Origin of the sequence: Paenibacillus taichungensis (genome assembly GCF_003287275.1) — a bacterium.
GTDB lineage: Bacteria > Bacillota > Bacilli > Paenibacillales > Paenibacillaceae > Paenibacillus > Paenibacillus taichungensis_A.
Genome location: NZ_QEVW01000009.1, coordinates 115344 through 230686, shown reverse-complemented (window position 1 = coordinate 230686; position 115343 = coordinate 115344). Strand labels below are relative to the sequence as shown.

Here is a 115343-nt window from a genome sequence, read left to right as displayed (position 1 = left end):
TGTTTCGCCATCTGGTCCTCCATCCTTTGCTCCAATTAATTTTATTGAATGAATTCTCAACAATACCCCCATTTTAACGGTTTTACGCATAGAAGTGAACCCCGGACTATGTTCACACAGCGAGAAAACACCCCAATTACCTGAGGTGTTCATCGTATTTTCATAAATACAGCGTTATATTCAGCCTTCCAGCATCAACATGTGCCCTGACAACTGCTTTAAGACTTTACGACAGGCATCTGCTTTTTCGATATTATCCGTCTGAATGGCGGCATGCAGACGCTCCAGTTCATCGTCCACTTCCATGCGCAGAAGCATGAGTCGCTCCTCACCTTCACGCGAGAGGAACATTTCTTCCATCTCTTCCGCCGTCGGCGCAGGTTCCTTTTGAAAAATAACACGCTGTTTGAACCCGGATACTTCAACGAGACGAATGACTTCACCAAACAAAATATTCTCTACAGTCATCTGCTGATCCTTAAACCGCTTCACAACGGCATGCCCGCGTGTATCCCCAATCAGCTTCTCCAACCATTCCGCAAGCTTTGCATCCTTGATGATATAATCTCCCGTCATCTTGTAATTCCCACTGCGCGTCTGTTGAAAACGGAGCTTTACCAGCTTGCGTCCGGTGCGGACTGACAGAATAAAAAAGGATTCGTCCTCGCTCCAATATAGTGAATACCCCTCACGAATAAGGTCTTTGATCAAATTTTGGATATGCCGACGGTTGAACCGCAGCTCCAGATTGCAATATTCAACTTCATAACTCTTATTCACGGCACTCCCTCCATCTGTACCGGAGATGCTCCGGCCATCTTCTTCAATCGCTTCTACTCAATCGGCTTACCCTATTTTATACTTCATTTTATGTAAGGGTACTTGGTTATTTGACTATTTTTCACCGATTGATCCGGAGGATCGCAGCTTTCCGCAAATGCACAGGGGCAAGCCCCCGTTTTTCATGATATGATGGACGCGAAATGAAGGTATGCAGAGGTCATGTGCGGACTGCGAGTTGATGGGAATGATCTGCTTGCTACGGATGGGGACAAGTTCCTGGAAACAATTTGTTCACAGTTAGTTCCCGAAGTTGATCACTGCGGCGGGCAGAATGATCTTCACGTCGTTAGCTAAATGGATGCACTATATTACATAAAAAGGGAGTTCCAAACCTGTACGGTTGTTGGAACTCCCTTTCTTATTAGATCAACCTTACCAGGCTTCATCGCATCATTTAGCAGGAGCTGTACGATACGGTTTACGGGATAACACATAGTGCACAACAGCAAGTCCAGCCATAACGACAGCACTTCCGATAAATGGAGCCGGATGACTAATGTGATCCCACAGCAGTCCGGATACAATCGGCCCTACGACCATGCCTGATCCCTGAAGGGTCAGGAAGAAACCCCAGATCGCTCCGCGTTCCCCTTTGGGAATCAATGTGGCTACAAACGCATTCCAAGCCGGGAGAATCATCGCATAGCTGACACCGACCAGCATGACGATGCCGAACACAACAGGAATGGACGTAATGGAAGAAAAGGCAAACAGACTGGCTGCTGCCATCAAAAAACCGATGTTCAGGAACGGTGCCGTTCCAAAGCGGTCTACCATTTTACCTACAGGCAGCAGGGCAATGACCGTGATGCCACCACCGGCTATCAGCAACAAGCTGTACAGGTTGGGCGAGATGTGCAGGTCTGTACGAGTATATAACGTAATCACGGGACTGAGCAGACCAATAACAAAAGACTGCATGAACAGTGCAGGATATACGAGCGGATTTACATTAAGGGTGCTGCGTACCCGTTGCAACGTGCCCTGAACACTATTTTTGAGTCGGATGAAAGGCGTAAGAATATTCGGCTTAGTCGGATATTTCATATCTTCCCGCTTGGGCTCACTATCCGCATGCTCTTCCTCAACAACAACACGTCCGGGTAGAATCAAGGCGACCAGAATGACCAGGATTGCAACACCCATCAATACCAGGAAAATGGTGCGATAATCGTGATGCGTCCGCTCCAATAGCCAGTTCATTCCGATCGGACCAAGTCCAGTCCCTCCAAGTGCCGCCATCTCCAGCGCACCCATGGCTGTACCGTTCTTGTTCTGGGGCCCCGACATCGCGGTCACGCCCGTCATGGCACAAGGCCAAAGGGGTGACGTACCAACTCCGAGAATGAGACAAGCCATGGCAAGGCCAAATGCACTTTTGAAAAAGATAATCATGATTACAGCAACTAATGTACAAATTAGGGCCGTCACCATTGTTGCCCGGAATCCGATTCGTTCTGCTGCCCAGCCAGAGGGAGCCCGGAACAGATTATCTCCCAAATATTGAAGGGCAAAGGCCACACCAATTACGCCAGCGGATAAGCCCAGAATATTGTCCATATACACGGGCAAAATAGCGACCAGCAGGGCACCCTTGATGATTTCAACTAAAAAAAGCGTTAGCCACATGGCGATAAAAAAAGGTGATCGCAGGATTTTGGCTGGTTTTGTAATGGTTTGCATTCTTTTTCCCCCTTCGATGCTTGCTTGCCCATCTCCTATCCTTACTGTTACCCTCGGGGATGTGTCCAAATCTCAGCAATTCGAAAAATTGTCAAGCAATACTGCTTGCATTCGGTTCTTAATTTGCTATACTCAAATTTGTTTAAGATTACAAAATGATAAGTTATCAGCGAAGCTGAACTAAATCCGTGATCGCAAGAAAAACATCCGCTACATGCGGTCTGTCTTCATAGAATTTACGTCGAAAGACGTTTTTCTTACAAATTATAATTAGGAAAGGTTGTGACAGCACTGATGGATCACCGCCGTACGCCGCTGTTTACCGCTTTAAAAAATCACGCGGCACTCAATCCGGTGCAATTTCATATTCCGGGACATAAAAAAGGATTGGGAACGGATACCGAGTTTCGTGAATTTATCGGCGATAATGCCCTCTCCATAGACTTGATTAACATCGCACCGCTAGATGATTTGCATCAGCCAACCGGTGTCATTGAGGAAGCGCAGATTCTGGCAGCCGATGCCTTCGGAGCCGATTATACCTATTTTAGTGTGCAAGGCACAAGCAGTGCCATCATGACCATGATTCTGTCCGTATGTGAGCCGGGTGACAAGATTATTGTGCCCCGTAATGTGCATAAATCGGTCATGTCTGCCATCATTTTCTCAGGAGCGAAACCCGTGTTCGTCTCTCCTGCGCAGGATGCCAATCTAGGAATTGATCACGGTGTCACTACGGGCGCGATCCGACGTGCCCTTGAGCGTCATCCCGATGCCAAGGCATTGCTCGTCATTAACCCAACGTACTTCGGTGTATGTACCGATCTGAAAGAAATTGTTGAACTGGCGCATAGCTATCAGGTTCCAGTACTTGTGGATGAAGCGCATGGCGTACTCATTCATTTCCATGAAGATCTGCCGCTCTCAGCCATGGCCGCCGGGGCTGATATGGCTGCAACGAGTGTACACAAGCTGGGTGGTTCGATGACTCAGAGTTCTGTACTCAACCTGAACACGAAGAATGGCTATGTGAACCCGCAGCGTGTACAAACCATTCTGAGTATGTTGACTTCAACGTCGACTTCTTACATCCTGCTGGCTTCGCTCGACACGTCGAGACGTAATCTGGCTCTGAATGGCCATCAGATGGCACAGAAAGCCATTGATTTGGCTGAGTTTGCAAGACGCTCCATTAATGATATGGACGGACTGTATTGCTTCGGCAGAGAGCTGCTGGGTACAGAGGCTACCTTTAATTACGACCCAACCAAAGTAACTATTCATGTTCGCCACCTTGGCATTACAGGCTACGAAACAGAGAACTGGCTGCGTGAGCATTACAAAATCGAGGTAGAGCTCAGTGATATGTATAATATTCTGTGCCTCATCACGCCGGGAGATACGGATGACTCCGTAGAAATCTTGCTGAACGCCCTGCAAGATCTATCCCGTACGTATTATCAGGTGAATCCGGCCCACGAGCTGGTGGTTAAGGTTCCAGATGTGCCACAGCTGATGCTGACTCCACGTGATGCGTTCTATGGGGATACCGAAGTCATTCCTTTCAAGGAATCCGCAGGCCGGATTATCTCGGAATTTATCTACGTATATCCACCAGGAATTCCGATTCTGCTGCCAGGTGAGGTTATCACTCAGGAAAACATCGACTACATCATTGATCATGTTGAAGTTGGACTGCCTGTAAAAGGACCTGAAGACCGTAGCGTAACCAATGTAAAAGTCATCGTGGAAGCAGATGCGATTTTCTAGAACAGCCACCTCTTCATGAGTTTGATCGATCTCTAAGGACCAAGCGGGATGCTTGGTCCTTTTTATTTTTTTCTCCACATAGACTTGTCCTGCCTCATGTTATGATCGCTGTCTTATTTGCATTTTACCACCTATTCCACTGTCCTTATCGCAAGAAAAAACAGCATATATACCTAATAGAAAGCAAACAAAAGGCCCCCTGTAATCAAGGAGCCTTCTTGCTTTATTCCAAAAGGATGACTATTCTTGGCTTGCAACGAGTTCGTTGTACGCCGCTTCAACACGGGTCCACTCTTCTTCGTCTTCAATATTGTAGAGCACCATTTCCTCGTCTTCTTCTTCCATACGCAGAATGATGCCGTCAGCTTCAGGATTGTTACGTTCCAGCAGGAGCGCATAAACATGCTTCTCCACGTCAAACGTCTCCACCAGAACCATCTCCACGTCATTTCCGTTCTCGTCTGTCAGTGTCAGAAGAACTTCTTCATGCTCGTGGTCGTGGTCGTGGTCTTGACCGCATCCGCAGGCATCGCCGTGTTCATGTGTGTGATCGCTCATTGATATACCTCGCTTTATAAATAGAAATTGTGTAACCTTGCATATCGTAACATGTTCAATGGTCCAGGTCAATTTAACCGCCAAGGTTATTTTTGCTTCAATCGTTCAGCGCGGTAATGATTTTCTCGGCTGCCAGCACATAATTACTATTTGCATTTTCTTTAATATAAAAACCGACTTGGTACTTGCCAGCCCGGCTGAAATCATACGTAAAATCGTACGTTCGGAACCAGAAGTTATCCTTCTGTGTCTTAAGCTCCTGGGACTGAATATCCTTAACCTCACCACTTGGATTGGTAATTGTCACCTTCACGGCAGCTATATCCGTTGTCAAACTGTCCACTTGCGAGAACACATTAAATTTCAATTTACCCACGTTCACGTTGCCAAACACGGTATCTCCCTTGAAGAGAAAAATATGTACATTCGGTTTGATAACCGTTACTCTCTTGTTTGTGCTATCCCATCTGGCGATTCCGCCCGCTTCCCTTACAGGTACATAGGTCGTTCCGTCAATCAGATAACCACCGTCAGCTGCTTCCTTGCCGTTAATGAGAACCCGAATCTTCTCGTTCACTGAATCTGCAAACAATAAAGACCCGCCGAGCAAGGAGAATACCGTGACACACAGCAAAATTCTTTTCCATTTCATTCCGTCAATATTCCCTCCCCTGCTGCTAGCTGTTGTACATTTATACTGCAGGTTCATCCACAAAGTTGCGCTGTTTTTCATCATTTTTCATTTTTTATCCAGATTATTTTCCACCCCTTGGAACGATCAAAAAGAGGCGTTCCCTGTTAAAGGACGCCCCTATAGTATAGTTGTTGGCAATACGTAATTATACGAACTTCTTTTGGATGAATTTTATTATGCTGCTGACTACGAAGTATGACGAGTTAATATGCAAGGTACGCCCTTGCCTACAGCTCCATCGGTTCGCATCCGTGCTGCATAATCCATTCCTCGTGTACAGGGGGTCTTGCAACGCTCACATACATCCGAAGTAACCAATTTCATGGATACACGAAGTTTGTCACTCTTTAACGCGGGAGCCTTTTTTCCCTTTGCTTTTGCCATCCCGAATTCCCCATTTCCCCAATTGCTTGATGATGTAATGCATCATATGGGGATTCGCCCGGTTGTGTGTCAAAAGGAATAAATTTCGTGCATGATATCGTTAAATGAAACCGCCGTTTGCACGCAGCGTCTGTCCTGTAACCCATTGCGACTCTTCACTGACGAGGAAAGAGATCACATTTGCAATGTCTTCCGGCTCACCCAGACGACCAAATGCATTCATTTTACGTATCCCATCGAGCTGCTGCTCCGTCTTCCCGACAGAAAACAATTCGGTATTTACCGGACCTGGTGCAACAGCATTTATAGTGATTTGTCTGGAGCCAAATTCCTTCGCAAGCTGACGAGTAATCTGTTCAACTGCGCCTTTGGTACCTGCGTACACGCTGTATCCCGGAAACATCTGTCCAGTTACAGAAGTGGAGAAATTAACGATTCGGCCCTGATCCTCCATATGTTTCAATGCTTGCTGACAAGCAAAAAATGTACCTTTTACATTAATCGCAAACTGCTGATCGAATTCTTCCTCCGTCACATCTGCCAAAGGTGTTGTCTTCATGATGCCTGCATTGTTGATCAGAATATCGACTTTTCCAAGCTGGTTAATCGTTTCGGAAAATAAACGCTCCACATCTCCCTTCCGGGCAAGGTCAGCCTGAACGGTAATGGCGCGCACTCCTTTTTGGCGAGCAATATCTGCGACCTGCTCTGCTTTGTCGGGGCTGCTCGCGTAATTAATGACGACATCCGCGCCCATTTCAGCGAGTTGCTCTGCTATAGCACGTCCGATCCCTCGGGATGAGCCTGTTACAACGGCCACTTTACCTGTTAGCTTTTTCATTTACGATTACTTCCTCTCTTGTTCCAAATGTAATAATCCCTTTTCGATCAACAACCACACCTGTGCAAATTCCGCATCAATTGTAGGGCTTTGCCATTCATAGGCGTGTGCCGGATGATGAAAACGAGCTGTAGCCTGAAGAATCGCCGCTGCAACCATATCTGGGTTGTTGATTTTGAATAGGTTCTCCTGCTGGAGGACCTCACTCAAATGACGCACAAGATGCTGCACATGTTTATTGATAATATCTGCGGATTCCTGGGTTACCCGTGCGTACATCTCGAACAACTCTGCATCGGATTCGGCATAATGACGTTTAAGAGCGATTAACGTTTCTATATATACTTTCAGATGACGTATACTCTCTCCGTTATAACTCTGATCCTTAGTTATTGTCGTCAAAGGCGCGATAATCTCATCTTCGAGCCATTGTGCGGTCACGCCTTCAAGCAATTCTTTCTTGCTTTTATAGTGCCTGTAAATCGTACCGTGACTAACTCCAAGCAATTTAGCGACATCCGTGACAGATGTTTTGGCAACACCGAAGCGCCGGAGAGTTTCCTGTGTTGCTGCGATAATTTGTTCCTTGGTTAAAAATTCAGAAGTTTTGTCCTTTTCCATATGATTAAGATGGTTACACCATCCTCAAGTCACCTCCGTTGAAATTAGATTAACACAGCGAATAACAAATGAAAAATATTTATTTTTGTCATTTGTTATTTCGTTGATGATATATATGTATGGGCGTAAAAAAAGAGCCCATTTAATATGGCCCTTATCGAAAGTTTTAATGTTTCTCTTTTTTCTAGAACACGAACTTAAATAATACGAAGATCACCGCAAGTATTCCACCGAGAATCAGCCAATTGCTGATTTCCCACCAAATGCTCTTCCCTCCGGCTAAAAGCTGTTGTTCATTTTCTTCATGACGCTGTTTGTGTGTATGTGGTTCGGAGGCATGGGGCGGCTTGCTGAAGTCCATCATATACATTCCCCTTTCCAGCAGCTTTAATCTTATTGTTCCAGTATAACCCATAATTGAGTGGGAATTTGATCATTTATTAAAATGTATTAATGTATTATTGAATAGACAATTCTTCTTCTGTGACCCATTTATGATTCTTCACCGGATCTCCACCTGTAGTTGGGATGTAATCAACCATATATACCGTCGTTTGCTCAGCGGAGTCAACCTTTGCCTTAGCACCTTTCATTCCTGGCATGTGGTCAGCGTTCAGCACAACCTCTGCTCCTGCTGCATAAGGTTGATCCGTATGGCCCTGAATTTCCTCTTGGATGACCCATTTATGATTTTTTACAGTGTCTCCCCCTGTGGTTGGTGTGTACGAGACTGCATAGGCTGTCGTCTCATAGGCTCCCACAATGGTCGCTTCTGCACCCTTCATTCCAGCCATATGGTCCGTACTCATCACGGCCTGGCTGCCCACTGGATATGTAGGATCTTTCTTTTCCTGAAGTCCTTCCGGTAATTCTCCCGAATCCGAGTGGTGCATCTCTCCTGTGCTCGCTGCATGACTGTCACTACTGCTATTATGCTGCTCAGCATTCTTGCCACATCCACTTAACATCAGACTGCCCGTGATCACCGTAGTCAGCAATATCATTGCATACTTTTTCATAAGTTGCACTCCTTTTGAACTTTCGATTTCTACACTAATAATATACCCCACATGGGTATATTTCAATCATGATTAATTTCTTTTTCTACTATTGGATATCCCTGAAAAATTAATAACATATCAAAAAACCTCCGATTCCTCGGAGGCCTTAAGTGTGTTGGACATTATTTTAGATACATGCTTCAGACTTCAACAGTGAAGTCCAAACGAAAGTATTGAATCGCCCCGGCTCAAGATTAGGCTAGTCCCACGGTAACATTGACGTTCCCTTTAATGCCTTTGGAATATGGGCAGTAGTCATGAGCAAGTTTGACAAATTTCTGTGCTGTCTCTTCATCCAGACCTTCAATTTTAACTTCAAGTTCAACTTCGAGCTTCACACCATTATCCTCAGGGTCCGTTACTAGCATAACCGTAGCCGATACTGTGCTTCTCTCAATTTCGACTTTGTGTTTCTTCAACTGAAACTCCAGCGCTGAATTAAAGCAAGCACTGTAGCCTGCTGCAAACAATTGTTCTGGATTCGTAGCTGTCGTTACTTTCCCCCCCAGTTCAGGTGGTGCAGCGACATCAAGCATAAATACGTTATCCGGCGATTGCACGATCCCTTGACGTCCACCTGTATTGATAACTGTAGTTTCGTATAATGTTTTCATGAGTATTGTCTCCTCTGTATGTTTTAGATTTTATTTTGTAAAGATGATGTCTCTTTTATTTTGATTACAATTAGATTGTACACAATTCAATTGTGTTTGTAAATAATTATTGTATAATTAAAAACAACCATTCCCTCTTGTAATAGCAGGAAATGGTTGCTCCGTAATTGATAACTATCTATTAATGATCCAGAAGTTGAGTCTACCTAATATAGTTTAGCTTTTACATTTTCTTCTCAAAGCCCTCCATCGGTGCAAGGGAATTCTGGTAGTCAGTCCCTTCCTGACTGTCGGTAGTAAAGTGCATGACCTCCCGAAACGAACCTTCCAGATAAGTCTGCATTGCCAAAGGAATGCGCAATTCATCCATATCCGAAGGGGATATTTGGTAACGAATGCTGCCAAGGTCACCTGCTTTTACCTTCTGTACCCATTTCGGCTCGCGAATCAATTCCCGTCCGAGTGCAGCCAAAGTTGCTCCGGCGTTAATAACTTCTTCTGCGTCTTCCGGCCTCTCAATCGATCCGATACCGATCAGAGGTTTTTTGTGATCCAAAACCCGAACGAATTTAGATAAAATTGGCTCTTTGTCATCGGGGTGGTTTAAAGAGGTTCGTTTGTAACTTCCCATCGACAGATGAATGTAATCAATCCGAGTGTCTGTCAGAGCCTGGGCAAACGCCAAGGAGTCTTCGAGCTGGATGCCCGGCATATGAATTTCTTCCGGTGAAATCCGATAACCGAGGATGAAGGGTTTATCCGCATGGGCATCGATAACCGATGCAACTTCCTGAATGACCTCCAGCGGAAATCGCATGCGATTTTCAAAGCTCCCACCCCACTGATCGGACCGTTGATTGGAATTGACGGAGAAAAATTGTTGCAACAGATACGTGTTAGCACCGTGAAGCTCTACCCCATCAAAACCAGCTTGAATGGCCCGTAAGGTTGCTCTGCCGAAATCCTTAATAATGCTTTCGATTTCCTCAGATGTTAATTCACGCGGTGTCTCAGAGCCGATTGGATGTGCGGCAGCGATTGCACTCGCACTGGTGGGTTGAACACCTCTTAGCGTTTTGGAGTTCGTTTTGCGACCTGCATGAAAGATTTGCACAATGGCTTTCGTTCCGTCTTTCTGAATGGCCCTTGCAATTTTGGACAGTCCTTTGATTGTGGAATCACTTGCGATGGAAAGCTCACCTTCGAAGCCTTTTCCACCTTCGGTTACGTACGCAACACCCGTAATGATCATACCAGGGCCACCAGCCCGTTCTGCATAATAATCGACTTCATCATTGGTAATTGAACCGTCGAAGAAACTGGACATCGTTGTCATCGGCGCCATGACCACTCTATTTTTCAACATAAAACCATTCGCAAATGTATAAGGCTGCAAGAAATTAAGATTACTATTTCCCATATATATTCTCTCCCTTTATTAGGCTTGTTCGCCCTTGTCTCTGTTTCATGGGTTATTGTATAGTAGGGTGAAAAAAGAGTATAGTATGCACTTAAAAGGTAGATACTATCTAAAAGGAGAGTGGAATATGGAAACTACTGAGGAAGTAAACGTTAAACCATTTTCACATGCCATGTCGTTGATCGGCGGAAAATGGAAAATGCATATCTTGTTTTGGTTATGGAAAAAAGAAACATTGCGATATGGAGAATTGAAAAGAGCCTTAGGAGGGATTACGCATAAAATGCTAAGCTCTCAGCTGAAAGAATTAGAGGCCGACCAATTAATAATCCGTACAGAGTACCCACAATTACCGCCAAAAGTAGAATACTCTTTGTCTCGTGAAGGATTAACACTGATGCCTGTGCTGGAGATTCTCTGCGATTGGGGTAAACAGAATCTCGCTGATTTGCAGAAGAGTCAGTGAACGTACTGCAAGCTTTATATTTTCAGTAGAATACTACAAGTGCAGCAGTACGTGAACTGAATTTACTTGTTGGGATTTTAAAGTACTCTCAGTCATTAATGGAGAGCATCTTTCGGAGGAGTAGTGTAGTTTGGTTTTAATCTTCTGAACTTTCGAGTAGAAATTTTCCGATAACATTCTCGTTGCTATCGTACAAGTTTATATACTTATCTACTTTTGGTTCATTCATACTCCGAATTGCTTCTTCTGGATTTTGTGGCAAATCTTGATTCATATCTGAAGTCTTGATGTAACCTTCAGTTCCGTCTACACCTATAGCCTTAACTAGATCTAATACTGTTTCATCATGATAAACAAATGAACCATATGTATCACCGTTATCATTGATTTTTATTTCCATTTGATCTTCAGAGGGACTAGTATCAGCAGATGCAGCTCCCCAGCCATAGACACCTATTCCAACCCCTAAAGCAAAAGTCACTCCAACTGTAATTAATTTTAGTGATTTCGTTCTCATAAGAATATCCTCCTAATGATGAATGATTGGTGTTATTTTATTCAAGTTATTTTTGGTCTGCTTGAAAATGCACCCTGATCTTTACTTGTGAGTACTCAAAACTTTGTTTGTAATTTTAATATCCTATATATAAATGAACACTTACAATCAGGAAATGTTACACAAGGAGAAAACTTTTTATTTAAAATTAGAACTCCAGCAGTTCTGCAATTGTTAAGTATTTATGCCGGTGCTGGATCGCTGCATCATAAGCAGTTATTTTTCTCACTATGGAGGCTTTTTGACGGCAAACAATCGATTTATAATCGTTTCTGCCAAGTGATTAAATACTTTTGGCTGCTGTTTGGGTTAACGTAAAAAATACCAACTCACAGTTAATGTGATGTTGGTATTTTTTTACCGATAATCAATAACAGAACTTGTAGAAAGCAATTTCAATTTAATTAACGAGATACTTAGCAAAAAAACATGGTCTTGACCATAAATTGACCATTTCTCTTTAATGAACACAAAATTATAGTGAAGTTTCTTCTATAAGGAAAAGAAGCCTTGCTCTGCAAGGCTTCTCGCGTATGATCTGTAGTGGGCTCGAACCACTGACCCCTACCCTGTCAAGATAGTGCTCTCCCAGCTGAGCTAACAGATCATGATATCTAGTTATTGTCCAATCAAGTAACAGTATCATACCAAGTAACCGTGTTCATTGTCAATCGTTATATTGGTAATATTTTATTCGAATTGGTGCACAATAAAGGAAAGATTACCATTTTGATGACGAGGTGACTTCCATATGAGGAACATGAAAGAACGTAAACTGCGTTTATTTATCACAGCCAAAAACATAGCCTGTCTGATTGCGCTTGTTGCATTAATATACGTTTCTGTCGGTTGCAGTTTAGAACGCGATGAACACACCGTACAATTCCAACAGTTGAAAGTACCCCATGAGGTTAATGATGACCTGCCTGTTTGGATGGATGTGTATTCCAAGTCTGTTGTGCATGACGTTTACTCCCCACAAGGCAATGTTGAAGTCTTACCCTGAGAAACATTATGTCGCATTTCACTCATCTTCGTCCCACTTTTTGGAATAAGCCTTCTTGGTCACATAATACAACAAAGCTATCATTCCGGCCGACATCAAAAGGGTGATTGCCATCACTCCAGCCATACCCATGGTTCAAACCTCCTCTCCCAGTATGTTCCAGTCTTAACTATACAGTAAAAGCATTTTTTTGTATAATTCAGTCTGATAGCGTAGAGCAGAAAGAAGGTATGGAATTGGCAGCTGAGATTAGTTATGTAACGACTGAAGAACAACTCCAGAAAGCACTGGATATTCGCAATAACGTTTTTGTAATCGAGCAGCAAGTGCCTGCTGACATTGAGATTGATCAATATGATATCATCAGTCCGGATGTGCATCACGTGTTGTTGAGTAAAGATGGACAGGCAGTAGCCACGGGGCGTCTGATCTATTACACCAAGGATACCGCCAAAATGCAGCGCATCGCTGTACTCAAATCGCATCGTGCGTTCGGTTATGGACGTGTGCTGCTGTTAGCCATGGAAGAACGGGCACGTGAATTGGGATTGGCCTATTCTGTTTTGGACGCACAATGCCAGGCGCAGAAGTTCTATGAGAAGCTCGGATATGAAGTGATCTCGGAAGAGCCTTTTTATGATGCAGACATTCTGCATGTTCGTATGCAAAAGAGCCTGTAAATAACCTTTGCGTGCGAGATAAAGCTATGTGGTGCATACTTTTTTTTGATCCGGACAGGCTAAAGAGGTAACCAGATTCCTATTTGGCCAGATAAGGAGAGTGTGACATCATGGATCAAACGACACGCGAAAGCTTCACAGCAGTACAAAAAAATGGAGACGGCGATCTGACGGCGTTCCAAACTTCATCCGGGCGTGTGCTGGATTACCAACAGGCACTGGCTGAAGTAAAAGCGGGAGCAATTGCAGGTGTGAACGTCTTTAAAGGCAAAGACGGCGAAATGTACATTCGCGGTGACGCAGACGGCGACCCAACCAATAACCTGGATCAACTTCCTATCTTCTAATAGATGTACACTGATTAACAAGGCGCCAATCCGGCATTCCGGGTTGGCGTTTTTACGTTTTAATATTCGGTAAAATATTTCACGGCATCGCCAGCAGGCTGGCTTTTGCGAATGGGTTGTGGTTCCTGCTCCCATGCTTGCAGAATGAGTATACCTTCCAACGTAGACTTGTTCTCCCACACAATATGCTGCCTGCGCTCAAGCTCCAGCAGTGACTCATGAATGAACGCCTTGCTTCTTCCCGTCTTATTCTCCAGCTCATCCATCCGTGGCACTCGGCGGCGCTGGCCCGCATAATTAACAATTATACGCAAAATTTTGCGTTCAAAATCGTTCAGCATATATCTTCCTTCCCTTCCTTATGGAGTACGGGACGCCATGCCAGAATACCTTGTTCCAGAAAAGTTCTTGGTGAACCCTCTTTTCCTGCGGATGCTCTAATCTTTCCTTCGCGTACACTGTTGATTCGAATCTGCCGCTGCGTAATATGCCCTGCACGATCCATGTAGACGAGTTCCACCATCTGACCAATATATTTTCCTAGCATAATCATCCCTCCAATAAGAACATGTGTTTGTTTTATTATTATATGCGAACATAAGTTCTTTATTCAATAACTAAAAAAAGGATTTTCTTGAAATTAAAAAAACCAGACTCACTCCCTTCATAGGGAAGTCTGGTTCCTGTCCTGCTTGCTATGCAATCTCAACGTCGATCCGATTCCATGAATTGTACCTTTTTCAACTGCTGGGTAGACGGGTTAAAATCAACATTTACAAATACAGCAAATTGTTTACCGTCTTTGTTACGAACCCATAACTTGAACTGTTCACGAGATTGGTCTGCTGTTAGTGAGGTGCGGCCGATGTGTTTGTAATCCAAAATATCCACGTTGTACTTGGTTTGTGTTTCTTTCACTGCAATAATTCCCCATTTCGCATAATCCGGAATCGCAGTTGCTGAACTGGTTGATAATCCACTTAAACTTAGTATCACCGTCATCAGGGCTACGATGAGCATTCTCATATCATTCACTCCTCGGGACAATGTTTACGTTAGCCTGCCCTGTAGAAGTTTATTTTACACCAGTAGACGAATGATAAACGCAATCGGTTGCAGGAGCGATTGAACTGTACTTATCGCCATCTTATACCGTTCAATTGGTGAATTGAAGCTTATCCCCCAGTCACCCTCCAATAAAAAATTTCGCAGAGGTGGATCTTCCTGCTTTTCCAAACCGTACTTTTCTGCAAGCTCATCTTTTCTTTGTTGATCCAACTCACTCGGATAATCTGCATATGCTCCCGTAACATCGCTACATCCAAAAACGACAAGCAGCAGGACACCCCATCCCACCATAATCCAACGTTTGCGCACGCTCAGTTTCTCCTTCATTTAAATCAGATAATGACAACTATACTTAACTTCATTCGTCCTGATTGTACATAAATAACACGGGATTGGAAATAACAAATGTAGACTCATTACATACGTCTTAAGCCTTATTTTCAAAATTATGGGTTTAGCGTATTCAATAAACGTGTAATAGGCCATGCAAGCATCACTTCATTATTCTGAGCAATCATTTCGAGGAGGTTACACCTGAATGTTCAAACGTATGGATGAAATCGCAATTGAAATCCCCAATGTCGAGAGACCGGACCCGAATGCAGCGGCAGCAATACAAGAATTGCTGGGTGGTAAATTCGGAGAGATGTCAACGTTGAACAACTACCTCTATCAATCCTTTAATTTTCGTTCCAAAGAAAAATTGAAACCCTTCTACGATCTGGTGATGAGTATCACCGCCGAAGAATTGGGTCATGTGGAGCTTGTGTCTCACGGCATTAACAAATGCCTCAGAGGTTCCACCGAATACAAAGAGCCTGACGATACACCGCTTGGTTCCGTGAAGGATGCACGTCTGTCCTATCATTTCCTGGCTGGCGCACAGGGAGCAATGCCTTTCGACTCCATGGGCAATCCCTGGACAGGAGCCAACGTCTTCAACAGTGGGAATTTGGTCGAAGATTTGCTGCATAACTTTTTCCTTGAATGCGGAGCACGTACACATAAAATGAAAGTTTACGAAATGACCGATCACCCCGCAGCTCGGGCAGTTGTTGGCTATTTGTTGGTACGCGGTGGCGTACATGTGGTCGCTTATGCTAAGGCGCTTGAAATCGCAACCGGAGTGAATGTAACCAAATTGGTGCCGATTCCATCCCTGAGCAACAAATCCTTTAACGAAGCGTGGAAATACGAAGAAAAAGGCCTACACACCAAGCTGTATACTTATAGTGATAAAGACTTTACTGCGATCAGTCAGATCTGGAAAGGGACACACCCCGAAGATGGACAAGCGCTGGAAGTCATTCAAGGCGTACCTGAAGGGTACCCGATCCCGGAAGCTCCTGCGGTGGAAGAGGAATTCGCACCGGGCATTTCGCAGGAAGACTTTCAGGAAATTGCACGTCGTCTGAAGATGGCGGGAAATATTGCGGAATAAGGTAGCATTATGTAGTGGATGTATTAGTTGTTCTTGATTGGGCTTGAAATGGATTAAGCCCTCGAATCTTGCTGCTTCAGTGGGCAGGATCGAGGGCTTTTATTGATGTATTAAAACATGGATTTAATGCTGTTGATGAACTTTTGCCCTGTGTTTGGCTCTGTCAGTGTAATGTCCCACATTACAATATTGGTCATCGCATTTGAATCATCGTTAAATACTTTTATAGTCAATGCATTAACCCCTTTTAACGGAATTCGAAAAGAGTCAGGATGGTTCTCCCCGCTGTTCGCTGATACAACCAGGGAATAAATTTCGGTTCCATCAGCGATAAAGCTTACTGTAATACTCTCATTGCTCGCTGTGCGGAAAATATCGTCCGGTATAGCGAAATAACCTGTCATATTTTTGTATTTTCCATTTAAGAGATATGAAAACTCATCCGTTTTTTGTTTCTCTCTACTATACAGATTGATTTGAGGCTCGACATTTGTCTGCCCTACTGTAAAACCGGAGAGTTCTTCATCCCATGTAACAGCCCCATCACTCGAAGCAAGTTCATTCAGTGCAACACTTTTTCCGTCAACGTTATCTAAATAATGATTGAGACCACCAACTACAGATATCGTAACCATTGAGAAAATAATCGCTGTCAGGAAGATTCGAATAAGTCCTTTTAATGTATTCCGCTGATGCATTACTACCCGCTGTGCACCATATCCCACGGCAGCCCCTAAAGTATTAATCAGGATATCGTCTATATCAAACGCACCTAAACGCGAAATCATTTGTACCGTCTCTATCATCGTAATACATAGAATGAATAGGCTGATAAAGCGAATAAACCCACAGCGAAAGAGGAGCGGAATGACCATCCCGAAGGGGATGAAGGCTATAAAGTTCCCCATTTCAAAAAACCAAATCTTAAAATCTCTCCCCATCGGAAAATGTAAAGGAATTCCTTGAGGGGTTAAGCTGTATCGTAAACCCTGATCAAGACTGGACGAGCTTCTATCGAAGCCCAAGAATAAGAAATACAATGTTAAACAAGTATACAACGATAACAATACAATGATGAATTTTCTCGACTTTCCTTGATACAAAATCAAAATCACACCTTCTTTTTTCAATAAACTTCTACATCATCAAATCATTCCCACACTATAATCTGCAGAAATTTCCTCGACTTGAATGGCGGTCTGCACAGTCTGAACTTTTCTGAATCACAAAATGAAAAATACGCTTCTTAAATTGTAAATTGCTTGTTATCGTATTTTATTCAGTAGTGGTACTACAACCTCATCCAATTCCTCAAGCATCTCACTTTTAGTAGGATTATTCAAAATTCTTTCCAAATCATCCTTCAATACTATTAGATATCGGGAAGGCAATCTACTGATTAAACCACTGATCATAAAATATTCCCATTGTGGGTCTTTAGTTTTAAATACATTTTGAATATGAGGAATAAGTTCTTCTCCAAATCTCAAAAGTAAATCTTCTACGGACTTGGCAATGGGCCAATTTCCATCTTGCAACCATTCCATAAGCTCAGGAATGATATCTCGCAATTCTTCATTACCTAATTCACTTAACTTACGCACCGCTTCGAAATCATGCTTCTCGCGGGGAAGCCATCCTCTAACATCCATGCTCATCACCTCTTGTCATCCGACGATGAAATCCAGCATTCCTACTTCTGCTCCTCTGCCGGCTCGATATCTTCTATTTTCACTTCAATCTGATCCTGAGTATCCGTGGTTGACATGGCATCTCGCATACGAATAGTCCATATTCCTGTCTTCTGATCAAAATCAACATTCTCAATTACAGGAATACGTACTTGCTCTCCGTCTGACGAGTACAATCCAGCCCGGATGGCATCCTCCTCACTCCTATGAGCACCATCTGGGGTGGCCGGGCAAGATACAGCAATCGTTTCCGCTCTGGCTTGTCCAGGGTAAGGCTGGTTTTCGGGGCTGCCATCCGTCCAAATCTCAACATAGGAGCCGATCTTAGGATTAGGCGCATTGGAGAACCATTTGGCCGGATAATACCGATCCGATCCCCCATTGGCACTGAAATTTTCAAATGCAGGGTTAACAACAAGCATGGAATTCTCCTTGCGGTCAACCACATAACCAACGAAGCCTTCTGCTCTTTGTGCATTCGCCTGGACATGTGTCTCACATTCGTTTTGCCCAAATAAATCACCTTGATTTATTGCTCTTGTACCAGTACCTTCCCCATACAATCAATATCACACATAACAAAAGTGCACAGTATCCCCAGGTGAAAAACAAAGCTAGTCCCAATCCAATGTTGGCTCCTATATATCCCCCGCGTAACTCCGTATATAATGCATACCCCAATGGTACGCTGCCTACAACAAAAAGTCCGATTAACCATCCGCCCCAACGTTTAAAATTAGATCCCTCTCTATCCTTGGAAATCTTTTGGATACCTTGAGCCAGTAGAATCAACATTAAAATCAATATTAGCCAGGTTATGAAAATGTACAACATAGCTTTTGTCTCCTCTCCTTCAAATTCCCCTTATTTTCGCGCAAAGGTTTTCCGCCTGTTTGTCCCCGCTTTCGATATACTGATCACATTCGAACTATATTGATAATGATTAACATCATCCAATGAGTAGCCTATGCGGGAGAAACCATAACGATGGACGCAACACACAAGATCGGTACCCTTATACTCATGATTACCCTGATTGGTGTGCTGTTATCAGCCTGCGACAGCAAAGCAGAGCCACACCCTCTTCCAAAATTGTCGCGATGGGCAGTATGGCCGGACAATGCTGACACTGGGCATTCGGCCTGTTGGCGCAGAACTCACCATCATCCGTCATCAAATCGTGTACCGGAACCAATTGCAGTACATTCAAGATGTGGGTGTAATCAACAACGCTTCCGTTATTGCAGGTTTGGAGCCTGACCTTATTGTCTATGAGCACCGTTCGGACGCGATGAGAGAGTTGCTTGAGCAGGTGGCGCCCACACTTACTATCAATCCGGCCAGCAATACCGCCGAGCAGCTGCGCTGTATTGCGAAAAATGTGGGTGAAGAACAGAAAGCGGAACAATGGATTGTCCACGCCTCTGTTCGTGCACACACGTATACGACAAACGCCAAATGGAACTTCGATGACCCGATCACAAGAGATCGTTTACTCAAAGTCATGCCACGTATTTTAAAACATCCACTGACTTAGATGTGTGATACTCTTCTCTCGCCAGCAGGCACAACGTGATATTAAAAAGTAAAAAAAGACGCCTTCGCTTACTCAAGATAATGAGTAGATGAAGGCGTTAATTTTTAATTTATATACAGCTTCCTTATATTACGTTCACAAACTCTCTGTTACGTTCAGGCACCAAACTGTGCATAATGCAGACGACTGTATACTCCACCTGCTTCAAGCAATTCTTCGTGTCTGCCCTGCTCTGTAATCCCTTGCTCGGCAACAACAATAATGCGATCCGCATTTTTGATCGTAGCCAATCTGTGGGCAATAACCAGGGTAGTCCGTCCTTCGGACAATTCCGCAAGGGATTGCTGGATCGCTGCTTCGGTCTCAGTATCCAGTGCAGATGTAGCTTCATCCAAAATTAGAATCGGAGGATTCTTCAGGAACATACGCGCAATGGACAAACGTTGTTTCTGTCCACCGGACAGTTTCACACCGCGTTCCCCGATTAACGTGTCCATCCCATCCGGCATGGAAGTAATGAGTGTCTCCATCTGAGCACGACGAGCGGCCATCCAGATTTCTTCCTCTGTTGCATCCAGCTTGCCATACGCAATATTCTCACGAACTGTCCCATCGAAGAGGAACACGTCCTGCTGCACAATTCCGATCTGACTGCGTAATGAATCCAGCGTCATGTCTTGAATCTCCTGACCATCGATCGTGATGCGACCTTCCAGCACATCATAGAAACGAGGCAGCAGACTGCACAGCGTTGTTTTTCCTGCACCGGATGGTCCAACAAGAGCCACTGTTTCGCCAGCGTGAATATTCAGATCAATCCCTTTCAGAACAGGCTCCTGATCCGAATAGCCAAAGGTCACCTGCTCATATCGGATATCTCCACGCAGATGAGAGACCGTAGTGGCACCCGGTCGATCTTCAACGTCCGGCTCCATATCGAGCAATTCCGTATAGCGTTTGAAACCTGCAATCCCTTTTGGATACGTCTCAATAACGGAGTTGATCTTCTGAATGGGTGTAAGAAACACATTGGACAGCATAATGAACGCAATAAATTGACCATAGCTCATACTTCCATTAATGACAAACCAAGTGCCGCAAACTAGTACAAAAAGGGATACCAGCTTCATCAGCATGTAACTGATGGAAGAGTTCCAAGCCATGATTTTGTACGCGATCAGTTTGGTCTGACGAAAGCGGCTATTGTTCACAGCGAATTGTGCTTTTTCATGCTCTTCATTAGCAAAAGCCTGAACCACGCGAATACCACTTACATTGTTTTCTACACGTGCGTTAAAATCCGCTATATCCCCAAACATTCGGCTAAATGCCTTGGACATCTTGCTGCCAAAATACAAGGATAGATAAATAATGAGCGGTACGATAATAAATGTTAATACGGCCAGATTTCCGTTGATGCTCATCATGATGCTGAATGCACCGATCAACGTCATCACTGCGATAAATACATCTTCCGGGCCATGATGGGCAATCTCGCCGATATCCATGAGGTCATTGGTCATACGAGAGACTAGGTGTCCGGTTTTGGTATTGTCGAAGAAACGAAATGACAGCTTCTGTACATGGTTAAAAAGTGCCTTACGCATATCGGTCTCGATATTAATACCAAGCTTATGTCCCCAGTATGTAACAACAAAGTTGAGGAACGAGTTTAATAGATAGATCGCGAGCAGCGCAAGACATGCCCATAATATCCAGTCCCAGCGTCCCCCTGGCAAAAGGTCATCCACGACTCTATTAACTGCCAGCGGGAAGGCCAGTTCCAGCAGAGCTACAAAAATCGCGCAGCTAAAGTCCAGAATGAACAGCTTTTTGTAAGGCCTGTAATAGGCAAAGAAACGGCGAAGCATGGACTGGAGTCCTCCTTATAGCAACCATACAACATGATTGCTTTCTATTTCGTTTTGCTCAAGAGATACAGGAAGTACGGGGCACCAATGATGGCAACCAGAATACCTGCCGGAATCTCTGAAGGCTGCAAGATTACGCGTCCCAGCGTATCTGCAACAAGCACAAGCAATGATCCGACCAGAGCGGATGCAGGCAAAAGGAACTGATGTTTTGGTCCCACGAGACGACGTGCCAAATGTGGACCGATTAGACCCACAAAACCAATGCCGCCACTGACGGATACGCATGATCCGGCCAGTCCCACGGCAGCAGCCAGTAGGATCAGTCTTTCACGCTCCACCGGTGCGCCGAGACCACTCGCTGTTTGATCGCCAAGGTTCAGCACATTGAGCACACGGGCTTTATACAGAACAAGCGGCACAAGGACAATGAGAAACGGCAGCAACGCTGTTACGAATTTCCAGTTGGAACCCCAGATGCTACCTGCCATCCAAGTGGCCACAAATTGATACTTCTCCGGACTGAGCCGAAGTGTAAGTACGATCATAGCTGAGCTGATCCCTGCAGCTACCCCAATCCCTGTAAGCAACATGCGCGTAGGCATGAGACCTTCTCCCTTTTTGTAAGAGAGCACATAAATCAGAAATGCAGCAAATGTTGCACCGATCAGGGCCAGAATTGGCAGCAAAAATACCGGAGCCGCCGTCGTTGTTGGGAAGAAGGATACAAACAACATCACAACCAATCCCGCTCCAGCGTTGATACCCAGAATCCCTGGATCAGCCAGAGGATTTCGGGATACCCCCTGCAGAATACAACCGGACAGCGCAAGTCCTGCACCAACCAGAACCGAAATGACGATACGCGGCAAACGGAATTCAAACAGGATCAGTTCCTGCTTTGCCGTCCCACCGCCAAACAAGGTCCGCATAACCTCAAGTGGAGAAAGCCGAGTGAACCCTGTATTCATACTGATAATAAAAGCCGTAATAATCAACGCACCAAGCACAATCATGACAATGGTGCTTTTTGTTCTCTTTTTGCGTTCTGCTCCAACCAGAGTTGAGGATTCCATGGTTACAGAGTCCTCCTTTCTTTACGCGCCAGATAGAGGAAGAAAGGTACCCCAATTAGGGCAACCAAGGCGCCAATTGGCGTCTCATATGGCGGGTTAATCATACGTGCAGCCAGATCTGCGAATACGAGCAGCAGACTGCCCATCACTGCGGAACATGGAATAATCCAGCGATAATCGACCCCAACCAATTTACGTGTGAGATGGGGAATGATAAGCCCTACAAAACCAACAGCACCCACCACGGATACGGCTGTACCCGCGAGGATCAAGACAACAATCAGACCAACCAGCTTGATCAAGCCAGTACGTTGACCCAACCCAACCGCAATGTCTTCTCCCAAGCTAAGCAGCGTAATGGAACGGGAAATAATAATCCCTGCAATAAGCGCAGCCAAAACCCAAGGGAACATGACCTCTAACTGGGACCACTTCGTCCCGGCTACACCACCAGCTGTCCAGAAAGCGAGATCTTGTCCAATTTTGAAATACAGTGCAATCCCTTCGCTTAGTGCTGACAACATCGCAGACACTGCCGCCCCCGCCAGAACGAGCCGGAGAGGTGTAAGTCCGGATTTGGACGCTGCACCGAAACCATAAACCAATAGAACCCCAAGTCCTGCCCCCACAAAGGAGTACAGAATGATATACATATATGGCATGCCTGGGAAAAAGGCAAAGCAGACAGCGAGCGCAAATCCTGCGCCAGCATTCAGTCCGAGTAACCCGGAATCTGCCAGCGGGTTACGGGTCATCCCCTGCATAATCGCACCGGCTACAGCGAAGCAGGCACCGACCATCGCTCCGCCAAGTATACGTGGTAACCGAATCTCCCATATGATCTGATGCGGAGTCAGTTCAGGATTAAAGTTAAAAATGGCTTCCCATACAACGCCCAGCTTAATATCTGCGGCCCCAAACGAAATGGATAACGCCATCCCCAGTGCGAGCAGCAGAATCCCCCCGGTCAGGATCAATGTGGCAGCCCAGGGACGAGTGTGTATTTTGGCTGTCGGTGATTCCGTAGGTTGACTTGCCGATGAAACTTTCGAACTCATATGTCCCCACCCTTGTTATGAGTGGTGCAGACAGATCCTATGTACATAACATTCACCTCTCTATTAATACATAACTGATATTGATATTGATTCTCATTCCCATAGACCATTGTATGTCAACTAACTGTCTCTGGCAATGGACAAATGGGACATGTTTATTGCATAAATGAATTTTTGTACTAAAAAAAGCTGCATGGATTATAAGAACTCCAATGCAGCACCGCAGTTTTAAATATGAATTAACGACTATGTACAGCAGTCAATGCTGCCAGCACATCAGGCACATCCGTAATGATTCCCTTCACACCCATGTTGATCAGTTCCTGCATTTCGGTAGGATCATTCACCGTGAACGGATGTGTTGCAATTCCCTGAGCCAGTGCAGCAGCAACTTCCTCTCGTGTTACAGCCAGCTTGTAGGGATGAAGAGCAGAAGCTTCCAGTTTGGCCGCATAATCATATGGGCGGTAGAGCTTTTCCATATATAGAATTGCTGTGCGAATTTCCGGAGCAAGCCGTTTGCACCTCACTAACGAGGCATGATTGAAGCTGGACAGAATGACCTGTTGTTCCATATCCCAATCCCGAATCGCTTGTATCAACTTTTCTTCCATTCCTTTATAACTAACAATACCATTTTTCAATTCCAGGTTAAGTAGTATGTCTTTTCCCCGAACCAGATCGAATAATTCATCCAAAGATGGAATGCGTTCTCCGGCAAAATCGGCATGGAACCAAGCTCCTGCGTCAAGAGTACGCAATTCTTCAACTGATTTATCCTTGACCCAGCCTTCTGCTCCAGCAGTGCGGCATAACGTCTCATCATGTATCAGTACAAGTCTACCATCACTGGACAGCTGCACATCCGTTTCAATGCCTGTCGCTCCAAGCTGCAAACTGCGTTCAAATGCAACCATCGTATTCTCGGGACATACGGCGGATGCTCCCCTATGGGCAATATTTTCAACTTTTTTCATTCCAGCCCCTCCTGAGATCAACATTAACTCTATGACTCTCACTATAAACACAGTTTGTCATACCTGTATTAACAGAGCGTTTAATTGTGTGCTCCGTCCGTGTATAGGGTAACATCTTGGGGTGCTGGGGATTCACTCATTTTGTGAACTCAATCTGTAAAGCAGACATAATATAGTATCAGTCATAGACAACTGCACTCCGCTGTAAGGAGGTCGCTCATTGAAACCCCTAAACAAGAAGAGATCTGTATCTCACACAACTTCCTCCCAGAAAACTCCTTTACCCAGAATTTCTGCCAAAAGCAGATCCGGCAAACCCAGCAGCAAAACAAGAACGCCCCCCGGACCACGCCAACATATGAAAAAGGCATCCGTTCGCGGGCTGGCCGTTCCTGACAAAACAAGTAATCAAGCATCTGTCATTAACACACAGCGTGGTCTGGATCAGTTGGCTGTTATCGCCGCTATTCTGGCCCTTATTGCTGCTGTAATCGGATTGTATATTGCCTGGAAAACACTCAGTTTGCCTGGTGATACGGAGGTAACGGTCTAACTCACCTTGGCCCACTCTGTCTCTCTTTTTCCTAGAGGCGGAGTTCCTTTTTTTTGCAAACAAAAAAACCGTTCCCCTGAGACGCCGACCGTACCGGCGTCTCTTTGGAAAGGCCATTTCTTCATCGGGCATTGCCCCGGCAACTATGTCACCGTCCAGGAATGGCTGACCGAATTACAGTACGAATGTACGAGAGATGATAACGAGCAGGATGAACAATACCAGAATTGCGCCTGTTGATGTCCATGCTCCACCGCCAAAGCCGCCGTATCCGTAACCGTATCCTGTGCCTTTGATTTCGCTCATGAGTGACACTCCCCTCTTTTAAGAAAGTACACTATAGACTATGTTTTGGGAGGGAACTTGCTTGGGCACATCGGAAAGTTTTCCGCTGGAGCGGGTAGTTACTTATCCTGAAGCTGAGACCACTTCTGAGTCAATTGTGCCGGAATATAGGAGGACATCCGGTTCAATAGTTCAGCGGGATCAGATTCCAGACTCCATAGACTGAGATGTGAGGTATTGGAAAATCCTTCATGCACGCTGTGCTCAACCATTTTCATCAACGGCTCGTAATATCCGTTTACATTTAGCAAACCAACGGGTTTACGATGAATACCAATTTGTGCCCAGCAAAGAACCTCAAATAGTTCTTCAAATGTACCCATCCCACCAGGAAGCGCCACAAATCCGTCGGACAGCTCGGCCATCGTTGCCTTGCGTTCATGCATCGTTCCCACTTCAATCAGCTGCGTAAGTCCTCCATGAACGACCTCTCCCCGGAATAAGCCAGTTGGCATGACACCAATCACTTCTCCACCCTGTTCCAGAGCAGCATCGGCTACCGCGCCCATTAATCCCATACATGATCCCCCATAGACAAGTGCGTACCCACTATCGGCGATCTGTTTACCCAATTTAATAGCCTGCTGTGTGTAATCGGGGTGATTTCCCGGGTTGGAGCCTGCAAAAACACATATACGTTTCAATGGGTTTCACTCCTTCTCATTATCTATTTCATTAGTGTATAACATGAATGTAAATACTATGTTACATCACTCATCATACTCAAGTGAATAAAAAAACACCCGACCGTTTGCAGCCGGCCGGGCTCCCATAATTAGTACACATCATTTAGAAGGGGTTGTTACTGTTTACTATAAAGGCCGAACATTAAATCCATATGATCTTTGCATGAAATGAATATTAAATATCATTGGACTTATCGTATTCCACGCCGTGAGCGCACCACAAACATATGCTTGTCCTTGCGAAGAATCCGGCCGTCTGCAAGCTCAACCTGATCCTCATCATGACGTATAATGGTTGTGGATAATGCTACAATTTTGGCCCGACGCCAAATCATAACCTGTGATTTGAAATAGATGGCATTTTCAAATTGTACGGCCTTTTTCATCACATATCCAACCTTATGCACCTCGGATCGCGCTTTTTTCAAGGGAAGGCTCTCTTCAGGCAGAGGCCGGATCATTGCGATATTGTCGAACGATACCTTGATCCGCTTGGGTCCGATTCGTACACAATCCGCTTCTTCATCCCACTCGACCAGCGTTCCTTTCAGTGGCTCTCGTATGCCGGTTGCACGATATACGGCTACTTTCCGTCCTACCCAATGTCGCAATGCCATCGCCCCCCCGTTTTTCTAGTTTTCCGGTATCGTCCAATCAATCGGTTCAATACCTTTGGAGGTCAAGAATTCATTGGCTTTGGAAAAAGGACGACTGCCCAGGAAGCCACGATGTGCTGCAAGCGGACTTGGATGTGTGGACTCCAACACCAGGTGTTTATCCCGGTTAATGAACGCCCCTTTCTTCTGGGCATGACTGCCCCAAAGCATAAATACCATCGGTTCTGAACGTTCATTCAATGCCCGGATAACAGCGTCAGTAAACGTCTGCCAACCCAGTCCCTGATGGGAGTTCGGCTGTCCTTCACGTACCGTCAGAACTGCATTCAGCAACAGCACACCCTGCTCTGCCCAATGAACGAGCGATCCGTGATTCGGAATCGGCAGACCCAGATCCGCGTGAAGCTCCTTATATATATTTTTCAAAGAAGGAGGAATACGCACCCCCGGTCTGACCGAGAAACTTAATCCTTGAGCCTGACCTGCTCCGTGATAAGGGTCCTGACCGATAATTACGGCCTTGACCTTATGATACGGAGTCAGTTTAAGAGCCGAGAACAAATCTTCCTTGGGTGGAAAGATGGTCTGTGTTTTATACTCGGCGGCGAGTGCATAACGAATGTTGTTGAAATACTCGGCTTCAGTCTCTTCCTGAAGCACCGTGTCCCAATCATTTCCAAACATATGTAAAGGCTCCTTTCCCTGATAAATACATATCCGTGCAGTCCACATAACGAACTGCCACCTGCGTGAGCCGTATCCTACGACTCATAGACTATCCACCATTTTAACATAACCGGGGACAGCAGACCAGAAGTGTACATCAGGGATAGGTTGCCTGTATAACTAACGTTACTTCAAAGTGACCATGGAACAGCGCGCTGCAATTTGATGTGCTTTAATTCTGTACTATTCAAACCTGAACGGGTATGCCCTCATCTTTATTGACCAAGACGGTGCTTATTCTTCTTAGCCCCTCTTCAAGAACCGAACGCGGACATGCCAGGTTCAGACGGATACAACCGCCTCCATTAGCTACGAACATATGTCCATCTTCAAGTAATACCCCTGCTTGTTCAGCGAAAAATAAAGGCAGATTTATATTTGAGGGGACGTATGCCGTAATATCAATCCATGCCAGATACGTAGCTTCCGGAATATGAAATACCGCCTGTGGCAGATAACGCTTCACATATTGATCCACAACGGCAAAATTGTCGTCGAGATACGTTTTCAACTGTCTCAGCCATTCGTCGCCATGTTCGTAAGCCGCTTGTGTTGCAGCAATGCTCAGCGGATTTTTGAATCCATAATGCCGTTTCTGCCAGATTGTTCGAAGTCCTTCATTTGCAATAATTACATTCGAGAACATTAGGCCCGCCATATTGAACGTTTTGCTTGGAGACATACATGTAACGATTCGATCTGTATTCGGGAACAGCTTGGCAAGCGGTGTATGCTTCTTGCCTGTACGCAGCAAGTCACAGTGAATTTCATCCGAGATTACCCACACGTTATGGCTCAGACAGATCTCACCCACACGTTGTAACTCTTCTGTTGACCATACCCTTCCAGACGGATTATGCGGATTGCAAAAAATACATAATGTGACTTGCTCATCACTGGCTTTGGCTTCAAAATCTGCAAAGTCTATTGAATAATGTCCCTGCTCGTTGATCAAATCTGAGCAAACCAGTTCAAGATGATTATGCTCCGCAGCCGATTTGAAATAACCATAGGAGGGTGTCACAATCAGCACCTTCTCATTCGGTTTGCAAATGTATTCAACCAATTCATATAGCGCAGGAATGATCCCATGTGAGGTCTCCAGATGCTCCTTGGGGAATGACCAGTCGTAGTATCTGTGCATCCAGTTGGAGACAGCTTCGTAGTATGCCGGATCGAATACCTGGGAGTACCCCATAATTTTCCGGTCCAGGCGCTCCTTGACTGCTTCCCGTATTTCGGGAGGTGTGGCAAACTCCATATCTGCAATCCACATGCGAATGAATTCTTCATCCTTAAAGGGAAATTTCATATCTTCTGTTCCGTTAAAAATATATTGACGGAAACCATCCGTATTCATGGCATTGGTTCCTGTGCGATCAATAATCTCATCAAAATCATACTTCATAGCCTTCTGCGCCTCTTTCTCTCTGTTCTCCATCCTGGGATGAGGTTCTGTTAGATACATTATTTCATGGCTCAGAAGTTACATCAAACGCAGTACAATCTATTCAGAAGAAACAAATCCATCTTAATGTTTCGTGATAATAGGTATTTTCATGAAAAAAGTGTTATATTTTTCGTGAAGATTGATTTTACCAAGGGGTTTCCCCTTTTCTCATATTCTTAAGAAACTTAACAGAAGGAGATCCGATATGAACACCATCAACCAAGAAGTAGGCAAGAAAATCCGTAATTTTCGCAAATGGAAAGGATTAACGGTTCAGCAGCTGGCGGATCAGATCCACAAAAGTAAAGCCACTCTGTCCAAATATGAAAGTGGAGATATTACACTTGATGTAGTCACGCTGCATCAAATAGCTGATTCATTGAACATTCAAGTGGAGCAGCTGTTGTATATCGAGCCCAAGCAAGCCTCTCCGTTGATGAATACCGTACCGTCCAGCTTTTTCAAAAATTCCACGCGGTTTTATTCATATTTTTATGACGGGCGTAACAATAGCCTTATCCGTTGTGTCATTGACATGATGGCACAGTCGGACGCGAATCGTTATCGAACCGTGATGTATATGAACGTCAAGAATTTTGAGAATTATCAGGAATGCGAAAATATGTATTGGGGCCACACCGAGCATTACGACACACTCACCACGCTGATTCTGAAAAATCAGGCTACACCGCTGGAGAACCTGTATATTAACATTTTGGCATCTTTTCAGGAATCCGAGAAAAAGTGGGGGTTGATGGCCGGGGTTTCTTTCCGTCCCTTTATGCCCATCGCTTTGAAAATGTTATTCTCCCGAACGCCTTTGCCTGAGAATCAGGAGTTATATAACGAGCTGAAAATGTCTAAGGAAGATCTGCGCACGTTAAAGATCTATAATATGCTCGCCGTCACCTAAACCTCAACACAAGCTGGTTCATCAAAGTGGATTGGATGAGAATCCCCTGTATACAAAAAAAGGGCCGCAGTTATAAGCTATTACAGCTCATAAAAGCGCCCTTTGGGATCAGATGTTTATTACTTCACACTTCAACTTTGATGTATTATTCGATTAGTTCTTGATCAAATCAAGGGTTTCGTCAAATAATTGCTTCTGGTCCTCAATCTTGTTTTCATTACCGATAACACAGCGTTGCTGCTGTTCCAATATGGCGGATACGAGTTCCGCAAAACCTATAATGTCACTTTCTGTTGTGCTTAGCACTTCATTCCGTTCTTTCTGAAGATCGGATTCGGTGACATTAGACAGATAACATTCCAGAGAGAATGATCCTTCGCCATAAGGGGTCCTTGGTGTATCGAGGTCCTGGATGGCGCCAATGATATACCTCGTCATTTCCCGTTTATCTGCTTTGAAATCCTTCAGGTATTGCGGCATCTCTTCATAAACTTTGTATGTTTTTTCGAGATTCGGGTCGCGGTACGATGCTACATAGCTGTCTCCGTTACGTCTGAAGCCTGACATGCAGCCGTATGCTCCGCCTTTGGCTCTGATATTATTCCACAAGTAATCCAGAGATAGAATTCCCTGCAAGACACGCAGCGAGCCGGTATACGAATACCCTTTATCGATAAAATTACCTGTTTGAACGACATATTGGACTTCAGATGGGGATCTGAATCCTTCTTTGTGATGCACAGGTGTAAATGCCTCTTTTTCTTTGGCAACGTCCTGGGTGAACAGCTTCGCTTTCAAATCGGATACCTGTTTCTCCAAGCCCGCATATCCCTGATCATCCGCAGTGTAACTCACCAGCAAGTTTTCCGGTCTGAAAATAAAGCCAGTCAACGATTGAAGGCTGGTCGACAGTTCTTCTTTTCTTGCCTCAAAGTTCGCCTGAAGCTCCTCAAGCCACTGGTAAAAGGTGATGCCACTAACGGCTTCCCTGAAGTCTGCGACAGCAGAGTGTTTAGAGGTAGAACGGCCAATTCCCGCTGAATGCCCTCCACTGATCAGATTGCGCTGCAAGTTGCCTTTCAACTGGGCAATAATTTCGTATAAACGCTTCGAATCATCAAATTTGGACGTAAACACAATTTCTTTGATCATGTCAAAAGCAAATCCAAGTTTGTCATACAGTACTTTGACGTTGAATTCATACGTAGCCTTGAAATCACGGTGCTCATGCGCGTTCGCATACGTACCTATGCCACTATGAATGCCCCCGGAATGAATGTGAATTTCATTCGACAATTCATTAAATGAGAAATTCTGAGTATCGACGTAACCGAGCACACTTTTCAGCAATCCAACATACGGCAGCAAACGCCGTGGGACTTCCTTAATATCGAACAACAGTCTCAGATAACCGATCCCATTGGTATAGATGTTATGGTGCAGTACCGTTGTACCTTCGACTTGATTTACCGTCTGGTAGAGCGTCGATGCTTTCGGTTCAATATCCTCTATCGACAACGTCGGAATCACCTGCTGTTGTTCCTTGGTTGACGGTGCATTCTGGTACTCGGCGAGAGCCTCGGTTCTCTGAATGAGCTGCTGAATCTCTTCCTGACTCAGTCCCGCCTGAACTGATTTCAGATGTGCTTTCAGCGCTTCTTCTTTGCGTGCGTTTAATCCTTTATCCGGCGTGACAGCAACAAAAGAAGTATGTGTATTTTTCAGTAAATACGTATCAATCAACTTCTCGAAGTAACCCTCGGTCATCTTCGTTCTCAGCTCGGCGAATACGTCATTTGCTTCCAAATGAGTGAATGGAGCATCGACATCATACAGCCAGCTTTGCAATGAGGAGAAACCATAGATTAACCCTTTGGGCATTCTTCCATAATCCGCTTCACGGTGGTTGAATTCATAGGAATTAATACCTGCGAGCAGCGCTTTTGGATCAAAGCCTTCTTTCACAACACGCTCAAGCACCTCTTTTACCGTCCCCAGGAAATCTTCTTTGCTTGCCAGATTGCTCTTCTTCAATCCAACGGTGAACACGGGCTGATACAGGCTGTCATCATACGTACCATAGACATCCTTCGCAATGCCCTTATCCAGCAAAGCCTGCTTCAGAACCGCTCCTGGAGCGTTAAGCAATGCGTACAGCAAAATTTGAAACGAGATGTTTAATTCCTTGTCCAGACTTGTTCCAATAACCGCATTATAGGTCAAAAAGCTGTTATCCACTTCTGATTCGGTACTTCCGGCAGAATATGTTTTAACTGCGTCCACTCTTTCTCCGAATGCAGGTTGAGGCTGAATGGCAGAATCGATCTCAATCCGATCATACTCACTCAGATAGTTCTCATCTAACCACTGCAATTTCTCTTCCATATCCATATCCCCATACAAATAAATGAAACTATTGGATGGATGATAGTATCTGGAGTGGAAATCCAGCAAGCCTTGATAGGTCAGATCGGGAATGGCATCGGGAAATCCGCCTGATTCACAGGAATATGTAGTATCCGGGAAAAGTGAATTCAAGACTTCTCTGCGCACAATCCGTTCCGGGGAAGAAAAAGCACCCTTCATCTCGTTATATACAACGCCGTTATAGGTTAACTCATCTTCAGCTGAGGTCAGGTTGTAATTCCAACCTTCCTGCAGAAATATTTTTTCATTATCATAAATATTCGTGTGGAGTACTGCATCCAGATAAATATCCATCAGGTTATGGAAGTCATGATCATTCCGGCTTGCAATCGGATAAATCGTTTTATCGGGATATGTCATCGCATTCAGAAATGTATTAAGAGAACCCTTCAGCAATTCAACAAAGGAATCCTTCGCCGGAAATTTCTTGGAGCCACAAAGTACGGAATGTTCCAGAATGTGAGCTACACCTGTATTGTCTTCCGGAGGAGTACGGAAACCGATACTGAACACTTTATTATCATCTTGATTGGATAAGAGTACAATTTTGGCTCCGGATTTCTGATGTTCCAGGAGATACGCATCTGACTTCAACTCTTCGATTCTGCGTTCCTGCAGCACCTTATAGGGCTTAAGCTGTTTCAACATGGGTCGAGTCCTCCGTCCATTAAATTGTTTTATTTTTTGTTATACAACCTTGAGTACTTCAAGTTCAAATTCAAAGGTAATTTATGCCTACGGATAGTATACACCATCGATCCTGGGAATTCATAATGGTTAGCCCCATAGGCATCATCTGATATGTATTATCGTTTTTTTATGTTTATGAACTGAAAGGTACAGCAGAAAATCATAAAAATTAAATTTTTCAAACAAAAAAAGATCGCATGAACAACTTGTTTAACAAGTGTCATGCGATCTTTTCTTAGGATGCCGAGGACCGGGATCGAACCGGTACGGTAGTCACCTACCGCAGGATTTTAAGTCCTGTGCGTCTGCCAATTCCGCCACCCCGGCATGGGTATGTATTTCTTGGCGACAAGAAATATCTTACCATGAAATTTATAGCTTTGCAATACCTTAACATAAAATAATCCAAAAAAAATGAAACAGGCACTGCCAGCGTTAGCGAGCAGTGCCTAGAAAGTTCGAGTTGCGGTCCCGAACTTTCTTTAAACCATCTATATTAAGGGAGGTGTGAAATAAGAATACCTCCCCAACATTAAAGAAACCTAAAATCAGGCTTAAATTAAACTAAAAAAGTAAAATAGGACGAATTCGGGCCGCCTCTTCCTCGCTGCATTCCACAACCACCAGGATATGCCCCTGTACCAGCCAATCTTCGTAGTAATTAGCATCTTCCTCGGAGACCCCTGCTTCGGTTAAGGTAAGCACCAAATCATCCGTTTCACTTCCAATCTCGTTGCCTGCAAGTTTGCGTACCGCTTTTCCGATGGACATCGTCTGATCCATCCGCTTGCCCAGACCAGCAAGCACCCCTTTAAACACGCCTAAAGCTCCATCTGTTCCTGCGCCCTTCAGAGGTAGCGGCAAACCAGTTTTCTCACTTACCATTTCGAGATTAACCTGTTCTTTGGCTACCGCGCCCAAATATTTATCTGCAATGCCTTCTTCTTTCAATTTATTCAGCATGATAATGGCTTCGTGCTCCGTACGTACAAGTCCAATCAGCAATTGTGTCATTATACATCCCCCTCCTTTTATCCTTATATAACCCCTGGTTGCTTCTTCAAAAACGGAAATCCTGTAATAAGTCCTTACACCTATGTAAAATATAATTTCTTATCTGGAAATCTATACCTAGTTCTGATAGACTATATAAAGAAGACAAATTAACCATTGAAATTATTGACATATCGAATTACTAATCCATAACCAGGAGCAATGACATATGAAAAAAGAGGTAGAAATTGCCATTCGACGCAAACAACAAATTATCGTCCGTAATACAAGCGGGCAAACGGTAACTGGATTTCCGGAACGTACAGCCGATGCTTCCATTCTTTCCTTACGGACCGTCCACGGAAGCCTGTGGATTCCATTCGACGAAGTGGAGCAAGTCACTCGTTTGTTAAGTATCCGCTCCCATCATTTAAGTGGAACGCAGTTGTGTACGGCTGATCTGTAAACAGGGAACAAACACTTCATGTATGTATACGTGAACTAGACGTGTTTATTTCGCCATTCATAAAATAAAACCAGACGCATCAACGTCTGGTTTTATTTTGCCTTTTACGCTATGCCACACACTTCAAAGCCCCAGGGCATATCTGTATCAATCACTTTCTCATTCCTGGCATGTCATTATTTCACTACAAACTTTACTCGCGTTCCATCCGGATATGTACTTAGTTGGTTTCCCACCCATGAGCCTGCGCCACGATTATCCTTGGGACTAATATATTGGATATCAGCTCCCGCTCCTCCTTCCGCACACATTGCCATTGGCCACTCATCCCGGTCTTTCCCCTTTTTAACCGGAACACCTTTGAGGGACAAATCCCGATTACCTTCAGCTCCACTGCGATCAATGGTGCATACATCGGAATGTCCTGCCTTGATTGCCGTCTTGATATGATTGGCCGTTTCGGGATAGCGCTCTGCCGGGAATGTGATGGTATGATCTACGCTTCCTTTGCTTCCCCCAAATTGGGATGGGATGTCCAGAGACCATTCTCCCCCAACCCATGCATAGAGAGCCACCATTAACATGGCCACCAGCGTCAATATCTGCTTTTTAAATCGTTGCCTGCCCTTGCTCTTTCTGCTTCTGCGTCTTTTACTCATGCTGTTTCTCCCCCATTCAACACTTGCATTATACCAGAACGCCAGTTCGCTAAACAATATAAAAAAACAGCCGACATACTCGGCTGCTCTGTATAGGCTACCCCACGTTAGGGATCGCCTGTTGTCGAAGTAAGGGCAAAGTAACCTCAAACTTCGTTCCTTTTCCCTCAATACTCTCCACCGTAATTTGACCATTCATCAGTTCGAGCAGCTCTTTACAGATGGTAAGCCCCAGTCCGCTGCCGCCAAATTTGCGTGCGTGGGAGACGTCCGTCTGCGTAAATGCCTCAAATAATTGATTAGTTTTATTTTCTGGAATGCCAATCCCCGTGTCATGGACAGTGAATACCAGGATAACGGTATCCCCTCGCTGCTCCTGAACATCGATCTGTAATTGTACTTCACCTTGTTCCGTAAATTTAATGGCGTTGCTGAGCAGGTTGTCCAGCACTTGGCGGAGACGCAGAGGATCACCCGTGAGTACATCAGGAATGGCCAGATCCGCATGACAGAGCAAGCGAATTTGTTTATTTTGCGCCGCGGGTTCATGCGTTTTAATAATCTGTTGAATCAGCTTCAACGGCTGAAATTCAATTTGCTCCACTTTCATTTTCCCTCTTCCCAGCTTGGCCATATCAAGACTATTGTTGACAATGTTCAGAAGAGCTTCCCCTGACTGGCGCGCAAGCTCCAGATACTCTTTCTGCTCCTCACTGTTGTCCCCCATGCCGACAAGTTCGATCATGCCCATAATCCCATTCAGCGGCGTACGAAGCTCATGGTTCAGTTTCCCAATGAACTCCATCTGCCCCCGACTGTTCATTTCCGTCAGCGAAGCTGCCATCCGCAACTGCTGCTCAGCATATTTCCGCTCCGAAATATCGTATTGAATCCCTACAAAAAACAGACATTCCCCTGAATCATCGAAAATAGGATCAATATTCAGTTCATTCCAGAACTTCTGTCCATTCTTTGTATAGTTCAGAATCTCTGTTTTGATCGACTGCTGCTTATTCAACGCTTCGCGGATATGCTGTACGGTTTTCGGGTCCGTATCTGGCCCTTGCAGGAACCGGCAATTCTGTCCAATTGACTCTTCAGCACTGTATCCGGTTAACTGAGTAAAATATTCATTTACATACATTAGCGGAAAATCAGGCAAGGTAGCGTCAACTACGGTCACGGAAGATTTAATTTTAGAGATAATAAATTCCCATTGTATAGCGAGTTGATTGTATTTAGTCATGCTTCCTCCTTCATCTCACCAAACTTAAGTATATTCATGCTCCTAATGAAGCTATCGATAACCCGATGGTATGTGATTATATAAAAACAATATAATTAATTGTAACATAGTTATTCAAGTCATGTGTTCCTTGGGTAATATCTGATAAATACATTCAAAAAAACTTATCAAGTCATCAGGAGGGGCACTCATGAAATTTTTATTAATCGTCATTATTATTATTTTGCTTGTTTTCTTTTTCACAAGACGTAAACGTTAATGTTGAGCCGGTCATGTAAAATGAGGAAGGAAGATCGGGTATGCGAACCCTCTTTTTTATATTCATGACACTTTGTATCATCAATCTGTGCTTCCCGAAATTTGGCTGGTATTTGCGTTACGGCTGGATTTCCAAGGGAGAGTCTGAACCCAGCAGACCATACATGGCGATGACCAGAATGACCAGTCTGTTGATGCTGCTTATCGCTTTTTCGCTCGTTGTGGCTTGAATAATAGAAACCAGAATGGCAGCTGTTTCTTGGGACAGCTGCTTTTTTGCTGCTTCAATGACGGGAAAATGACAACTTTGTTTGTGGTGCGTTTGCAACGATCCCCGTAATATATAACTATCGTTGTGGAAAGGACACCTTAGCATGAACATCGCATTTTATCCATATTGGGCTGCCAAAACGCTGCTTTCTCTCATTAATGTTATATATATCATGGTTATTACAACATTTATTTACGGTCAGACTGGGTCTGTCCTTTACGCTGCACTGTTTCCATTCATTCAAATGTTAGCGCGTATCGTCGCAGGCTTTACTGTACCATTGCTTGTGAACCGTTTCGCATTCTCCAGGCTGATTGTTAGCATTCCTTTAGCCAAAACATTGCTGATTACCGGAATCGCCATTGCATTTACCGATCTCACTGCTCATATTCCTTTTCTGCTTGTGGGAACAGCGATCCTCTCGCTCCTGGACGGATGGGAATCTCCATTAATAAACACATTAACTCCACGATTGGTTCAAGGAGAAGATCTGGTGAAGGCGAATAGTTTTCTCTCGTTTTCCACTCAGACCGTGACGATCATTGGATATGCGATGACAGGATACATCGTTATGTACTGGGGGGCTTCACAAGCATTCTGGGCGGCTACAAGCTTATCCTGGGCTGTTCTGCTCTTAATGATTACGATCAGTTCACTTACCCGCAATATTCAGGAGAAAGTCGAGAAATCCACTTCCAGCTGGAATGTATTAACGGAAGGCTGGCTTATTCTTTGGAAAAATCGGTCGCTGCGCCTGATAACGTTCATGGATCTGGTTGGAGGTCTTGCTGGCTCCATCTGGATTGGCGCTATCACGCTTGCTTTTGTGAAAGAAGCTTTGGGCCAACAAGAAGGTTGGTGGGGACTTATCAACTCCAGTTATTCTGCCGGTACCATTCTTGGGGGGATTTTAGCCATCGCCCTAGCCTCTCGCATACAGAAGCACCTAATCTCAAGTATGGCCGTAGGCTCTCTGCTCTTCAGCTTGCTGACCATCACATACGGTTTAAACAGCCTTCCTTGGCTTGCTCTGGTATTGTGTGTGCTTATGGGTCCCGCTTATCAGATCCGAGATGTGGCTCAGCAAACCGCTTTTCAGAGAAGTATGCCCGTCGAATCCTTGTCCACGGTATACGCAGCGCATGGAATTATTCTATCCACTGCCATGAGCATATCTACGGTAGTCTTTGGTCTGATTGCTGACCAAATGGGAGTTCGGCTGGTGTATTTGATTGGTGGTGCCTTATTCATCATATCCTCTTTGTGCTCTTTCCGATTAAATAGAATCAAAGACCAAAATGATTGAATCAAAAAAAGACGAGCAACATCTGCTCGTCTCCGCTGCTTCCGAACATTATCGAAGCAGCCCTTTTATTCTCAATCCAATCGGTAATCTGTCAACGGTTTGCCCTGTTTATAATACAACGCTGGTGACAGTATATTGAAGAAAATATGCACATCAGGCAAATCCGCTTCTTCCAAAATAGCCTGCATTGAGGAAGCAATCCGATTATGAATCTCCTGATCACGTTGGAACATCAAGATCTCTACTGAAGCCGGAGAAGGAGTAAGGGCTTGTACGTCATGACGTTCTGCCTTCATTCTCTCCCGCGGAATATTGGTAATCAATGCAAATTGCTCCGTGATGCGGGGTACAACTTCCTCCAGTTGGGGTCCTGTGAATCCTTTAAAACGAATAAACGGCATTGCTATCCCTTCAATCTCTATTATTAGTCTCTTATGTGATTTTAAGCACATTGTTTTCGGTTGTCAAATCTCTTTCATCATATCATTTTTTTCATAGAAACGCAGAAAAGCCCCGCTGAAGTCTCAGCGGAGCATACACGTAACCAGAATCTCACCTTGTTCTGTAGTGGCTTACAGCCAGAAAGATTTAGTGATGATTACGAGCAGGATGAAGAGTACCAGAATTGCGGCAGTGGAAGTACAAATACCGGTCCCTACTCCTCCAACATTATTACAACCGTATCCAACATTACTCATTTGATTGGCCTCCTTTGAATTTCAAGGTATGCCATAACATATGTCGATTCGAACATTAATGACCGGGCTATACGGCAAGCTATCCAGCCCATTCATTGTGTGTTTTGTCAGTTGAATTATGCCGAAGGAATGACTTGGATGTTCACATTACTTCCTGTTACTTCACGATAGAGGTCTGCTGTATTTTTCTTCTCAAGGACAATCAAACGAGTACGTGTATCGTTTCTGGACGCCAAGACCACCTGACCATCCGGAGCAATACAATAGGCGATTGGAATTGAAATTTCACTGTCACGATACGAGCCATCGGCATGGCTTGTCCCCATAACAATGCATTGATGTTGTATCGCCATCTGCCGAGCTTCTTCAATCCACTCTGTGTACTGCTCTTCACTGAACATCCCCACTCCAATGGAATGCATAACGATATCCACTCTACCAATATTCTCGTTACGAAAACCTTGCAGCACCAGCTCATCACATAACAAGGTGCTTATGCTCCAGTCCTGTTCCTTAACGACCTCAGCAGCGGTATACTTCGCCTTCTCCAATACAGTCTCCCCAGCTTTGTTAATGATGACCGCACGGTCCTTGGGACGTTCATCCAACCTGCGATGACCTGATATAATCATCGTTCCATATACAGCCGCCAGATGCCTAGCCTCTTCCACGTTCTGATTCAGGTATCCCTCAGGAAAGAGCAACACATCCACTTCTGGATATTGTTTCAATTCCGCTTCCAGTTGCAGCAATTGTTGTTCCAACATGGGTTGTCCAATAATAATCTTCAACGTTTATCCCCCATTCATAAATAAAAGCCGGTTCATACCTAAATTAGGTACGAAACCAGCTTAAAGGCTGTACAGGCAGGATTCCTGCTCATCACACTTTGCTTCAAGAGTAATTGTCTTTGGCATATCGCTCCGTCTAACAATTACTTTTACAGTTGAAATGATATGTAGTTAGGAATTTAGGAATTTCTGTGTTCAATTCTATCATAAATCTCCTGCCCGTCATAACCTCGATCTGTAGCTATATCTTTCGCAAAAAGTACCATATCACCAGTCGCAGCTGAATTCGCGCCCAACGCCCCCACAACCGCCGCAAGCGGATAAAGCAAAATGCTCAGAACCTTCTTCATGTTCTCATCTCCTCTTCCGTTTACAGGAAATTTTTGTGTGATCATCCTAATAATACGATAAAGAGAAGTTAGTTTCAATCTTTATAGTCATTCGAAACTTTTCAGCAAATCCATTGCCTCTTCATGATCAGGTTCCAATGCCAGTACTTTCCGCGTGTAAGCCAGTGCTTCTTCTTCCAGTTCGAGTTCATAACAACACACGGCCAAGTCATACAGTACCGCCGAGTCCTGTTTTCTCGAATCAGCATCTAACGCCAGCTCCAGAAACCGCTTGGCGTCCCCATACATGTACATCCCATATAACAACTGACCTGCAAGAAACGCCACATCTCCTAATCGCTCCATTACATAATATGAAGACCACATGACGTGAATTCCAGACTGAATATCAAGCATTTCCTCATCGCTTGCATCCGGGAGAAGATTCGAAATTCGGTTGGCACTATGAATCAAAAACTCAGCATCATATCCGCCCAGACGCCAGAACGGTATAATCTGCTTCAGTTCCATCCGCTCAACCTGATGATCCATCCATTCTTTTATACTAAAGAAATCGTCGGGTCCAAAACGTTCAACAAATCGGTGATATGCCAGCCTTGTGTTCACGTACCCTAACGGCTCGTCCACCATCAACATACATCCAACGTTCAGATCCTTATAATGATGTGTTGTAAAGGAAGTGTGGGCTCCTTGCCCTTCCAACACATATTGAATGGCATGATAATTTGCCGTTAAAGAAAAACTCCCATGAAGTACGAATTCAGGTGGCTCGGCAAACTTCCAGTTGTCCAGTCGATGGTCTCCTTTGTCCGCAGTAATCAACACATACCCTGACTCTGATAACCTATTCAATCGTTCGAGGCATGACAGACCAATTGCCGGGAACAAAATGTGCGAATCCTCCAACTCTTCCTTGTATAGTGCAATAAGTTCCTGATATGCATAGTTCTCCGCACTGTACTCAGGTGCGCGGCTGTATTCATAACTCAGTGTCATGTTTTCCAGCAATTCGGCAGGTTCGGAAACAAGAGAACGTTCTGGAGATTGGACGAATACGTCACACTCATATATCTCACCCTCACCAACATAAATTAATTCCTGTGGAATGCTGTCAAAAAAGTAATTGGCAATCAACAGCAAAGGTTGCTTCAGATCGCCTGGTCGAATAACTGTATCCGCTACCACCAGATTCAACACCGTATCCTGTACTGCGTCAAAACGTGCAAAATCCAGTATCCCTTGATTAATAAAGGATTGCATAGAAGGATGCTCTCTCCAAGCCAATACATTATCTTCAACTAGATCGGTCATTACATAGCGAAAAGCTGGCAGCGCCACGCCTGCAAAATCTTTCAACTCTGTCAGTTTGAGCAGAATTTGGTGTGCCAAGCGGCCAACGCCCGCTCCAAGTTCCAGAATGGTCACTGCCTCGGCCGTCTTTCCTTTGCTGGCGAGATCTTGAAGAAAACCAAAAATCATCTCGGCATACGCCGTTGCAATCATGGGATTACTCGTAATATATTGCGGAACCTGATTCTCTGTCCAAGCGTGCAGCCCTTTCTGTTCATAGTATGCCCGCTGCCAGTCCCATACCGGAGCTTCACTGAAGCGGAACCGTTGTCCTTCGTTTTGCATCATTGGTTGAAAACCTGCTTTCCATTCATAATTTTATCGAATTTCGGACTTACAATTCCATGCCCGCATAGACCGCTCCCTTAATCTCTAACGCATTATATCATAAACAAAGCCTGATCCAATGAAGTGCTAAACCGCACCCCTGTAAAATAGAAAAAACCTACCTTTCTCAAGGCAGGTAATACTTTTTAATACATTAATGATTTTTTTATAACGAACTGTTAGCAAGGGCATTCAACGTTAGTCCGAATACAAGACTCCATCAAAGTTCTCTGGACCTACACGAATCGTACCCAGCAAGTTAGAGCTGACGAATGCGGTGTACGTTAATTGAGGTGTGATCGGTGGGTTGAAATCATCCGCAGAGAACGTAATGACTTGAGGAGCCAGGATGCTCAAGCTAAACGTAGACGTCGCAGAATAGATGACAGGGTCCGTTGCCAAGGTTCCTCTGACAATCGTTATCGTTATTCCAACGAGAGCCAAGGGAAGTTGAACTGAAACGGTCCCTTTGAATTGCACACGCGGATTGGCACCAATACCCGCAGTAGTTACAAGTCCAATCTGACCAAATAATTGTGGCGTATTAATAACAAGGATCGGTATTGCAATAGAATTCGCCAAACTTGCATTCTGCGACGTTCTCGCATCAATAAATTGGCTCATGAAATCTACCTCCTATTGTTTGGAATATGATAGTATATGTGAGATTTGTAATGTGGCATGGACAGACACTGATATTCCGAAAAAAGGGCACACTAAAAAGACACTGCCCGTATTATTACAGCAGTGCCTCTCCTTCTTTGACTTTCAAATTTGCAATTGATTATTGAACATTCTTCTTTTTTTTAAATGGCTTACTCGATATTATGATCGTTTTTCTCCATTTTCTGATTTAATAATCGAATCTCTCGCTTCAAACCTGATATTTCCTCTCTTAAACCTGATTTTTTTATTGCCATAGAAAACACAGCATATAAAATCAGACCTACCAGACCAATGAAAATAAATATAGTTAAAATCCCTACAAAACTCACAGCACTAGCACCATTCATAGCTTTAAATTGTCACCACCTTCTTAACACATATTTTAGCAATGATACCATATATTTATTTTATCAGCTTTATTACAAATTCTTTAGCACTCACCTTTCATAAAAAACTCTGCTGGCATTGTGCCAACAGAGCTTTTCCACAGTGGTTTATTTAAAATATTCTCATCCTTACTTGGAATTCATCAACTTCCAAAGTAAACGTCCAATTTACCAGTAGGCGGAGTTGTTGCCATCCAAACTGCAGCCAAATTATCGGGAGCATACGTTGTAGCGGTGATATAATCACCAATTAATACTGTAGGTGTAGAGGAATTGCCATTGGGATTAAACGAAGTTGTCGTGAGTCTGCGATTCGCAAAGGTAGCTCCTCCGTCAAACGATTCAGCAACAAACACATCTAAAAGAAACCCATCAATTTGATTGGAATAATAAATAACCCTTACAGTTCCTGTGAATGGCGATACGGTGATGGAAGGGAAGAAATTTTGTGACCCGGCAGGTGCTCCGGTAATGCTAACGGGATCTGACCATAGAAGCCCATCCGGTGAACTGCATAGGAAAATGTCTGTGTATCCATTCCGCGCATCATTCCAGGTTGCATAGACTGTACCACTAAAGGTTCCATTGGATATGTCAGCACCCAAGCCCAGGTTCGTCTGCACTCGAAAAGCATAGTTTGTGACAGGTAAGGGAGATGGTGCAGGCACAACAGAAGCGATCAACGTCGATTGTTGTTGAATAGGTGGCTGAAATGTAGCCCCTCCATCGTACGAGATGCGAAGTAAAGCGTACGGACTATCCGGCCCCGTAGTAATATATCCTGCATATACCTCACCAGTAAAACCTATAGCTATAGCACTTCTATCATGAAAACCTCTTGGGCTTGAAATTCGGCTTGGAATCTGCCATGTTGTCCCCTGATCTAATGATCTCTGCAAAAAAATAGACGATGCCAATGTAGCAAGAGGTGTATACCCCACATACGCGTTACCACGATAAGGACTTCCAGGTGTTCGATCCACTGCAATATACGGTTCATCATTATGAACGATAAGGCCATATCCCCTGTTCACAAATACGGGAGGAGTCCAAGTCACCCCATCATCCAGGGACGTGTAACTAATAATTGTACCGTCATTATCACCGTTAAATATATGGACTGTCACTATGAACGTACTCGGAAATGTGTAATCAATCGTTGGCGCTTCGGCGCCAGCATATCCGGCAGGTTGCTGCAAAAGTGTCGTTGTCCATGTCTGCCCAGTATCAATTGAACGGTAAAACCCAATGAGCGTAGGGCCTGTACTTGTATCTACAGCAACCGCACACATAATATTGGGAAGCAATTCGTTTGTAGCTATAGAAGGTTCGAACTGATTTCCACCAAGTGCTCCTGTAATATTTACAACTGGCAAACCACTCACCTCCAAATCGCAAATTAAGGAATATTCGTAAACCGGTCAACCCATATCATTTCAGACTGTAAAACGCGTTGAATAATCTCACCCGTAGAATCAATACCATATACATGAATGATCGTACTCGTAGCACTAAAAAAGTCCGATTGGACTTCATAAAAGGCTGCACCGTTCAGAGCATAAATCAAGGTCTGAGAAGCTTGGGGTCCTAATTGAAATAAATCGTGCCCGATTGGAATTCTGGCATTCTGAGTAGTGTCCCACTTAAACACCTCAATCTCGATATTCACAGGAATATTAAGTGAATCATTTAAACAAGTTACAAGAATCTGAGTAGCCATACTTGTACCTGTTGGCGAATTGTAAATCAACCCTGTAGAGTTTGGCAATTGAACCATCCCTCCTCTTTAAACCGCAGATTAACTACAATATTTGTACGCTAGTATCCTTAAAAGTAGTACCGGTTCTTTTTTAAAAGGGAATACAACAACAAAACCTTGATAAACCAGACAAGCCTGCAAAAGCTCATCACCATCGAGCTTTTGCAGGCTTGTTCCAGACTCAGGTAGTATTCAGTTTCGAGTTTGTAATAATAGAAAAAACCCCTTGCTTCGCAAGGGGTTTGAGAGAATGGGCCCTACAGGACTCGAACCTGTGACCAATCGGTTATGAGCCGACCGCTCTAACCAACTGAGCTAAGGGCCCTGAACAAAAATGTATAACGTTCAGATGATGGCTGTAAATCATCCAGTAAAACTAAATTGCGGGGGCAGGATTTGAACCTGCGGCCTTCGGGTTATGAGCCCGACGAGCTACCGGGCTGCTCCACCCCGCGTCAGTAAAAAATATTAAAACAGCGACTTAATTAATATACACCATCCATATCACATAAGTCAAGGGGTAATGTTAGGGAATAAAGCGTACGCCATATCGGCCCTTTTTTGAACGATATACTTCCACTTCTGCTGGCTCGTTATGACCGTAAATCCATCCATCCTGCTCCATCCGTTTTGCAAGACACCCTGCCTGAAATTTGGTTGCATACAATTTGCTGAAATATACCCAGTGCATTCCACTCGTCCTTCCTTGGAGTCATCATTTATCCCTGCTTTTGTAGAATACCCCAATTTCATAAAAATAGCCGCCGAAGATATAAATCTCCAGCGACTGCATCTATGTTTTTTCTACAAAATCATCTAACTTTTATTGAAACGTGGCTTTAGGGTTCTTTTTCAACTTCTCCAACATCTCGTTCCCTTTGGCTGCCCATTCACCAAGTGCTTCTTTAGGTGTTTTTTTGTTCTCAAGAACTTGATTGAAGTATTCCATACCCTTGTCATTTACTTGCCACAGGTTCGGCATTTTCTGATACATTTTATCCAAGTTCGTATTGGTCGGAGGTACAGGTTTCAATGTATAGAATGCCTGGATGTTGTAATCCAAACCATCCTTCGGTTTAATGAAGCTTTTCCGTGAAACCATCTCATAACTGCTGCGAGCTTTGATTTTCGCCCAGTCTTCACTGTTCATATACTTGATCAATTCCCATGCATCATCAGGGTTCTGAGCAGAACTATTAATGGCCATGAGGTTGCTCAGATAAATATTACCTCCAATTTCAGGAGCCTCCGGATGAACTGGAGGCGTGACAACATCCCAGTCTACCTTCGTAAAATCTTTCATTTTATCCGCATTTTTATTGGCATCAATCAATTGATTAATGTAACTGTAATCTCCAATCACCATGGCTGTTTTGCCACTCAGGAACAGATCACCCTGAAGTGGATTATAACGTCCACCCTCATCTTGATTATCCTGCGGTTCGTCTCCTTTAGGGATGACTTTATCTAAAGCCAGCTTGCTTATCGTACTCCATACTTTCTCCCACTGAGGAGAATCAACGGTCATTTTTTCTGCTTTGTCATCAAAAATTTTCAACTGCAGAGAGTTATAATACTGCGACATCGTATAGTATGGAGAACCGCCTTGATAGGTACTGAAAGAGAAACCAAATACATGGTCTTTTCCTTCACCTTTAGTGAGGCGAGTACCTAAGTTGAAAATATCATCCCAAGTCATATTGTCCGTTGGAGGCTCTACGCCTGCTTTCTCAAACATACCCTTGTTATAGAACAAAGCGGAAGAGGAGAACGTTGGCGTCAAAGCATAGATGCTCTGATCTCCCAAATCCTTGATTCCTTCGAGAACACTTGGCACAATATCCGAAGTATCAAACTTATCTTCCTGCATCAGTGGGTCCAGTTGTTTCACCATGTTTTCCTGAATTAACGACTTGACTGTCGCCGTATCCGCCACGATGACGTCTACCGGGTTATCCCCTGTCATAATCTTCTTCAAGCTTTCCATCGTATCCGGAATGTCCTGCTGTTCTTCCTGGTTACCATACCCGTACATGCTGCCCTGATCTACCGCTGGTACAACTTCAATCGTTATATTTGGATGTGTCAATTCAAAAGCATCAGTAAACTGCTGACGGAAATAACTGTCATCCTGGCCCCCCCATAAAGTCGCTACACGCAGTACACGCTGCTCGTTATCCTTGGACTCACTCGCTGTACAACCCGCAAGCAGCGGCAATGCCAGACTGGCTGTAGCCAGCACGGCCAGCACCCGTTTTCCCCAAAACCTGTTCTTCATCTCCCAATTCCCCCTCTAAAATTATCTTGGCGGTGTAATGACAATACGTTCACCGTCAAATTCCAATGTGGCACGATTATCAATGGACAGCGCCTCCAGATACTCCTTGGGCACTTGAAGTCGTCCCGCACGGTCAATAATGACAAAAGCTTCATGAATATCCGGGGCTCCTGCCTCCGATAAGCCGTGTTCGTCATCCAGATTCGGATTGCGTTTCACAAACTCGGTGCTGGTCAAGCCGTCCCGAATCGCCACGATCCGGTCCACCTTGCCAGCGAGGGTTAGATCATGAGTAACAATCACAATCGTGACCCCGAGTTCCTTGTTCATTTTGCGGAAAATGCCCATGATGGTATCACAAGTCTCTGAATCCACCGAACCTGTTGGCTCATCGGCAAGCAGCAGCTTGGGGCGATTTGATAGCGAGATGGCAATCGCCACCCGCTGCTGCTCACCACCGGACAATTGATGCAGCTTGTTGTGCATCCGATCCTTCAGTCCAACCCACTCCAGCAGCTGCATGGCATAGGCACGATCGCGCTTGCCTCCCAAAATCATGGGCGTTTCCACGTTCTCCAGTGCTGTGAGGTATGGCAGCAGATTACGGCCGTTATTTTGCCAAATGAACCCTACGGTATGACGTTTGTACTCTACCAATTGGGCGTCTGTCATTTTCAGCAAATCCCAATCCCCGACAACGGCTGTACCAGCTGTTGGACGATCAAGTCCACCCAGAATGTTGAGCAATGTGGATTTGCCACTGCCACTGTTACCGATAATGGCCATCATTTCACCTTGATTGACAGTCAGATTGAGACCTTGAAGGGCAACGACTTCCACATCGCTGGATTTAAAAATTTTGACAAGTCCTTCGCATTGGATCACGTTTACCTCTCCTCTCCCATTTTGACTGCCTGGTGAACACGCAGCCTGCGAATCTGCCACAGCAGCATCGTTGCGCCAATGATCAGCATGACCACGGTCACGCCGTACAGTTGCAGCATATCTTTTTCTTCAAAAACAATTCGGAACGGAGGTACCTGAGCGGACACATTATCTGTCGTTTGCAGGAAGGGCAAGAACAGACGACTGGATACCTGACCAATGCCAATACCAAGAATGATGGACAGACCCGCCGTGAACACCTGCTCTAACAGCAACATACCGCTCAGTTGTGCCCGTGATAACCCCATCGCCCTCAGGACACCAAACTGTACTACACGCCCGGATAGATTGAAGAACCAGTACAGAATGTATCCGATCAGAGAAATAATGACCGACACAAGGAATCCGAGACTCAGTATGCCGAACACCCCGCCTCTTGACGGATGTTTACCCTGGGATACCAGCTCTGTACGCACATCGCGTACAGACGATAATTCAATGCCTTCTGCCGCAAGTTTCTCCATCAAAGGAGCAACTTTGGCATCCGGCTCCATTTTCAGCCAGACCTCATATGGAATCAGAGGAACCTGATCATAGATGTAATCCAGATTGGCGATGAAAAACGGCATTTGATCCGGGTATTGGGCAGGCCAGTACGGTATAATGCCAAAGACCACAAATTCAATTGCCTGACCCTGCACACCAATGGAGACGAGGTCTCCGGTTTTGAGCTTGAATTTGTCTGCAAATTTGGAAGAGATCAATACGGCCCCTTCATATTTTCCAAGCAAGTCAAGGTACTTATAAGGATGGGCCGGGAACAGATCGTTGCGGAACCACGCCACTTGGGCGAAATCCACATTGTCGATCCCCACCAGCATTCCCTGTCCACCCGATTTGCCAGAGACAATAATGTTGCCTTTCGTTTGCAGCACTCTCGCCGCATGTTCAACACCATTCAGGCTGCGGAACACTTCAAAAGGTGGCTCGGAATAGATCATCTTCGTAGGTTGTGACGTACCACCGCCCCCACCTGAGCCACCTCCGCCGCCGTTACCGCCGCCTCCTGATCCACCGCTACCGTTTCCTCCACCCTGCTGTCCACCGCCTGAACCTCCGTTTTGTCCGGAACCATTTGGCTTAACCTCAGGTGTGCCTTCCCATACCGTTTGCATAATAACATCCGAACCATAGCGGTATAACGTACGCTCGGTCGAGTTCAGGTCAATGGTTCGAGCCGCTGCCGAGTTATACACTCCGAGTCCGAGTGTCAATACAAGCAGGATCATCAAAGGATAGTAAGAAGACGATGAACGTGAGAGCTGCGTCAGTGTCAGATACAGTGGAACCGGGAGAAACTTACGCCCAATCAGCTGAATCAGCTTCAAAATCCACGGGAACAACCGTAAGAAGAACAATCCCAGTGCAAAGATAGCGAGTGCCGGTACAAAAAACAGAAACGGCTGTACCTGAAGCTGATCTGTCGTCATTCCGGTCTGGAACGTCAACATTTGCCGTTCATAGAACAAGTAATATCCATACCCGGCGAGCCCCAGCAAAGCAATATCCAGGAACCAGCGCTGCCATACCGGCGCACGATCCGTTCGAGCCTGTCTCCGCTTGGCTGATACAATCGTGGCCCGCGCATAGGTTATTGCCGGAATGAGCGAGGCTATGATTGCCACCAACACGGCGATAAGGCCAAGCAGAATGGCTTCTTTTGATATTCCGATTGGAATGGATTTGCGATCCACGAACGACAGGAATCCGCTCGCTGAACCGATGCTTTTCGCCATAAACCATCCAAGAAACGGTCCGATGACAAGAGCAATCGCTCCCAGGAATATACCTTCAAGCAGATAAAGAGAGAATATCTGCCGGGCAGAAGCTCCGCGACTGCGCAGAACCGCGATGTCACTTTCCTGCTTCTGTAACGACTGTCTGGCATTCATGGCAATAAAATAAAAGACCATCGCAATCATCGGTGCTGCCAGTGTGAACAGCATGGTCTGCAATTGCAGACTCTGACTGCGGAATTGTTTCAGCAGATCCCCGAAGGTGATGTCCACTTTCGTATCCTTCAACCGCTGATACAGTTCGATATCCAGCCTTTCCAGCACAGAGGTCAATCCCGAGAGCTGGCTCGTTTGAATCTCTTTCAGATCAAATGCATAATACCAACGTGAATTCTGAAGCGGAATTCCTTTTTCCTTCAGCAAAACATTATTAAATACCGACTCATCCACATATAGTCCGTTCATCATGCCGTCAAATCCCTGTACCCAATACGGACTGCTAGGATCATCAGCTTTGAAAGAACCTGTAATCTTCACACGCAACGTAATATCAAGACCGCTGTAAATCGGATACTCCAGAACATCTCCGATATGCAAATCGTTACGATACATGCCCTCTTCGAGCATGACCGCTTCAATCGTATCGTCCTTGACCTGGTTGCCCGGCTTCACTCCCGCCGAATAATTAACCTGTGCATCGAGGCCTGTCATCGTACCCAGACTCATGCTGCGGACCCGGCTGGCATCCACTTTGGTCGGGTCTTCCGGGTTCACCTCTGTGCTACGGATGGAACGGGAGTTCACATACGTATGAAAAGGAAAATCGATGTCACGGGGCACATCCTCGCGAATATATCGATCCACCTCTTCCAGACCACGTGTGTCTGTCTTCACACCACCAGGTGCCTGGTAACTCATGAGCAACGAGCCAGCTGGCAGTCCCTCACTATTATCCTGCAGCGTCTGGGCCACGACCCGCTTCAGCGCACCATCGGCATACATCGGAATACTAACGGTGAACGCGACCGCCACAATCAGTCCGATCAGTGTGCTGAACGTCATCCAGCGAGTGTTCCACATTTTGCGGAACAACAGTCGAAGCAATGGCAGCCCCATTAGCGGCCCACTACTTTCTGTCCAACGGTCAGACCTTTCAGAATCTCCACATCCGTGGATGTCTGCTGCCCGACTTCTACGTCCACTTCACGCTTGCTTCCATCACTCTCCACCACTTGCACGTACGTTCTTGAACCGATGGAGCGCAGTGCGGATACAGGAATGACAATCGCGTTCTCTGTGCGCTGCGTGACAATTGACACCGTTAGAGGTGTACCGCGTTCAACCCCTTTGGGCATTTTCGCCAGCGAGACGATCACATATTGATCCAGGCTTTCTTTCGCTGGAGGCGTTCCGCCTTCCCCCGAACCTCCGCCGTTACCACTTCCACTACCCGATGCTTGGGCTACAGGCATCACTTTAACTTTGCCAGCCACTTTGCCTGCGCCATTAATGTCCACATCCGCCTTCATACCTGCCGAGAACTTTTCCAGATCTTCCTTGGCAAACGTAGCTGCGACAACCAGGTTGGATGTATCTGCGATGGTCGCAATCGGGTCATAGGCTTTGACAGCCGCACCTTTCTCTACCTGCACGGCAATGATAGTTCCGCCGAATGGAGCAGTCAAGGTGGCTTTACCCAACTGATTCTCCAGATCGGCGAGTTCCTGACGAAGCTCTTCAAAGGCAATCGTGGACTCTTCGAACTCCACTGGATCCATCTCATCCCGTTTGCGAAGCGTTTCCTTCATCTGGACTTCAGATTTGCGAATCTGCAGGTTTTTGGCCCGAATTTCCTTCTCAACGCTCTCTACATCAAGAACTGCGAGAAGTTGACCTTTTTTCACTTTATCCCCTGGTTTTACATTCAACTCTTTGATATGCATACCGTCCAGCGTAAAATACACCTTTTCTTCCCGCTGGCTCATCATCTTGCCGCTTCCGCTAACTTTTTTCTCCAGTGTCTCTGTCCGAACTTCATATTCAGGCTTCTTGGAGATCGTTGGCGGTGTAATTGGCGGAAGTACTTCTTCCTCTGTTTCAGCCGGCAGCAAAGAGCATCCGGACATCATTGCAGCCACTATCGCACTAAGCACAATAAGCGCTGCGCGTTTCCCCCTCTTCGGAGCGGCCCCTTTACTTGATAAATCTGCCGTCCGCCATTTCATAAACATGGTCCGCAACCTCCAAAATCGTAGGATCGTGTGTAGTCATACAGATCGTTACTTGTTCAACTTCAATAATATTGCGAAATACAGCCATAACCTGTGCTCCCATTTTGGAATCGAGTTCAGCTGTCGGCTCATCCGCGAGCAATAATCTCGGTCTGTGGGCTATCGCCTTGGCGATGGCCACCCGCTGCTGCTCTCCCCCGGACATCTCGAATGGACGGTGCTTGACCCGTTTGGTTAGTCCGACCAGATCCAGACAATGACCTACCCGGTCCTTCCATTCCGAACGCGGCACGTCCGCCATGCGCAGAGACAGTTCTACATTTTCCCAGGCAGACAACAAAGGCATCAGCGCATATGCCTGAAAAATAAAACCGATTTCTCTGCGCCGCAAAGCGGTTCGCCGCCGATCTCCCCAATCCTGAAGAGGCTGTCCGGAGAACAGAATGTCTCCACTTGATGGCTGATCCAGCCCACCCAACATATTAAGCAGCGTCGTTTTCCCTGAGCCTGACCGTCCTTTCAACATCACCAGCTGTTGCGGGTTCACTTCCATATCGATACCTTTGAGGACATGAATAATACGGCTACCCGTCTGGAAACTACGATGAACATTGCGAACCTCCAGCACAGGTCCGTCATACGGAGGCAACAGATCCTTCTTGGAGGACTTGGACTTCACTTCGGGTTCAGCTGCTGCAACCGCAACCTCCTCCTGACTTGTTTCACTGGTTATGTCGTGCGGGTCGATGGATGTATTCTGCGGTTCACTTATGTATGCCGATTCCTCCTGCCCGACTGGTTCCTGCTGCTCCGTGTGTTCAACTGCACTGTCCTCGCCTGACTGGCTCTTGGCAGCTCTGATTTTGGAAAATAACTTCTTCATGCCAGCAATCACGCTCATCCTTTCTTCATATCCCGTTCACTTCATCAAGACACTAAAAATAGAAATCTATTCCATACTACACTGCATTATAAACGACGGATCACAACTAAAAGTTACAAGCTTTTTACAACGTTCCAGTGAAAAAGTTAATATTTTGATGAACAAACGAAAAAAGCATCCCAAAGTGCGGGATGCCTCTTGAATATTCGATGAATTTGCCTCTATGGCGGCAATCATTACAATTTTGATACCGTTCACAATCAAACTGTTCAATTGGGTGTGAATGATATTATTTACCAAATGAAGAAGGATCTTCACGCCAGGATTTGAGCAGTTCAAAGTCACTTTCCTGGATTGTACCCTCAGCCAAAGCCACATCCATCAAAGCGGTGTAATTGGACAGAGTTTGCAGCGGAATTCCCGCTTCTTCAAAGGCCTTAATGCCTTTGTCGAGCTGATAGCTGAATATCGCCAGTACCGCCAGTGGAGTCGCCCCGGCTACGCGTACTGCTTCAGCGGCTTTGATGGAACTGCCTCCTGTTGAGATCAGGTCTTCGATGACAACAACCTTCTGTCCTTCGGTGATCAGACCTTCAATCAGGTTCTCTTTGCCATGTCCTTTGGCTTTATCACGAATGTAAGCCATCGGCAGATTCAGCTTTTGCGCTACCCAGGCAGCATGCGGGATACCCGCGGTTGCAGTACCTGCGATGACCTCTGCATCAGGGTATTGATCACGAATGATCGCAGCAAAAGCTTCAGCAATGTCGTTACGAATCTCGGGATAAGACATCGTTAGACGGTTATCACAATAGATCGGTGATTTGATGCCGGATGTCCAGGTGAATGGCTGCTGTGGACGCAGCGCCACCGCTTTTATTTTCAACAGTTGGGAAGCAATATGGTTAGGAATCTTAGTAAGTTCGATCATGCGTTCAACATCTCCTTCAAAATGGTTTCTGCGGCTTCACGCGGATTGGGAGCGCCCGTAATTGGTCTGCCTACAACAATGTAATGGCTGCCTCTGGCAATGGCTTCACCCGGCGTCAGGACACGAGTCTGGTCTCCCAGGCCACTTCCTGCTGGACGAATGCCCGGTGTGACCGTGTGAAAATCACTGCCACAGGCTGCGCGGATCGCCGGTACTTCCAGCGGGGAAGCAACAACACCGTCCAGACCTGCCTCATGGGCCAGTCCTGCATAACGGACGACTGCTGCCTCAACGCTTCCTTGAATGCCGATCTCAGCATTCATCGTTTCCTGACTGGTACTGGTCAGCTGGGTAACCGCAATAATCTCAGGTCTGCGAAGAGAAGGATCAGCAGCCAGAGCCGCCTCTGCACCTTCACGAGCAGCACGCATCATGCTTGTACCTCCAGCTGCATGCACATTGAACATATCCACTCCCAGACGGGTGATGCTTTCAGCACCCCCACGAACCGTGTTTGGAATATCATGCATCTTCACGTCAAGGAATACCGAGTACCCCTTCGACTTCAGCTCGTGAATGAAGTCCGGGCCAGCGGCGTAAAAGAGCTGCATGCCCACCTTCAGATAACAGGGAATGCCTTCTAAGGCTTGTACCAATTCCTGAGCTTGTTCTGCTCCGGGATAATCGAGTGCCACCATCAGACGGCCAGCCATTTCATTGAAATTCGGGTGATTCATATTCCAGCGCTCCTTCCAAAAGCTTGATTTTTCCGTTTTTGCCCGATATAAAGGACATCCCGCCAGCCCGAAGGCTGACTGATGTCCTTGATCAGTGACAAATCGTCTTATTTATTGTACAAGAGCCGGCATAGCCTCAGAGGAGAAGTTGATTGTTTGAAGCATGATCAACAGGGCACGGATCGTATCCAGTGAAGTCATACATACAATGCCGTTCTCTACTGCCTCACGACGAATACGGAATCCGTCACGCTGCGGGGTTTTGCCTTTGGTCAGCGTGTTGAACACAAAGTTTGCTTCGCCGCTGCGAATCATATCGAGAATGTTCGGCGAACCTTCACTTAATTTGTTCACCGTCGTCACCGGAATGTTCGCTGCTTCAAGCGCAGCCGCCGTACCTCCGGTAGCCATGATTTTGTATCCCAGTCTATAGAAACCTTCCAGCAGTGGAACAGCTTCCTCTTTGTCTTTGTCCGCTACCGTTACCACGATTGCTCCGGTGGCCGGGATCTTCATGCCTGCACCGATAAGACCTTTGAACAACGCTTTAGCGTAATTCGGGTCACGACCCATAACCTCACCTGTGGATTTCATCTCAGGTCCAAGCGTTGGTTCCACGCGACGCAGCTTCGCGAAGGAGAAGACCGGAACTTTTACGGAAACATGATCCGATTCAGGCCACAGACCATCGACATATCCGAGGTCTTTCAGCTTAACGCCCAGAATGGCTTGTGTTGCCAGGTTCGCCATCGGAATGTTGGTTACTTTGCTCAGGAAAGGTACTGTACGGGATGAACGCGGGTTCACCTCGATGATGTACACTTGACCCTTATGGATAACAAACTGGATGTTAACCAAACCGATCGTTTTCAGTTCTTTTGCAATCTTGATTGTAATCTCTACAATTTTCTCTTTGAGATCCTGGGACAGGTGTTGTGGCGGATAAACCGCGATGGAGTCACCGGAGTGAACCCCTGCGCGCTCGATATGCTCCATGATGCCCGGAATCAATACCGTTTCACCATCACAGATCGCGTCAACCTCAACCTCTTTACCCATCATGTAACGGTCGATCAGAACCGGATGCTCCGGATTGATTTTAACCGCCTGTTCCATATAAGTCAGCAATTCAGCATCGGAGTATACAATCTCCATCGCACGACCGCCGAGTACATAGGAAGGACGAACCAGTACCGGGTAGCCGAGACTTTGAGCCGTTTCAACCGCATCATCTACCGAAATGACTGTTTTTCCTTTTGGTTGTGCAATTTCCAGACGGGAGAGCAAACGCTCGAACTTCTTGCGATCCTCTGCCTCATCAATGTTTTCCAGATCTGTGCCGAGAATCGTTACACCAGCGGCACGCAGTGGTGCTGCCAGGTTGATTGCCGTTTGGCCACCAAACTGTACGATAACACCTACAGGCTGTTCCTGTTCGATAACGTTCATTACATCTTCGAAGAACAGAGGTTCAAAGTACAAGCGATCCGATGTATTAAAGTCCGTGGACACGGTCTCCGGGTTGTTATTGATGATAACTGCTTCATAACCTGCTTTTTGCAGAGCCCATACTGCGTGTACTGTTGAATAGTCGAACTCAATCCCTTGACCGATCCGGATTGGACCGGAACCAAGTACAACTACTTTTTTCTTGTCTGAAGGAATGACTTCATTCTCAGTTTCGTAAGTAGAGTAGTAATATGGCGTTGTTGCTTCAAATTCAGCTGCGCATGTATCTACCATTTTGTAAACTGGGCGAAGGTTTTCCTCTTCACGACGTGCTCTGACTTCAGCTTCTTTCGTCAGCGTGCCTCCTGGTTGACCTTGTGCACGCAGTTCTGCGATGGCACGGTCTGTGAAGCCAAGACGCTTCGCTTGATACAAGGTTTCGGAGGACAATTCAGCTTCTTCGCGAATGCGATCTTCGAAGCGGATCAGTCCTTCGAGTTTATCCAGGAACCACCAGTCAATTTTCGTCAGATCTTGAAGCTGCTGCAATGTATAACCTCTGCGGAATGCTTCGGCGATCAGGAAGATACGCTCATCGTCGGCTTTGACCAAACGCTCGTTCAGCGTTGCTTCATCCAGTGTTTCGGCATCTTTCAAGTACAGACGGTGTACGCCGATTTCCAAGGAACGAACAGCTTTATGAATCGACTCTTCGAAAGTACGGCCAATCGCCATAACTTCGCCTGTCGCTTTCATCTGTGTTCCCAGTTTGCGGTTCGCCGAGATAAACTTGTCGAACGGCCAGCGTGGGATTTTGCTCACGATATAATCCAGTGTTGGCTCAAAGCATGCATATGTTTGACCCGTTACCGGGTTTACGATTTCATCCAGTGTGTAACCCATGGCAATTTTGGCAGCCATCTTGGCAATCGGATAGCCCGTTGCTTTGGAAGCTAGTGCCGAAGAACGGCTTACCCGTGGGTTAACTTCGATAACATAGTATTGGAAGCTGTGCGGATCAAGCGCAAACTGTACGTTACATCCACCTTCGATGTTGAGGGCGCGGATGATTTTCAGGGAAGCTGAGCGCAGCATTTGATATTCACGGTCAGACAACGTCTGGCTTGGTGCCACAACGATACTGTCACCTGTATGAACACCTACCGGGTCAAAGTTCTCCATGTTGCAGACTACGATACAGTTATCGTTTTTGTCCCGCATAACCTCATACTCGACTTCTTTCATGCCTGCGATGCTCTTCTCAACCAGACATTGACCAATTGGGCTGTAACGAATACCTGCTACGACTGTCTCGCGCAGTTCTTCTTCGTTGGCACAGATTCCGCCGCCTGTACCGCCAAGCGTGTATGCTGGACGGACGATGATTGGATAACCAATCTCATTCGCAAAATCAAGTGATTCCTCAAGCGTTGTTACGATTACACTCTCAGGTACAGGCTGCTCCAGTTCGCGCATCAGATCACGGAACAAGTCACGGTCTTCCGCTTTCTCAATGGATGTGAGCTGTGTTCCAAGCAATTTGACATTCTCGCGTTCAAGGACGCCGGCACGTGCCAGTTCTACAGCCATGTTCAGACCGGTTTGACCGCCAAGGGTTGGCAGCAAACCGTCTGGACGTTCCTGACGAATGATTTGTGTTACAAAATCCAGTGTAATCGGCTCGATGTATACTTTGTCAGCCATGTTGGTATCCGTCATAATCGTAGCCGGGTTGCTGTTGATGAGTACAACTTCCACGCCTTCTTCTTTCAGTGCCTGGCATGCTTGTGTACCGGCATAGTCGAACTCGGCCGCTTGACCGATGACGATTGGACCTGATCCAATCACCAGGATTTTTTTGAGATCTTTGTTAATCGGCATGTTATTGCGCTCCTTTCACTGCGGCTGCCAGTACGGCTTGACGCGGCTGTTGCGGGTGAGTAATTTTGTGCTCCCGAATCATCTCGATGAAGCGGTCGAACAGATAGCTGTTATCATATGGTCCTGGCGCTGCTTCAGGGTGATACTGTACGGAAAACGCCGGGAAAGTTTTATGTTTCAGACCTTCAATGGTCTTATCGTTATTGTTGATGTGTGTCACTTCGAGCTCCGTATTTTTCACGGACTCTTCGTTTACGGTGTAACCATGGTTCTGGGATGTGATGAAGCAGCGTCCGCTCTCCAGTTCTTTAACCGGGTGATTTCCCCCGCGGTGTCCAAACTTGAGTTTCTCTGTATCGGCTCCTGCCGCAAGTGCGAACAGTTGGTGACCGAGGCAGATTCCGAAGATCGGATATTCGCCGAGCAGTTCACTGATCATTTTAACCGCGTGAGGAACGTCTTTCGGGTCCCCAGGGCCGTTGGACAGCTGGATGCCATCCGGGTTCATGCGGCGGATTTCGTCCGCCGTTACATCATGCGGAACGACGACAACGTCACAGTTGCGTTTGCTGAGTTCACGCAAAATCCCTGTTTTTGCACCGTAGTCAACCAATACAATGCGTTCAGCCGTTCCCGGGCTGTTGTACACATGTTGAGTAGAAGTCATAGGAACCTGGTTACGCAGCTCAGCGATGCTGGTGTCTCCCATCATCTCCAGCAACTCTTCCACAGGTTTCGATCCTGTTGTGAGAATTCCTTTCATTGTGCCGTGGTGACGAATCCGGCGAGTCAGCATCCGTGTATCAATCTCGCTGATCCCTACGATGCCATACTCTTTAAGCAAATCGTCTACGCTGTATTCCGCACGCCAGTTACTTGGTGTCGGCTCATGACGACGTACCACAAAACCGTGTACGAACGGACGAATCGACTCGAAGTCGTCACGTGTAATGCCGTAGTTGCCAATCAGTGGGTACGTCATGGTGACGATTTGACCGCAATAAGAAGGATCCGAAAGCACCTCTTGATAGCCTGTAATTCCCGTATTAAAAACGACCTCACCTGTTGTTTCACCTTCAGCACCGAATGCTTTCCCGGTGAACAGTGTGCCGTCTTCCAACAATAATCTTGCCTGTGCCTGCATCCCATTTCACTCCTCTGTGTTTATCAAAGTTGAATGCATTGGGGTTGAACTCTCGGGGAACTTCGTGCGACTCCGCGGACAGAAAACCCTTCGATCGCTGTTATCAACAGATTCATTTGAATTAAAACCTCATAGGGTTGAATCTGTTGATAAAGGCGAGCACTTCGTTTCTTCGGGTCTTTTCTGTCAGCTCCGCAGTTACGTTGTTGTCCAAGTTCAAAATCATGACATTCAACTTTGCTTTGTTTCGTATGTTTAAACTCTCGGCATGATCTGCCTCGAGTTAGTTGTAAAGTTGTTACTGGCCTATACATTGTTAATTTAAAGCTATGAAGACTAGTTGTTTGATCAATTATTCAAAACCTGATGATGTAATTGATGTAGCGGTTCAGCAAGGTGCCGTTTTACTGTTGTACCGTGTTATTCCACACGCTTTTGCCGTCCACCCATGTTTGTGTGGCCCAGCCTTTTAGCTTCCAGCCTGTGAATGGAGTGTTTCTTCCTTTTGTTGCAAACGTTGCAGGATCAACCGCTTGTTCCTGATTCAGGTCAATCATGGTGATGTCTGCAGGTGCTCCCTCTTCCAGTTTGCCTGTATCCAGTCGGAATACCCGTGCCGGATCAGCTGTCATACGTTTCACGAGGAAGTCCAGGCTCCAAAGCCCTGTTTCCACAAACTTCGTGTACAGCAGCGGGAAGGCAGTTTCGAATCCGACGATACCGAACGGTGCCAGCTCCATGCCTTTTGCTTTCTCTTCTTCGCTATGCGGCGCGTGATCGGTAACAATCATGTCCAGCGTTCCGTCCAGTAAACCTTCGATACAAGCTTGCACATCGCGTGGTGAGCGAAGAGGCGGATTCATCTTCCAGTTGGCATCCATACCCGGGATATCCTCATCCGACAATACCAGATGGTGCGGACATACCTCAGCCGTTACTTTAATACCGATGGACTTCGCCAGACGAATCAGGCGAACCGATTGCTCCGTACTTACGTGGCAGACGTGGTAGTGGACTCCCGTTGCTTCTGCAAGCAGGATATCACGGCCTACATGAATGGCCTCGGATTCATTCGGGATACCCTTGATACCGTGACGCTTCGAAAACTCGCCTTCTGTCACATATCCTCCGACTACCAATGAGTCGTCTTCGCAGTGAGCGATGACTGGCATATCCATGCTTGCTGCCAAGCTCATGGCGTCTTTCATCATTTGAGCGTTTTGCACACCCACACCATCATCCGTGAATCCAATCGCACCCGCTTCTTTCAATGCGGCGAAATCAGTAAGTTCACGTCCAAGCTCGTTCTTTGTAATGGCTGCATAAGGCAGTACTTTTACCAGGTCGGCTTCTTTAGCTTTATCCAAAACCAGCTTAACAACATCCGCGCTGTCGGTTACCGGTCTTGTGTTCGGCATACACGCAATCGTTGTAAAACCGCCTTGTGCAGCCGAACGGGCACCCGTCTCGATCGTCTCTTTATGCTCGAATCCGGGTTCACGCAGATGCACATGCATGTCAATCAAACCGGGAATGACCAGTTTGCCTGAAGCATCGGTTACGCTATGCGCTGATTGCTCTGCTTTCAGTACCGCTTCGTCTTCCACTCCAGCGATCTTTTGAATTTTTCCTTCATCTATAATGATCGTTTTCCGTTCAAGTTCCCCTTGTTGATTCAAGATCTTCGCGTTCTTTATAATCTGTAGCATAATTGCCCTCCGCTTCGGTTCTGTCCGACTTGTCAGACAAGCCGGATGATTTTCTTTATCGTGTACCCTCACATCGCTCTATAAGAACTTCCGTCCCGTCAGCCTATGACCCACAGCCAGCCCCTGTTACAGTTTCATCGCACGTTCCATGACCGCCATGCGGATTGGAACACCGTTTGCCATCTGCGGGAAGATCCGCGATGCTGCGCTCTCCACTACCGCGTCATCCACCTCGACATTTCGGTTCACAGGAGCAGGGTGCATAATGATTGTGCTTGGTTTCAGGCGTGACGCCCGTTCTTCCGTCAATCCGTAGTGTTCGCGATAATCCTCAGCCGAAGTAATCAGGCCATGTTTATGACGTTCCAGTTGAACTCGTAGCATCATGACTACATCCGCATCGAGAGCCTCATCGAGAGCTACATAAGGCGCGTGTTCTGCGAGCTCCGGTGCCTGCATCGTTTGCGGTGCGCAGAAGCGCACATCTGCACCAAACTTTTGCAAAGCCCACAGATTAGAGCGAGCTACGCGGCTATGCAGAATGTCTCCGATGATTGACACACGCAAACCTTTCAGCTCACCGAAAGCCTTCCGCATTGTGTAGAGATCCAGCAGAGCCTGTGTAGGATGCTCGTTATTCCCGTCTCCGGCGTTCACCAGTGGAACATTCACTTTCTGAGCCAGTTGTTGTAGAACACCCGAAGGTTTCAATCGGATCACCCCTGCGTCGATGCCCATGGACTCCAGTGTACGTACCGTATCATAGATGGATTCACCTTTCTCCACGCTTGATGCGGCCGCTGTGAAATTCAGTACTTGTGCACCCAAGCGTTTCTCTGCCATCTCAAAGGAAAAGCGGGTGCGCGTACTGTTCTCGAAGAACATGTTGGCTACGAAGTGGGATTCCAGTACAGGAACCAGTTTCTCCTTTTGCGCTTCCCAGTGTGCTGCTCTGTTCAGAATGGATTCAATCTCATCGCGACTAAGTTCCTTAAGGCCAAGCAAGCTCCGGTCCTTCAATGCTGGTTGTGTAATCATCATGCTTGTTCCCCCCGGTTCTGAATGATCTTGACTTCGTCCTGTCCGTCCGTTTCCATCAGTGCAACCTCGATCTCCTCTGACTTGGAAGTCGGCACATTCTTGCCGATAAAATCAGGTCGAATCGGAAGTTCCCGGTGTCCGCGATCTGCGAGAACCGCCAGCTGAATGTTCTGTGGTCTTCCACAGTCCATCAGAGCATCCATCGCTGCGCGAATCGTACGTCCGGTATAGAGCACATCATCGAACAAAATCACTTTTTTGTTATGAATCGAAAGTGATTCAGGTGTCATCGTCAACAGTTCCTTGCGATTCGCTTTATTCTCATCCAAGCGATCATCGCGATAAGGGGTCACATCGAGCTCTCCCCAAGGGATCGGTGTACCTTCGATTTCTTCAATCTTCGCGGCAATCCGTTCTGCGAGGTATACACCCCGTGTTCGAATACCGATCAGTACACAGCCCTCAATACCTTTGTTTTTTTCCAAAATCTCATGGGCAATCCGTGTTAATGCGCGGCGGATCGCGGTTTCATCCATAATGACATGTGTCTCTGTGCTCATGCGTTCAGCCTCCTCAGGATTTACCTTTCAGATCATGGCCCCGTGACGAGGAGAACAAAAAAGACTCCTTGCCGTGTTAATTGGCAAGGAGTCTCCGAACTTCAGACCGCTCTGAAGAAAGTTTACTCTCGGGATGCACCGCTTCATTTGCCGCAGCAAAAAAGCGATGTATCGTTCACGTTACCTTGCCAGTCTCACGGGACTGATTTAAAGGTGCTATTCATGTCGTTCATATTGAAGGACCTCACAGGGTTCTATGCTCAATATGTCCGTTTGTCTTCATGAATTATGACAGAAAGACAACCCTCTGTCAACACCTCAACATCACAGGCGAATTCCTCTACTGTATTCCCTTTAGAATCAGCAGTTCGGCTGAAAAACATCCAAACACATCACATTTCATTCGTTATTCATAATTATACAATATTTCTGCATATTTATCCATAGATATTTGCGGAAAACCTTACGTCAAAATAATCCTTTGACTATAATCAAATTTTTGAGACAGAACCCTTCCCTTTTGGAATGAGCAATACGTTTTGTCAGAACTACTTTAAATACTGAAGGCATTTTAATAGGATACATCTCTTCAAATTTTAGGGTTAAACGTCCAGAAACACGGAATACATGAAGGCTCTGCATTAGTCCCCAGTGAAATGGGTAAAGTTTATAAACATGAAACAATTCATTGATGCTTCAATAAAGCCGATATACATAAGGATTTACAAATACGCGGCATAGAAATAAGATAAGACCTACATTTATTTACATTTAGGAGGAAGTTATGCGTCACATTTGGCAAGTTTACAAAACAGACTGGTTGCATATTTTGAAGGTTCCCACAGGTATTTTTCTAATTGTGGCTATTATTTTACTGCCCGGGGTGTATGACTGGGTAAACGTAAAATCCGTATGGGACCCGTACAGTAATACCCAAGGGATCAAAATTGCGGTGACAACCGAGGACAAGGGTGCAACTGTTGCAGGAACTAACGTTAATATTGGAGACGAACTGGTGTCTAGCCTGAAACAGAACGAAAAGCTGGGATGGACTTTTGTAAGCCAGGCTGAGGCTGATCATGGTGTGCAAACAGGAGAATATTATGCAAGCCTGCTCATTCCTGGAGACTTTTCATCCAAAATTACAGGTATCGTTGACGGGAAACTGGAACGACCAGAAGTAATCTATACCGTTAATGAAAAGGTAAATGCCATTGCTCCAAAAATCACAGGTTCCGGTGTATCTGCGATAACAACACAAATCAATGAAAATTTCACTGAAGCCGTCAGTCAGGCTGTTCTAACCAAATTGAAGGAAGCCGGGGTTGAGATCAATGCCCAACTTCCAACTTTGCGCAAGATGGAGAATGGCATTTTCACGCTGGAGAAAAATCTTCCGGCTATACAAGCTGCAGGTCAAAAGGTACTGGAAGTGGAAAAAGCCATGCCTGGTATCGTAAAAGATGCTCAAAAGATCGTCGAGATAGAAAAAAAACTGCCCGAAATCAATGAAGCCGCACAGTATGTGCTTAAGGTGCAGGAGTATTGGCCACAAATTAATGATGCAGTATCCGAAGTGTTGGCTATTCAGGGGCGGATTCCCGATATTCAAAAAGCCGTAGAACGTATTCAAGAAGTGGATGCAAACTTTGGTCAGGTATCAGGTGTCATCCAAACGGCCCTGGATAAAACCGACAAGGCTCTCGCTATCGTAACGGCCGCAGAGCAGGATCTTGACAAAGTATCACAAATCGCTGGTAATGGGATTGAACTGGCCGAAGGCTTGAATCAGTTTGTGGATTCCAGTGAAGAAGCGTTTCAGGCTATAGGCCCGGTGATCCGGCAAAACCTGCTGCTGGTACAGCAAATCGCAAACGCAGCGTCAGACGTATTTGGGCAATTGCAAAATACGGATCTTAATAACCTGCCGACAGCAGAAGATCTGGACCGGATTGCTGCCCGCTTGGGGGTTGCGGTAAAACTCGTCGACAGTATGGCAGAACTACTGGGCAAAATCGACAACTTACTTCCAAGCCATCCTCTTGCTAATAAAATTACGCAGCTGAATACCATTTCAGATAAACTTCAGTTGCAAATCCGACTGGCTGGGATTATCAGTGATGCTCTGCGTCGCAATACAACTCCGCCCGCAGACGTCATCGCCCAATTAAATGCTCTCTCCAAGGAGATTAGCAGCGGCATTGGCAATATCATGAACACCTACGAGAGCGAAATATCACCGGCTCTTGCGGCTGGGGTGGATAAGCTGAGATCCGTCCTTTCCACTTCAGCAGATACACTACAGGGAGCAAGGGATCGAATTCCGGATATTGCGGACATTCTTGCATCAGCCAAAGAAGGCATTACGTTTGGGCAGACTGAATTGACAAAGATCCAGAGCGAACTGCCTCAAATACAATCTAAGATTCATGAGATATCAGAGACACTCGCGAATAAAAGTGAAGGCTTTATCCAAGCTTTGAACACAGTATCTTCATTAATTAGAAATGATCTGCCCAAGCTGGGGACCAAGCTGAATGAAGCAGCTGATTTTGTTCGGAACGATCTGCCCAATGCGGAGAAACAGATAGGCAAGGCATCCGATTTTGTACAGAACCAGCTTCCGGAGGTAGAACAAGGAGTACATCGTGTTGCCACGCTTGTACGTGATGATCTGCCCGCATTGGAAAGTGCCATCAGCAAGGCAGCAGACAAACTGAGGGAAGTTGAAGGAAATAACCAGTTTGCTGAACTCGCCAAGCTTTTGCGCGGCGACATCGAAGAAGAAAGTGCTTTTCTGGCAAGTCCGGTGCAAATTAAGGAACAGCAGCTTTACCCGATTCCGAATTACGGATCAGCCATGTCACCATTTTATGGCGTGCTGTCCTTGTGGGTCGGCTCAACGTTGCTAATTTCTTTGCTTCGTGCCGAAGCTGAGAATCCAGAGGGCAAGTTCCGGGGATACGAGTTGTATCTTGGGCGTCTTGCCACTTTTCTGACTATTGGATTGCTTCAAGCGATCTGTGTCAGCCTGGGAGATATCTTGATTCTCGGCGCCTATGTCGCAGATAAACTATGGTTTGTGCTGTTTGCCATGCTGGTGAGTGCCGTATTTGTCACCATTACGTACACCCTGCTGTCCGTTTTTGGAAATATCGGAAAAGGGATCGCAATCATCTTCATGGTGTTCCAGTTCTCCAGCTCCGGCGGTACGTTCCCGATCAGCATGACATCGCCCTTTTTCCAGGCACTAAATCCGTTCATGCCCTTCACATATGCGATTAGTCTGCTGCGTGAGTCAGTCGGTGGGATTTTGTGGTCGACTGCCATTAAAGATATTCTGTGGTTGTGCATGTTCATCGCGCTAAGTCTCATCGTTGCACTCGCTTTGAAACGTCCACTTAGCAGTCTCACCAAACGTTCAGCCGAGAATGCCAAGAAGACCAAAATTATTGCTTAAGATCGTCCCTGAGACCCTCTGCGTAAAGAACGCAGTGGGTCTTTTAGTTTTAAACCAACATGCACATATCGAATGAATCATGCCAAATAAGACAAGGCCATTGGATTTACAGTCCAATGGCCTTGTCTCATTAAACAGATAGTTAAAATCTCTGATTATTTCACTGTACGCTCCTGTTCCAACTGATCATAGGATTGCTTAATGGTTGTTAATGTTTCTACATGCCGATAGATGTTATTCCATGCGGTGACAAGAATACATAGCATGATCAAGCCTATTAGCAGTTTTTTACCCAGCCCCGGACGAAGACCAATGACGAAGCTCCCACCGAGGAGGAAAAACGCAAACAGATAGTGTCCCGCATACAGGTACATATCGTATTGAAATACCGCAAGCCCAAAACCAACAACGATATGAAGTAAAAATGCAAACAGAATGTATGGCACAAGAGTCCATACTTCCCGTTCACGGATGCCTTTAATAAACCCAGTGAGCGCCAGCAGCAGAATAAAAGTACCCGTGAGCTGAACATAGATCGGATTGGAACGGGATAGATCCGTCACAAATGCGACCATGCCCGGGTCCAGCAAATGCACTTTCGGTGAAAGTATTGGATTAATCGTTAGCAAGCTTAAAGCCTTCCAATGAACTGCAAACTGGAATGGAGTGGCATAGCTTGTTCCCCCATTTTGAATGCCAAGCAGCCAGTTGCTGACCCAACTGCGACCGCCAAACGCGATATACTGTATCCCTGTCAATACTACAATGAAGGCAACAGCCAGTGCCATAATCCCGATGTACTTTTTCCAACCAGACTTGCTACGCCACGTACGCAAATTGAAAAACATGGCGGCCGCAAACGGCACAATGTTGGTTGACGTCAGTCCGAAGTTGATGGATGCCAGCAGCGCATTCGGGATGTAACGGACATCTTTGCGTTCACGGGTGTATTGCATATACAGCACAGAGAACAAAATAACAAATTGTACGTACGGATACGAATCCGGAATCAACGCGGTAAACATCAGATAGGAGCTGAAACCGAACAATAAAGCGAAAAGTAACGGTGTGATGATTTGTTTATCTTTTTGACTCAAAAACAGAAATACCAGTACAACCGAACCCGCATTCACAAAGGACTGCAGGATAAGAAAGAACCAATTCCCGTCCAACAGTTGAGCACCTGCTTCAAGCACGACTGCTAGAAATGAAATTAACGGATGAATCACTGAAGAACTGTTGTCTCCATAATACATGGAAGGATCGAAGTTAAATAAATTAATTGGAAACTGTGTCGTACTAAATGGTGTGTATGACCCTAGAAGCTCTGCGTTATTCGCTATGTACGTCACGTAAGGTCCATTCATGAGGGCGTAAAAAAGAGCAAAACCCGCAAACAGGCAAAATGCCGTCCAATTGGTCCTGCGATTATAAAATATATAGTCCAAAAATTTCATACGTTCACATCCAGTTTCATTATTCTAGAAAACCAATAAACACAACCCGCCCATAATACAAGCGACACCGATCCAGCGCAAAGGACCCACTGCTTCCTTAAAGGCAAAGCGCGCTATAATGAGTGTCCACACATACGTTAACGCATTGGCTGGTAGCACAACCGTTAAGGGAAGAAATTTCAACAATACAATATTCAGGAGCGCACCTGTACCATAGAATCCAAGCCCCATTAGAACATGTAGCTTTTTGCGGCTGGTGGCGTAGGCTTTCAAACCCGCTCCCCCCATTGCTCCACACAGGGTCATTGCGATCAGGACAGCAATCATCCAGCTATCGATCAACACTGGTTAACGTCACCCCGATTCCAAGCAGCACAACAGCGGCCAGCTTCTGCACCGTAATTTCTTCTCCCAGCAAAAAGTATCCATAGATCAGCGCAAACACATAGCTGGCACACATCAAAGGATAGGCCACAGACAGCTTTTCCAAAGCAAAAGCCTTGATCATCAAAATGGCACCCAGTCCATAACAGAGAAAACCGATGCCCAAATAGATCCAATCGGTCAGACCCCACTTCCAGAACAGTTGGCCCGTTGCTGTAAGAAAAGCGGAGACCAGCATTAACAGCTTGCCTGTATGGTGCCCTTTTATCTTCCCCACGACAATGCCTCCATCTCTGGCACGCGCTTATTAATAAAGTAGCGCTGACTCACCAATCGCATCACTGGAAGATCGGATAAGGAGTCGGAGTAGGAGCAGGATTGATCATAATCAATCACCATCTTTTTCTCATCCAGATAGGCCTGGATTCGTCGAACCTTCTCATCCCCTTTGCAATTGCTGCCTTCAACCCTACAGGTATATCCATTTGAGTGACGAACCAGATCGGTACCAATGACATGATCCACCCAAGGAAAACTTTTAAAATATTTCATATAGGCATGCGGTGATGCGGTCACGAGCAATACATGATAGCCTGCTTCCTTACGGTGCTGCATCTCTACACTTGCCTCTGCAAAAATGGCAGTACGCAATCGTGTATCAAAAAAATGCTCCAGATCTTTTTCTGACATGCGCTCAATGCTCTTGAAATAGGAACGTTTGACACGCTCAACGGTCATCAGACCTGCCTTGAACAGTGCGGTATGAAATGCAATTACAGGCAATCTCCATACCTGCCATGGGTAACGTCGAACGCCGTAATGCACAAACTGAAACATGGAATCTCTGCGTATAATCGTTTTATCAATATCAAAGATGGCGATTTTCGTGCTTTTCACCCTGATCCCCCTCTACCTTCCGGACTCAAACTTTTATTCAAAAATAGCAAAAATCGAAATAACACTTATGACATACAAAATGACCGTGATCAAGATGGGCTTGTCCTCAAATAGAACTCGATCAGGTGAACCACCTTGATTCTTCATATGAATCAGATACAGATAACGGAACATGCCGTATATGACTAATGGAATCGTCCACATTAAATGAATGGAGCGATCGGATGTGAACGTAAAGAGCGAATAGCTGATAATAGTCGCTGTTGTGACAATGGTATTAAACTGATCCAATAACGTAATCGAATAGTTATCCAATACTTTGCGATGCGAACCAGTATTTCCCTCAAGCAGGGTAAGTTCATTCCTCCGTTTGCCAATAGCCAGGAACAGGGACAGCAGCATCGTACAGATGAGAAACCACGGCGTAAATGGTACATGGATTAGCACACCGCCCGCAATCGCACGAAGCACAAATCCAGCCGCAATGGTCATCATATCCAAGATAACGAGATGTTTCAGTACAAATGAGTACGACACATTCAGAAGGAAATAAACAATACATAACACTCCGAATAACGGGTTCATCACAAATGCTGTCCCGACGGAAAGAATCAATAACAGAATTCCAAACAGCAAGGCTTGAGCCGGATTGACCTGTCCAGAAGCAAGGGGACGAAACATTTTCACCGGATGCTGACGATCTCTGTCGCGATCTACATAATCGTTTAAAATATAAACGCAGCCTGCAACCAGGCTAAATAAAATAAAACCTAGCAAAGTCGATAGAATGGTCTCCGTCCGAATTTCCTCAAAAGAAAAAAGCAGCGCGGCAAATAACAGCAAATTTTTGGTCCATTGTTTTGGTCTCAATAACTTAAATAATCCTGAAATGGTATTGCCTGTCCCTGCAGCAGGTGTAGACACGGTACTCGTACGTGATGATAACAATTTCCATAACTCCTTTCAAAAGCAACTTCTGACTAAATAAATAACGTAAAGATCTAATCATATGTTGCTTGTATAATTTTGTAAAGGGATTACAGGAAGAATTTATATTTTTTTGCATAAAAAAGAGACCGTTTCCGGTCTCTTCTTTCTCTACATAATTATGATTATGTGAATTCAATTAAAATTCGAATTGCACGTCGCTCAGGCGGCGTTTAATCTCAGCGATAACACGTTTCTCTTCCTCTTCCCCTTTAGCTTCAAAGGTAACGGAGAAACGAACAAAGTTACCGGCATCATCCCAAGGCACCGAAGAGATCAGTTTCTCACGGATCAGGAACTGGGAGAAGTCTTCGCCTGATTCAAAGCGGCGGCCTCCGGCAATACCTTTTGGAGCTTCAACATAAAGGAAGAAGGAACCTTTAGGTTTCTCAGCCTGGAAGCCCAGCTCGTTCAGTGCAGCTACCAGCAGGTCGTGACGACGGGAATATTTCTCAGCGATTTTTTCCGTGATTTCCGGGTGGTTCAAACCATAAGCAGCAGCCTTTTGGATCGCGATGAACTGACCGGAGTCATTGTTGTCTTTCACGTCGCTGAATGCTTTGACAACAAGCGGGTTACCTGCAACAAAACCAATTCTCCAGCCTGTCATGTTGTAGGACTTGGACAAGGAGTGCAATTCCACGCCCACATCCTTAGCACCAGGTACAGACAGGAAGCTGAACGGTTTTTTGCCGTCATATGTCAGTGCTGCGTATGGAGCATCATGTACAACGACTACGCTGTATTTCTTCGCCCATTCAACCACTTCCGTAAAGAACTCCACGGTAGCACTTGCGCCCGTCGGGTTATTCGGGTAGTTCAGATAGAGCAATTTCGCACGTTTCGCAATATCTTCCGGAATAGCCGACAGATCTGGCAGGAAGTTGTTCTCCTTGGTCAACTGGATGTTGAAAACTTCACCACCCAGGTATTTGGTGTGTGTACCCATAACCGGATACCCTGGCACCGTCATAATCGTTACATCACCTGGATTAATGAAGCAAGAAGGCATCATCGCCAAAGCTGGTTTGGATCCGATGGAATGCACGATTTCAGTTGATGCATCGATACCTTCAACATTAAATACATTTTTCAGGTAAGCAGCTGCCGCTTCCTTGAATTCAGGAATACCGTTATCCGCGTATCCACGGTTTTCAGGTTTGGAGGCTTGCTCCGCCAATGCAGCTACGATGCCCGCATCTGCCATTTCGTCTGGTTCACCTACGCCAAGGTCAATCAATTCTACATTGGGAAAATCTTTTTTAGCCGAAGCTTTGGCACGTTTGATTTTCTCGAATTTATAGATGTTGGTGTCTTTACCATAGTTGGAGCCGCCAATACGGTCGGCAAAATTAGTCTGAATGTACGTTTCCTGATATTTATCGATACTCATGATTTTGTTCATCTCCTCATTTGACGCAAATTTCTACACTTTAATATGAAGCATTTGCGCGTTCAAAACCATGGACAAATTATCCGAACATTTGTACTTTCTCGAGCTGTCAGCGGCTACGCAAGGAGGCCAGAACATCTTCCATATCCTGCGGAATCGGAGCTGTAAATTCAAGGTATTCTCCGGTCGTGGGATGCACAAAACCGAGAATCGCCGCATGCAGGGCCTGTCCCTGCATTTTGATCCCTTTGTTACGACCGTACGTCGGATCTCCAACAAGCGGATGACCAATGAACTTCATGTGAACACGAATCTGGTGGGTACGCCCGGTCTCCAGTTTCAGTTCCAATAACGTGTAGTCATTGATACGCTCGGTGACGGTAAAATGAGTGACCGCATGTTTACTGTTACGCTCGGTTACGGTGTACATTTTACGATCATTGGTATCTCGACCAATCGGTGCATCAACCGTACCCTGATCATGGCTAAGATGCCCATGAACGAGTGCAATATATCGTCTATTCACACTATGCTCTTTGAGTTGAGCCGCCAGCGAGGCGTGAGCACGATCATTTTTGGCAGCCATAATCAGACCTGATGTGTCCTTATCAATCCGATGCACAATACCGGGACGCAGCTCGCCGTTAATGCCTGAGAGATCTTTGCAGTGATACATCAGTGCATTAACAAGTGTTCCTGACGTATGTCCTGGTGCTGGATGTACAACAAGGCCACGCTGTTTGTTAATAACGATCAAATCACTATCTTCATACACCACTTCTAGTGGAATATCTTCAGCAATAATCTCTACAGTCGTCGGCTCAGGGATCAGAAGCTCTACCAGATCGCCTTCAGATAATTTGGCGTTAGCTTTGACTTTAGCCCCGTTTACCGTTACGAATCCGTCTCCGATCCACAATTGAACTTGGGAACGCGATACGTTATCCATGGATTCTGTAATATATTTGTCAATTCGTTCTTTATTATGTTCAGCAGCAACCGTCCATTCCATACGATCATTGCCATTCAAGAGCTCATCGTCATGCGTCGACGTGTCTCCGTTAGTCTGTTCTTCATTTTGCGATTTACTCATGATGTTCATTCCCTTCGACCTTTGCGGCTGCTTTCTCGCGCCGTCCTTCAAGCAACGTTTCCACAATAATCAGTACCACACCGATACAGATCGCCGAGTCGGCTATGTTGAAAATGGGAAACGTATAGCTACCAAAATTAAGCTGGATAAAATCGACAACTTCTCCGGTCAAAGCCCGATCCAGGAAGTTACCAATAGCTCCCCCAAGCACCAAACTAAGCGCTACAGGCAGCAATTTGTGCGGAGTATCTTTTACCTTTTGCAAATACCAAACCAAAGCCACCACGACAACCAGTGTAACCACAATAAAGAACCAGCGCTGATCCTGTAAAATACCAAAAGCTGCACCTGAGTTACGATGTGATGTGATGACAAAGAAATTGCCAATCACCGGAATTTCATCTCTAAGTTCCATCCGGGTTGCAATTAGGAACTTCGTTCCCTGATCGACTAAAAATACGATAAAAGCGAGGATATAATACACCACGTTTGTTTGTCACTCCGTTCTTGTCTTTTCCAAACGATACCAGGCTTTACGCCAGACTTGTTCATTGTAGCACAGCTGTTTGGAAATCGTCCACGACGCGGTTAGCCGCAGCCCGGATGGCAAAAACGATAACATTTCCCTTCTGTAATTCTGCACCAATTGGTACATCCTACAATAGAGTTAAAATCCGGAGTTCATATGGAACAGAAAGGGGAAAATGATGTCACATTTCACTGCCAAACAACTGCAATCCTTACGTTCCCAATTGATAACCGAAAAGCGCGATATTGAACATAGACTGGAGCAGAACGAACATTATGGTCTTGGTGATTCCATGAAGCTTCAGACAGGTGAATTATCACCGATTGACAACCATCCGGGGGATGTAGCTACCGAGATGTATGATCGCGAAAAGGATATTTCCCTGCTGGAGCATGATGAATTTCAACTGGAGCGCATCGATTCTGCCCTGCATTCCATCGAAGAAGGCCATTATGGAACTTGCGCCGTGTGTCAGCAGCCTATCCCCTATGAACGCATGCAAGCTGTTCCTTACACCAAATACTGCAAAAAGCATCAACCGGAAACCGTTGTTTCCGAAAATCGTCCTGTCGAGGAAGAATTCCTCGCACCTGCCTTTGGCCGCACAAGCCTGGATGAACGTGATGATCAGAACGGCTTCGACGGCGAAGACGCATGGCAGATTGTTGAAAGTTGGGGCACCTCCAATACTCCGGCCATGGCTGAGGGACGCGACATCGACAGTTATGACGTTATGGCGATTGAAGCCACTGACGAGGTGGAGGGCTGCGTTGAGGCGTATGAGAGCTTTGTCGCAACCGATATCTACGGTCATGATGTATCCATCGTGCGCAATCGGCAATATCGACAGTATCTGGAGAACCGTGAAGGCGATGGTCTGTTAGAACCGGATGTCGAGTCAGACGACTCGTATTAAGCCAAGGTTCACCTAATACGTATTCAACTCCAGTTGTCGTTGCACAATCCGTACAATATCTGCGATGTAATCACCCACGATGGGCAGATTAAGCGCACCTAGCACTTGTAACACATAAATGATTGTTGCTGCAAAAAAGGTAAAACCGATGGCGATCCCTACGCCTCTTGCGGCGCCAGACAACAGATTAAGTCCGATCAGCTTCCACGGCCGGTTCAGTAATTCCGTATACTGTGCGATCCTTGAACGTTCAAGTTCATTTGCGAGCCGGTTAGTGAGCTTGTGAAGTTCTTCAATCTTGTCCTCCGCATTCTTGGAATGCGTCGTGGATTCTGAATTCAATGGCGATTGGGTATCCTGTTCGTTCATAATTTACTCAGTTCCTTTGATGTATATAGAATGTCTGCACAAATAGAAATCATTGCCCATTTGCTGAAAAAACAAACGAGCCAGGACACAGGATTAATCTCCTGTATCTGAGGCTCGTTGGCATGTCTTTCTCTATATACTGTCCTATTTGAAATAGAGTTACTCTGTCCCCGTTAAAGTCTGACAAAGCAATCCTTTTTCCAGGAACGCCTTACGTTGAGAATTAGAGAATCATTGTATTACCCCTCGATATATACACCGATGGCTTTGCCCCCAGCTTCAATACGTTGCATCGAATCATTCGTACCGAAGGTAACTTCGGTAACGAGCACATTCTCACGCAGCACATGATCAAAAGCCTGAATCGCTTCTTGCAAAGCAGAGTCCACATCCAGCGTCAAACGTACTCTTTTCTCAATCGGCAAATCCAGCTTCTTCCGTGTGTCTTGAACTGCACGAATGACTTCACGGACCCAGCCTTCCTGTTCAAGTTCTGCTGTGATCTCTGTATTGAGAGCTACCGTCAGACCATAGCCGGATGCCGAGGCAAAACCGGATTTGGCTTGTTTCTCCACCAGCAGTTCTTCACCCGTCACTTGCAGCTCTTCGCCTTCAGGAGAAACGACGTTCAGAACATCTTCTGTGACCACTTTACGTGTCTCATCTGCTGACATTCCCTTGAAGAAATTCTGCAGGAAACCTACGTTTTTACCGTATTTTTTACCTGCTACTTTCAGATTCAGCTTCAAAGTGAAATCAACGAAATCCGCATCATCATGCTCGGTACGAATCGTTTTGACATTGATCTCATCCTTGATGATCTCTTCATAACTTGCCAGATCGAAGCCTTTATCCAGAGAAACGATCAGTTCGGACAACGGTTGACGTGTCTTGATTCCTGTTTCGTTACGAACGTTACGGGCAAGTTCCACGATTCGGCGTGCTGTCTCCATATCCTGCTCCAGATTCAAGTCAATCAGCGTTTCATTGGCAACCGGATAATCATCCATATGCACACTCTCACCAGTAGTCAGGTTCAGATAGATATCTTCTGCAAGCATTGGTGTGAATGGAGCGACGAGCTTGGCAGTAGTCACCAGCACTTCGGTAAGAGTACGGTAAGCGTCCAGTTTATCTTCTGTCAATCCGCTACCCCAGAAACGGTCACGTGAACGACGGATGTACCAGTTACTGAGTTCATCTACAAATGCTTCAATGGCTTTGGAAGAGTTCAGATAGTCGTTAACAGCCAGCGCTTTTTCCACAACGAGAATCAGGCTGTTCAGTCTGGACAATATCCAACGGTCCAGGTTGTGTGAAGACAACTTGAACGGATGCTCTTGTGGATCAAATCCATCAATCGTAGCATACAGCGTCAGGAATGCATGGGTATTGACCAGCGTATCCACCATTTTGGATTTCGCTTCGCCCACGATGCCTTTGGAGAAACGTTTGCTGTTCCATGGTGCGCTGTCAGACAACAAAGCCCAGCGGAATGCATCTGTACCGTACTCTTCGATAACTTCCCAAGGATCGATAACGTTACCTTTGGATTTGGACATCTTCTGTCCGTTTTCATCGAGAACGTGGCCTGTTGCCATAACCGCTTTATAAGGTGCTTTGCCTGTCAAAAGTGTAGATACAGCCAGCAAGCTGTAGAACCAGCCACGTGTCTGGTCAATTCCTTCACAGATCATGTCTGCTGGATATTGCTGTTCGAATATTTCTTTATTTTCAAATGGATAGTGCTGCTGGGCAAACGGCATGGAGCCGCTGTCGAACCAGACATCGATCACTTCCGGTGTACGTTTCATTTCATATTTGCCACAAGAGCTCATGACTTTGACGTCATCTACATACGGCTTATGCAGCTCCAAATTCTCAGGTACGTTGCCGATGGCACGAGCACGCAGTTCAGCGATGCTATGCGGAGCGAATTGTTCACCCGTCTCTTCACATACCCAGATGTTCAGTGGCGTTCCCCAGTAACGGTCACGGCTGATATTCCAGTCTACAAGATCTTCAAGGAACTTCCCGAATCGCCCATCACGAACGTGGCCTGGGTACCATTCTACTTCACTGTTGTTGGCGATCAGCTGATCCTTGATTGCTGTTGTTTGGATAAACCAGCTGTCCATTGCATAGTACAGAAGTGGTGTGTCACAACGCCAGCAGAACGGGTAGCTGTGCTCATATTTTTCTTTGCTGAACAAACGTCCTTTTTCAGACAGGTATCTTACGATATCAATATCGCAATCCTTAACAAAACGTCCGGCAAAATCAGTTACCTGTGGCACAAACTTGCCTTCCAGGTCCACCATATTCACAAAACTGATGCCATTCTCACGACATACACGATAGTCATCTTCACCATGTGCAGGTGCCATGTGTACAATCCCTGTACCACTTGCATCGGTTACAAAACCTGCACCCAGGATGATGTTTGCTTTCTCAGCCTGCACGTAGTTGAACGGAGGATCATACGTTTTGCCAACCAGGTCAGAACCTTTCAAGGTACCGATGATTTCATATTCACCTTTGGCATCCTTCATGACTTTCTCAACAAGATTAGTCGCCATGATGTACACTTCGTTGTCCTGACGGACACGGGAGTAGTCCATATCCGGATTCACTGCAAGCGCAACGTGTGAAGGCAATGTCCAAGGCGTCGTTGTCCAGGCAAGCACGAATTCGCCGCTGTCATCCAGCTTGAATTTGGCTGTAGCACTAAGGTCTTTCACGTCTTTGTACCCCTGGGCTACCTCATGGGAGCTAAGTGTAGTTTGACAAGACGGACAGTAAGGACTCACACGGTGACCGCGATACAGCAGACCTTTCTCATGAATCGTCGCCAGAATGTTCCACACACTTTCGATGTAATTGTTGTCGAGTGTGATATACGGATTATTCATGTCTGTCCAGTAGCCGATACCTTCGGTCAGGTCGCGCCATTGTTGTTCGTATTCGAACACGCTCGCTTTACATTCGTTAATGAATTTCTCTACGCCATAATCTTCGATTTCCCACTTGTGAGAGATGCCCAGCTTTTTCTGAACACCGAGTTCTACAGGCAGACCATGTGTATCCCAGCCTGCTTTACGAACGACGCGGTAACCCTTCATTGTGTTATAACGTCCCACGAAATCCTTGATGACCCGTCCCAATACGTGACCGATATGTGGTTTACCATTGGCTGTAGGCGGTCCCTCGTAAAATACGAAGTTTGGCTTACCTTCTCGGTTTTCAATGGATCTTTTGAATGTATTCTCGGTTTTCCATTTGTTTAACACGCGTAGTTCTCTGGCGCGTGCCTTCTCTTTGACGTCAACTCGTTGCATGATGATCTTCCTTTCGAGATATAGTTGTGGACCGTCCACAAAAAGCGTTTCAATCCCCCTAAATCCCCCTTGCCAAGGGGGACCCCATAGGCGCTCCGCCCTCTGGACACCCGGAAATGGTTGTCTGTGGCGGGAACTGCGACGGCGTTGGCGAGGGTGTGTATGGTGGAGTCGGCCCTCTTGCGGCTGTCCCCTTCGGGAACGCCGCAGGGCCTTACCGCGAGAAGGGAGTTGCCGGACGCTTTGCTCCTCCGGCGGCTGGCTCTCTCCTTGAGGCACCTTCGGGCCTCATGTACGTTCGCCTTAGCGAAACCCCGCGTGCCGGTCGCTTCGCTTGCCCGGCGAGGGCTCTCTCCTTGAGGTCCCTTCGGGCCTCATGGACGCTCGCCTTGGCGAACCCCTGCTGCCGGACGCTTCGCTCGCCCGGCGGTGGGCTCTCTCCTTGAGGCACCTTCGGACCTCATGGACGCTCGCCTTAGCGAAACCCCGCGTGCCGATCGCTTCGCTTGCCCGGCGGTCGGCTCTCTCCTTGAGGTCCCTTTGGGCCTCATGTACGTTCGCCTTTTTTTGGACACAAAAAAACCTCATCCCTGGAAAGGGACGAGGTTATGCTCGCGTTACCACCCTAATTCTGTTCATCACAAACCACATCCAATATAAATTGGGTATGCTCTGTCATCAACAGCGCTTATGCCCCGCTTAACTACAGCAGGGTGCCGATATAACGTTCGGCTCACGGTTTCGCTTACACACGGCCAATCCTTCACCGCTTCAGCGTCACTTCTCCGGGGAGATATTCGGCTATAACTCATCCATTGGCTTGCACCAGACGCCAACTCTCTGAGGGATGAGATCATAACGTACTGAACCCGTCATGGAATCACTATTCATTATGAATATAGTTATAGCCTCTTTACAGGCAAAAGTCAACCAGGCGGATAGACTAATAAATTTCCTTCATTTCCCGCTCACGGTCACGGACTTCCTGCTCCCGGCTCTCCAGCGCTTCCCAACCATCCTGAGTCAACAATTCAAGCTGTGCTTCCACAAGTGTACGGAAACGGGCACGATAGATGGACGCCTGCTTTTTCAGCTCTTCGACTTCCAAAGCAATTTTGCGTGATTTAGACAAAGATTCGTTTACGATCCGGTCCGCATTTTTCTCGGCTTCCTTCACGATCAACTGTGCTTCTTTTTTCGCATTGTTCTTCACATCATCCGCAGCTTCCTGCGCAATGATGATCGTTTTGCTCAGCGTCTCTTCAATCGTTGCAAAATGATCAAGCTTCTCCTGAACGGACAGCAACTGATTGCTCAGCTCTTTGTTTTCGCGAATGACGCCTTCGTAATCTTTGATGACTTGATCCAGGAATTCATTGACCTCATCCTCGTCATACCCGCGCAAACGTCGGGAAAATTCCTTGTTGTGTATGTCCAGCGGCGTTAATGGCATGCTGTCCACCTCCTGTAAAAGTTCCTTCCCGGGCTGAGAAGGTTTGCAGCATATGGGTTCCACCCAAGGGGCCGTATATGTGATGCCCAATCCTGGCACGAATACGGAATGCAGGACCAGACTCTGATCCTTTGGCGGTCATATCAACCTTTGCTTTAATGTATATCGGAAACACCGAATGTTTTTTGCACCTTTACCTTAAACATTTCGACAAGAAAGCTGGTTTTCCTGCAACACACTTAGGCAAATTTGCCGATTTTTACGCGGCAGCGTCCCTTTTTGGTCAACCCATCCTGTTCCATCACCTTGAATCGACCAAATCCTTGAATGGATACCACATCTCCCGCCTTCAGCGCTTTGGACGGATCTTCCTCCACTTTCCAATTCACACGACAACGGCCAGCCTTGATCGGAACGAGAACTTTACTGCGACTAAGCCGATACACATCTGCACAGATGCCATCTAAACGCAGGGAAGCCACGGTAATGTCCATCGTCTCCAGCTTGCTCTCGGACCATTTCAGCTGATCCAGTGCCAACAGCTCCGTAAACACATGTACCCGGTGTACTTGATTCAGTTGAAGCGATAAAAAAGCGCCGGTTTCCGACGCCACCACCGTATGGCACCCGTCCTCCAGCACTTGAATATCACCGATCTTGCCACGTTTCATGCCAAGCCCGAGCAGGGCACCCATATAGTCCCCATGCTCCAGCTCTTTGATTTTCTGATCGTCAGACGTAATGCTCATCACCTGCATACCCATATCCTCATCGTCCAGATACCGATAATCCGGTGCAATCAGCGCACGCTTACGTTCAGCTGTTTCATAACCACCATCCAGACGAATCTGTACATCATCTCGACGGTTCACAAGTGTTTGTAAAATAAAGACCTGCCTGGGATCAAGAAAGTCAGTTAGCTTCATGTCATGATACTTACCTGCCCGTTCAACCCAGTCTGAGGCTTTATCCACAAAATCCCGCTCATCATGACTAAAATGCTCGTAAATCTCACCGCTCATCTATGTTCACCCTACCTTAATATACAAAGTATCGGAGGACGGAGATCAGCCCATTAAGCGCGAGTTGAAGAACGATCAACGCCACAATCGGTGAAATATCCAACACACCGAACAAAGGCGGAATAAATCGGCGGAAAGGTCTCAAATATGGTTCCACAAACTTACCTAGCCATTCACCGATGAAGCTCTCCCGTGCGTTGGGAAGCCATGACATCAATATGTAGACAATGACCATGTAAAAGTAAATCTGGTATAACGTGTACAACACGCTTTCAATCTGGTACAAAAGTGGCTCACCTCATTCTGTTATAATCTTGCTCGCTGTCAGCCAGTATTTCCGTAATTGAACCCTGAATTTCAACCGTATCTGGCGTACAGAGAAAAATGTTGCCGCCAATTTTTGAAATACCGCCGCCCAGTGCGTACACTGTGCCACTCAAAAAATCAATGACGCGCAGAGCCTGATCCTGACGCACCCGCTGCAGGTTAACGACAACGGTACGATGGGAGCGCAGATGGTCAGCAATCTCTTGTGCTTCGTCATAAGAACGCGGTTCATAAAGGACGACTTTAACATTTTTCTGGGAATGAATGCTCACCACATTATTACCCCTTTGGTTTCTACGTTTATCGAGACTTGAGGTTTCAGCTTCCTGTTGATCAGGATCATGTTCCTCTTGTGCCGCCATACGCTCACGTTCCACAATCTCTTCCTCTTCCTGAAGCCCGAGGAAATTCATAAACTTATTCATTACGCCCATTGCGAACCCTCCTCTTTTCCTACGAGAATCGATCCAAGCCGAACCCAGGTTGCCCCTTCTTCAATCGCCACTTCAAAATCATTGGACATGCCCATCGACAACTCGGTCAATGGCTCCGCTGTTAAAGCTTGTCCATTCAAATGGTCTCTAAGCTCACGCAGTCCGCGAAACACGGGACGTGTAAGCTCCGGATCTTCCTCATGGGGTGCCATGGTCATCAGGCCGATGACCTTCAGGTTGTTGAACGAACTGATTTCACGCAAAAAGGAACTCGCCTGTTCAGGCTGCAAGCCAAACTTGCTTTCTTCACCCGAAATGTTTACCTGCAATAGTGTTTCCACCTGGATGCCAAGAGACGCCGCCTTTTTATCCAACTCCTTGGCCAGGGACAAACGATCCAGTGAATGTATGTAACGGAATTTACCGATGACGTCCTTCACCTTATTCGTCTGTAAATGACCGATAAAATGCCAGGTTCCCTGCTGACCGAATGCTTCCCATTTCGCTTGTGCATCCTGCCAGCGGTTTTCGCCAATATGCTCAAGACCGTGGTCCAGCACAGCTCCCGTTGTTTCAAGTGAGACGTATTTCGTGACAGCAATCACATTGACATCTTCACGTTGACGGCCACTGCGCTGACACGCGGCTTCGATCTTCTGATTTACTAGTTGTATACGCTCCTCCAATGACACAGAGGGTCACCTCTCTTCCAGCCCAATCCAGCTCGCCATTCTCCCGGTAATGCCATTTTCTTTACGATACGAGAAAAATAGCTCGGGATTGCAGCTTGTACACCAAGTTGTACATTCGATATGATCCGGCAATATTCCTGCTTTCATCATAATGTGTCGATTGCATTCTTTCAAGTTTAACATCGTTTTGCCATTTCCGGCAGCTCGATATACTTGATTGGATGCAGAGTTCTTGTATTCATCATTACCCGAGGAGTGGTCCAGCCAAACCCGTACATGCTGCATAACCGCTTCATCCACTTCATAACAGCAATCCCCAATGGAGGGACCTATTGCAGCATGGATATCCTGTCTGCGACTTCCATATTCCTGCTCCATCTTTTCGACCATCGATTCGGCTATACCGGCAACTGTACCTTTCCATCCGGCATGAGCTAGCCCCACCGCTTGTTGTACGGGGTCATAGAAATAAAGGGGTACACAATCTGCATAAAAGGAAGTCAGCAGCACACCAGGCACATTAGTGATCAACCCATCCGTATCCTGTAATGCAGACTGTCGATCCAGCAAACCTTTGCCCCGCTCTTGAGCCGTGATTACAGCGACATGGTTACCGTGTACCTGTTCTCCACAAGTCCAGGATTCCAAAGGAAAACCCAGCTTTTCAGCTACAAGTTTACGATTATTCAGCACGTCAGCCGGATCATCACCAACATGATAGGCGCAGTTTAGACTGGCGTAAGGTGTGCTTCCGACACCGCCTTGCCTTGTCGTAAAACCGGCATTCATATGCTTAAACTGCAATTTCCACGGCTCCACATATAATAACAACGGGTCAGGACCCCAATCTGAGTTCTGGCTTCCCGACCGTATTTCCTTATCCAAAATAAACGGTTCCATCTTCTCACCTCACAACTTCCAGTGTACCAAATGAACCCCGTTCTGTCTCGGTTATATCGTCCGGCGCTGGTTCCGATTTAAACGTTCAATACGTTCGACCCGGTCCATCCGGCCGTTCTGTTCGTCATACAACCGGGCTTCACGGTCGCGCTCATCGTAGTTAGTTTCCTTAATTTCATCCATTTTAACCAAAATGACATCCGAACCGATCTTCACAATATTTCTCCAAGGGATCACCAGATCCGTTCCCCCGCCGAACAGCCCCATAAAACGACTGTAGCCTGGTACAACAATCGCTTCAATTCGTCCCTGCTTCAGATCCAGCTCCAAATCGCTAATCTGACCCAGTCTTTTGCCATCCGTTATGTTAATAACATCTTTGGTTTGAAAATCCGAAATTTTCATCCCGCTACCCGCCGCTTCACCTGTGTTCACTTTCATTTGGTCACGCCCCCCGATTAATCCACTTCTGCCCGTTCTCCGCTTCTATACAATATATGTTTCTTACGCGAAAAATGTCCTCTTTTTCGAAGGAAAGGCAACCGAACAAATCCAAATATCTCTGATGTCGAAATCCAAAAAGCAAAAAGACGATCAAAGGGATATTTCTTCCCTTTGATCGCCTCTTGGCTAACCCCTTGTTAAGACTTCACATGTTTCTGCATTTGTTGTATCGCTGATTTCTCCAGACGGGATACCTGCGCCTGGGAAATACCAATTTCATCAGCCACTTCCATCTGGGTTTTCCCTTCGAAAAACCGCATCGACAGAATCATTTTCTCCCTTTGACCGAGACGGTGCATCGCTTCACGCAGTGCAATTTCCTCAATCCAGGATACATCCTTGTTTTTGTCATCACTGATCTGATCCATCACATAGATTGGATCTCCACCATCATGATAGATCGGTTCGAAGAGCGAAACCGGGTCTTGAATGGCATCCAATGCAAAAACCACATCTTCCTTCGGCACATTCAGTACCTCAGAAATTTCGAATATCGTCGGTTCACGGGAATTTTTATTCGTCAGGCTATCACGCACCTGAAGTGCTTTATAAGCAATGTCCCGCAAGGAGCGAGATACCCGAATTGGATTATTATCGCGCAGGTATCGACGGATTTCACCGATAATCATCGGCACCGCGTAGGTTGAAAATTTGACATTTTGGGATAAATCAAAATTATCAATGGCTTTCATCAGGCCAATACATCCAACCTGGAACAGATCATCGACAAACTCTCCCCGATTGTTAAAGCGCTGAATGACACTGAGCACAAGACGCAGGTTGCCATTCACTAATTTCTCTCTTGCTGAGCGATCATGGTGTTGCTGAAGGGAATGAAACAATTCCCGCATTTCTGTGTTGGTGAGGACAGGCAATTTTGCGGTGTCCACGCCACAAATCTCGACTTTGTTTCGGGTCATCGTGATTTACCTCCCAAGGAGAAACATTAATGTACATTATCTCCGGGGCAGGCTTTTTTATTCGCACTTGGCATCCTTGCCATTAATACCCATTATGAAAAATGCTCCTGTTCAGACCATCTTGTTGAACTCCTTACGGAGTCTTTTAATGATTCTTTTTTCGAGACGAGAGATATAGGATTGGGAGATTCCAAGCAGATCGGCGACATCTTTTTGTGTCTTTTCTTCCCCATCCGTCAAGCCAAAGCGAAGCTCCATAATCATTCGCTCCCGCTCCGTTAATTTTTCCAATGCTTTATGCAAAAGCTTCCGGTCTACCTGTTCTTCGATATTCCGATAGATTGTATCGTTCTCAGTACCCAGTACATCGGATAATAATAGTTCATTTCCATCCCAATCAATATTGAGTGGTTCATCAAAAGAAACTTCTGTACGAATTTTACTGTTGCGTCTCAGGTACATCAATATTTCATTTTCGATACAACGGGAAGCATAGGTTGCCAGCTTAATTTTCTTTTCCGGGTCAAACGTATTAACGGCTTTAATCAAACCGATTGCACCGATGGAGACCAGATCCTCGATATTGATACCTGTATTTTCGAATTTGCGTGCGATGTATACCACCAGTCGCAGGTTCCGTTCAATCAGCATGGCACGAATCGCCGAATCCCCTGAAGACAACTTTTGCAACAAAAATTCTTCTTCTTCACGTGTTAATGGGGGCGGCAGCGCCTCACTGCCTCCGATATAATAAATCTCTTCACTTTTCAAACCAAGCAGAAATAATAAACGATAGTACTGCAGCTGCGCCACCAGTTTCCATTTTACAAGCATGTACGTTCCTCCTATACCACATTCAGCGGCTTTTCTGTTGCTCCCGCAGAGATAGCCGTAGACTGCGCAGAAGCAGCGTCTTGCACAAGCTCAGGGTGAATCACGGCCTGGTATTTTCCATCGGATGACAGTACGCCTCCGTCCAACCCTATTAATACCTTTGTCGTCTCATAACACATCTCATCCATCGTTACCTTCACCCGGTCTGGCTTCATCGCCAGCATAAACGCAGTTCCTTTGTTAATGCCTCGATAGGGCACAAGCCTTAAACGATCCTGCCAGTGAAAATCCTCCTGATCGAGCTCCATGATAAGGTTGTCCGGCGCCTCATCCTTCAACCTGCCCTTCCATGAAGCAGGCAGCATGTCTTGCCATAACGATACTTCCATTACCATGACGGGCATACGTGAAAGGGGGTCTGTGAGCTGATTTCCTGTATCCAGAAGGCCTGTACAAGAAATAGTCACCTCGTCAATAAAAACCTCCACTTTACCCAAGTACGTTGTCATTCGGTCTGTTTTTCGTTTCGAGCTCTGCACCGCTTTGAATAGAAAAAGCACAGCAAAAAAGACGACAAACGTGAACCAGAAGGCAATTTTCAGATCAAAAGACATTCCACCTGATGCCGTAAACCAAATGCCGTTGAACAATTCCCCAGAGCTTTGCAGCATGTAGTGCACACCCAGAATTCCCCCTGCGGCGACAAAATTGATTACATAGAAGGTACCCAAAGTCCTCATAAATGCCTGAAGACCCTTAAACCCAAATGCAATACCTAGCATCACCAGAGACAATCCAAACTTGATTAAAAAGGTGAACATAAAATCAAACTCCGGTACAAACATCATGACGACATACAGCGCACCCACGATTGCGGACAGCAACCATCTCCACCAGACCAGCTTCGTTTTGCGCATCCAGGCCGTCAGTCCGATGAGTGCACCGTCAATACACAGGTTCGTCAAAAAAATAAGATCCACATATACAACCACATTCTTCACCTGCCTGCGCGCAACATATCGAAATAACGTTATCCCGATATTCATGAGCATATTCACAAGTATAAGGAGCTCACTTTTCAAAGTCTGTCTAATCATGGGGGGATCGTTCCAACTTTTTTTGTCGGAATTGCTCAGACCCGTTGTTCAGAATTTGTTCAATACGATGTGATAGGATAATAAAAAAAACAAAAAAGACCCGGTTGCTCCATCAGGAGCACCGGGTCTTCAATGAAATCTATTATCGTATTAATCGTTGTTATTATTACGTGAACGATTGCGCAAAAATGTCGGAATATCCAGCTGATCATTGCTCGGCTGATTTCCGAACGGACGCAGGTTCGGCGAACGGTTATCCGCAGGCTCACTTGCTGGAGCCGGTTTACGCCCTGGTGGTGGGGAAGCAGGTTTATCTTCAAAACCAGTCGCAATGACCGTTACTTTGATTTCCTCCTTCAGATCCTCATCAATGATGGCACCAAAGATCATGTTCACTTCCGGATCAGAAGCTGACGTAACGATCTCAGCTGCTTCATTGACTTCATACAGGGACAGATTAATGCCACCCGTAATGTTCATGATGACACCACGTGCACCTTCGATGGAAGTTTCCAGCAAAGGACTCATGATCGCTTTACGTGCCGCTTCTGCAGCACGGTTCTCGCCAGTTGATTCACCGATACCCATCAGCGCAGATCCACGCTCGTGCATGATCGTTTTCACGTCTGCAAAGTCAAGGTTGATCAGACCCGGTACAGCGATCAAGTCAGAGATACCTTGTACGGCTTGACGGAGCACATTATCTGCTTGACGGAACGCTTCAAGCATTGGTGTCTTTTTGTCTACAATCTCAAGCAAACGATCATTTGGAATGACGATCAGCGTGTCCACTTTTTCCTTGAGAGCTTCAATACCTTGCTCTGCATGGCTGGAACGTTTACGTCCTTCAAATGTGAACGGGCGAGTAACTACACCCACGGTAAGTGCACCGCACTCTTTGGCGATTTCGGCAATAACCGGAGCCGCACCTGTACCAGTTCCGCCGCCCATACCTGCTGTAACAAATACCATGTCTGCACCTTTCAAGGTGTTCATGATCAAATCACGGGATTCTTCCGCTGCTTTTTTACCTACATCCGGGTTGGCGCCAGCGCCAAGACCACGGGTTAATTTATCACCGATTTGCAATTTATGCTCGGATTTTGCAAGGTGTAACGCCTGAGCGTCCGTATTTACCGTAATAAATTCTACACCTTGTACACCGTTTTCGATCATACGGTTGACTGCATTGCTTCCGCCGCCGCCTACACCGATGACTTTAATTTGAGCCAAGCTCTCCATCTCGAAATCAAATTCCAACATATTATTCCATCTCCCCCTCAATGTGCATGGATGGCCCGTCCAATTTTTGATTGAACCGAATCAATTTCATATATCGACGAACGAAAGCGTTTATTTTAGAACCAGCGCATTCAGACGGCTTCAAGAATTGTATGAAATGGATTCAACCTTTTATATAAATTCGCTGAACATATTTTTCAGCCGTTCGAACAGACCTGGTTTCTGCTCCGATTCCTGGGCCGTATTCGGCTTAGGACGGTTGGTCGGTTTTTTGTTGTTATTGTTGTTGTTGTTATTATTTCCACCGCCGTTGTTGATCGAGGGACGAATACGCAAACTGCGGATTACACTGTGCAAAATGCCGACTCCGCTCGTGTAGCCTGGGTCACGCACACCGATATAATCCGGCACCGCAACTCGTACCGAAGCAACAAGCTCATGCTGAGCTACCTGCAGAACACCCGGCATAGAGACCGTACCTCCCGTTAGTATATAACCTCCAGGAAGATCATTGTAACCAAGACGTTTCACTTCTTGAGAAATCATCTGGAATATTTCCTGAACCCTTGGTTCGATAATAGCCGCCAGATCCTCTTGAGAGAATTCCTTGTCTACGTTACTGCCAATCCGTGTTACTTTGAACATGACATCAGCAGCAGCATCATCCAGCCATGCGCAGCCATACTTCAATTTCACCTTTTCGGCTTGATCTGTTAATGTGCGCAGACCATAGGCAATGTCATTCGTTACGAATTCCCCGCCAATAGGCAGCGTTGAAGTTGCAACGAGACTGTCTTCTTCGAAGATGGCGATGGTTGTAGCCCCTGCTCCGATATCAACAAGAACGGACCCCATCGTTTTTTCATCCTTGGACAATGCCAGCTGACCTGCCCCAAGTGACATGAGTACCAAATCACTTACTTTCAGACCCGCTTTTTCCACGCAGCGCAAAAGATTATGTATCGCGGTTTTTGCACCCGTAATGATGGTCGCCTCTACTTCCAGACGAACACCAATCATACCACGAGGGTCCTGTATGCCTTCCAAGCCATCTACAACATACTGCTTGGCGACAACATCAATAATTTCCCGTTCCGGTGGAACCGCAATCACTTCGGCTGCTTTCAACACCCGCTCCATGTCTTCTTCTCCGATTTCACGATCCTCGTTAGACACTGCCACGACGCCGTGACTGCTCATCAGTCCGATATGATTTCCCGAGATTCCAACATATACTTCGGATATTTGAATACCTACCATACGTTCTGCATGATCCACTGCATTGCGGATCGATTGCACCGTCTGATCGATATCTACGATTACACCTTTGCGAATTCCCTCCGAGTCGGCAGATCCAACTCCAATAATATTAAAGGTTCCATTATTCATTTCCCCAATAATAGCGCGAATTTTGGATGTACCGATGTCCAAACTAACAATGATGTCATTGTTGCTCAAGTCTGTGGCACCTCCTGACTCCAAATAGTAAAATACGTTCGGGTTTAAACACTCTTAAAACATATTCAACACACTTTAGGCTTTCCCTCTTTTTTCTACAATTTTTTTGGGTGCCAAGATCTGGTTGCGAGACATAAAACCTTGAAGAAAAAAGAAGGAGGCAACTCAAGTGCCATAAGTTCAAGTGTATCATTTTTTCTTCGTCTCAGAAAGAACAACTTTCACTGGATTAAAGGGGCTAAACCCCGATCCCGTCTGGTTTTGAATACTTCTCAACCGAATAAAGGCGGAAATCAGGGAGTTGCTCCTGGCTCAGCATCTTCTTCAGGATTATCCGGAATGAAAGGCACGTAAGTATCAGCCTCCAGCATCGTGATTTTCCCTGGACGTTCCGTCTCAATGACCTGATTGAGATACTCTACCTTATCGGATAATAGAGAAACGGTTGTAATCACTTCAAACTGTGACTTGGTATATATCCGAATCTGATCCGGGAATGAAGGTGTAGGATTCGGAATAATCTCTGAAATATCCGTCGTTAGTTCATTCGGGATCTTGGCCAACGTTTCACTCAGCTTAGCCTTGAGCGGATCGTCCGCCTTCCACTGGGTCAAAATCGGTTTCTCAACCGCAACACCAATGGTGGCAGGGACCGTTAAGCTTGTCCCGCTTGCCAGTATGGCTTTTAGCGTACCGTCAGAACCAAGTTCATACGCAACTGTTGGATATTCCTGCACCTTAATAAGAATAGTCCCGGGAAATTGTTTATCCACAGTTACGGTTGATATAGCCTTGATTGTTTTCAGTCGCTCAATCACATCAGCAGAGGTTGTCCCAAAAAACTGTTCGCCCTCCTTCAGACCACTTTTCTCCAGCAGTTCTGAAGTTGTTGTGTATACATTACCCGTAATCTCAATTGCCGAAATCCGACTCATCGAAGAACGAAAAAAAAGTACTGCAAGTAATACAATAAAAAGAAGTAAGAGAATAAAAACAATTTTACGGCTTGTGTTTCGTTTGGGCCGATTCTTCTTCAGAACCGGAATTTGACTTTTAGGCATAGGTCGCGCTCCACAAAGCCTCCGGCCCCCTTCCCTTAAGAAGGGGACTCAAAGGACGTTAATTGGCAAAATCCAGCTGCTTCGAAACGGGGGACTGTCGCTCAACCGAAGCTCCAAGACTCTGAAAAAGCTTCTCGATACGATCATACCCTCTATCAATATGATGCACTTGCTCCACAACCGTTTTTCCCTGGGCAGCAAGACCAGCAATAACTAGTGCTGCACCTGCCCGCAGATCGGTTGCTTCCACTGTAGCCCCGTACAAACGGGGAACGCCACGGATAAATGCTGCATTCATGTCAACCGAAATATCGGCTCCCATGACATTCAGCTCATCCACATGTTTGAACCGACCCTCGAATACCGTTTCCTTCATTACACTGAAACCGTCTGCCAGACTGAGCAGCACCATAATCTGAGACTGCAGGTCTGTTGGAAATGAAGGATACGGAGAAGTCACAATGCGGTCTACTGATTTGGGACGGCTCATACAGCTCACCGTCATTATATCATTGCAGACTGTGATTTGAACACCAGTACGCTTCAACACATGTATAAGGGAAGTAAGATGGGCCGGATTGCAATGTGTAAGCGTTACATTCCCTCTCGTTGCTGCGGCTGCAATCATCACCGTTCCTGCAACGATCCGATCAGGTATAATTTCATAAGAGCAAGGCTTGAGTTTCTCCACACCATTAATGGTAATCGTATCCGTTCCAGCACCGATAATTCGTGCACCCATTGCATTCAGAAAATGTTGCAGATCCTGTATCTCTGGTTCTCTGGCTGCATTAAATATTGTAGTTGTACCTTCAGCTGTAACGGCAGCCATCATAATATTTTCTGTGGCTCCTACACTGGGGAAGTCCAGATGAATGTCTGTACCCACCAGCTTGCGCCCGCTGCATATGATCTGCTGATCCAGCTCTTCAATCGAAGCTCCGAGCGCCTCCAGGCCCCGAAGGTGAAGATCAATTTTACGTTCCCCAATGGCACAGCCACCTGGCTGGTACACGGATACTTGCCCAAACTTAGCCAGCAATGGTCCCATCAAAAAAATGGAAGAACGCATCTGCTTCATGAGATCCTCAGGCACATCATATGACCGGATGGACGATGTATCTATCGTCACTGTTCCTTGTTCATGCCGACACGTGCATCCAAGTCGTTCCAGGATATACAGCATCACTTCGATGTCCAGCAAGTGTGGAACGTTGTGCAACGTAACTTCTCCGTCTGCCAACAAACTTGCGGCCATGATCGGTAAAGCGGCATTTTTTGCTCCATGGATGCGTATGGATCCTGAGAGGGGTTTCCCGCCTTCAATCACCAATTTGTCCAATGTATCACCTCCGGGGTTTACCGTTCACCCACTACGAAGACTTCCGGTACCAGGTTAATACCGTTTTGAGATGATATAGTGTTCTGAATCTGCTGCATTAGGGTGATAACGTCCTCTGCTGTTGCTTGGCCTGTATTGACAATGAAATTGGCATGCATGGTGGATACCTGTGCGCCTCCCTGAGTCATACCTTTTAACCCCGCTGCTTCAATCAGACGGGCGGCATGATCACCAGGGGGATTCCGGAACACGCTGCCAGCACACGCCATCTGCAGTGGCTGTGTACGGCGTCTACGGTCTTTATAAGCCGCCATCGATTCCGAAATGACTTTGCGTTCACCCTGCTGGAGTGCAAATGTAGCCTCCAGCACGATGCCTCTCCGGTCATGCAGAACAGAGTGGCGATAGGCAAATTCCATGTCCTCCTTGCTGTAACGTACCAATTCCCCTGTCTCCAGTACAATCTCAGCGGATTGAAATATCCGTGACACATCCGATCCATGGGCACCAGCATTCATATATACGGCTCCGCCGACCGTTCCGGGGATGCCGCTGCCAAATTCCAAACCGGTCCACTCTTTCTTCGCAGCAACAACACTGAGTTTAACAAAGGAATGTGCTGCTCCGGCGGTCACCCCGCCCTCGTGAAACTCGGCATAATCAAAGCCTTCTCCCGGTTTCACGACAACTCCGCGTATTCCCTTGTCAGAGACCAGCATGTTTGAACCCCGTCCAAGCTGCATCCATGGGATCTGATGCATGTGCAGCAATTGGATGAGATTGACCATCTGCTCCTTGTTTTCCGGTATGACCAGCGCATCTGCAGGACCGCCGATCTTCCATGTGGTGTATTTGGCTAGCGGCTCGTTTTCAAGAACTTTGCCGACATTGTTCTGGGATAGTAACGATATCCACTGCTGCATATTAACATCCTCCTTTACTTCAAAACCGATGAGCACGGCAGCTTTCGTTGCTGCAAGCCGTGTTGCGGCGCCATGGAACGATTATCACGATTTATAGGGTATCTTATGTCAGTCCCGCCGTGTGTGTGACAATCGCCCAAAACGCACTTTAACGCCCTGCAGCAAGACGCCGAATCTCGCTCACAAGCACCTCGGCTGCATCAGGTTTTCCCAGTTCCCGGGAAGCTTTCGCCATCCTTTTGCGCGCCGCTTCGTCATTCATAATTTCAGCAATCGCTTGATATAGCGCCTGGCCTGTCAGATCCTTCTCCAGCATCGTAAGCGATGCACCGCCACCCTCAAGCGTACGAGCATTCGCCTCCTGATGATTATTCGTCACGTTAGGTGACGGAATCAGGATGGACGGAATACCGAGAGATGTAATCTCGGCAAGGAATGATGCACCTGCACGATTTACGATCAGCGACGTGCATGCCAGAACCTCGGGCATGTTGTGTACGTAAGGCAGCACATGCAGATGATTTGGCATTGTTCCAAGGGAACTGCGGATTGCCTCACGCGTTTCATCAAAATAAGAATCACCAGTCACGTAGACCACGTGCACATCTTCAAGCTTGGCCAGCATCGGTGCCATATCCACCATGGCTTTATTGATTGCTTTCGCACCACGGCTACCACCGACCACAAGAACAACACGGCTGTCCATAGGTACACCCAATGTCGCAAATCCACGATCGCGGCTGGCCTGGGCTACCGTTGTAGCTCTTGGATTACCGGTATACACAACCTTTTTGGCTCCAGAGAATGCTTTTTCCGAACCCTCAAAACTAACAGCTACCGTGTCCACATACCGAGTAAGGAACTTGTTCGTTAACCCGGGGATGGCATTTTGCTCATGAATGACACTTGGAATACCAAGTTTGGCTGCTGCATAAACGACAGGCCCACACACATAGCCCCCTGTACCGATGACGACATCGGGTTTGAATTCCTTGAGCATTTTCTTGGCTTTGCGTACACCTTGCAAAAATCTCATCACAGTCTTCACGTTGTCAAAGGACAATTTCCGGCGAAAACCTGTAATATCAATCGATTGAAACGGAATATTCTCTTGTGGCACCAGTTTGCTTTCCAGTCCACGGGTACCACCGATATATAAAAATGTCGAGTCGGGATTCTCCGCCTCACATTGCCTTGCTATAGCAACGGCCGGATAGATATGTCCACCGGTACCGCCGCCGCTTAGAACGACTCGCATCGTACATTCACCTCGCATAACGGGATAAGTTCAATAATATGCCTAACGCTGTCAACATCAAGGTCAGAGATGAACCGCCATAACTGATAAGCGGCAGTGTAATCCCCGTAACCGGCATAAGCCCGATCACAACGCCAATGTTGATAATGACCTGCACAGCCACCATACCCACAATACCTACGCCCAAAAGGCTGCCAAAGGCATCTGGTACCGTCATCGCTACGCGCATCCCTCTCCACACCAGGACCAGGAACAGCAATAATACAATCATTCCACCAATAAAGCCAAGCTCTTCAGCCAAAATGGAAAAAATAAAATCCGTTTGCGGCTCGGGTACGTAGCTGTATTTTTGTCGACTCATACCCAGCCCCAATCCCGCAAGTCCTCCGGGGCCGATTGCATATAAAGATTGAATAATCTGATATCCGGCACCAAGTGGATCAGACCACGGATCCAAAAAAGCTGTTATTCGCTGCAATCTGTAAGGAGCTGCCGCAATCAATGCGGCAAATCCAGCTACACCGCCCAGGGCAAGAAGCAAGAGATGCTTCATCCGTGCTCCTGCTGTGAAAATAATCAGCATGGATGCACCCAGCATTACTGTGCCTGTCCCCAAATCGGGCTGAAGCATAATGATACCAAAGGCCAAACCAATCAAGCCGAGCGGTGGCAGAAGCCCCGTCGTGAACGTTTTGATTTTGCCAGGTTCCTTGCTTAACCAGTGAGCCAGAAACAGGATCATCCCCAGTTTCATGAATTCTGAAGGTTGTATGCCGAATGAGCCAATGCCCAACCAGCTTCGTGCCCCTCCGCGAACTACTCCGATGCCAGGAATCAGCACCGCAATCAGCATTATAAAACAGGCAATCAGTATAGGCTTGGCATACTTTCTCCAGACCCGGTAGTCCACATTTGCCGTAACAAACATGGCAGCAAGTCCAAGTCCAGCGAACAGCAGCTGTCTTTTGACAAAGTAAAATGAATCACCATAGTCATGAAAAGCAAGCACCGAGCCCGCACTGTATACCATAATAATGCCGATGGCAAGCAATGCCAGAATACAAATTAGGAGCCAGAAATCCGGCGCCGGTCGCGTCTGTTTCATCAGGAGGCCACCCCTTGCATGGAAGTAGGGGCTTTTCCACCCCCCTACTTACAAGTTATGCGCCGCCTCTTTAAAAATGCGTCCCCGCTCTTCATAGGAAGCAAACATGTCCCAGCTTGCACACGCCGGCGATAACAAGACCACATCACCCGGAGCTGCAAACTGTGAAGCTTCCTGCACGGCAGCGGTTAACGTCCGGGCAGCGTCCTCCTCATTATCGACGACCTTAATTTGCTTTAATCCCGCCAGTTCCGCGACCTTGGCAATTTTCTCTCGTGTCTCTCCAAGAGCAACCACAGCTTTCACCCGCTCCTGGAACAATGGCAGCAATTCCATCATGTCTGAACCACGATCCAGTCCGCCGGCTATGAGAACGACCGGTTCCTTGAAGGAGTTCAGCGCCATTACGGTTGCTTTGGAGTTGGTTGCTTTGGAGTTGTTGTAATAGCCCGCTCCATTATGTTCAAGTACATACTCGAGACGGTGTTCAACCCCCTTGAAGTCAGCCAATGGCGCAGCAAGCACAGACGGATCGGCTCCAGCAGACACAGCAATAGCTACTGCTGCCAATGCGTTTCCCACATTGAATCGTCCCGGGATGCCGATGTCTTCCACATCAATAATGATGTGATGGTTGCCCTGACCGTCTGCATAGACCACCTGGCGCTTCACATCATCCTCTTCCCCATCCACATAAGGAGGATCAGCATATACCCCTGCTTCAAGCTTCTCTGTCAGCGAGAATGGGAGCAGTCTTGCTTTGATATAAGGAACCAGTCCGCGGCATACCGGATCATCCCAGTTCAGGATAGCTACATCCTCTGGTTGTTGGTTGGAGAACAATTTGGCTTTGGAAGCCACATAATCATCCATGTTCCCATGGTAATCCAAATGAGTCTCCGCCACGTTTAGCAAACTCGCAATGCGCGGACGGAAATCGGATGTGCCTTTCAGTTGGAAACTGCTAAGCTCCACCACCATCCAGTTATCCACAGAAGCCTGCTCTGCCGCCTCACACAATGGCGTTCCAATATTACCGGCAACGATGGGTTTCAAACCGGCAAGCTCCAACATGTTGCCTACCCACGTTGTTGTGGTCGTTTTCCCATTAGAGCCAGTGATCCCAATCATAGGCGCAGCGCATAGATGATATGCCACTTCTACCTCGGTCACTACTTCAATACCTAATGCGAGTGCTTGTTCCACAGGAGGCGCTTGATAGGGAATGCCCGGATTTTTGACTACAAGCTTCACATCACTATGAATTAGGTCGTCCGGATGTCCACCGCATACAACAGAAATTCCCAAAGCCTCCAATTCGGATGCTTCGGGACACTGTTCTCTCTCTTTTTTATCATTAACTGTAACGATTGCGCCGGCACGATCCAGCACTTTGGCGACCTGCACGCCGCTCTTGGCCAGTCCAAGCACAACCACTTGTTGCCCACGATATGATTCAGGATGATTCATTGTTTACAACCCCTTGTTGAGATAAAGTCCAAGAGCGGCCAAAATGGCACCTACCGCCCAAAAAGTAATGACAACTCGCCATTCCGACCAGCCACTCAGTTCAAAATGATGATGAATCGGGCTCATTTTGAATACACGTTTGCCACGAGTTTTGAATGATACCACTTGAATAATGACGGACAGGATTTCGATGACGAAAATACCGCCAATGATGACAAAAAGAAGTTCTGTCTTCGTCACAATGGCGACGGCACCAATCGCACCACCAATTCCGAGTGAACCTGTATCTCCCATAAACACTTTGGCCGGATGTGCGTTATATACCAGGAATCCAAGTACCGCACCAATCATCGCCGCCGCACATACTGCTGCTGGCATGGATGTTGCCTGCATCGCCACAATGGCAAATGCCCCAAATGCGATGGCGCTCACGCCGGATAGTAAGCCGTCCAAACCATCGGTAAAGTTAACTGCATTCGTGATGGCAAGCATCATAAATACCACAAACGGATAGTAGAACCATCCCGTCCAGTCGAAGGAGACTGATGTACCCGGAATCGATATGGCTGTACTGTGTCCATTCTGGATCAGCAAGTAGCACATCACTGCACTGAAGAATAATTGGCCAATCATCTTCTGTCTAGCCGTCAGCCCCAGTGAACGTTTGAATACAATCTTGATGTAGTCATCCAGGAAACCGATCAGACCGAAGCCGAGTGTAGCCACCAGCAGGACGTAAAAGTCCGTATTTTTGACCGCTGAAAATTTCAAAAAGGCCAATGTGAACGCGAGTAAAATAACTACTCCGCCCATTGTAGGCGTTCCGCTTTTTTTCAGATGGCTCTGTGGCCCATCTTCCCGAACCTGCTGTCCGAACTTCATTCGACGCAGCAATGGAATCAAGAGCGGTGCAGCAATCACCGCCAAAATAAATGAAACACCGATTGTTAACAGTAATACCTGGAAATCCATGGGTTCACCCCTCTAGTCTACTCTATTCTGTAATGGAGCTATTTTTAGCGCTTCGACCACATCCTCAAGCTTCATGCCACGGGAGGCCTTAAATAAGACAACGTCTCTGGATTGGAGATTCTCCAGTAGATATCGGGTCAATTCTTCCTTGCTCTCAAAAGTGTGTACGGCTTCTGCTGGCATGTTTTGTCTTGCTCCTTCTGCAATACTCGCAGATAAAGGGCCATAAGCCAGCACCATATTCATTTTGTCGGGTGTGATATATTCACCGATTCCCCGATGGAGTTCATGCTCCTGAGGCCCCAGTTCCAGCATATCACCGAGCACGGCTACTTTGATCCGATACCCCTTGAGGCCCTCCAGCACATCCACAGCGGCTTTCATGGAGGTTGGACTAGCGTTGTAAGCATCGTTAAGCATGGTCAAACCACTGACGCCGTTAATAATCTCGATGCGCATGCCGGTTAATTTCAGACGTGACAGTCCTGCTATAATCTGTTCAGCAGCCACTCCAAAATGACGGGCAACCGCTAATGCAGCAAGACAGTTGACCACATTATGTGTTCCCAATAACGGGAGTGTAAGAGCACCCTCTCCAGACTGCTTGGTGGTAAACGCGACCCCACTCTGTACATTCATAATTCCAGTTGGATAATCATCGTTATCTGTCTGCAAGCCAAATGTATACCGCTGAAGTCCTTCAGGCAGCTTCGTTACTGGCTCTGCCAGAACCTTCTCAATTAACGGTTCGTCGCCGTTGTATACCAGCAATCCACCTGGTTTCATACCAGCAGCAATTTCAACTTTTGCCCGAGCAATCTCCAATCGAGATCCCAGTTGAAGGAGATGGGATTCTCCAATATTCGTGATGATTGCGACATCCGGCTGAGCAATTAAAGATAATTCTTCAATCTCCCCTCGGCCGCTCATACCCATCTCCAGAATGACGATCTCAGTGTCCGGTTCCATGCTAAGTACGGTAAGTGGCAAACCAATATGGTTATTGAAGTTGCCTTGGGTCTTATGCACTTTGAACGTTGTAGAGAGAATAGCATCCACAATGTCCTTTGTTGTTGTTTTACCATTGCTACCTGTAATGCCTACAACGGAGGCCTTGTTTTCTCTTAAATAGGAGGACGCAAGCTTCTGCAATGCAACCAGGGTATCCTCCACAATAATCACCGCACCTTGAGGTGCAATTCCGTGATCCTTTTGCCATAATGCCCCGGCAGCGCCCTTCTCTACACAGGTTTGCACAAATTCGTGTCCGTCAAACCTTTCGCCAACAAGCGGGATAAAGAGACTGCCTTGAACTGGCTTACGCGAATCTGTAAATACACCCTCAACACCAACATCACCATAAGCAGCAACGTCAGTTAGTGTTCCTCCACACATCTCGGCCAATTGTGCCAATGTTCTTTTTATCAATTGGATTTGCCCCTTATCGCTTCTTTCGCTATGATCCGATCGTCAAAGTCCGTCTTGGTTGTGCCGATAATTTGATAGGTCTCATGCCCCTTACCCGCAATCAATACTACATCGGCAGGGCTTGCCATTTCAATAGCTTCATGAATCGCCTGGCGCCGATCCACAATCATCGTATAACGGTCAGGTTGAATGGCATCTTCAATCAGGCCTTGTTCAATATCCTTGAGGATCAGATCGGGATCTTCTGTCCGCGGATTATCGGAAGTGACAAATACGATATCACTGTACTTCGCTGCAATTTTACCCATTAGAGGCCGCTTCGTACGATCTCGGTCACCACCACATCCAAATACACAGATCACACGGCCTTCAGCAAATTCCTTCACCGTCCGCAATACGTTCTCCAGACCATCTGGGGTATGAGCGTAGTCAACAATAACAGCAAAAGACTGCCCTTCATCAACAGCCTCAACACGTCCATCTACGCCGGGTACCGTCTCCAAGCTTCGTTTGATCTCCTCCAGCGGAATGCCTTCAACCAGAGCAGCAGCGATGGCAGCCATTGCGTTATACACATTGAATTTGCCTACCATGCGTAAACGAATATCGGTGCTGCCTCTGAATGTATCTACATGGAAAGAAGTACCTTGCGAGGTAATTGAAATTTGGGATGCGCGTACATCCGCATTTTCCTCCATGCCGTATGTAATGACTTCAGCTGCAGTTACAGATATAAAATAGGCTGCAGCTGGATCATCTGCATTGATCACTGCAAATTTGCGCTTGGAAGCATCTGCGGTATATCCGTTACCCAACCGTGCAAAAAACAGTCCTTTGGCTCCGCGATATTCCTCCATGGAATGATGGTAATCCAGATGATCCTGCGTCAGATTGGTAAATACAGCCGTGCGGAATTCCGTCCCCTTTACCCGACCTTGCTCCAAAGCGTGGGAGGAAACTTCCATAACACAACAGTCCGTGCCAGCTTGAACCATATCATTCAGACTGCGCTGCAGATCAAGTGCTTCCGGTGTAGTGCCTGACATCGGGTACGTGCGCCCGTCATAGCGCATTTGAATGGTCCCGATTAATCCTGTTTTTTGACCAAAGTCACTCATGATTTTTTCAATTAAATAGGTAGTTGTTGTTTTTCCGTTAGTTCCCGTTACACCAATCATATTCATCTTGCGGCTTGGCGAGTCAAAAAAGGAATCCGCCAGTACAGCCATAGCGAAACGGCTGTCTTTTACCAGCAACTGCGGAACAGGCAGATCCAGCTCTCGTTCCACAACCAGAGCAACAGCTCCAGTGTTTACAGCCTTCTCAGCATAGTCATGTCCGTCAACCGTATGCCCTGGAAGACAGATAAACAGATCTCCCGGTTGTACCTGGCGAGAATCTGTCTGTAGGTTTTGACATTCTGTATTTGGTTCGCCAATGACACGGGCGGTTGTCAGCAATGATGAAAGTTGTTTTAAAAGCACATGAATAACCTCACTTTTCCAAGTTTACTTCAATTTCAACAGTTCTCTGTAATCATTAATATCGTCAACACAGCCAATTAATGAAACGCAACTCAGTGCATTTTGTTGCGGTGGGGATCAAGAGCCCCATCAGGGCTCTTGTCCTTCCTCCTTGGTATGATCATGAATATCATTCAGAACATCACCCATATAGATCCGTATAGTAGAACCCTGATCAACCCGTGCCCCTGGCTTTGGAGCCTGGTTAATGACATATTTCCCACTGCCGGATTTGGCCAGCATAAAGTTCATATTCAGATCCTCATACAGGTCTTCGACCGTGGCTCCTGTCAGATCGGGAACCGTCACGATTTTCGTTTCTCCATACTTGTATTCTTTGGCTACCTGATCCTTCCGAACCGGAACATTCATATAATGCAGTGCATCCTCTAGAATGTTCTGTACGATCGGTGCGGCAACCACGCCGCCGAACTGAATTCCTTTCGGGTTATCCACCGCAGTATACACAACAATCTGCGGATCATCCGCCGGAGCAAAACCGATAAAGGATACAATATGCTCGGTAGAGGAATAACGTCCATTGATTACCTTCTGCGCTGTACCCGTTTTGCCGCCAACCCGATATCCATCAATAAACGCCGGACGTCCCGTACCCTTGGCAACGACACTCTCAAGTGCTTCTCGTACTTGCTTGGATGTATCTTCCGAGATGACTTGACGAACCAGTTCCGGCTTGGCCTCTTCCATCACTTCACCCGTTTCAGGATGAACCCAAGCCTTTGTAACATATGGCTTGTATAGTTTACCACCATTAATAGCTGCTGACACAGCCGCTACCTGCTGAATCGGCGTAACGGATACCCCTTGGCCAAAAGCAGTGGTCGCAAGCTCCACAGGTCCGACCCGTGACAACTTGAACAGAATTCCGCTGGCCTCACCACTCAGATCGATACCTGTTTTGGTGCCGAATCCGAAGTCTTTAATATAGGAGAACAATGATTCTTTGCCCAGTCTCTGACCTAGTGCAACAAATCCAGGGTTGCAGGAGTTCTCCACGACTTGCAGGAAGGTCTGACTTCCATGACCGCCCTTTTTCCAGCACCGCAGGCGAGCGCCTCCCACTTCAACAAATCCGGGATCATAGAACTGATCCTGCGTCAGATTTACTTTTTTCTCTTCAAGTGCTGCTGCGAGTGTAATGATTTTAAACGTTGAACCTGGTTCATACGTCATCCAGATCGGCAAATTCCGATTGTACACATCGGCCGGATATTGCTGATAATCCGCTGGTTCGTATCCGGGTCTACTGGCCATGCCAAGGATTTCACCCGTCTTAGGGTTCATTGCAATGGCAAGCGCCGAGTTGGCCTGGAACTTGACCATAGCCTGATCCAGCTCGCGTTCCATGATGGACTGAATCGATTTATCAATAGTCAGCTTGAGGTTCAGACCATCCTTCGGTTCCACATACTTCTCAGATGAGCCCGGCATTAGCCTTCCGGCCGCATCGGACAAGTAGGACACACTGCCATTCAAACCGTTCAGCTTATCATCATACTTTTTCTCTACACCCGTTAAGCCCTGATTATCAATGCCCGTAAAACCAAGAATATGAGCCGCCAGGTCGTCATAAGGATAGAAGCGTTTATTATCCTCAGCAACAACGATACCCGGAAGCTTCAAATCACGGATGTGCTGAGCTTTCTCCATCGTAATTTTGCGGCCACCGGGTTGTAGTCGTACAATTAGTTCTCTTTTCTTGATGGTTGCCAGCACTTTCTCTTCGGTCATCCCCAGCAAAGGAGCCAGTGCCCTTGCTGTTGTCTCCGCTTCCTTCACCTGAGCAGGAATCGCCATAATGGTTGGTGTGGTTATATTGTAGGCGAGAGAGGTTCCATTACGATCCAGAATCTCTCCCCGTTTGGCTGAATACGGAATATTCCGCCGCCAGGACTCTTCTGCCTTCGCAGATAGTTCCGGTCCTTTTCCTAACTGTACATAAGCAAGCCTGATCACCAAGGCTGAGAATAACAGAACTAAAATCACTAAACTCCATAACAGCCTGCGCCGCAGATTTACGCTTGACCCCTTCACGAAAAGATCCCCCCACTCGTCCCAAAATCATGATTGTGTTCAATTCATGAATATTCAGGACAACCGGGGGTTAGAACAAGCTGTCTGTGATCTCTATGGAAGTGAAGCCCCATCCGATGTGTTATCAGACGATTTTGTCTCATTTGAAGGTGGATTTGTAGTATCCGTCTTGCCCGTTTTTTCGGTGTTCCCTACTCCATCTGCTGCTCCTTGAATGTCAGTCTCGTTCCCTAATGCTGGATCAGAAGACTCGGGAGCTTCATCTGCTATACCGGTAACTGCCGCTTTGGCCGTTTGCAGCACAAGCTCAACCGTTCTCTGTTCGCCTGCCACCTGCTCCGTTTGCTTCACCACGTATCCTTCACCTTTGACTGTCACGCCCACTTTCATGAGGGAGAGCACTTCAAGTGCGTCCCGGAGAGATTCGCCAGTCAGATCAGGGATCTTCATCTTGCTGCTCTCTTCGGTCAACAGATAGATTCGTTGGCCAGGATTCATGGCTGCACCCGCCACAGGATACTGGCGAATGACATTTTCACCCTGACCAAGCGTCTCATAGGCAATTCCTGCGTTCAAAAGTTGGCTTCTGGCCTGCTTGGCAGTCTTACCTGACAGATCAGGAGCTTTAGCTTGAACGACCGGCGTTGTTTTTGACTTTTTGTCAGTGGTCTTCACTGTATCTTTGGGAACTCCCATGTACTGAAGAGTCTGGCTCACAATCTTCTTGAAGACCGGAGCAGCTGCAGTACCTCCACCAATATTGGAACCATCAGGCTGGTCAATCACAATCAACATCGCGATTTTGGGATTATTTACAGGTGCAAATCCGATAAACGAAACGACGTCTTTGGATTTGCTGTATTCCCCATTTACGACTTTTCTAGCAGTTCCCGTTTTACCTGCCACCCGGTATCCTTCGATATAAGCATTGCGCCCTGTACCGATCGTTTGGTCGGCTACAACCTGTTCCAGATACCCGCTTACAAGTTTGGAAGACTCCTTGGAAATGACCTGACGAACAACCTTCGGCTTGATCACTTCGGATGTACCGTCATTCGGGTTAATAATTTCCTTTACCAGATGCGGTTCCATAAGTTTGCCGCCGTTGGCAATGGCCGAAATGGCTGCTACCTGTTGAATTGGCGTTACCTGTACAAGACCATGACCGTAAGCTGCTGTGGCAATTTCCGATTTATAAACCAGCGGCTTGATTGGTGAAGCCGATTCACTCGGCAGATCAATGCCCGTCTTTTTACCAAAACCGAATTGGTCTATGTAATGACGCAAACGTTCACCACCAAGCATGTTATAGCCGAGATTAACAAACGCAATGTTACTTGAACGTTTGACACCTTCCAAGTAGGAAATCTGGCCATAGGCGTGACCGTTATCACTGATTGGATAGCCACCGATATATACTCGCTTGGATTCAAACGTAGCATTCGGATCAAACAGCTTCTCTTCAACCGCACCCGCCAGCGTAACAATTTTAAAAGTAGACCCTGGTTCATAGATGGATTGTATCGCATGGTTGATAAAATTTTTCTGATCCGGCGTTTCAGCATACGTATTAGGATTAAAGGTCGGCCAATTGGCCATTCCTAAGATTTCCATGGTGTTAGGATCTGCTGCAATGACAGTCATGCTCAGTGGATTGTACTGGGCTACCGCTTCTTTCATTGCATCTTCGATGTAGTACTGAATTGTATCATCAATCGTCAGCTTTAAGTTGCTTCCATTCTGGGGTGGAAGGTAGCTGTCCTGGGAATCAGGCAGCTTGTACCCTTTGGCATCCTTCTGGTAGTTCAGATAACCATCTGTACCTGTAAGCTGTTCATCATAGGAGACTTCAAGTCCATTAACAGCCTTGCCATCACGACTCATGTATCCCAGCAAATGAGAGGCGAGCGTTTCTTCAGGATAATATCGCTTCGACTCTTGTGTCATGACAATCGCGTTTTTAGCCTTGTAGTCATCCTGCAGTTTTTCGCGAAATTCGTCTACCTTAGCAGCGAGTTCAGGGCTAATTTTATACCCTTCACTGCGTACTTCACGTTGTTGAAAGAATGTCCCATCTTCCTTTTTAGCTGTTACAAGTGCTCGCATTTCACTCTCGCTTTTACCCAATAAACTAGATAATTTGTCAGTAACCACATCTTCAATCCCAAGTTGATTAATCATCTCCGGGTTTACAGATACTGTGTATGCAGGCGCATCCGTCGCCAAAATGTTACCATTGCGATCTGTGATGGTCCCTCGACTGGCCTTGATGGTTTGTTCACGTTCGACCAAACCAGCTGCTCGCTCCTGCCAAATACCGCCATTAACAACCTGAATAAAAAAGATGCGGGTTATCAATACAAGAAAAAAGAGGGTAATACATCCCCCTATAAGCAGCGTGCGCATCTTTATTCTTTTTACCATCGGTACACCTCTTTTGCTTCAGCACTTTGTAAGAATTGATACAAAATGTTCTACTTATTTGCTGTATCTGAGGACGATTCAGTACCTGTCGAGTTCGTTGTACTTGTTGACCGAGGTACAAAAATGACATCCTTGCCGGAAGCCTCCACGTAACCAAGTTTGCGAGCATTCTCGATGACCAGATTGTTTAGTTTTTCTTTTTCCACTTGCAGATCTGCAATCGTTTTCTCTGCTTCTCTCACGTCAGACAACGTCGTCTGGGCCTGCTTGTTCAGATCATAGATGTGAGCGTAACGCGACATCATAACACCACCCACGACAATGACTGCAACCAGAGTAATCAGATACAAAAATTTTTCGCGTGCCGGAAGACCGGTACGACGGGTCACCACTTTCGTGGTTTCCTTGTACCGCTGCTGGGTCACACGTTCTTGGGACGCTTTTTCTTTCACTGCCAGATTACCACGTGTATATGCCATACTCCGACTCTCTCCTCCGCTCTTGATTTACAGTTTCTCGGCTACGCGCAGCTTTGCTGAACGAGCACGGGAGTTTTCGGCCAGTTCCGTTTCCGTTGGAATCAGCGGCTTTCTGTTCACTAAACGCATGGCACCCTTACCGCCGCAAACACACAACGGAAAATCGGGAGGGCATGTACATTTCTCCAGATAACTGCTAAATATCTGTTTGCAAATTCGGTCCTCAAGTGAGTGAAAAGTAATAACAGATACACGTCCGCCTGGTGCCAAGCACCGAACGGCCTGATGTAACGCTTCTTCGAACGCGCCCAACTCATCATTAACGGCAATGCGCAATGCCTGAAAACTGCGTTTTGCAGGATGTCCTCCTGTACGACGAGCCGCCGCCGGAATCCCCTCCTTGATTAACTCCACCAGTTCACCAGTCGTCTCAATTGTGGACTGCTTTCTTTTTTCAACAATGACACGAGCAATTCTTCTAGAGAATTTCTCCTCACCATAGCGATACAAAATACGGGCAATCTCCTCTTCCGGCCATTCGTTAACAATCTCTTTGGCGGTAAGGGATGCATCCTGATCCATACGCATATCCAACGGTGCATCGTGATTGTAGCTAAATCCACGTTCTCCTTCGTCGAATTGCGGTGATGATACCCCCAGATCGTACAAAATACCATCTACCTGCGGCACGCCATCTTTCATCGGTACATCCAGTTCTTTCAGTACCTGTTCCAGATCACGAAAATTGGTTTTCACCAATGTAATCCGCTCTCCATATGGAGCCAATTTTTCACGTGCGTTATCCAAAGCCCAATCATCCTGATCCAGTGCGATCAGACGTCCCCCTGGACCGAGCTTGGATGCAATCACGGAGCTATGTCCGCCACCGCCTAAAGTGCAGTCCACGTATATACCGTCCTGCTTGATGTTTAAACCCTCTGTTGCCTCTTCTTTGAGTACGGTTATGTGGTGAAACAACCTGCACCCCTCCTGACTTTATAGATCAAAATTAAAATCGACCAGCTTTTCGGCAATGTCGTTGAATGCTTCTTCGGATTGATTGAAATAACTCTCCCATATGCCTTTGCTCCAAATCTCCACCCGGTTCGACACGCCAAGAACAACGCAATCCTTGTCCAGCTTGGCATACTCTCTAAGATTGCCCGGCAAATTTACCCTGCCCTGTTTGTCCAATTCACATTCGGTGGCACCCGAGAAAAAAAAACGGGTAAACGCACGTGCATCAGATTTCATCAATGGCAGTGCTTTGAGCTTCTGTTCCATGACCCCCCACTCCTCCATGGGGTACACGAAAAGACACTGGTCCAAACCCCGTGTGACAACGAAAGACGGTCCCAGAGATTCGCGGAATTTAGCCGGAATAATAACCCGACCCTTGTCATCAATGCTATGTTGGAACTCCCCCATAAACATTGGCCCACTCACTCCTCACCCGTTTCTCCCACTTTGCCCCACTTTCCACCACCTAAGCATAATAGATTCGCACAAAAAAATCAAAACCCTTCTTACGAGCTTTAATTTTTTATTTTCCCAACCGCAAAAAAAACGTCTTTGATCCTGTCACTCAGGATCAAAGACGTTTCCCGTTTACGGGCAAGCGCACGTACACCCGCATATGAGCCATATCATTAATAAACCATTTTAAACCCTTTGAAGCACTTAATCAGCTTGTAATTAATGGATGCCTCTTAGAATTTCCAGCTGTCCAGATATTTTTCCTGCTCAGCGGACAAAGAGTCGATGGCAATATTCAAGCTTTCTAGTTTGTAGCTGGCAACCTGTTGGTCGATGTCATAAGGTACATTAACAACGGTTTTACCCAATTCGGCATAGTTCTCGCTAACATAACGGAGACCCAGCGCTTGCAATGCAAACGTTGTATCCATAATCTCGGCAGGGTGTCCATCGGCAGCACCCAGGTTTACGAGACGTCCTTCAGCAAGCAAATACATCTTACGGCCATCTTTGAAGCGATATTCTTCAATGTTGCGGCGTACGGTACGAATCGAATCGGAACGTTTAGCAAGTTCAGGTTTGTTAACTTCTACGTCAAAGTGACCCGCATTACTCAGGATTGCTCCATCCTTCATCACATCGTAGTGCTCTCCAGTGATTACGTCTTTATTGCCGGTAACAGCGATGAAGAAATCACCCAATTTTGCTGCTTCCACCATCGTCATGACCCGGAATCCGTCCATATGTGCTTCTACGGCTTTAATAGGATCAATTTCCGTTACGATAACATTTGCTCCGAGCCCTTTGGCACGCATCGCTACACCTTTACCACACCATCCATAACCTGCTACAACTACGTTCTTTCCTGCAACAACCAGATTGGTTGTACGGATGATACCATCAAAAGCAGACTGACCTGTACCGTAACGGTTATCAAACAGGTACTTGCAATAAGCGTCATTGACTGCAACCATTGGGAAACGCAATTGACCTTCTTTCGCCAAAGCTTTCAGACGAATGATGCCCGTTGTCGTTTCCTCTGCTCCGCCACGAATTGTGGCAGCTAGATCAGGACGTTCAGATGCAATAATAGTGGCAAAGTCTCCACCGTCGTCAATGATCAGATCAGGTTTTACTTCAAGTGCACGGAGCTGCAGTTCTTTGAACTCAACCGGATCCGGATTATGTTTGGCATACACCGTAACGCCGTCTTCCACCAGAGCAGCACAAACATCGTCCTGTGTTGACAATGGGTTGCTATGTGTAATTGTCACTTCTGCACCACCAGCCTGAATGACTTTCGCCAGATAAGCTGTTTTGGCTTCAAGGTGAAGGCAAATGGCTACCTTCAAACCTTTAAACGGAAGATCCTGTTCAAATTGGCTACGTATACGGTTCAACACCGGCATATGTGCTTCTACCCAATCAATTTTCAGATGACCTTCTGAAGCGAGTCCCATATCTTTAACAATACTGTTTTGCAATGCAGGGGTAGTCATTCCTCATCCTCCTCAACTATCTATTCCTTCTATTATAAAAGGTCACTACAACGTGATCACTTGGTGTTGTCCGCGGAATTCATTCTGACTTTCAATCAGTTGTTCAATCCACTCGGTTCCATAACGGTTAAGGTAAAAGAGTACATTATGTACTCGTTCCTGCGGTTTGTTCATGGGAAAGAGTGAGTTATGCATCCCGTTCCAGTGCCTAAGACTCACATTGTGTTTATCTTTGATGGCTTTGTGGGTCTGTTGTTGCAGATACTGCATCTGTTCGCTGATCTTGCCTACATTGGTATCTCCAATTCGGTCCAAACCAGGGTGGATCTCTGCGATCTGATCAAGTAATGGACGATATAGATCGGCAAATGCTTGTTGAATGCGCTCGAACTGTTCATCGACCTGGAAGGTCTCCTGTTGTGCCAGCCACTGTTCCTTCTTTTCTTCCATATGATATTGAACGTCCTGGAAAGAAAGACCGTACTGCTTCATATGTTTGTGATGAACATCTTCCATAATGGTAAAGGACAGACGTGGAAGCAAGATTGGCATCTGCAACCCAAACCGGGCAAACGCTTCACGTGTCAATCCCCAGTACGCGATCTCACCTTGACCTAAGATAACAGCCGCTACAGGTAAAATGGAATCTTGCATCAATGGCCGGGTCAATACATTGTTGCTAAACCGCTCGGGATGTTCACCCAGTTCCTGAAGCAGTCGCTCTTCTGTAAATGAAACCAGACCTTTACGGTCGCCATACAAGCCGTCTTTCAACATCAGAAGCAACCGCGCCCCTTCATGTATGTAAAACAGATTGGCCCCATCTTCCGCGACTTCAGCTGGCATGGCATATCCGGCTTGTTCCAACGCGGAGGCACCTTGTGCATATGCTTGGCGTAATGTCCCATTTTCACGAATCAAACGATCAAATACAGGCTGCTCAAGCCTGCGTAAGTCTGGATCTGCGGCATCCATCAAAACAAGTCCACTGCTGCCGAATAACGCTGAGATTAAACGGGCAAACGCATCACTCAAGTTTGAACTCGACTGATGAATCTCCGTAACCAACTTCATTAATCCTGGTTTGTGCACCGTATCCGGTAACAGATGTTCCACCTGCTCCAGCACAGTCATCCATTGTTCCGTTTCCACACGGACATAACTCACGGAATCCCTGCCTGCAAACCGCCCTTGTAACTTGATCTTCTTCATGTCCCCGCTGGCGTCAGGCAAGTATGTGTGGTTCACTTCATCCCAGTCATGGTCTTCTCCTGCAATCCAAAAAACGGGAACGACTGGCCGTTGTAGCCTGTTCTCCGCTTCCCGCGCAGCTGCAACCACACTTGCTGCTTTGTAAATTACAAACAACGGACCTGTAAGCAGGCCGCTTTGCTGTCCTCCCGTTACAACCAACGCATCTTGTTCCGCGAGACGTGTGATGGATTCATGAACAGCACCATGATCGTTCACCCGTTTATTATATATACGTAGATACTCTGCCAGACGTTGACGAGGAATACGAGTGTTCTCCGATTGGTCTAGCCACTCGGCACGCGTATGAAGCCCCGATTCCCAGCGAATGTCATACTCGTAAAGGCCACGCGCAGCATCCCTTGAACAGACATAGTCTTCTGCAAGTCGAGTTCCGCTGCGGAGTGCCTCGGTAATACCTTTCATGAGGTCTGCCTCCTATTCTGCTTCAAAGAGCCTTTCTTGATTGTACCGAATGAGAGCCCTCTTCGTCAAAAGAAAGTGCATCAAAAAATAAAAAACCGCCGAACAAAGTTGGCGGTTTGATATTCATGGATAAGTCCAAATGAAATTTGTACTTTTTATACGTAAGGTTCTGCAACCCAGTGACCTTTGGATACCTCAATTAATTGAGCGTTCTGCAGGTTGTAAGGATCATTTACAGGACCACCAGATCCATTCTTAAGCGCTTGTTCTTCCGGCAGCAAAATGCGACGTTTGCTCGCCTCTACTTCCGGATCAGGTACAGGGATAGCAGACAGCAATGTTTTGGTGTAAGGGTGAATCGGATTAGCATAAAGTTCTTCACTTTCTGCCAACTCCACCACTTTACCCATGTACATTACAGCTACACGGTCACTGATATGTTTAACCATGGACAAGTCATGCGCAATGAACAGGTATGTCAAGCCGAGACGTTGCTGAAGTTCTTCAAGCAAATTAACGACCTGAGCCTGAATGGACACGTCCAATGCTGACAATGGCTCATCACAGATGATGAATTTAGGGTCTACGGCCAATGCACGGGCAATCCCAATCCGTTGTCTTTGACCACCTGAGAATTCATGTGGATAACGGAGTGCATGGCTAGGATTCAAACCTACAAGATCAAGCAATTCTTCAACGCGTCTCTTCCGCTCTGCCTTACTTGATGCCAGACCATGAATATCAAGGGATTCACCGATGATATCCATAACGTTGAAACGTGGGTTCAAAGATGCATAAGGATCCTGGAAAATCATCTGCATATCTTTGCGCATTTCTTTCATCTTGCGCGGAGACAGCTTGTAAATATCCGTTCCATTAAAGTTAACATTTCCACCTGTTGGCTCATAAAGGCGCAGAATTGTACGGCCAGTTGTGGATTTACCACAGCCAGACTCCCCTACAACTCCAAGTGTTTCGCCTTCAAAAATATCAAAGCTAACATCATTAACCGCTTTGAGAATGTTCCCTTTGCCCAAATTGAAGTATTGTTTCAGGTTCTTCACTTGAACCAGCGGCTTGTTGGCACCTTTGATAATACCAACTGGAGTAGGCTTTTCTTTTTTAGGCTCGTCCAGACGAGGAAGAGCATTCAGCAATTTAATCGTGTATGGATGTTGAGGATTACTGAAGATTTCAGCAGTTGTTCCAGTTTCAACAACTTCGCCTTCCTTCATAACGACAACACGATCACACATTCCTGCGACAACTCCAAGGTCATGCGTGATAAGCATGATAGAAGTTCCAAGTTTTTGCTGCATGTCTTTCATAACATCCAAGATTTGTGCCTGAATCGTTACGTCGAGTGCAGTTGTTGGCTCATCCGCAATCAGAAGGGATGGACGGCATGCCAAGGCAATTGCAATCATAGCACGCTGGCGCATACCACCGGAAAATTGGTGCGGATAATGGTTCATACGCGCTTCCGCATTTTTGATGCCTACAAGTTCAAGCATTTCCAATGCGCTTTTCTCGGCTTCTTTTTTGGACATATTCTGATGTTTACGCAGTACCTCAGTGATTTGCTTACCAATTTTGATGGTAGGATTCAAAGAAGTCATTGGATCCTGGAAGATCATGCCGATATCTTTACCACGGATGGCTTCCATCTGTTTATCTGTCTTATTCAGCAGGTCCTGCCCGTGAAAAGTAATTTCTCCGCTTTTGACCTTCGAAGGCGGGGAGGGAATCAATTTCATGATGGTTTGGGCAGTAACACTCTTACCACTACCGGATTCACCTACGATCCCCAGCGTCTCTCCTTTGCCAAGTTCAAAACTCACATTTTTAACGGCATCAAACTCACCAGAACGCGTCGTAAATGACACACTCAGGTCTTTGACTGTTAAAATCGGCTCCATAATCCCACCTCCTATTTCTATTTACGTAATTTCGGATCAAGCGCGTCGCGCAAGCCGTCACCAAGCAAGTTAAATGCGAGCATTGTCATAACCATCAAACCTGCAGGGAACCACATCCGCCAAGGATACAGCGTCCAGCCTGTAAGTGCATCATTGATCATAGATCCAAGAGAGGATTTAGGTGCAGATACACCCAATCCGAGGAAGCTCAAGAATGCTTCTGCGAAGATGGCATTTGGGATAGACAACGTCAATGTAACGAGAATTGGTCCGACAGCATTTGGCAACAAATGACGGAAGAGTTGACGTCCAGTGCTTGCGCCCATGGAACGAGCAGCAAGGATAAAGTCTCTGTTTTTTAGTTGCATAATCTCACCACGTACAATCCAGGACATACTGATCCATCCTGTAATAGTGAGTGCAATGATAATCGTTGTCAGACTTGGCTCCAATACAACCAGCAACAAGATAACTACGAGCATGTAAGGCAGGGAGTACAAGATCTCGGAGAACTTGTTCATGATGCCGTCCACACGTCCACCGTAGAAGCCCATGATGGCTCCATAAATTACCCCGATGACAAGGTCAATCAAAGCAGCAGCCAAACCTACAGTAAGAGACACACGTGCACCTACCCAGGTTCTTACCCATACATCACGGCCCAGTTCATCTGTTCCGAACCAGTGTTCAGCACTCGGTGCAGCATTGGCATTCAACAAATCATTGGAATAATAATTATAACTTGTGAACAAAGAAGTTGGACCAATCATAGAGAAAATGACAACAAGGACTAGAACAGCCAAACTAATCATAGCGGCCTTGTTCGTTGCAAGTCTATACATAGCGTCTTTGAATAGCGATACACTCTCTTGCGATTTCAACGCTGCCTGACTATCCAGGCCTGTGTTCACCGTTTCATTATTGTTGTTATTCGTGCCAGACAACGTTATGCCCCCTTCCGGCTTTCTAGCTTAATTCTAGGATCGATCAGCACGTAAGCAATATCCGTCAGGAAACGTGCAAGCATCAAGAGAATACCATAGAAAATTGTGATCCCCATAATCATCGTATAATCACGATTCGTAATACTTTCTACAAATACTTTACCAATCCCACCAATGTTAAAGATCTGTTCAATTACAACGGAACCTGTAATAATGTTCGCTGTCATTGGACCAACATAAGTAACAACTGGCAGAATACCGTTACGTAAAACGTGTTTAAACATAATAGCCGGCCATTTCAAACCTTTGGCTTTGGCTGTCTTGATGTAATCTGCATGCAACACTTCCAACATGCTTGAACGCGTCAAACGAGCGATAAAGGCAATTGGTGATGCAGACAAGGCTGCAACCGGAAGCACATAGTCGAGTGGGCCGTCGAAGCCCATAACGTTAAACCAGCCGAGTTTGAATGCAAAAACATATTGCACTAGGGATGCGAGCAAGAAACTCGGTACAGCAATCCCGATAACAGCCAGAATCATCGTAATATCATCAATTAACTTGCGATGGTACACTGCGGCAATAAGCCCCAACAAGACACCCACAACAATTGAGATAATAATCGCAAAGATTCCTAGTTTCAGTGATGCTGTAAACGTTTGAGTGATCATACCAGTTACATCTTGATTCAGGTATTTCATAGAAACCCCGAAATCACCTTTGATGATTCCACCCATATACTTTAGGTATTGTTCATACATCGGTTTGTCCAAACCATACTTCACTTCCAAAAGTGCCCGGATTTCAGGTGATACTTTTTTCTCGGATGTAAAAGGGTCACCCGGAATGGCCTTCATCAGGAAGAAGGTTGCTGATGCGAGTATGAAAAGCGATAGCAGCATAAATAGCAGTTTTTTCAGCACGTACTTAACCAACCCTTGCACACCTCCACAAACAATATTTTGTATACAAATCGATTGTAGAATTAGACAAGAATAATGTCCAATCCATTTATCGGAAATTTCAAGAATTATAAGGAAAATCGGTGCACATACAAAAAAATCGGGATATATATGGAATTCCACATATATATCCCGAAGTAATCATATAGACTTCAGAACAACTTATTTCTCTTCCAGATATGCACGAGTGAAGTCAATTGCTCCACTGAAATCAAGTTGTACGCCTTTCAGATAAGGCTTAGTCAAAGATACATTAGTGTAGTAATAAATCGGCATTACGCCCATTTCATCTTGAATCAGGATTTTCTCAGCATCTGCAAATGCAGCCATACGTGTAGCTGGATCAGCCGATTTTACAGTTTCTTTAACATCTTTGTCATACTGTTCGTTGCTGAATTTGGAATCATTGTTTGTGTTTCCAGTAGTCCACATTTCCAAGAAGTTGTACGGATCGTTGTAGTCCGCAGACCAACCTGCACGAGCAACTTGGAAGTTTTGGTTTTGACGGTTCTCAAGGAATACGCCCCACTCTTGGTTTTCCGTTTTCACGTCAACACCAAGGTTTTTCTTCCACATATCTGCAACAGCAAGAGCGATTTTCGCGTGACCGTCACTAGTGTTATAGATCAATGTTACTGCTGGCAATGTTGTGTAGCCTTCTTCTTTCATACCTTCAGCAAGCAATTTCTTAGCTTCTTCTACGTTTTCAGTGAAGTAGTCGTCTTTATGCTCATCACGGAATTCGCCGTTTTCACCGCGGATACCTGGAGGTACAAAGCCGAAAGCTGGAATTTGTCCACCTTGTGTTACTTTGTCAACGATCAATTGACGCTCGATTGACATTGCAAAGGCCTTACGGATTTTAACGTTGTTAAATGGAGCTTCATTAACATTGAACTGGTAGTAGTAAGTACTTGCAATACCAGTAGCTTTAAACTCGTCCGGCAATTCCGCCTTTACAGAAGGAATTTGGTCGGAAGGAATTTCACCGTTAGGTGCGCCTGTGTAGTCCAATTGTCCAGACTTGTAAGCTTGCAGTTCGGAAGCACTGCTGTTTGTCAGGGACATGTTGATCTCAGACAATTTGATATCGGAAGCTGCATGGTAGCCTTCGTTTTTCTTCACGACGATTTTTTGACCTTTAGCGTATTGATCCATAGTGAATGGTCCGTTAACGATCATGTTTTTGTAGTCTGTGAAGAATTTGTCATTCGTGTCAGCAGACTTGTGTACTGGGTAGTACGTGTAGAATGCTGTCAGACCCAAGAAGTAAGGTGTTGGGTTTTCCAACGTTACTTCCAGCGTGTGCTCATCAGTAGCTTTAACACCTACTTGAGAGAAGTCTGTGATTTTAGTGCCTTTATATGTTTCGTCTTTGCTCAGGTTGTAACCCTCAGCACCTTTGATGTAATACAATTGGTAAGCATATGGAGAAGCTGTTTCCGGTTTCAAAGCACGTTCCCAAGAACGTACAAAGTCTTCGGCAGTGATTGCATCACCGTTGCTCCATTTAGCATCCGGATTCAGGTTGAAAACATATTTCAAACCATCTTCGGAAATTGTCCAGTCTTTAGCAACACCTGGAGCTTCTTTGCCATCAGGGTCGATACGCACAAGACCTTCATACAAGAATTTCAGTACAGTGTTTGTTTGGCTGTCTTTTGCTTGAGCCGGGTCTAACGTAGGAGGTTCAGCTGACAGGTTAATTTTCAGGATTTGATCTTTAGCAAGACCATTTCCTTCGGTTGCAGAACCAGTATCGGTGTTACCTGTGCCTTCGTTTTTCGATCCGCACGCTGCAAGTACGGTACCGAACGCCAAAATCAGCGTCAAAAGGACTAATAGACTTTTCCTTTTCATCTAACACTTTCCCCCTAAATTGATGTGGTATATGTTTATAGATTATACAACCACCGGTCAAAAAAATCTACATTACTTTTTCAGAAAGTAATGTTTTTTTCAGTTTTCGACAAAATCGACACATTTTTTACCCCTTTTGCGTTATGTATCCTCACATCTGTTTCATGAAGTATCTAAATAATCCAAATATAGTAAACAAAACATACCCAAAACTCATTATGACAAAAGCCATGCGCCAAACGGCCCGGAACATTCTACCCCCATCGACCTTACCTTTGAGCCGATTTTGTGCTCCTCCGATGAATCCAAGCGCTATTAGTATGAGTATTAATGTTAAATAAAATCCAAAATTCGAATCAAATGTTAAGTTGAATAACGCCGATACAGAGAATATAAGGAATAAGGTTGTTACATCCATTGCCGAGCTCAAAGCCACACGCTTATCTTTCTTCCATCCATACATGATCCAATACACAAGAAAAAACGGAAAGAACGGCAGTATGCTCAGCACAATAAAAAATCCCATTAACTCACTCCTTCCGGTTGCATACCTTCAATCAGATGAAGCAGTACTTCATGCGTTGGAGCAGACAGGCCACACCGACACGCCATGCTCACGATTTGCCCGTTAATGGATTGCACCTCCGTTTGTTGTCCATGCAGTACATCTGACAGCATGGAAGATGTATTCGAGGCTGTGGAACGACAGACAGAGAGGATTTGTTCCCACACATCCGAATCAAGAAGTATTCCACTTGCTCTATATACCGCCAATGCCTCATCGTACAGCTGTCGCATAAACATGATTCGCTCTTCCTTTGTAATTAACTCACCGTTAGGAATACGCCATATCGCGGTAAGTGGGTTAATGACAGCATTGATTAGCAACTTCCTATAAATCAGCTTATCGATTTCATTCGACACTGTACAGCCAAATCCTGCCTGCTGCAAAAGTCCCTGTAAACGAATGGGTTCATTTTGATCCATTGTCGTTAGAGATGAGATACGTACATCTGCACTTTTGCCCAACCAGGTCTCTCCTATACCTGCACGGATGACTCCATCATGCTGACGTTTCGCCCCTTCTGTGGTTATGACGCTGTATACATTGGAATGTGCCATATTGGATTGCACATGATCCAGATGCCCAACACCATTTTGGAAACATGCGATATTGAGCACTCGCGTCTTCAATGAACTAATTTCCCGCATAACATTATGTATCGCTGTCTGTTTCACCATTAAAAGTAGCCAATCTCCAGGCGAGTGTTCCCATACTCGGGTTAACTCCGTAATCGGCTTGGCCTGAATATGATCAGGTGTAATCTGGATGGTATTCTCAGGTTCAATGACCTTGAATCCTTCGATACTCAGTTTATTTGCCTGTTCGGCCGTCCTGGTCCAAAATCGAACCTCGTTACCTGCGTCCTGAAGCTTACCTCCATACAAAAGACCCAGTGACCCTGATCCTACAACGTCAATGATCATGCTGCATCCCTACCTCTGCTCCAATAGTTGCTTTTATATATAATAGAACAA

115 protein-coding genes, 4 tRNA genes and 1 other annotated feature (1 of these 120 only partly in view) are annotated in these 115343 nt (G+C 46.1%); of the genes, 15 read left to right on the top strand and 104 right to left on the bottom strand.

The window, feature by feature from the left end:
- On the bottom strand, positions 1 to 11 hold the beginning of the coding sequence (gndA, locus tag DC345_RS15875; RefSeq protein ID WP_064636561.1) for an NADP-dependent phosphogluconate dehydrogenase. Its footprint begins 1399 nt before the window's first position; 11 of the gene's 1410 nt are visible here — the first part of the coding sequence; the start codon lies at positions 9 to 11; its stop codon lies beyond the left edge, outside the window.
- Positions 12 to 180: 169 nt separating this feature from the next.
- Positions 181 to 780, bottom strand: coding sequence for a hypothetical protein (locus tag DC345_RS15870; protein WP_113053909.1), 600 nt, complete (start codon positions 778 to 780; stop codon positions 181 to 183).
- 222 nt (positions 781 to 1002) lie between these two features.
- Here DC345_RS15870 and DC345_RS32210 point away from each other — a divergent pair, with 222 nt between their 5' ends.
- Positions 1003 to 1137: a hypothetical protein gene (locus DC345_RS32210; RefSeq protein WP_258530688.1), complete on the top strand. Its 135-nt coding sequence runs from the start codon at positions 1003 to 1005 to the stop codon at positions 1135 to 1137.
- Positions 1138 to 1233: 96 nt separating this feature from the next.
- On the opposite strand, the gene DC345_RS15865 is transcribed toward DC345_RS32210, so the two are convergent.
- Positions 1234 to 2526: an MFS transporter gene (locus tag DC345_RS15865; RefSeq protein ID WP_113053908.1), complete on the bottom strand. Its 1293-nt coding sequence runs from the start codon at positions 2524 to 2526 to the stop codon at positions 1234 to 1236.
- A 294-nt stretch (positions 2527 to 2820) separates the two neighbouring features.
- On the opposite strand from DC345_RS15865, the gene DC345_RS15860 reads away from it, so the two are divergent.
- The gene (locus tag DC345_RS15860) at positions 2821 to 4296 is read left to right on the top strand and encodes an aminotransferase class I/II-fold pyridoxal phosphate-dependent enzyme (protein WP_063565751.1); all 1476 of its coding nucleotides are present in this window, start codon (positions 2821 to 2823) and stop codon (positions 4294 to 4296) included.
- A gap of 240 nt (positions 4297 to 4536) precedes the next feature.
- Here the strand turns inward: DC345_RS15860 and DC345_RS15855 are convergent, their stop codons facing one another.
- From DC345_RS15855 to DC345_RS15815, 9 genes are all read right to left on the bottom strand, one after another.
- Positions 4537 to 4854: a DUF1292 domain-containing protein gene (locus DC345_RS15855; RefSeq protein ID WP_063565566.1), complete on the bottom strand. Its 318-nt coding sequence runs from the start codon at positions 4852 to 4854 to the stop codon at positions 4537 to 4539.
- Between the two features lie 97 nt (positions 4855 to 4951).
- Positions 4952 to 5506 (bottom strand): copper amine oxidase, encoded by a 555-nt coding sequence (locus DC345_RS15850; RefSeq protein WP_076288201.1) that lies wholly within the window; start codon positions 5504 to 5506, stop codon positions 4952 to 4954.
- 228 nt (positions 5507 to 5734) lie between these two features.
- Entirely contained in the window at positions 5735 to 5932 is a 198-nt protein-coding gene (locus DC345_RS15845; RefSeq protein ID WP_072735367.1) for a hypothetical protein, read from the bottom strand.
- Between the two features lie 100 nt (positions 5933 to 6032).
- Complete coding sequence (locus DC345_RS15840) at positions 6033 to 6773, bottom strand: SDR family oxidoreductase (protein ID WP_113053907.1); 741 nt, start codon at positions 6771 to 6773, stop codon at positions 6033 to 6035.
- Between the two features lie 6 nt (positions 6774 to 6779).
- Entirely contained in the window at positions 6780 to 7394 is a 615-nt protein-coding gene (locus DC345_RS15835) for a TetR/AcrR family transcriptional regulator (protein WP_113053906.1), read from the bottom strand.
- Between the two features lie 184 nt (positions 7395 to 7578).
- Positions 7579 to 7755: a hypothetical protein gene (locus DC345_RS31760; RefSeq protein WP_181586608.1), complete on the bottom strand. Its 177-nt coding sequence runs from the start codon at positions 7753 to 7755 to the stop codon at positions 7579 to 7581.
- 97 nt (positions 7756 to 7852) lie between these two features.
- Entirely contained in the window at positions 7853 to 8413 is a 561-nt protein-coding gene (locus DC345_RS15825; protein ID WP_113053904.1) for a YdhK family protein, read from the bottom strand.
- Positions 8414 to 8649: 236 nt separating this feature from the next.
- Positions 8650 to 9069, bottom strand: a complete 420-nt coding sequence (locus tag DC345_RS15820) for an organic hydroperoxide resistance protein (RefSeq protein ID WP_113053903.1) — start codon at positions 9067 to 9069, stop codon at positions 8650 to 8652.
- Between the two features lie 223 nt (positions 9070 to 9292).
- Positions 9293 to 10489: an NADH-dependent flavin oxidoreductase gene (locus DC345_RS15815; RefSeq protein WP_113053902.1), complete on the bottom strand. Its 1197-nt coding sequence runs from the start codon at positions 10487 to 10489 to the stop codon at positions 9293 to 9295.
- Positions 10490 to 10616: 127 nt separating this feature from the next.
- On the opposite strand from DC345_RS15815, the gene DC345_RS15810 reads away from it, so the two are divergent.
- Positions 10617 to 10955 (top strand): winged helix-turn-helix transcriptional regulator, encoded by a 339-nt coding sequence (locus tag DC345_RS15810; protein ID WP_113053901.1) that lies wholly within the window; start codon positions 10617 to 10619, stop codon positions 10953 to 10955.
- A gap of 136 nt (positions 10956 to 11091) precedes the next feature.
- On the opposite strand, the gene DC345_RS15805 is transcribed toward DC345_RS15810, so the two are convergent.
- Both DC345_RS15805 and DC345_RS15800 read right to left on the bottom strand, forming a co-directional pair.
- Entirely contained in the window at positions 11092 to 11472 is a 381-nt protein-coding gene (locus DC345_RS15805) for a hypothetical protein (protein ID WP_113053900.1), read from the bottom strand.
- Positions 11473 to 12045: 573 nt separating this feature from the next.
- Positions 12046 to 12118 (bottom strand) — tRNA-Val (locus DC345_RS15800).
- A 144-nt stretch (positions 12119 to 12262) separates the two neighbouring features.
- Here DC345_RS15800 and DC345_RS15795 point away from each other — a divergent pair.
- From DC345_RS15795 to DC345_RS15785, 3 genes are all read left to right on the top strand, one after another.
- Positions 12263 to 12517 (top strand): hypothetical protein, encoded by a 255-nt coding sequence (locus DC345_RS15795; protein ID WP_113053899.1) that lies wholly within the window; start codon positions 12263 to 12265, stop codon positions 12515 to 12517.
- 236 nt (positions 12518 to 12753) lie between these two features.
- A complete protein-coding gene (locus tag DC345_RS15790) occupies positions 12754 to 13197 on the top strand; it encodes a GNAT family N-acetyltransferase (protein ID WP_076288307.1) in 444 nt (147 codons plus the stop codon).
- Between the two features lie 110 nt (positions 13198 to 13307).
- Positions 13308 to 13544, top strand: coding sequence for a DUF3892 domain-containing protein (locus DC345_RS15785; RefSeq protein ID WP_076288193.1), 237 nt, complete (start codon positions 13308 to 13310; stop codon positions 13542 to 13544).
- A 59-nt stretch (positions 13545 to 13603) separates the two neighbouring features.
- On the opposite strand, the gene DC345_RS15780 is transcribed toward DC345_RS15785, so the two are convergent.
- The 4 genes from DC345_RS15780 to DC345_RS15765 all read right to left on the bottom strand — a co-directional run bounded on the left by DC345_RS15780 (position 13604) and on the right by DC345_RS15765 (position 14921).
- On the bottom strand, positions 13604 to 13885 hold the full coding sequence (locus DC345_RS15780) for a hypothetical protein (protein WP_079349571.1): 282 nt from the start codon (positions 13883 to 13885) through the stop codon (positions 13604 to 13606).
- Positions 13879 to 14091 carry a hypothetical protein gene (locus tag DC345_RS15775; protein WP_113053898.1) on the bottom strand — a complete coding sequence of 71 codons (213 nt, stop codon included), beginning with the start codon at positions 14089 to 14091 and terminating at the stop codon, positions 13879 to 13881. The genes DC345_RS15780 and DC345_RS15775 overlap by 7 nt, the downstream gene beginning before the upstream one ends.
- 158 nt (positions 14092 to 14249) lie before the next feature.
- A complete protein-coding gene (locus tag DC345_RS15770) occupies positions 14250 to 14570 on the bottom strand; it encodes a DUF3889 domain-containing protein (RefSeq protein ID WP_113053897.1) in 321 nt (106 codons plus the stop codon).
- A 54-nt stretch (positions 14571 to 14624) separates the two neighbouring features.
- Positions 14625 to 14921: a hypothetical protein gene (locus DC345_RS15765; protein ID WP_113053896.1), complete on the bottom strand. Its 297-nt coding sequence runs from the start codon at positions 14919 to 14921 to the stop codon at positions 14625 to 14627.
- Between the two features lie 229 nt (positions 14922 to 15150).
- Here DC345_RS15765 and DC345_RS15760 point away from each other — a divergent pair, with 229 nt between their 5' ends.
- A complete protein-coding gene (locus DC345_RS15760; RefSeq protein WP_113053895.1) occupies positions 15151 to 16053 on the top strand; it encodes a manganese catalase family protein in 903 nt (300 codons plus the stop codon).
- A 110-nt stretch (positions 16054 to 16163) separates the two neighbouring features.
- On the opposite strand, the gene DC345_RS31755 is transcribed toward DC345_RS15760, so the two are convergent.
- From DC345_RS31755 to DC345_RS15745, 3 genes are all read right to left on the bottom strand, one after another.
- Positions 16164 to 17183, bottom strand: a complete 1020-nt coding sequence (locus DC345_RS31755; RefSeq protein WP_258530687.1) for a VanZ family protein — start codon at positions 17181 to 17183, stop codon at positions 16164 to 16166.
- Positions 17184 to 17318: 135 nt separating this feature from the next.
- Positions 17319 to 17705 (bottom strand): DUF5071 domain-containing protein, encoded by a 387-nt coding sequence (locus tag DC345_RS15750; protein WP_181586607.1) that lies wholly within the window; start codon positions 17703 to 17705, stop codon positions 17319 to 17321.
- A gap of 41 nt (positions 17706 to 17746) precedes the next feature.
- Entirely contained in the window at positions 17747 to 18190 is a 444-nt protein-coding gene (locus DC345_RS15745) for a hypothetical protein (protein WP_146752139.1), read from the bottom strand.
- A gap of 674 nt (positions 18191 to 18864) precedes the next feature.
- Between DC345_RS15745 and DC345_RS15735 the strand changes: the two genes are divergently transcribed.
- Positions 18865 to 19281 carry an ABC transporter substrate-binding protein gene (locus tag DC345_RS15735; protein WP_113053891.1) on the top strand — a complete coding sequence of 139 codons (417 nt, stop codon included), beginning with the start codon at positions 18865 to 18867 and terminating at the stop codon, positions 19279 to 19281.
- 155 nt (positions 19282 to 19436) lie between these two features.
- Here DC345_RS15735 and DC345_RS15730 read toward each other — a convergent pair whose 3' ends face one another.
- From DC345_RS15730 to DC345_RS15715, 4 genes are all read right to left on the bottom strand, one after another.
- Positions 19437 to 21152: an ABC transporter ATP-binding protein gene (locus DC345_RS15730; protein WP_113053890.1), complete on the bottom strand. Its 1716-nt coding sequence runs from the start codon at positions 21150 to 21152 to the stop codon at positions 19437 to 19439.
- Positions 21153 to 21196: 44 nt separating this feature from the next.
- Positions 21197 to 22228: a FecCD family ABC transporter permease gene (locus tag DC345_RS15725; RefSeq protein WP_024631187.1), complete on the bottom strand. Its 1032-nt coding sequence runs from the start codon at positions 22226 to 22228 to the stop codon at positions 21197 to 21199.
- A gap of 2 nt (positions 22229 to 22230) precedes the next feature.
- The gene (locus DC345_RS15720; RefSeq protein ID WP_113053889.1) at positions 22231 to 23286 is read right to left on the bottom strand and encodes a FecCD family ABC transporter permease; all 1056 of its coding nucleotides are present in this window, start codon (positions 23284 to 23286) and stop codon (positions 22231 to 22233) included.
- Positions 23287 to 23525: 239 nt separating this feature from the next.
- Positions 23526 to 24263, bottom strand: a complete 738-nt coding sequence (locus tag DC345_RS15715; RefSeq protein WP_113053888.1) for a glycerophosphodiester phosphodiesterase — start codon at positions 24261 to 24263, stop codon at positions 23526 to 23528.
- A gap of 358 nt (positions 24264 to 24621) precedes the next feature.
- Here DC345_RS15715 and DC345_RS31500 point away from each other — a divergent pair, with 358 nt between their 5' ends.
- Positions 24622 to 24816, top strand: a complete 195-nt coding sequence (locus DC345_RS31500; RefSeq protein WP_146752138.1) for a hypothetical protein — start codon at positions 24622 to 24624, stop codon at positions 24814 to 24816.
- Positions 24817 to 24990: 174 nt separating this feature from the next.
- On the opposite strand, the gene DC345_RS31960 is transcribed toward DC345_RS31500, so the two are convergent.
- The 5 genes from DC345_RS31960 to DC345_RS15690 form a co-directional block, all read right to left on the bottom strand.
- A complete protein-coding gene (locus tag DC345_RS31960) occupies positions 24991 to 25122 on the bottom strand; it encodes a YjcZ family sporulation protein (RefSeq protein ID WP_211754062.1) in 132 nt (43 codons plus the stop codon).
- Positions 25123 to 25220: 98 nt separating this feature from the next.
- On the bottom strand, positions 25221 to 25805 hold the full coding sequence (locus DC345_RS15705) for an LOG family protein (protein ID WP_072735382.1): 585 nt from the start codon (positions 25803 to 25805) through the stop codon (positions 25221 to 25223).
- 233 nt (positions 25806 to 26038) lie between these two features.
- Complete coding sequence (locus DC345_RS15700) at positions 26039 to 26464, bottom strand: hypothetical protein (protein WP_181586606.1); 426 nt, start codon at positions 26462 to 26464, stop codon at positions 26039 to 26041.
- Positions 26465 to 26479: 15 nt separating this feature from the next.
- Entirely contained in the window at positions 26480 to 27148 is a 669-nt protein-coding gene (gene ung / locus DC345_RS15695) for a uracil-DNA glycosylase (RefSeq protein WP_113054054.1), read from the bottom strand.
- Between the two features lie 229 nt (positions 27149 to 27377).
- Complete coding sequence (locus DC345_RS15690; RefSeq protein ID WP_113053885.1) at positions 27378 to 28598, bottom strand: MalY/PatB family protein; 1221 nt, start codon at positions 28596 to 28598, stop codon at positions 27378 to 27380.
- Between the two features lie 247 nt (positions 28599 to 28845).
- Here DC345_RS15690 and DC345_RS15685 point away from each other — a divergent pair, with 247 nt between their 5' ends.
- Positions 28846 to 29553 carry a helix-turn-helix domain-containing protein gene (locus DC345_RS15685; RefSeq protein ID WP_113053884.1) on the top strand — a complete coding sequence of 236 codons (708 nt, stop codon included), beginning with the start codon at positions 28846 to 28848 and terminating at the stop codon, positions 29551 to 29553.
- 153 nt (positions 29554 to 29706) lie between these two features.
- On the opposite strand, the gene DC345_RS15680 is transcribed toward DC345_RS15685, so the two are convergent.
- The 3 genes from DC345_RS15680 to DC345_RS15670 all read right to left on the bottom strand — a co-directional run bounded on the left by DC345_RS15680 (position 29707) and on the right by DC345_RS15670 (position 33684).
- Entirely contained in the window at positions 29707 to 32628 is a 2922-nt protein-coding gene (locus DC345_RS15680; RefSeq protein WP_113053883.1) for an insulinase family protein, read from the bottom strand.
- A gap of 283 nt (positions 32629 to 32911) precedes the next feature.
- Positions 32912 to 32997 (bottom strand) — tRNA-Leu (locus DC345_RS15675).
- Positions 32998 to 33234: 237 nt separating this feature from the next.
- On the bottom strand, positions 33235 to 33684 hold the full coding sequence (locus DC345_RS15670; protein ID WP_113053882.1) for a general stress protein: 450 nt from the start codon (positions 33682 to 33684) through the stop codon (positions 33235 to 33237).
- 208 nt (positions 33685 to 33892) lie between these two features.
- Between DC345_RS15670 and DC345_RS15665 the strand changes: the two genes are divergently transcribed.
- Complete coding sequence (locus DC345_RS15665; protein WP_113053881.1) at positions 33893 to 34129, top strand: hypothetical protein; 237 nt, start codon at positions 33893 to 33895, stop codon at positions 34127 to 34129.
- Between the two features lie 176 nt (positions 34130 to 34305).
- Here DC345_RS15665 and DC345_RS15660 read toward each other — a convergent pair whose 3' ends face one another.
- Both DC345_RS15660 and DC345_RS15655 read right to left on the bottom strand, forming a co-directional pair.
- Positions 34306 to 34788, bottom strand: coding sequence for a NucA/NucB deoxyribonuclease domain-containing protein (locus tag DC345_RS15660; RefSeq protein ID WP_083678812.1), 483 nt, complete (start codon positions 34786 to 34788; stop codon positions 34306 to 34308).
- A 97-nt stretch (positions 34789 to 34885) separates the two neighbouring features.
- Complete coding sequence (locus DC345_RS15655) at positions 34886 to 36034, bottom strand: sensor histidine kinase (RefSeq protein WP_113053880.1); 1149 nt, start codon at positions 36032 to 36034, stop codon at positions 34886 to 34888.
- A gap of 299 nt (positions 36035 to 36333) precedes the next feature.
- Between DC345_RS15655 and DC345_RS32445 the strand changes: the two genes are divergently transcribed.
- Both DC345_RS32445 and DC345_RS15645 read left to right on the top strand, forming a co-directional pair.
- A complete protein-coding gene (locus DC345_RS32445; protein ID WP_113053879.1) occupies positions 36334 to 36522 on the top strand; it encodes a DUF6199 family natural product biosynthesis protein in 189 nt (62 codons plus the stop codon).
- Positions 36523 to 36666: 144 nt separating this feature from the next.
- Complete coding sequence (locus DC345_RS15645; RefSeq protein ID WP_113053878.1) at positions 36667 to 37869, top strand: MFS transporter; 1203 nt, start codon at positions 36667 to 36669, stop codon at positions 37867 to 37869.
- 71 nt (positions 37870 to 37940) lie between these two features.
- On the opposite strand, the gene DC345_RS15640 is transcribed toward DC345_RS15645, so the two are convergent.
- From DC345_RS15640 to pyrR, 24 genes are all read right to left on the bottom strand, one after another.
- Positions 37941 to 38270, bottom strand: a complete 330-nt coding sequence (locus DC345_RS15640) for a DUF1904 family protein (RefSeq protein ID WP_053784203.1) — start codon at positions 38268 to 38270, stop codon at positions 37941 to 37943.
- Between the two features lie 171 nt (positions 38271 to 38441).
- Positions 38442 to 38567 carry a sporulation protein YjcZ gene (locus tag DC345_RS32205; protein ID WP_113053877.1) on the bottom strand — a complete coding sequence of 42 codons (126 nt, stop codon included), beginning with the start codon at positions 38565 to 38567 and terminating at the stop codon, positions 38442 to 38444.
- Positions 38568 to 38683: 116 nt separating this feature from the next.
- Positions 38684 to 39358, bottom strand: a complete 675-nt coding sequence (locus tag DC345_RS15630; RefSeq protein WP_258530686.1) for a hypothetical protein — start codon at positions 39356 to 39358, stop codon at positions 38684 to 38686.
- A 179-nt stretch (positions 39359 to 39537) separates the two neighbouring features.
- Positions 39538 to 39708, bottom strand: a complete 171-nt coding sequence (locus DC345_RS31745; protein WP_181586604.1) for a hypothetical protein — start codon at positions 39706 to 39708, stop codon at positions 39538 to 39540.
- Positions 39709 to 39795: 87 nt separating this feature from the next.
- Entirely contained in the window at positions 39796 to 41346 is a 1551-nt protein-coding gene (locus DC345_RS15625) for a tetratricopeptide repeat protein (protein ID WP_113053876.1), read from the bottom strand.
- A gap of 237 nt (positions 41347 to 41583) precedes the next feature.
- Positions 41584 to 42009: a hypothetical protein gene (locus DC345_RS15620; RefSeq protein WP_113053875.1), complete on the bottom strand. Its 426-nt coding sequence runs from the start codon at positions 42007 to 42009 to the stop codon at positions 41584 to 41586.
- A gap of 191 nt (positions 42010 to 42200) precedes the next feature.
- Positions 42201 to 42398, bottom strand: coding sequence for a hypothetical protein (locus DC345_RS15615; protein WP_113053874.1), 198 nt, complete (start codon positions 42396 to 42398; stop codon positions 42201 to 42203).
- A 182-nt stretch (positions 42399 to 42580) separates the two neighbouring features.
- On the bottom strand, positions 42581 to 43813 hold the full coding sequence (locus tag DC345_RS15610; RefSeq protein WP_113053873.1) for a sialidase family protein: 1233 nt from the start codon (positions 43811 to 43813) through the stop codon (positions 42581 to 42583).
- 23 nt (positions 43814 to 43836) lie between these two features.
- A complete protein-coding gene (locus DC345_RS15605) occupies positions 43837 to 44205 on the bottom strand; it encodes a hypothetical protein (protein WP_113053872.1) in 369 nt (122 codons plus the stop codon).
- A 242-nt stretch (positions 44206 to 44447) separates the two neighbouring features.
- Positions 44448 to 44521: transfer RNA gene (locus tag DC345_RS15600), tRNA-Ile, on the bottom strand.
- Positions 44522 to 44577: 56 nt separating this feature from the next.
- A tRNA-Met gene (locus DC345_RS15595) sits at positions 44578 to 44651 on the bottom strand.
- Between the two features lie 71 nt (positions 44652 to 44722).
- Complete coding sequence (locus tag DC345_RS31740) at positions 44723 to 44887, bottom strand: hypothetical protein (RefSeq protein ID WP_167666091.1); 165 nt, start codon at positions 44885 to 44887, stop codon at positions 44723 to 44725.
- Between the two features lie 132 nt (positions 44888 to 45019).
- Complete coding sequence (locus DC345_RS15590; protein ID WP_113053871.1) at positions 45020 to 46474, bottom strand: ABC transporter substrate-binding protein; 1455 nt, start codon at positions 46472 to 46474, stop codon at positions 45020 to 45022.
- A gap of 21 nt (positions 46475 to 46495) precedes the next feature.
- Complete coding sequence (locus tag DC345_RS15585; protein WP_063567873.1) at positions 46496 to 47359, bottom strand: ABC transporter ATP-binding protein; 864 nt, start codon at positions 47357 to 47359, stop codon at positions 46496 to 46498.
- A gap of 2 nt (positions 47360 to 47361) precedes the next feature.
- Positions 47362 to 50271, bottom strand: coding sequence for an ABC transporter permease (locus DC345_RS15580; RefSeq protein ID WP_113053870.1), 2910 nt, complete (start codon positions 50269 to 50271; stop codon positions 47362 to 47364).
- Entirely contained in the window at positions 50271 to 51386 is a 1116-nt protein-coding gene (locus DC345_RS15575) for an efflux RND transporter periplasmic adaptor subunit (RefSeq protein WP_113053869.1), read from the bottom strand. The genes DC345_RS15580 and DC345_RS15575 overlap by 1 nt, the downstream gene beginning before the upstream one ends.
- Positions 51349 to 52287, bottom strand: a complete 939-nt coding sequence (locus tag DC345_RS15570) for an ABC transporter ATP-binding protein (RefSeq protein WP_113053868.1) — start codon at positions 52285 to 52287, stop codon at positions 51349 to 51351. The genes DC345_RS15575 and DC345_RS15570 overlap by 38 nt, the downstream gene beginning before the upstream one ends.
- Before the next feature lie 271 nt (positions 52288 to 52558).
- Positions 52559 to 53200, bottom strand: a complete 642-nt coding sequence (gene pyrE, locus DC345_RS15565; protein WP_113053867.1) for an orotate phosphoribosyltransferase — start codon at positions 53198 to 53200, stop codon at positions 52559 to 52561.
- Positions 53197 to 53937 (bottom strand): orotidine-5'-phosphate decarboxylase, encoded by a 741-nt coding sequence (gene pyrF / locus DC345_RS15560; RefSeq protein WP_113053866.1) that lies wholly within the window; start codon positions 53935 to 53937, stop codon positions 53197 to 53199. The genes pyrE and pyrF overlap by 4 nt, the downstream gene beginning before the upstream one ends.
- 111 nt (positions 53938 to 54048) lie before the next feature.
- The gene (gene carB, locus DC345_RS15555) at positions 54049 to 57267 is read right to left on the bottom strand and encodes a carbamoyl-phosphate synthase large subunit (RefSeq protein ID WP_113053865.1); all 3219 of its coding nucleotides are present in this window, start codon (positions 57265 to 57267) and stop codon (positions 54049 to 54051) included.
- A gap of 1 nt (position 57268) precedes the next feature.
- The gene (gene carA, locus DC345_RS15550; protein ID WP_053784194.1) at positions 57269 to 58411 is read right to left on the bottom strand and encodes a glutamine-hydrolyzing carbamoyl-phosphate synthase small subunit; all 1143 of its coding nucleotides are present in this window, start codon (positions 58409 to 58411) and stop codon (positions 57269 to 57271) included.
- A 404-nt stretch (positions 58412 to 58815) separates the two neighbouring features.
- A complete protein-coding gene (locus DC345_RS15545; RefSeq protein WP_113053864.1) occupies positions 58816 to 60120 on the bottom strand; it encodes a dihydroorotase in 1305 nt (434 codons plus the stop codon).
- Between the two features lie 126 nt (positions 60121 to 60246).
- Entirely contained in the window at positions 60247 to 61158 is a 912-nt protein-coding gene (locus DC345_RS15540) for an aspartate carbamoyltransferase catalytic subunit (protein ID WP_113054052.1), read from the bottom strand.
- Positions 61158 to 61721 carry a bifunctional pyr operon transcriptional regulator/uracil phosphoribosyltransferase PyrR gene (pyrR, locus tag DC345_RS15535; RefSeq protein WP_090901445.1) on the bottom strand — a complete coding sequence of 188 codons (564 nt, stop codon included), beginning with the start codon at positions 61719 to 61721 and terminating at the stop codon, positions 61158 to 61160. Before pyrR ends, DC345_RS15540 begins: the two co-directional genes overlap by 1 nt.
- A gap of 784 nt (positions 61722 to 62505) precedes the next feature.
- On the opposite strand from pyrR, the gene DC345_RS15530 reads away from it, so the two are divergent.
- On the top strand, positions 62506 to 65181 hold the full coding sequence (locus tag DC345_RS15530) for a YhgE/Pip domain-containing protein (RefSeq protein WP_113053863.1): 2676 nt from the start codon (positions 62506 to 62508) through the stop codon (positions 65179 to 65181).
- A gap of 155 nt (positions 65182 to 65336) precedes the next feature.
- Here DC345_RS15530 and DC345_RS15525 read toward each other — a convergent pair whose 3' ends face one another.
- The 8 genes from DC345_RS15525 to lspA all read right to left on the bottom strand — a co-directional run bounded on the left by DC345_RS15525 (position 65337) and on the right by lspA (position 71879).
- A complete protein-coding gene (locus tag DC345_RS15525; RefSeq protein ID WP_113053862.1) occupies positions 65337 to 66638 on the bottom strand; it encodes a DUF6080 domain-containing protein in 1302 nt (433 codons plus the stop codon).
- 24 nt (positions 66639 to 66662) lie between these two features.
- Positions 66663 to 66983: a DMT family transporter gene (locus DC345_RS15520; protein WP_258530685.1), complete on the bottom strand. Its 321-nt coding sequence runs from the start codon at positions 66981 to 66983 to the stop codon at positions 66663 to 66665.
- Complete coding sequence (locus DC345_RS15515; protein ID WP_113054051.1) at positions 66970 to 67260, bottom strand: EamA family transporter; 291 nt, start codon at positions 67258 to 67260, stop codon at positions 66970 to 66972. Before DC345_RS15515 ends, DC345_RS15520 begins: the two co-directional genes overlap by 14 nt.
- Before the next feature lie 26 nt (positions 67261 to 67286).
- Positions 67287 to 67919 (bottom strand): HAD family hydrolase, encoded by a 633-nt coding sequence (locus DC345_RS15510; protein ID WP_113053860.1) that lies wholly within the window; start codon positions 67917 to 67919, stop codon positions 67287 to 67289.
- Between the two features lie 33 nt (positions 67920 to 67952).
- The gene (locus DC345_RS15505) at positions 67953 to 68867 is read right to left on the bottom strand and encodes a decaprenyl-phosphate phosphoribosyltransferase (protein ID WP_397333672.1); all 915 of its coding nucleotides are present in this window, start codon (positions 68865 to 68867) and stop codon (positions 67953 to 67955) included.
- A 178-nt stretch (positions 68868 to 69045) separates the two neighbouring features.
- The gene (locus DC345_RS15500; protein WP_113053859.1) at positions 69046 to 70299 is read right to left on the bottom strand and encodes an LL-diaminopimelate aminotransferase; all 1254 of its coding nucleotides are present in this window, start codon (positions 70297 to 70299) and stop codon (positions 69046 to 69048) included.
- Between the two features lie 109 nt (positions 70300 to 70408).
- Positions 70409 to 71392 carry an RluA family pseudouridine synthase gene (locus tag DC345_RS15495; protein WP_113053858.1) on the bottom strand — a complete coding sequence of 328 codons (984 nt, stop codon included), beginning with the start codon at positions 71390 to 71392 and terminating at the stop codon, positions 70409 to 70411.
- Positions 71385 to 71879, bottom strand: coding sequence for a signal peptidase II (lspA, locus tag DC345_RS15490; protein ID WP_024628399.1), 495 nt, complete (start codon positions 71877 to 71879; stop codon positions 71385 to 71387). Before lspA ends, DC345_RS15495 begins: the two co-directional genes overlap by 8 nt.
- A 220-nt stretch (positions 71880 to 72099) precedes the next feature.
- Between lspA and DC345_RS15485 the strand changes: the two genes are divergently transcribed.
- Positions 72100 to 72837: a TraR/DksA C4-type zinc finger protein gene (locus DC345_RS15485; protein WP_111618747.1), complete on the top strand. Its 738-nt coding sequence runs from the start codon at positions 72100 to 72102 to the stop codon at positions 72835 to 72837.
- 12 nt (positions 72838 to 72849) lie between these two features.
- Here the strand turns inward: DC345_RS15485 and DC345_RS15480 are convergent, their stop codons facing one another.
- The 37 genes from DC345_RS15480 to DC345_RS15300 form a co-directional block, all read right to left on the bottom strand.
- Positions 72850 to 73206: a DUF5665 domain-containing protein gene (locus DC345_RS15480; RefSeq protein ID WP_109998718.1), complete on the bottom strand. Its 357-nt coding sequence runs from the start codon at positions 73204 to 73206 to the stop codon at positions 72850 to 72852.
- 239 nt (positions 73207 to 73445) lie between these two features.
- Positions 73446 to 76544, bottom strand: coding sequence for an isoleucine--tRNA ligase (ileS, locus tag DC345_RS15475; protein WP_113053857.1), 3099 nt, complete (start codon positions 76542 to 76544; stop codon positions 73446 to 73448).
- 593 nt (positions 76545 to 77137) lie between these two features.
- Positions 77138 to 77429, bottom strand: a binding site (T-box leader).
- 58 nt (positions 77430 to 77487) lie between these two features.
- The gene (locus DC345_RS15465; RefSeq protein WP_063566974.1) at positions 77488 to 77997 is read right to left on the bottom strand and encodes a DivIVA domain-containing protein; all 510 of its coding nucleotides are present in this window, start codon (positions 77995 to 77997) and stop codon (positions 77488 to 77490) included.
- The gene (locus DC345_RS31495; protein ID WP_146752137.1) at positions 77936 to 78139 is read right to left on the bottom strand and encodes a hypothetical protein; all 204 of its coding nucleotides are present in this window, start codon (positions 78137 to 78139) and stop codon (positions 77936 to 77938) included. Before DC345_RS31495 ends, DC345_RS15465 begins: the two co-directional genes overlap by 62 nt.
- Before the next feature lie 97 nt (positions 78140 to 78236).
- Complete coding sequence (locus tag DC345_RS15460) at positions 78237 to 79019, bottom strand: YlmH family RNA-binding protein (RefSeq protein ID WP_076288135.1); 783 nt, start codon at positions 79017 to 79019, stop codon at positions 78237 to 78239.
- Between the two features lie 16 nt (positions 79020 to 79035).
- Entirely contained in the window at positions 79036 to 79305 is a 270-nt protein-coding gene (locus DC345_RS15455) for a YggT family protein (RefSeq protein WP_205524745.1), read from the bottom strand.
- Positions 79306 to 79312: 7 nt separating this feature from the next.
- Positions 79313 to 79780, bottom strand: coding sequence for a cell division protein SepF (locus DC345_RS15450; RefSeq protein ID WP_063566976.1), 468 nt, complete (start codon positions 79778 to 79780; stop codon positions 79313 to 79315).
- A complete protein-coding gene (locus tag DC345_RS15445) occupies positions 79771 to 80472 on the bottom strand; it encodes a YggS family pyridoxal phosphate-dependent enzyme (protein ID WP_090901480.1) in 702 nt (233 codons plus the stop codon). Before DC345_RS15445 ends, DC345_RS15450 begins: the two co-directional genes overlap by 10 nt.
- Before the next feature lie 6 nt (positions 80473 to 80478).
- Complete coding sequence (gene pgeF / locus DC345_RS15440) at positions 80479 to 81372, bottom strand: peptidoglycan editing factor PgeF (RefSeq protein ID WP_113053855.1); 894 nt, start codon at positions 81370 to 81372, stop codon at positions 80479 to 80481.
- Positions 81373 to 81423: 51 nt separating this feature from the next.
- The gene (locus DC345_RS15435; RefSeq protein ID WP_258530684.1) at positions 81424 to 81813 is read right to left on the bottom strand and encodes a YlmC/YmxH family sporulation protein; all 390 of its coding nucleotides are present in this window, start codon (positions 81811 to 81813) and stop codon (positions 81424 to 81426) included.
- 200 nt (positions 81814 to 82013) lie between these two features.
- Positions 82014 to 82796, bottom strand: coding sequence for an RNA polymerase sporulation sigma factor SigG (gene sigG, locus DC345_RS15430; protein ID WP_024628410.1), 783 nt, complete (start codon positions 82794 to 82796; stop codon positions 82014 to 82016).
- 111 nt (positions 82797 to 82907) lie between these two features.
- On the bottom strand, positions 82908 to 83630 hold the full coding sequence (gene sigE, locus DC345_RS15425; RefSeq protein WP_017687308.1) for an RNA polymerase sporulation sigma factor SigE: 723 nt from the start codon (positions 83628 to 83630) through the stop codon (positions 82908 to 82910).
- Between the two features lie 11 nt (positions 83631 to 83641).
- Positions 83642 to 84622, bottom strand: a complete 981-nt coding sequence (gene spoIIGA, locus DC345_RS15420) for a sigma-E processing peptidase SpoIIGA (RefSeq protein WP_113054048.1) — start codon at positions 84620 to 84622, stop codon at positions 83642 to 83644.
- Positions 84623 to 84877: 255 nt separating this feature from the next.
- The gene (gene ftsZ / locus DC345_RS15415; RefSeq protein ID WP_063566980.1) at positions 84878 to 85990 is read right to left on the bottom strand and encodes a cell division protein FtsZ; all 1113 of its coding nucleotides are present in this window, start codon (positions 85988 to 85990) and stop codon (positions 84878 to 84880) included.
- 150 nt (positions 85991 to 86140) lie between these two features.
- Positions 86141 to 87427, bottom strand: coding sequence for a cell division protein FtsA (gene ftsA / locus DC345_RS15410; RefSeq protein WP_113053854.1), 1287 nt, complete (start codon positions 87425 to 87427; stop codon positions 86141 to 86143).
- 293 nt (positions 87428 to 87720) lie between these two features.
- On the bottom strand, positions 87721 to 88488 hold the full coding sequence (locus DC345_RS15405; RefSeq protein ID WP_113053853.1) for a cell division protein FtsQ/DivIB: 768 nt from the start codon (positions 88486 to 88488) through the stop codon (positions 87721 to 87723).
- A gap of 58 nt (positions 88489 to 88546) precedes the next feature.
- A complete protein-coding gene (gene murA, locus DC345_RS15400; RefSeq protein WP_113053852.1) occupies positions 88547 to 89830 on the bottom strand; it encodes a UDP-N-acetylglucosamine 1-carboxyvinyltransferase in 1284 nt (427 codons plus the stop codon).
- Between the two features lie 17 nt (positions 89831 to 89847).
- On the bottom strand, positions 89848 to 90753 hold the full coding sequence (gene murB / locus DC345_RS15395; protein ID WP_113053851.1) for a UDP-N-acetylmuramate dehydrogenase: 906 nt from the start codon (positions 90751 to 90753) through the stop codon (positions 89848 to 89850).
- A 148-nt stretch (positions 90754 to 90901) separates the two neighbouring features.
- Positions 90902 to 92011 carry an undecaprenyldiphospho-muramoylpentapeptide beta-N-acetylglucosaminyltransferase gene (murG, locus tag DC345_RS15390; RefSeq protein ID WP_113053850.1) on the bottom strand — a complete coding sequence of 370 codons (1110 nt, stop codon included), beginning with the start codon at positions 92009 to 92011 and terminating at the stop codon, positions 90902 to 90904.
- Between the two features lie 7 nt (positions 92012 to 92018).
- A complete protein-coding gene (gene spoVE / locus DC345_RS15385) occupies positions 92019 to 93116 on the bottom strand; it encodes a stage V sporulation protein E (RefSeq protein WP_099858475.1) in 1098 nt (365 codons plus the stop codon).
- Positions 93117 to 93164: 48 nt separating this feature from the next.
- A complete protein-coding gene (gene murD, locus DC345_RS15380; RefSeq protein WP_113053849.1) occupies positions 93165 to 94586 on the bottom strand; it encodes a UDP-N-acetylmuramoyl-L-alanine--D-glutamate ligase in 1422 nt (473 codons plus the stop codon).
- Between the two features lie 3 nt (positions 94587 to 94589).
- Positions 94590 to 95558, bottom strand: coding sequence for a phospho-N-acetylmuramoyl-pentapeptide-transferase (gene mraY, locus DC345_RS15375; protein ID WP_063566988.1), 969 nt, complete (start codon positions 95556 to 95558; stop codon positions 94590 to 94592).
- A 12-nt stretch (positions 95559 to 95570) separates the two neighbouring features.
- Positions 95571 to 96983, bottom strand: a complete 1413-nt coding sequence (locus DC345_RS15370) for a UDP-N-acetylmuramoyl-tripeptide--D-alanyl-D-alanine ligase (protein WP_113054047.1) — start codon at positions 96981 to 96983, stop codon at positions 95571 to 95573.
- Positions 96983 to 98470 (bottom strand): UDP-N-acetylmuramoyl-L-alanyl-D-glutamate--2,6-diaminopimelate ligase, encoded by a 1488-nt coding sequence (locus tag DC345_RS15365; RefSeq protein WP_113053848.1) that lies wholly within the window; start codon positions 98468 to 98470, stop codon positions 96983 to 96985. The genes DC345_RS15370 and DC345_RS15365 overlap by 1 nt, the downstream gene beginning before the upstream one ends.
- 129 nt (positions 98471 to 98599) lie before the next feature.
- Positions 98600 to 100564 (bottom strand): stage V sporulation protein D, encoded by a 1965-nt coding sequence (locus DC345_RS15360; RefSeq protein WP_053781224.1) that lies wholly within the window; start codon positions 100562 to 100564, stop codon positions 98600 to 98602.
- 93 nt (positions 100565 to 100657) lie between these two features.
- Positions 100658 to 102988: a penicillin-binding transpeptidase domain-containing protein gene (locus tag DC345_RS15355; RefSeq protein ID WP_113053847.1), complete on the bottom strand. Its 2331-nt coding sequence runs from the start codon at positions 102986 to 102988 to the stop codon at positions 100658 to 100660.
- Positions 102989 to 103038: 50 nt separating this feature from the next.
- Entirely contained in the window at positions 103039 to 103467 is a 429-nt protein-coding gene (locus DC345_RS15350) for a hypothetical protein (RefSeq protein ID WP_113053846.1), read from the bottom strand.
- Positions 103468 to 103494: 27 nt separating this feature from the next.
- Complete coding sequence (rsmH, locus tag DC345_RS15345) at positions 103495 to 104445, bottom strand: 16S rRNA (cytosine(1402)-N(4))-methyltransferase RsmH (protein ID WP_113053845.1); 951 nt, start codon at positions 104443 to 104445, stop codon at positions 103495 to 103497.
- A gap of 18 nt (positions 104446 to 104463) precedes the next feature.
- Complete coding sequence (gene mraZ / locus DC345_RS15340) at positions 104464 to 104901, bottom strand: division/cell wall cluster transcriptional repressor MraZ (protein WP_017687291.1); 438 nt, start codon at positions 104899 to 104901, stop codon at positions 104464 to 104466.
- Between the two features lie 275 nt (positions 104902 to 105176).
- Positions 105177 to 106442, bottom strand: coding sequence for an adenosylhomocysteinase (locus tag DC345_RS15335; protein ID WP_113053844.1), 1266 nt, complete (start codon positions 106440 to 106442; stop codon positions 105177 to 105179).
- A gap of 45 nt (positions 106443 to 106487) precedes the next feature.
- Positions 106488 to 108119, bottom strand: a complete 1632-nt coding sequence (gene bshC / locus DC345_RS15330) for a bacillithiol biosynthesis cysteine-adding enzyme BshC (protein ID WP_113053843.1) — start codon at positions 108117 to 108119, stop codon at positions 106488 to 106490.
- 155 nt (positions 108120 to 108274) lie between these two features.
- The gene (locus DC345_RS15325) at positions 108275 to 110038 is read right to left on the bottom strand and encodes an ABC transporter ATP-binding protein (protein ID WP_113053842.1); all 1764 of its coding nucleotides are present in this window, start codon (positions 110036 to 110038) and stop codon (positions 108275 to 108277) included.
- 17 nt (positions 110039 to 110055) lie between these two features.
- Entirely contained in the window at positions 110056 to 110949 is an 894-nt protein-coding gene (locus DC345_RS15320) for an ABC transporter permease (RefSeq protein ID WP_376038011.1), read from the bottom strand.
- A gap of 35 nt (positions 110950 to 110984) precedes the next feature.
- Positions 110985 to 111917: an ABC transporter permease gene (locus DC345_RS15315; protein ID WP_063566998.1), complete on the bottom strand. Its 933-nt coding sequence runs from the start codon at positions 111915 to 111917 to the stop codon at positions 110985 to 110987.
- A 189-nt stretch (positions 111918 to 112106) separates the two neighbouring features.
- Positions 112107 to 113804, bottom strand: coding sequence for a peptide ABC transporter substrate-binding protein (locus DC345_RS15310; protein ID WP_113053840.1), 1698 nt, complete (start codon positions 113802 to 113804; stop codon positions 112107 to 112109).
- A gap of 151 nt (positions 113805 to 113955) precedes the next feature.
- Positions 113956 to 114330 (bottom strand): DUF3397 domain-containing protein, encoded by a 375-nt coding sequence (locus tag DC345_RS15305; RefSeq protein ID WP_113053839.1) that lies wholly within the window; start codon positions 114328 to 114330, stop codon positions 113956 to 113958.
- Entirely contained in the window at positions 114330 to 115292 is a 963-nt protein-coding gene (locus tag DC345_RS15300) for a ketopantoate reductase family protein (protein ID WP_113053838.1), read from the bottom strand. The genes DC345_RS15305 and DC345_RS15300 overlap by 1 nt, the downstream gene beginning before the upstream one ends.
- Positions 115293 to 115343: the final 51 nt, after the last annotated feature.

Excerpts from the sequence above, each read along its gene's own strand:
- sigE (WP_017687308.1), bottom strand. The coding sequence starts at position 83,630 with ATGCTTGTAAAATGGAAACTGGTGGCGCAGCTGCAGTACTATCGTTTA.
- DC345_RS15690 (WP_113053885.1), bottom strand. The coding sequence starts at position 28,598 with ATGAAGTATGATTTTGATGAGATTATTGATCGCACAGGAACCAATGCC.
- DC345_RS15350 (WP_113053846.1), bottom strand. The coding sequence starts at position 103,467 with ATGGCATATACACGTGGTAATCTGGCAGTGAAAGAAAAAGCGTCCCAA.
- DC345_RS15545 (WP_113053864.1), bottom strand. The coding sequence starts at position 60,120 with ATGCTACAGATTATAAAGAACGCGAAGATCTTGAATCAACAAGGGGAA.
- pgeF (WP_113053855.1), bottom strand. The coding sequence starts at position 81,372 with ATGGAACCGTTTATTTTGGATAAGGAAATACGGTCGGGAAGCCAGAAC.
- DC345_RS15700 (WP_181586606.1), bottom strand. The coding sequence starts at position 26,464 with ATGGCATTGCGACATTGGGTAGGACGGAAAGTAGCCGTATATCGTGCA.
- DC345_RS15810 (WP_113053901.1), top strand. The coding sequence starts at position 10,617 with ATGGAAACTACTGAGGAAGTAAACGTTAAACCATTTTCACATGCCATG.
- DC345_RS31740 (WP_167666091.1), bottom strand. The coding sequence starts at position 44,887 with ATGCACTGGGTATATTTCAGCAAATTGTATGCAACCAAATTTCAGGCA.
- DC345_RS15825 (WP_113053904.1), bottom strand. The coding sequence starts at position 8,413 with ATGAAAAAGTATGCAATGATATTGCTGACTACGGTGATCACGGGCAGT.
- ung (WP_113054054.1), bottom strand. The coding sequence starts at position 27,148 with ATGTTTGGAAATGATTGGGACACGGTGCTTCAGGAAGAGACTGAAGCC.
- DC345_RS15655 (WP_113053880.1), bottom strand. The coding sequence starts at position 36,034 with ATGACTAAATACAATCAACTCGCTATACAATGGGAATTTATTATCTCT.
- murG (WP_113053850.1), bottom strand. The coding sequence starts at position 92,011 with ATGCGAGTCGTTCTAAGCGGCGGCGGTACCGGTGGACATATCTATCCG.
- DC345_RS32210 (WP_258530688.1), top strand. The coding sequence starts at position 1,003 with ATGTGCGGACTGCGAGTTGATGGGAATGATCTGCTTGCTACGGATGGG.
- DC345_RS15770 (WP_113053897.1), bottom strand. The coding sequence starts at position 14,570 with ATGAGAATGCTCATCGTAGCCCTGATGACGGTGATACTAAGTTTAAGT.
- DC345_RS15660 (WP_083678812.1), bottom strand. The coding sequence starts at position 34,788 with ATGAGTAAAAGACGCAGAAGCAGAAAGAGCAAGGGCAGGCAACGATTT.
- DC345_RS15325 (WP_113053842.1), bottom strand. The coding sequence starts at position 110,038 with ATGGAGCCGATTTTAACAGTCAAAGACCTGAGTGTGTCATTTACGACG.
- carA (WP_053784194.1), bottom strand. The coding sequence starts at position 58,411 with ATGCAGGCACAGGCAAGATTATTGTTGGAAGACGGCACACTGTTCACC.
- DC345_RS31760 (WP_181586608.1), bottom strand. The coding sequence starts at position 7,755 with ATGGACTTCAGCAAGCCGCCCCATGCCTCCGAACCACATACACACAAA.
- DC345_RS15665 (WP_113053881.1), top strand. The coding sequence starts at position 33,893 with ATGAAAAAAGAGGTAGAAATTGCCATTCGACGCAAACAACAAATTATC.
- murB (WP_113053851.1), bottom strand. The coding sequence starts at position 90,753 with ATGCAGCAGTGGATATCGTTACTATCCCAGAACAATGTCGGCAAAGTT.
- DC345_RS31745 (WP_181586604.1), bottom strand. The coding sequence starts at position 39,708 with ATGAAGAAGGTTCTGAGCATTTTGCTTTATCCGCTTGCGGCGGTTGTG.
- spoVE (WP_099858475.1), bottom strand. The coding sequence starts at position 93,116 with ATGAAACAGACGCGACCGGCGCCGGATTTCTGGCTCCTAATTTGTATT.
- DC345_RS15685 (WP_113053884.1), top strand. The coding sequence starts at position 28,846 with ATGAACACCATCAACCAAGAAGTAGGCAAGAAAATCCGTAATTTTCGC.
- DC345_RS15850 (WP_076288201.1), bottom strand. The coding sequence starts at position 5,506 with ATGAAATGGAAAAGAATTTTGCTGTGTGTCACGGTATTCTCCTTGCTC.
- DC345_RS15805 (WP_113053900.1), bottom strand. The coding sequence starts at position 11,472 with ATGAGAACGAAATCACTAAAATTAATTACAGTTGGAGTGACTTTTGCT.
- DC345_RS15450 (WP_063566976.1), bottom strand. The coding sequence starts at position 79,780 with ATGGGCGTAATGAATAAGTTTATGAATTTCCTCGGGCTTCAGGAAGAG.
- DC345_RS15305 (WP_113053839.1), bottom strand. The coding sequence starts at position 114,330 with ATGGGATTTTTTATTGTGCTGAGCATACTGCCGTTCTTTCCGTTTTTT.
- DC345_RS15495 (WP_113053858.1), bottom strand. The coding sequence starts at position 71,392 with ATGAGTAAATCGCAAAATGAAGAACAGACTAACGGAGACACGTCGACG.
- DC345_RS15625 (WP_113053876.1), bottom strand. The coding sequence starts at position 41,346 with ATGATGCAAAACGAAGGACAACGGTTCCGCTTCAGTGAAGCTCCGGTA.
- DC345_RS15785 (WP_076288193.1), top strand. The coding sequence starts at position 13,308 with ATGGATCAAACGACACGCGAAAGCTTCACAGCAGTACAAAAAAATGGA.
- DC345_RS15835 (WP_113053906.1), bottom strand. The coding sequence starts at position 7,394 with ATGGAAAAGGACAAAACTTCTGAATTTTTAACCAAGGAACAAATTATC.
- DC345_RS32445 (WP_113053879.1), top strand. The coding sequence starts at position 36,334 with ATGCGAACCCTCTTTTTTATATTCATGACACTTTGTATCATCAATCTG.
- DC345_RS15355 (WP_113053847.1), bottom strand. The coding sequence starts at position 102,988 with ATGGTAAAAAGAATAAAGATGCGCACGCTGCTTATAGGGGGATGTATT.
- DC345_RS15840 (WP_113053907.1), bottom strand. The coding sequence starts at position 6,773 with ATGAAAAAGCTAACAGGTAAAGTGGCCGTTGTAACAGGCTCATCCCGA.
- DC345_RS15590 (WP_113053871.1), bottom strand. The coding sequence starts at position 46,474 with ATGAAGAACAGGTTTTGGGGAAAACGGGTGCTGGCCGTGCTGGCTACA.
- DC345_RS15500 (WP_113053859.1), bottom strand. The coding sequence starts at position 70,299 with ATGAGTATCGATAAATATCAGGAAACGTACATTCAGACTAATTTTGCC.
- DC345_RS15435 (WP_258530684.1), bottom strand. The coding sequence starts at position 81,813 with ATGAAAGTGAACACAGGTGAAGCGGCGGGTAGCGGGATGAAAATTTCG.
- DC345_RS15815 (WP_113053902.1), bottom strand. The coding sequence starts at position 10,489 with ATGGGAAATAGTAATCTTAATTTCTTGCAGCCTTATACATTTGCGAAT.
- DC345_RS15465 (WP_063566974.1), bottom strand. The coding sequence starts at position 77,997 with ATGCCATTAACGCCGCTGGACATACACAACAAGGAATTTTCCCGACGT.
- DC345_RS15855 (WP_063565566.1), bottom strand. The coding sequence starts at position 4,854 with ATGAGCGATCACACACATGAACACGGCGATGCCTGCGGATGCGGTCAA.
- carB (WP_113053865.1), bottom strand. The coding sequence starts at position 57,267 with ATGCCGATTAACAAAGATCTCAAAAAAATCCTGGTGATTGGATCAGGT.
- ftsZ (WP_063566980.1), bottom strand. The coding sequence starts at position 85,990 with ATGTTGGAATTTGATTTCGAGATGGAGAGCTTGGCTCAAATTAAAGTC.
- DC345_RS31500 (WP_146752138.1), top strand. The coding sequence starts at position 24,622 with ATGAAAAAGGCATCCGTTCGCGGGCTGGCCGTTCCTGACAAAACAAGT.
- sigG (WP_024628410.1), bottom strand. The coding sequence starts at position 82,796 with ATGACCCGAAACAAAGTCGAGATTTGTGGCGTGGACACCGCAAAATTG.
- DC345_RS31960 (WP_211754062.1), bottom strand. The coding sequence starts at position 25,122 with ATGAGCGAAATCAAAGGCACAGGATACGGTTACGGATACGGCGGCTTT.
- DC345_RS15575 (WP_113053869.1), bottom strand. The coding sequence starts at position 51,386 with ATGTTTATGAAATGGCGGACGGCAGATTTATCAAGTAAAGGGGCCGCT.
- DC345_RS15775 (WP_113053898.1), bottom strand. The coding sequence starts at position 14,091 with ATGCTAGGAAAATATATTGGTCAGATGGTGGAACTCGTCTACATGGAT.
- DC345_RS32205 (WP_113053877.1), bottom strand. The coding sequence starts at position 38,567 with ATGAGTAATGTTGGATACGGTTGTAATAATGTTGGAGGAGTAGGGACC.
- DC345_RS15720 (WP_113053889.1), bottom strand. The coding sequence starts at position 23,286 with ATGAGTTCGAAAGTTTCATCGGCAAGTCAACCTACGGAATCACCGACA.
- DC345_RS15780 (WP_079349571.1), bottom strand. The coding sequence starts at position 13,885 with ATGCTGAACGATTTTGAACGCAAAATTTTGCGTATAATTGTTAATTAT.
- DC345_RS15405 (WP_113053853.1), bottom strand. The coding sequence starts at position 88,488 with ATGCCTAAAAGTCAAATTCCGGTTCTGAAGAAGAATCGGCCCAAACGA.
- DC345_RS15725 (WP_024631187.1), bottom strand. The coding sequence starts at position 22,228 with ATGGAATCCTCAACTCTGGTTGGAGCAGAACGCAAAAAGAGAACAAAA.
- DC345_RS15525 (WP_113053862.1), bottom strand. The coding sequence starts at position 66,638 with ATGAAATTTTTGGACTATATATTTTATAATCGCAGGACCAATTGGACG.
- DC345_RS15760 (WP_113053895.1), top strand. The coding sequence starts at position 15,151 with ATGTTCAAACGTATGGATGAAATCGCAATTGAAATCCCCAATGTCGAG.
- DC345_RS15480 (WP_109998718.1), bottom strand. The coding sequence starts at position 73,206 with ATGAACGAACAGGATACCCAATCGCCATTGAATTCAGAATCCACGACG.
- DC345_RS15865 (WP_113053908.1), bottom strand. The coding sequence starts at position 2,526 with ATGCAAACCATTACAAAACCAGCCAAAATCCTGCGATCACCTTTTTTT.
- DC345_RS15680 (WP_113053883.1), bottom strand. The coding sequence starts at position 32,628 with ATGTTGAAACAGCTTAAGCCCTATAAGGTGCTGCAGGAACGCAGAATC.
- DC345_RS15620 (WP_113053875.1), bottom strand. The coding sequence starts at position 42,009 with ATGAGCCAATTTATTGATGCGAGAACGTCGCAGAATGCAAGTTTGGCG.
- DC345_RS15750 (WP_181586607.1), bottom strand. The coding sequence starts at position 17,705 with ATGGATGTTAGAGGATGGCTTCCCCGCGAGAAGCATGATTTCGAAGCG.
- bshC (WP_113053843.1), bottom strand. The coding sequence starts at position 108,119 with ATGAAAGGTATTACCGAGGCACTCCGCAGCGGAACTCGACTTGCAGAA.
- DC345_RS15715 (WP_113053888.1), bottom strand. The coding sequence starts at position 24,263 with ATGAAAAAAGTTGAAAATATTGCCCATAGGGGAGCATCCGCCGTATGT.
- DC345_RS15735 (WP_113053891.1), top strand. The coding sequence starts at position 18,865 with ATGCTGACACTGGGCATTCGGCCTGTTGGCGCAGAACTCACCATCATC.
- DC345_RS15300 (WP_113053838.1), bottom strand. The coding sequence starts at position 115,292 with ATGATCATTGACGTTGTAGGATCAGGGTCACTGGGTCTTTTGTATGGA.
- DC345_RS15310 (WP_113053840.1), bottom strand. The coding sequence starts at position 113,804 with ATGAAAAGGAAAAGTCTATTAGTCCTTTTGACGCTGATTTTGGCGTTC.
- DC345_RS15860 (WP_063565751.1), top strand. The coding sequence starts at position 2,821 with ATGGATCACCGCCGTACGCCGCTGTTTACCGCTTTAAAAAATCACGCG.
- pyrF (WP_113053866.1), bottom strand. The coding sequence starts at position 53,937 with ATGAATCACCCGAATTTCAATGAAATGGCTGGCCGTCTGATGGTGGCA.
- DC345_RS15730 (WP_113053890.1), bottom strand. The coding sequence starts at position 21,152 with ATGCTTCGCCGTTTCTTTGCCTATTACAGGCCTTACAAAAAGCTGTTC.
- DC345_RS15485 (WP_111618747.1), top strand. The coding sequence starts at position 72,100 with ATGTCACATTTCACTGCCAAACAACTGCAATCCTTACGTTCCCAATTG.
- DC345_RS15540 (WP_113054052.1), bottom strand. The coding sequence starts at position 61,158 with ATGATTACACAACCAGCATTGAAGGACCGGAGCTTGCTTGGCCTTAAG.
- DC345_RS15795 (WP_113053899.1), top strand. The coding sequence starts at position 12,263 with ATGAGGAACATGAAAGAACGTAAACTGCGTTTATTTATCACAGCCAAA.
- DC345_RS31495 (WP_146752137.1), bottom strand. The coding sequence starts at position 78,139 with ATGACCGCCAAAGGATCAGAGTCTGGTCCTGCATTCCGTATTCGTGCC.
- ileS (WP_113053857.1), bottom strand. The coding sequence starts at position 76,544 with ATGCAACGAGTTGACGTCAAAGAGAAGGCACGCGCCAGAGAACTACGC.
- pyrE (WP_113053867.1), bottom strand. The coding sequence starts at position 53,200 with ATGATCGAACTTACTAAGATTCCTAACCATATTGCTTCCCAACTGTTG.
- DC345_RS15335 (WP_113053844.1), bottom strand. The coding sequence starts at position 106,442 with ATGACTACCCCTGCATTGCAAAACAGTATTGTTAAAGATATGGGACTC.
- murD (WP_113053849.1), bottom strand. The coding sequence starts at position 94,586 with ATGAATCATCCTGAATCATATCGTGGGCAACAAGTGGTTGTGCTTGGA.
- DC345_RS15515 (WP_113054051.1), bottom strand. The coding sequence starts at position 67,260 with ATGCTGGTCTCCGCTTTTCTTACAGCAACGGGCCAACTGTTCTGGAAG.
- DC345_RS15530 (WP_113053863.1), top strand. The coding sequence starts at position 62,506 with ATGCGTCACATTTGGCAAGTTTACAAAACAGACTGGTTGCATATTTTG.
- DC345_RS15460 (WP_076288135.1), bottom strand. The coding sequence starts at position 79,019 with ATGAGCGGTGAGATTTACGAGCATTTTAGTCATGATGAGCGGGATTTT.
- DC345_RS15580 (WP_113053870.1), bottom strand. The coding sequence starts at position 50,271 with ATGGGGCTGCCATTGCTTCGACTGTTGTTCCGCAAAATGTGGAACACT.
- DC345_RS15615 (WP_113053874.1), bottom strand. The coding sequence starts at position 42,398 with ATGAATGGTGCTAGTGCTGTGAGTTTTGTAGGGATTTTAACTATATTT.
- DC345_RS15640 (WP_053784203.1), bottom strand. The coding sequence starts at position 38,270 with ATGCCGTTTATTCGTTTTAAAGGATTCACAGGACCCCAACTGGAGGAA.
- DC345_RS15645 (WP_113053878.1), top strand. The coding sequence starts at position 36,667 with ATGAACATCGCATTTTATCCATATTGGGCTGCCAAAACGCTGCTTTCT.
- mraY (WP_063566988.1), bottom strand. The coding sequence starts at position 95,558 with ATGGATTTCCAGGTATTACTGTTAACAATCGGTGTTTCATTTATTTTG.
- DC345_RS15820 (WP_113053903.1), bottom strand. The coding sequence starts at position 9,069 with ATGAAAACATTATACGAAACTACAGTTATCAATACAGGTGGACGTCAA.
- DC345_RS15570 (WP_113053868.1), bottom strand. The coding sequence starts at position 52,287 with ATGAGCGTGATTGCTGGCATGAAGAAGTTATTTTCCAAAATCAGAGCT.
- DC345_RS15845 (WP_072735367.1), bottom strand. The coding sequence starts at position 5,932 with ATGGCAAAAGCAAAGGGAAAAAAGGCTCCCGCGTTAAAGAGTGACAAA.
- pyrR (WP_090901445.1), bottom strand. The coding sequence starts at position 61,721 with ATGAGCACAGAGACACATGTCATTATGGATGAAACCGCGATCCGCCGC.
- DC345_RS15670 (WP_113053882.1), bottom strand. The coding sequence starts at position 33,684 with ATGACACAATTGCTGATTGGACTTGTACGTACGGAGCACGAAGCCATT.
- mraZ (WP_017687291.1), bottom strand. The coding sequence starts at position 104,901 with ATGTTTATGGGGGAGTTCCAACATAGCATTGATGACAAGGGTCGGGTT.